Here is a 115,343-nt window from a genome sequence, read left to right as displayed (position 1 = left end):
TCACCAGCCCGATCCGCCGCTATCCCGACCTGCTGACGCACCGCGCCATCAAGGCCATCCTGCAGGGTAAAAAATACGAGCCGAAGATCGAGGACAAGAGCGTCCTGAACACCACGATCTCGAACGCCACGCGCCGCCAGCAGCTGAAGGACAAGGCCGAGGGCAAGGAACCGAAAGCCGCGCGCGACGTTACCGTGTGGGATGCGCTGGGCGTGCACTGCTCGGCCAACGAACGCCGTGCCGACGAAGCGTCGCGCGATGTCGAGGCCTGGCTGAAGTGCTACTTCATGCAGGACAAGCTGGGCGAGGAATTCACCGGCATCATCACCGGCGTGACCACGTTCGGCATCTTCGTGCAGCTGGACCAGCTGTTCGTCGAAGGTCTCGTGCACGTGACGGACCTGGGTGCCGACTACTTCCAGTACGACGACGCGCGCCATGAACTGCGCGGCGAACGCACCGGCAAGCGCTACCAGCTGACCGACCGCGTCACCGTGCAGGTGACGCGCGTGGACCTGGAGTCGCGCAAGATCGACCTGCGCCTGGCGCAGAGCGAAACGGCCGGCATGCCGCCGGCACGTGGCGGCCGCGCACCGGAAGGCGAAGACGACGACTTCGATGCCAAGGACGGCAAGGGCGGCAAGCCGCGCCGTTCGCGCGGCGGCAAGGGCGGTTCGTCCGGTTCGTCGCGCGGCGAGGGCGGTGGCGGTGGCGGCAAGTCGCGTTCGGGTGCGTCCCGGCATGAAGCGCCACGCAGTGCCCGGCCGCAGGGCCGCAACGGCGAAGTGCCGGTGGCCGATGTCGCGGCGAAGAGTGCGCCGAAAAGCGACACCCCGCGCGAGCCCGCTCCCGCACCGAAGATCTCGCTGCTGCCCCAATTGACAGATTACGATCCGAAGAAGGAGCGGAGCGCCAAGGCGGCGCCGGCCAAACGGAGCAAGGCCGGCCCGGAAGCCAAGGCCGCGAAGGCGGCACCGGCCAAGGCCAGCAAGAAACGTTGATCCAGCGCCGCGGCCATCGAGCCGCGGCGCTTTTTTCGCGACACGCGTGGCGCTGTGCCCCGTGTCCGCAGCAATCCATCGAAACAAAGAAGCAAGCCATGTCCAAGAACAAAATGATTTTCGGCTTCCACGCCGTCACCTCGCGCCTGCGCCACGAAGCCGCCTCCGTCGAAGAAATCTTCGTCGACGCCACCCGCGACGACCGCCGCATGAAGGACCTGGTCGCCAACGCAAAGGCGGCCGGCGTGCGCGTGATGCCGGTCGATTCGGCCCGCCTCGACAAGATCGTCGGCACCCGTCGCCACCAGGGCGTGATCGCGTTTGCCTCGCAGCTGGCGCTGGCCCGCAACCTGGACGAACTGCTGGACGCGATCGATGGCCCGCCGCTGCTGCTGGTCCTGGACGGCATCACCGACCCGCACAACCTGGGCGCCTGCCTGCGCGTGGCCGACGGCGTGGGTGCGCATGCAGTGATCGTGCCGAAGGACCGCGCGGTGGGCCTGAACGCCACCGCCGCGAAGGTGGCCAGTGGCGCCGCCGAGACCGTGCCTTACATCACGGTGACGAACCTGGCGCGCACGCTGCGCGAGCTGAAGGAACGCGACATCTGGCTGATCGGCACCTCGGATGACGGTGAAAAGGGGCTGTATGACGCCGACTTCACGGGCCCCACCGCGCTGGTGATGGGCTCCGAGGGCGAAGGCATGCGCCGCCTGACGCGCGAGACCTGCGACATGCTGGTCAGCATCCCCATGTTCGGCTCCGTCGAGAGCCTGAACGTGTCCGTCGCTTCGGGCGTGTGCCTGTACGAGGCGCGCCGCCAGCGGATCGCCAAGGAAGGCTGAAGTCTTTCACCGCCGGGCTCGTGTCCATGTCGGGGTCTGACCCCAGGGTGGACACGGGCTCGACAATAACAGCGTGCCGACCGGCTTCGTCGAGACTCAATCCATGACCGAAAATACCACCGATACCCTCGATCCGTTCGAGATCCGCGTGCTGGCCGTGCTGGCCGAAAAGGAAGCGCTGACGCCGGATAACTATCCGATGTCGCTCAATGCACTCACCAACGGCTGCAACCAGTTATCGAGCCGCGATCCCGTGATGCAGATCTCGGAAGACACCGTGGCCGATGTGCTGGCCCGGCTGGCCGAACGCCGCCTCGTCAATGCCGTTACCGCCGCCGGCGCGCGCGTGACGAAGTACGAGCACCGCATGCGGATCAAGTGGTCGCTGGAACAGGACCGCCTGGCCGTGCTGGCGATCCTGATGCTGCGCGGCCACCAGACGGCCGGCGAGATCCGCACCCGCACGGGCCGTCTGCACGACTTCAAGTCCGTCGCGGATGTGGAAGAAGCGCTGCAGTTTTTGATCGACAAATACCCGCCACTGGTGGCCAAGCTGGCGCGCGCGCCCGGCACGAAGGAGTCGCGCTACGGGCAGCTGCTGGGTGGCGAAGTGGAACTGGCGCGGGAGGAAGCGGGGTATGCAGCGGCGGGCTATGCTGCGGCGGCCGCTACGGCTGGTGGGGCAGGGGGCGGCAGATCCGGGGGCGACCGGGTCGCCCAGCTGGAGCAGGAAGTCCAGCAGCTGCGTGCGGATTACGCAGCGCTGGCGGAGCAGTTCGAACAGTTCAAGCGGCAATTCGACTAGCGTTCGACCGGGCGCTGAACGCACGGTTCGCCATGGCGCGGGCGGCGACGGCATCGACCCGCACTTCCGGCGCCGACGGCACCACGGAGGCCGCGGCCGGCAGGTGCTCCGCGCCGATGGCGACGCGGCGCAGCTCGTCCAGGCCTTCGTTCAGCGCGAACTCGCGGCCGGCCAGCAGGGCATCGATCAGGCCGATCGCCAGGCTCAGCGACGCGTTGGCCACCGTGCCGCAGCGAAACGGCAGGATCAGGCGGTAGCGGCCGGCCATCTTCGGCACGCGGCCGACAAAACCGATCATCACTTCGTCGCCGGCCAGGCGGTGCAGCTCGATGGCCACGCCCTGGATCAGGCGTGCCAGCTGGAGGCCGTCGCAGTTCGCATCATCGTCCGCAGGCGACATGTCTTCCCCCACCACCCCGATCAGGCTGCGGCCCTGTCGCAGGCCCGGCAGAACCGACTTCAGCCGCGCTCGCAGGCGATCCATGTCCGCCGTGGAGTACGGGGCAGGGTGGCCGAGATCGAGGATGCTGAGCAGGCACGGTTCCGTGCAGTAGCGGTTGGTACCATCGAGGTAGCGTTGGTCGACAATGTTCATGTTCTACTCCTGAAAGCGACCGCCAACGCGAGACCGGATGATCTGGCGCTGGCGGAATGAAGGCATTATCTCAATCGGCGATGCTTTTCGGCATCGGTGCCGCCCCTCCCCGTCTGTAAGACCACGCCTACAGCTGAGCACGGGTGTCCCGGTGCCAGGCACCAGGACACTTTACTGTGCCGTCATTCTCCTTCGCGGCGGCGTCGTACGTAGATCGCCACGGCGATCATCGCGGCGCCGGCGAGGGCGCCGATCCACAGGTTCGCGGTGCCGAACACGGCCCAGGATTGCGTATAGATCGCGTCGAACACGGCACCGGGATGGCTTTGCGAGACGGCGTGGCCCGTGCGTTCGACGGTGCCGCGCAGCGTGTCGTCGGCGAACCACGCGCCCGGCATCACGCTGGCCAGCAGGCGTGACAGCAGCGTCTTGAAGATCCACTGCAGGTCCAGGCCCAGGCCGAAGCCCGCATTGGCCCACGCCAGGATCGCCATCGCCAGCAGTGGCGCGGCCACGGCCCACACGAACGGCTTGGACCGCGCCCAGCTCGACACCATCAGCAGCCAGCCCACCGTCGGCAGTGCCCACAGCGCATACACCGGCAGCAGCGACAGCAGTTTCAGCGGTGTCAGCCAGAAGACGGGGGAGTGCAGCAGGTGCGGCAGCACATTGGTGCCATGCAGGGCGAAGACGGCAACGGCCATCAGCAGGATGACGAGCGACGTGGCGACGGCCAGCGCCAGCATGCCGAACGGGATGACCAGCAGCGCCATGGCCGCCTTCGACAGCACGGTGGCCGCGTCGGACACGGGCAGCGATTTCCAGAACAGGATGCTGCGGTCGCGCCGCTCGTTGTACAGCGCACCCATCGCGTAGGCGAACACCATGAACGCCAGCGTCAGGTACAGGGGCGCGGCCATCAGGGGGAACACCGCGGCCAGCAGCGCTGCGATGATTTCCTTCTGCCGCTCGCCCATCTGTACCGACAGCGAGCTCACCTCGTGCACCGGTCCGCCGAACGTGAAGGTCGCGCCCTGGCCCTTGACGATCGCGATCGCGCTGAAGCCCACCAGCAGCGCCGCGATGGCCAGCGGCAGCCACACCATCATGCCCTGGTGTTCCCAGATCTCGCGGCGTAGCAGCCACTGGAAGCGGTTCTGGATGGATCGACGTGTCTGCAGGCCGGTCATTTCGCGGCTCCTTTCATGCTGGCGACGAACAGGTCCGCCACGCTGGGCGTGCGCAGTTCGCCAAGGTTGTCGAGCTGCCCGCGCGGCACGCCGTCGAACAGCATCACGCTGCGGCCGAACACGGTGCGCTGCGTCAGCGGCTGCAGGGCCGCGGCGGCCGCCGCGTGCTGCGGATGGACCATCACTTCCGTGTAGCGCTCGCCGATCTCGTCCATCGACGCGGCCAGCACGATGCGGCCTTCCTCGATGAACAGCAGGTCGGTGAGGATGTGTTCCACCTCCTCGATCTGGTGGGTGGTGATGACGATGGTCTTGTGTTCATCGAAGTAGTCCTCCAGCAGGTTCTGGTAGAACCCCTTGCGGTACAGGATGTCCAGGCCCAGCGTGGGCTCGTCGAGCACCAGCACCTTCGCGTCGATCGCCATCACGAGTGCCAGGTGCAGCTGCACGATCATCCCCTTCGACATGGCTTTCACGCGCAGATTGGGAGACAGCTTGGTGGCGGCGAGATAGCGCTGCGCCTTGGCGCGATCGAAGCGGGGATGCACGCCTGCCACGAAGTCGACGGCGTCCTTCACCTTCAGCCAGCGGGGCAGGATCGCCACGTCGGCGATGAAGCACACGTCGTTCATCAGTGCGTCGCGGTGGGTGCGCGGATCGAGGCCCAGCACGGACAGCTCGCCCTCCACGCTGCACAGCCCCAGCAGTGCCTTCAGCGTGGTGGTCTTGCCGGAACCGTTCGGGCCGATCAGGCCCACGATGCGGCCCGGCTGCACGTCGAAGCTCGCGCCATCGAGCGCCTTGCGGGCGCCGTAGCGCTTGACAAGGTTGCGCGCGGTGATCACGGCGCTCATGGGCGGGGCCCCTGTGCGCTGCGCAGCAGCACGTCCACGTCCAGGCCGAGGCGGCGGATGCGCGCCACCATCGCCGGCCATTCCTCGCGCAGGAAGCGTTCGCGCTCCGTGCCCAGCAGTTTTTCGACAGCGCCTTCGGTAACGTACATGCCCAGCCCCCTTCTTTTTTCAACCAAGGTTTCATCGACCAGCTCCTGATACGCGCGCGACACGGTGATCGGGTTCAGTTGCCAGTCCGCCGCCACCTGCCGCACCGAGGGCAGTGCATCCCCCGGTCTGAGCAGGCCGTCCAGCATCATGCCGATCACCCGCTCCTTCAGCTGGCGGTAGATCGGCGCATTGTCATGCCACATACATGGGCCCTCCTGCGTTGGTGTTGTAGTGAACTATAACACCACACGGGGCGGTTGCAACCGTTTTTTAGCCGACCTTGCCCGCCGGGATGGCGGATGCGGCTGTGTGCAAAGCGCTGCAATGCGACATGATCAAATTTTTTTCAGTCGTGCGAATTCCATCACGCGCAGGAATGAGCTTTATCGCCTCCGATTATATGCGCGCATTCATGCGGGTTTGCGGGGAGGCGGCGATTGAGGATATTTAATTAAAATGTCCTGGTGAACACAATCAAATCGCGCTGACATCATTCATTCCGACCGATTATCGAAGCAGCTTTGTGCACTGCGCAAAACGCGTGTTATATTGATTTCAGCGGCTTGCCAGTCTTATTCCGGTTGGCCGGATTTTTTAATGCTTGGTTAATATCCGGAGTTGGCCGGGCAATAAAAGCGTGCAGTTCCAGCAGTTCTTTCAGGTCGGCGCGCCGCCCCGTCAGTCGGGGGCGGGGCCACCCGCGCACAAGATGCTTCCAATAGACGCGACACGCGTCACGGCGCGGGATGGGGGCTGACACATCGACGACTGATCATCTCTTTCGAAACGTGTGTCACCATGAATATCAAAACCTTGAAATACGATGTCCCGGCGGGCATCGTGGTGTTTCTCGTCGCCCTGCCTTTATGCCTGGGCATTGCGCTCGCTTCCGGCGCGCCGCTGTTTTCCGGGATTATCTCGGGGATTATCGGCGGGATCGTCGTGGGCGCCATCAGCGGTTCCCATACCAGTGTCAGCGGCCCGGCCGCGGGCCTGGCCGCCGTGGTACTGGCCTCCATTTCGAAACTGGGCGCCTTCGAGGTGCTGCTGGCGGCGATCCTGATTGCCGGCGTGCTGCAGGTGGCGCTCGGTGTGCTGCGCGCCGGCTTCATCGCCAACTACGTGCCCTCCAACGTGATCAAGGGCCTGCTGGCCGCGATCGGCATCCTGCTGATCCTCAAGCAGCTGCCCCACGCGGTCGGGTATGACGCCAACAATGCCGACGAATACGCCTTCCTGCAGGCCAATGGCGAAAACACGTTCTCGGCGCTGGGCAGTGCGCTGGCCGTGATCACGCCGGGCGCCGTCGTCATCGCGCTGCTGTCGATGCTGATCCTGCTGTACTGGGACCGGACGCCGCTGAAGAACGTGAAGCTGCTGCCGGCGCCGCTGTTCGTGGTGGCGCTGAGCGTCCTGCTCAACGTGCTGTTCGCCCGCTTCGCGCCCGGGCTGCACATCGAGGCGACGCACCTGGTCGAAATCCCGCCGGTCGACACGGGCAACCTGGGCGCCTACCTGCAGCTGCCTGCCCTGGCGCACTTCGCCAATCCGGACGTGTGGGTGGTCGGGTTCACGATCGCCATCGTGGCCTCGCTGGAAACGCTGCTGAACGTGGAGGCGGTGGACCGCATCGATCCGCACAAGCGCGAGACGCCGGCCAACCGCGAACTGGTGGCGCAGGGCATCGGCAATCTGTGCGCCGGCCTGCTGGGCGGGCTGCCCGTCACTTCCGTCATCGTGCGCAGCTCCGTCAACGTGCAGACGGGCGGCCGCACCAAGGCATCGGCCGTGCTGCATGGCGTGCTGCTGCTGGTGGCCGTGCTGGCGCTGAGCCCCGTGCTGAACCGCATTCCGCTGGCCGCGCTGGCCGCCATCCTGATCATGACGGGCTACAAGCTGGCCAAGGTGTCGCTGTTCCGCGAGATGTACGCGCGCGGCTGGTCGCAGTTCGTGCCGTTCGCCGTGACGGTGCTGGCGATCGTCTTCACGGACCTGCTGACCGGCGTGCTGATCGGCCTCGGCTCGAGCATGTTCTACCTGTTGCGCAGCAATTTCCGCAATCCGTTCGCGATGGAGCAGTACCGCATGCACATCGGCGACATGATCAAGATGGAGCTGCCGAACCAGGTGTCGTTCCTGAACAAGGCCACCATCCGCAGCACGCTGTGGGACATTCCGCATGGCTCGAAGGTGCTGATCGATGCGGGCAATGCCGATTTCCATCGACAGCGACGTGCTGGAGACCATCCAGGACTACCGCTCGGTGGCGGCGGAGCGCGATGTGCAGCTGAACGTGGTCGGCCTGCGCGACAAGTACACGCTCGACGACCCGATCCAGTTCATGCCGATGCTGGACAAGGAAACCCAGGGCAGGCTGCAGCCCGGGGATGTGCTGCAGCTGCTGCGCGATGGCAATGAGCGCTTCCGCACGGGCCGCTCCACCAAGAAGTACTACCTGCACCAGGCGGACGCGATGGCGGCCGGCCAGCACCCCATGGCGGTGGTGGTCAACTGCATCGACTCGCGCACGTCGCCGGAGATCATCTTCGATGCGGGCCTGGGCGACCTGCTCACGGTGCGCATCGCCGGCAACGTGATCAACCAGGAGATCATCGGCAGCCTGGAGATCGCCCACAAGCTGGGCGCCAAGCTGATCGTCGTGAAGGGCCATTCCAGCTGCGGCGCGATCGGCCTGGCGCTGCAGAACGTGGACGCGCACAGCATCGGCACCATCACCGGCAAGATCCAGCCGTCGATCCGGCACTGCCAGTGCGGCACGCATCCGGCGCCGTCCGGCAAGGTGCTGCTGGAGGATGTCACGCGGCAGAACGTGGAGAACTCGCTGGCCGAGGTGCTGGCCGGCAGCGCCTTCCTGCGCGGCTGCATCGAACGGGGCGAGATGGGACTGGTGGGCGCCTACCACGACATCGCCAGCCGCACCGTCGAATTCGGCGAGCTGGTGACGCCGGAGCGCTTCGACCGCTACCGGCCACTGTCGAACGCGGCTTGACGGAGCGTGCGCGCCGGGACCGGGCCGCTCGGGTCTCAGGCGCGCAGGGCGGCGTGCAGCTCCAGCGCATTCGGCGTCGCCTGGCCACCGGCCGTGTTGTCGAGGATGCACCAGGCGGCCGGGTGCCGGACCAGCCAGGCGCGCACGTCCTCGATCTGCTGCGGCGTGTAGCGCGAGTAGTAGATGCGCGGGCTGCCGTGCAGGCGCACGTAGGCATCCTCAGAGGTCGGGACGAAGTCGCCCCGGTAGCCCACGACGGGATCGGCCAGCACGCGGGTGACGGCGGCATCGCACAGCAGCTGCGTGGCGTCGTCCGTGAACCAGCTGGCGTGGCGCGCTTCGCAGGCGATCGTGCAGGGGAAGGCTTCGTGCAGCGCCTCGAACAGGATGCGCGCGGCATCGGCATCGAGCGCCAGGCTGGGTGGCAGCTGCACGAGCACCACGCCCAGCTTGTTCCCCAGCGCGCCGGCCTCGCCGGCGAACTGCGCCAGTAGCGCATCAAAGTCGCGCAGGCGCGCCTCGTGCGTGATGGTGCGCGGCAGCTTGACGGCAAAGCGGAAGCCGTCCGGCGTGTCCTGCGCCCAGCGCGCATAGGTCTTGGGCTGGTGCGGCCGATAGAAACTCGAATTGATCTCCACGGCGTTGAACACCGCCGCATAGCGTTGCAGGTGGCTGCCTTCGGCCGGGAAACGGGGGGCATCGTCGCGCGGAATGCTCCAGCCGGCGCAGCCGACAAATGGGATGGTGTGGTCCATGGCCTCACGATAGGCCGGCGGCGCCTGCGCCACCGTTCGCGCACGCACATCCCGCCTCGTTCGGGCACACATGGCCTTTCCGGTATCATGCGGTTTTTTCAAGCGACGGGACAGGTATGCAGACGACGTTACTGGCGCGGCGGCGCCGCTTCGGGTGGGTGGCGCTGGCAGTTGCGGCAGGTGCGCTGCTGGGAGGCTGTGCCAGCCTGACGGGGCCGCGCGAGGTGGCCGTGCCGCTCGAGCGCCTGCAGCGCGGGCTGGAGCAGAAGTTCCCCCTGCAGCAGCGTGCGCTGGGCGTGTTCGAGCTGCAGCTGGCCCGGCCGCAGGTGACGGTGCTGCGCGATAACGATCGGCTGGCGCTGGCCGCCGATGTGTCGATCACGTCGCCGTTGCTGCGCCAGGCCGTCCAGGGGAGTGTGTCGCTGTCAGGCCGGCTGTTGGTGGACAATGTGCGCAATGCCGTCGTGCTGGGCGATGCGCACATCGACCGCTTCACGGTGGGCGGTGCCGATGAACGCCTGCAGGGGCAGCTGACGGCAGCGGCCAACGTGGTGGCCGAGAAGCTGGTGCGCGACATGCCGGTGTACCACTTCCGCCCGGACGAATTGCGCTATCTGGGCGTGCAGTATGTGCCCACCACGATCCGCACCACGGCGGACGGCCTGGCCATCCGCTTCGAGCCCGCCAAGTAGCGCGACTGCCACACCTGGGCCACGCCGGCCGCGGGCTTGCAGGTCTTAAGTTGTAGGCGAGAATCGAAATGCCTACAATGAAGGCCCGTGACAGATGGAGAACCGCATGTCGTTCCTCGGAATAGGCCTGCATGTACTGGTGGCGATTTTCTTTGCGGTGCATGCGATCCGCAGCCGGCAGCAGATGTACTGGCTGATGATCCTGTTCATGTTCCCGCTGCTGGGCAGTGTCGTGTATTTCTTCGGCATCTACCTGCCCAGCTCGCGCATCGAGCAGGGCGCGCGCAAGGCGGTGGCCGGCGCCGTCAAGGTGCTCGACCCGACCCGCGAGCTGCGCGAGGCGCACGACGCCTACGCCTTCACCCCCACCGCACAGAACCAGATGCGCCTGGCCGCCGCCCAGCTCGACGCGGGCAACGCCGAAGCGGCCGCCACCACGTATGAAGCGTGCCTGGAAGGGCCGTTCGCGAACGATCCGGACATTCGCCTGGGCGCCGCCAGTGCCAGCCTGCTCAGTGGCCGTCATGCACAGGCGCTGGCGCACCTGGAACGCCTGCGCAGGACGCATCCCGCGTTCCGCCCCGAACAGACGGGCGTGCTGACGGCCCGCGCGCTGGCGGCCGCCGGACGGGGCGACGAAGCGCGCGCGGAATTCGAGGCAACGCTGGAACGCTTCGGCAGTTTCGAAACGCGCGCCGAGTTTGCGATCTGGGCGGCGGATGCGCGCGAGTTCCAGCTGGCGCACCGGCTGCAGAACGAACTGCAGGCCACGATGGACCGCTGGAACCGCCACACGCACACGATGAACCTGCCGCTCATCCGCCGGCTGGAGTCGGCTTTCGCCGCCGTGCCGCGGCAGTCGTAGCCAGCGATGCCGCGCCAGTCGCGGCATCAACCTGACCCGCAACGACGGCGCGGGCGAGTCCGCGCCGGAGCCGCCCGCCCATTGCCACAGATTCTCCTGGCCCCGCCAGCCCAGCCGCAAGCAGGTGCGGTTCAATCGAGGTTGCTGCGCAATTTCTGGAATGCCTCGAAGCGCTCCTTCAATCCGACCGTGCCGCCATTGATGCGGCGCGTGATCTGCACGAAGTCTTCCATGTCGTCGTCGCCTTCGTCGTGGTCGGCCAGCGCGTTCAGGCCGCGGCTCTCCCAGAACCACGCGGCTGACAGGGCCGCCACATCCTTCGACACCAGCCGGTCCGGCGCCTTCACCAGGTCCAGGCCCAGCGCCTCGCCGGCCTGCCGGTAGTTGCTGCGGCCGGTCAGCTGGATCAGGCCGCGGCCGCGGAAGCGGAACCCGTCGCCGCTGGCCGCATCGCCGTTGCCCATGCGCCCGGCGTAGATGAAGTTGCCCAACGCCTCCGGCTGCTGCACGAAGGGCTGCGCGGCGGCCTCGGTCATGAACCGTTTCGGCCAGACGGCCATCAGCCGCGCCGGACTGCGGTAGAACAGCGATTCCTCCAGCCGGTTGAAGTGCGCGGACTCGTGGCTCGTTTGCGCCAGGAAGGCGCAGACACGGTCGCGCGTGGTGATGTGGAAGCGGGCCAGCGCATCATCGAGCGCACTGGCCCAGTCATCCGCATCGCTGCAATCGGGGAAGACCCGTTTCAAGGTGGCGCCGTTGAGCATGATCGCTCCTCTTGTCTCGACTGTCTCAGCTTATCCGGACAGGAGGCGAATGCAAGCGGCGATACATTTTTACGAAGAAGTGGCACATCGTGTGACAGCACGACGGCGATGCAGTGCTAGGGCAGGCGGCTGCCGTCGAGTGCATGCCGCGTGATGGCGCCGTCGTCACCGATGGCGATCCAGCCGCCGCGTGGCGGCACGGCTTCCGGCTCCCAGTCCGGCAGCACGTAGCGCAGCCTGCCGTCCGCCGCATGCAGGGCAGGGCGGTGCGTGTGGCCGTGGATCATGACGGTGGCACCCGTGCCGGCGAACACCTGCGCAATCGCGGCGGGTGTCACGTCCATGATCTCGTACGATTTGTCGCCCTGGTCCTTGCGGCTGTTCTCGCGCAGGCCGGCGATGATCTGCTTGCGCTGTGCCAGCGGCATGGCCAGGAACTGCTGCTGCCAGGCCGGTTCGCGCACCTGGGCGCGGAAGGCCATGTACTTCACGTCGTCGGTACATTGCGCGTCGCCGTGCACGAGCACGATGCGGCGGCCATGGTCTTCGATGACCCACGTTTCGGGAAGCAGCGTGAGGCGGGCCGCGGCGGCAAACGCAGCGCCCACGAGGAAGTCGCGGTTGCCGGCGATCCAGAACAGCTCGGTGCCGGCCTCGGCCAGACCGCGCAGCGCGGCAACGATCTGCTGGTGGAAGGGATCGGCGAGGTCGTCGTCGCCGGCCCAGTATTCGAACAGGTCGCCCAGCAGGTACAGCTGGCGGGCGGCCACGGCCCGCTCGTGGACGAAGCGCAGGAAGGCTTCGGTGAGAGCGGGCCGGTCGGCCTGCAGGTGCAGGTCGGAAATGAAAAGAATCAAGCGACTGCCGCTTAAACGATCTCGACCTTCTCGATGATCACGTCTTCCACCGGCACGTCGGCGAACATGCCGCTGCGCGTGGTCTTCACCTTGCGGATCTCGTCCACGACTTCCTTGCCTTCGGTGACCTTGCCGAACACGGCGTAGCCCCAGCCGTCCTGGCCCGGGTAGTCGAGGAAGCTGTTGGCCTTGACGTTGATGAAGAACTGCGCGGAGGCCGAGTGCGGTGCCGACGTGCGGGCCATCGCCAGCGTGTACGGCTCGTTCTTCAGGCCGTTCTTGGCTTCGTTTTCCACGGTCTGGTCGGCCGGCTTCTGCTTCATGCCCGGCTCGAAACCGCCACCCTGGATCATGAAGCCGTCGATCACGCGGTGGAAGATGGTGTTGTCGTAGTGGCCGGCCTTCGCGTAGTTCAGGAAGTTCTCGACGGATTTCGGTGCCTTCTCGGCGTCCAGTTCGGCAACGATCTTGCCCTTGTTGGTGGTGATGTTAATGGTGGTCATGATGGTTTCCTGATGTCTGGTTGATGTTCCGCCACGGGGCGAACACTGGGCCGCGATCTTACCGCAGCCGATGGCAAAACGCTATTTTACTGTGCCGGCGCCGGCGTCGGTTCCAGCGGTGCTTCGGCCGGCGTGCTGGCCGCGCTATTGGCTGACATACCGGCCGACTCGGCCGCCTGGCCCGGCACGGGTTTCGGCTGGATCGGCTTTTTCAGCACGTTCGCCGATTTGATCACGACCGGGATCACCGGTACGTTCTGGAAGGTGAATGATTTGTCGTCCACCAGCACCTTGCTGATCTTGTCGACCACTTCATAACCCGAGATCACCCGGCCGAACACGGTGTAACCGACGCCGTCGAAATTCGGGTAATCGAGCGCCACGTTATTGCCGACATTGATGAAGAACTGCGAGTTTGCCGAGTTCGGATTATCCAGCCGCGCCATCGCCACCGTATAAGGCGCATTGCTCAGGCCGTTCTTCGATTCGCTGGGCACATTCGGGCGCGTGGCGCGGCCTTTCAGGTCCTTCGTATAGCCGCCGGCCTGGATCATGAAGCCGTCGATCACGCGGTGGAAAATCAGGTCCTTGTAAAAACCGCTCTTCACATACGCCAGGAAATTCGCGGTGGACTTCGGTGCCTTGTCGCCGTTCAGCTCCAGCACGATGTCGCCGGCGGTGGTTTTCAGTTCCACCTGCGGCTCGGCGGCAAGGGCCTTGCCGGCCAGTCCGCAGGCCAGCAGCAGGGCGGCCGTGCCGGTGACGACGGTCTTTATTTTTGCATGCATGTTTTCTCTTTTCTGTGCAGTTGGATAGTGAGCCCAGGGCATTTTAACAATGCTATACTTGGCGACGGCTCCCGGACCGTCCAGGTCGCCCGGGGGAGAAAAAGAAATACTATACAGGGTCAGCCCGGCCCCAAGGTGCACGAGAAAATCCGGGGCGGCATGCAGGTGCCGCACCGGATTTCTCGTTGTGGGAAGGCTGAACCTTGGGAAGGCAGCACAGAAGAGTCCGATGAGTCATTTAAAGATCTATAACACGCTGGCGCGGGACAAGCAGACGTTCGTACCGATGGAGGCCGGCAAGGTGCGGATGTACGTCTGCGGCATGACGGTCTACGATTACTGCCACGTGGGCCATGCCCGCATGATGATGGCGTTCGACGTGATCTACCGCTGGCTGCGGGCCTCGGGCTACGACGTGCAGTACGTGCGCAACGTGACGGACATCGACGACAAGATCATCCGCCGCGCCGTCGAGAACAACGAGTCGATCCACGCGCTCACGTCCCGCTTCGAACGCTTCATGGACGAGGACACCACGGCGCTGGGCATCCTGCCGCCGACCGACGTGCCGCACGCCACCGAATACGTGCCGCAGATGCTGTCCATCATCGAGCAGCTGGAAGCGAAGGGCCTGGCCTACCAGGGCGACGATGGCGACGTGAACTATGCCGTGCGCGGCTTCGACGGCTACGGCAAGCTGTCCGGCAAATCGCTGGACGACCTGCGCGCCGGCGAGCGCGTGGACGTCAACACGGGCAAGCGCGATCCGCTCGACTTCGTGCTGTGGAAGGCGTCCAAGGAAACCGAACCCGCCGAAGTCAAATGGGATTCCAAATGGGGCAAGGGCCGCCCGGGCTGGCACATCGAATGCTCGGCGATGGCGTGCGCGCTGCTCGGCGAACAGTTCGACATCCATGGCGGCGGCCAGGACCTGCAGTTCCCCCACCACGAGAACGAGATCGCCCAGTCGGAAGGCGCGTTCGGCCATCCGCTGGCGAACGTCTGGATCCACAACGGCTTCGTGCGCGTCGATAACGAGAAGATGTCCAAATCGCTGGGCAACTTCTTCACGATCCGCGACGTGCTGAAGAAATTCGATGCGGAAGTGGTGCGCTTCTTCATCCTGCGCGCCCACTACCGCAGCCCGCTGAACTACTCGGACGTGCACATCGACGATGCGCGCGGCGCCCTCACGCGCCTGTACACGGCCCTCGATGGCGTGGCTGGCGATGGCGCGGACCTGGACTGGAACGAAGACCACGCGCAGCGCTTTGCCGCCGCGATGGACGACGACTTCAACACGCCGGTGGCGGTGGCCGTGCTGTTCGAGCTGGCCAGCGAAGTGAACAAGTCGAAGTCGCCCGTCGCCGTGCGCCAGTTGCAGGGCCTGGCCGGCGTGCTGGGCCTGCTCGAACGCAGCCCGCAGGACTTCCTGCAGGCCGGCGCCACCGATGCGATCGGCGAAGCGATCATCGTCGAAGCGATCGCCGCGCGCGCCGCCGCCAAGAAGGCGCGCGACTTCGCGCAGTCCGACAAGATCCGCGCCGACCTGCTGGCGCAGGGCATCGTCCTCGAGGACAAGCCTGACGGCACGACGAACTGGCGCCGCGCATAATGGCTCTCCAGTCCAGGGACAAGACGGACGGCGCGGGCCGCCAGGTAGCGTTGCCGCCTTACTGGGAAGAGGCGAAGGCCGAGCTGATGCGGCGCGACCGCATCATGAACAAGCTGATCCCCCAGTTCGGCGACCTGCACCTGGTCGGCCACGACGACCCGTTCACGACCCTGGCCCGTTCCATCGTCAACCAGCAGGTGACGCCGAAGGCCGCCAACGCGGCGTGGCAGAAGCTGCTGGTGGCGCTGCCGAAATTCACGCCGGCGCTGGTGATGAAGGCCGGCGCCGCCGAGCTGTCCGCCTGCGGCCTGTCGAAGCGCAAGACGGAATACATCCTCGACCTTGCGGACAACTTCAAGGCGAAGAAGGTGCACGCCACGCTGTGGGACCAGATGGACGACGAGGCGGTGATCGCCGAACTCGTGCAGATCCGCGGCATCACGCGCTGGACCGCCGAAATGTTCCTGATCTTTAACCTGCTGCGGCCGAACGTGCTGCCGCTGGACGACCCGCGCCTCATCGCGGGCATCAGCCACAACTACTTCTCCGGCGAACCCGTCTCGCGCAGCGACGCGCGCGAAGTCTCCGCCAACTGGGAGCCGTATCGAACGGTTGCCACCTGGTATTTGTGGCGTAGCCTGGACCCTGTTCCGGTAGAATAGCGAAAAATTTTGACCTTGCTCGGCAGTGCCACCGGCCGCCGCGCCAGGCCATACTCTCGGAGGACCAATGACCAAAACCACTTTCCTCAATTTTGAACAGCCCATCGCGGAGCTGGATTCCAAGATTGAAGAGCTGCGCTTCGTGCAGGACGATTCCGCCGTCGACATTTCGGAAGAAATCGACCGCCTGGCCAAGAAGAGCCAGCAACTCACGAAGGACATCTACGCCAAGCTGACGCCATGGCAGGTCTCGCAGATCGCCCGCCACCCGCAGCGCCCCTACACGATGGACTACGTGAACGAGATCTTCACGGACTTCCACGAGCTGCACGGCGACCGCACCTACGCGGACGACCAGTCGATCGTCGGCGGCCTGGCCCGCTTCAACGGCCAGCCCTGCATGGTCATCGGCCACCAGAAGGGCCGCGACACGAAGGAGCGCGCGATGCGCAATTTCGGCATGCCGAAGCCCGAAGGCTACCGCAAGGCCATGCGCCTGATGAAGGTCGCCGAGAAATTCAACCTGCCGATCTTCACCTTCGTCGACACGCCCGGCGCCTTCCCCGGCATCGATGCCGAAGAGCGCGGCCAGTCCGAAGCGATCGGGCACAACCTGTACGTGATGGCCGAACTGAAGGTGCCGCTGATCGCCACGATCATCGGCGAAGGCGGTTCCGGCGGCGCGCTGGCGATCGCCGTGGGCGACGCGGTGCTGATGCTGCAGTACGCCACCTACTCGGTGATCTCGCCGGAAGGCTGCGCATCGATCCTGTGGAAGACGTCCGAGCGCGCCTCCGACGCGGCCGAGGCCCTGGGCCTGACCGCGCACCGCCTGAAGGCGATGGGCCTGATCGACAAGATCATCAACGAACCGCTGGGCGGCGCCCACCGCGATCCGAAGGAAATGGCGCGCCTGCTGAAACGCGCGCTGGCCGACTCGCTGCGCCAGTTCACCGGCATCAAGACGAAGGACCTGCTGGACCAGCGCCATGCCAAGCTGATGAGCTACGGCAAGTTCAAGGAAACCACGCCGCAGGAATAATCCGCCGGCGTACCTCGGGGACAGGCACCTATTTTCGGGCAACACCCGAAAATAGGTGCCTGTCCCCGTTTTTACTCAGAGAACCATGAAACAGCGCCACGCCACCCTCTCCACGATCTTCGCCCAGGCGCTGGCCGACCTGCCGCGCGCCGCCGGGCAGGGCATCGCCATTGCCTTCAGCGGCGGCCTCGATTCCGCCGTGCTGCTCCACCTCGCGCACGATGTCCTGGTGCCTGGCACCGGGACACGGACTGATCCGGGAGCAGTAACGCCCCTGTTCGCCTTCCACATCCACCACGGCCTGAGCCCCAACGCGGATGCCTGGGAAACCCACTGCGCCGCCGAGTGCGCGAAGCTGGGCGTGACGTTCGCTGCGCGGCGCGTGGTTGTCGCGGCGGGCAAGACCGGCACGGAAGCCTCGGCCCGCCAGGCGCGCTACGCGGCGCTGGGCGAGCTGTGCCGCGAGCACGGTGTCACGCTGCTGCTCACCGCCCATCACCTGGACGACCAGGCCGAAACCATCCTGCTGCAGCTGGCCCGCGGTGCCGGCCCCGCCGGCCTGTCCGGCATGGATGCGTGCAACCACGCGCCCGGGCTGCTGGGGAGCGACGAGATCGTGCTGGCCCGCCCGCTGCTGGCCGTCGCGCGCGCCCAGCTGGAGGCCCACGCGCAGCAGCACGGCATCGCCCGCATCGACGATGAATCGAACGACGACACCCGCTACGCCCGCAACGCGCTGCGCCACACGGTGATGCCGGCGCTGGCCGCCGCATTCCCCGGCTACCAGGAACGTTTTGCTCGCGGTGCAGCGCATGTCCGCTCCGCGCAGCGCCTGCTGACGGAAGTGGCGGAGGCCGACCTCCAGGCCGGCCTGGGCGATGACGGCAGCCTCGCCATGGATCACCTGCGCGGGCTGGGCGAAGACCGCCGCAGCAACCTGCTGCGCCACTGGTTCGGCCAGCGCGGCTTCGGCATCCCGTCCGCCGCCTGGCTGGCGCAGATGACGGCGCAACTGCTGCAGGCGCGCGAGGATGCCAACCTGCTGGTCGAGCATCCCGATTGCGATGTGCGCCGTTACCGTGGCCGCCTGACGCTGGCCCCGAAGCTGCGCGACGTGGCCGGTGCCGAAGAGGATGCGTATGACGAACTGCCCGTCGCGCACTTCCGCTGGGCCGGCGAGGCATCGATCCCGTTCCCCGACTACGGCGGCACGCTGCACGTCGAGCCGGCGGAGGAGGGCATTCCGGCCGAGTGGCTGACGGCGCAAATGCTGACGATCTCGTTCCGGCGCGGCGGCGAGCGGCTGAAGCCTGCCCGGAACCGCCCGACGCGCGACCTGAAGCAGCACTACCAGACCCTTGGCATTCCCGCCTGGCAGCGCACGCGGCTGCCCGTGGTCGGCATTCCGGGACGGCTGCTGTACGCGGCCGGCATCGGCATGGACTGCCACCATCTGGCACGCGAAGGAGATAACCGCGTCATTTTCCGTTGGTCCGCCGAATAAAATTTCTTCGATAGGCGGATTCGGCATGAGCTTATGCCGCAACGGTATGATGGCGTTGGCTTTATGACTTGTTCTTTTGCATTGCAGCAGGTACAGTTAAGGGCTCCCTTACTTCACCTGACTGAAAAACGCAAGCTATGGCTTTAATCGTTCACAAGTACGGCGGGACGTCGATGGGATCGACGGACCGTATCAAGAACGTCGCGCGCCGTGTCGCCAAGTGGCACGATGCGGGACACCAGATCGTGGTGGTACCGTCGGCCATGTCCGGCGAGACGAACCGCCTGATCGCGCTGGCGAAAGAAGTGCAGAACCCGCCCGACCCCCGCGAACTGGACATGATCGCCGCCACCGGCGAACAGGTCTCCGTCGCGCTGCTGTCGATGGCGCTGCAGGCGATCGGCAAGGCCGCCGTGTCGTACGCCGGCTGGCAGGTGGGCATCAGGACCGACTCCGCGTTCACCAAGGCGCGCATCCAGTCGATCGACGACAAGCGCGTGCGCAACGACCTGGAACAGAACAGGATCGTGATCATCACGGGCTTCCAGGGCGTCGACGACGACAACAATATCGCCACGCTGGGCCGCGGCGGTTCCGATACGTCGGCCGTGGCGATTGCCGCCGCGCTGAAGGCGGACGAATGCCTGATCTACACGGACGTCGACGGCGTCTACACGACCGACCCGCGCGTGGTGTCCGATGCGCGCCGCCTGAAGAACATCACGTTCGAGGAGATGCTGGAAATGGCGTCGCTGGGCTCGAAGGTGCTGCAGACGCGCTCGGTGGAATTCGCCGGCAACTACCGCGTGCCGACGCGCGTGCTGTCGTCGCTGACCGATCCGCTGATGGACCTGGCCGAGGAAGCCAGCTCCGGTACCCTGATTTCGTTTGAGGAAGACACAGATATGGAACAAGCAGTCATCTCCGGCATCGCCTTCAACCGCGATGAAGCCAAAATCACCGTGATGGGCGTGCCGGACCGTCCGGGCGTGGCGTACCACATCCTGGGACCGGTGGCCGATGCCAACATCGAAGTGGACATGATCATCCAGAACCAGTCCGTCGACGGCAAGACCGACTTCACGTTCACCGTCTCCCGCAACGACTACAACCGCGCGCTGGAAGCGCTGAACGCGCAGCAGGCCCAGATCGGCTTCTCCAGCCTGGTCGGCGACGCCAAGGTGTCGAAGATCTCGGTCGTCGGCGTGGGCATGCGCTCGCACGTGGGCGTGGCCTCGCAGATGTTCCGCACGCTGGCGGAAGAGAGCATCAACATCATGATGATCTCGACCTCGGAGATCAAGATTTCCGTGCTGATCGACGAGAAGTACATGGAGCTGGCCGTGCGCGCGCTGCACAAGGTTTTCGAGCTCGAGAAAGAGTAAGTGCGAGCGTAAAACTTTCAGAAAAAAACCGCCGATTTCCTTGACCAAACAGGTCGCGGCAATTACTATGGCGGGCATCTGATCTGACGCAGAAATGCAACGGATTGTGATGATAGGTGAGTAATCATCTAGGAGACGTGGCCGAGTGGCCGAAGGCACTTCCCTGCTAAGGAAGCATACGGCTTATACCTGTATCGTGGGTTCGAATCCCACCGTCTCCGCCAGAACAAAGCAAAACGGCCACCCCTGCGGGTGGCCGTTTTGCTTTGTCTGGATGGACGACGGTGGGATTCGAAGCCCCGGCCCTGCCAGGCCGGGGCGCTTCGAATCGCCCGTCTGTCGCAGCTCCGCTGCGGCCTCGCGCGCCGCTTGCGCACGGCGCATGCCTCGTCTGTCGTCGAGAAACCACGCTCCTCCATACTTCCAGGTAAAAAGACGCCGGGTACGAGCCATCATCTGCGTAAGAACCTGTCGCCGGGACCCGTCGGGCCGACGTACAGCTGCGCAGCCTGCTAAATGAATCAGCCTGATCGCGGAACGGTTATCCCGACAAAGTGATTATTGGTGAAAATTTCGGCTGTTTTCGATGCTAGTGTGGTGATCCCGCCTCGGCCGAAACGATATCGATCATTGCTCGATCCATTCGATACCAGTGCCGCGGCGATCAGGGAGATCCCATGAATCACGTGGGACGGCCTTTTCGATTGCCCATGCCGATGCATGAGCAATCGAGAAGCAATTCTCGTCCGAAGCACCCGAAGGAGTTCGCCGATATGCGACAGCGCCGCAACGTCCATACCCTCCATGCCGTCCTGCTTTCGGCACGTCCCCTGCAGCGTGCCATCCTTTTCGCCCTGGCCGGGCTTGCTCCCACGCCATCCTGGCGTCGACAAACCTGCTAACGATGTTCGGCAAACGCGCTCTCGCCACACCGGCTGGGCTGGCTGAGCGATGAACATCACGATCATCGGCGCGGGCTATGTTGGGCTCGTCGTGGCAACCTGTTTCGCGGACGTTGGCAACGAAGTCGTCTGCCATGACCTTGATGACGACAAGATCGCGCGGCTCAGTCGCGGCGAGGTTCCCATCCATGAGCCCAACCTGGCGCCGGTGGTCACGCGCAACCGGCTGGCGGGCCGGCTGCGCTTCACCACCAGCGACGCCCTGGCCATCGGGCATGCCGGGATCATCTTCCTGGCCGTCGGCACGCCGCCGGAAGGGGATGGCAGCGCGGATATCGACCATGTACTGGCGGCGGCCCGCAGCATCGGCCGGCTGATGGAACGGCCGCTGCTGATCGTGAACAAATCGACCGTTCCCGTCGGGACGGCGGACCAGGTGCGCGCCACGGTTGCGGCGGCACTCGCCGGGCGCGGCGTCGACATCCCGTTCGATGTCGTGAGCAACCCCGAGTTCCTGAAGGAGGGCATGGCGCTGCAGGACTTCATGAAGCCCGATCGCATCATCGTCGGTGCCGAGAGCGCGCACGCGCTGGGTGTGATGCGCCAGCTGTACGCGCCGTTCAGCCGCAATCACGAGAAGTTCGTCGCCATGGGCACGCGCAGCGCGGAGCTGACCAAGTACGCGGCGAACGCCATGCTGGCCACGCGCATCAGCTTCATGAACGAACTGGCGCACCTGGCCGGGCAGCTCGGTGCCGATATCGAGGCGGTGCGGCTCGGGATCGGCGCCGATCCGCGTATTGGCCGGCAGTTCCTGTCTGCTGGCATCGGCTACGGCGGCTCGTGCCTCCCGAAGGACGTCAGGGCGCTGATCCGCATCGCCGCCCGGCATGGCCAGCATCTGCGGATCCTGCGGGCCACCCAGGAAGTCAACGACGCGCAGCAGCACCTGCTGTTCGAAAGGCTGGCCAGTTATTTCAACGGGGCGAGCGCATTGCGCGGCAGGTCGATCGCGCTGTGGGGCCTGGCATTCAAGCCCGATACCGATGACATGCGGGATGCGCCCAGTCTCGTGCTGATCCGCGCGCTGCTGGCCGCCGGCGCCACGGTGCGCGCGTATGACCCGGTCGCGTCCGGCCAGGCGCGACGGCTGCTGGTCGCCGAACATGGCGAGGCCCGCTGCGCTGCCTCGGTGCTGTTCGCGTCGTCCGCGCAGGAAGCGGTCGAGCAGGCCGACGTGCTGGTGCTGGTCACGGAATGGCAGGAGTTCCGCTCGCCCGATTTCCGCTACCTGGCCAGCACGCTGCGGGCCAAGGCCGTCTTCGATGGACGCAATATCTATGACCGCGCGGTGCTCGACGCAGCGGGCCTGTACTACGAAGGGATCGGCCGCACGGACGACAGGCAGGGACGGGCAGCACACCCTTGACGCGCCGGAGCCTGGCCACCGGCGCGGCCGGTCCCGCGACCTGTTTCGTCGACATCATTGGCCGGAGCGCGGATCGCGTTCGCAACAGCCGCTTCCCGTTGCCGGACAGCGCAGGTATCCTTGCCGATCTCTCCGCTGAACAGGACACCGCGCAATGAATCCCTTCGACCGCAGGCGCTTTCTCCAGTTGGCCGGGGTAGCGGGCTCCGCTTCCGTCACCGGCACCGCGTTCGCCCAGACTGCGTCGGAAGCCATCCGGCACGAGGTGCTGGAACCCGGTCCGGCCATGCCGGCATCCCCCTCGGCCATCAGCTTCGCCGTCATCGGACTGGATCACCCGCACATCATGAGCATGACCGCGGCGGTGCAACGCGGCGGCGGCGAGCTCGTGGCCGTGCTGTCGACGAACCGGGACGGCCTGAAGGACCAGCAGCTCGCCGAGTTCCGCAAGCGCTTCGGCGCGGTGCCGGAAGCGGCAAGCGAGGACGCGATCCTGCAGGACCGTTCGATCCAGCTGGTGGTTGCGGCCCCCGTGCCCGACCAGCGCGCCCCGCTGGGGATCCGCGTGCTGCGGACCGATAAGGATTTTTTGTGCGACAAACCCGGCATCACCAGCCTCGCCCAGCTGGCGGCGGTGCGCAAGGCGGTCCGCGAGACGGGGCGCAAGTTCGCGATCATGTATTCCGAACGGCTGGAAGTGCCCGCGGCCGTCAAGGCCGGGGAGCTGGTGCAGGCGGGCGCCATCGGCAAGGTGATCCAGACCCTGAACCTGGCGCCGCACCGCCTGCGCGCGGCGTCGCGGCCCGCCTGGTTCTTCGACCGGCAGCGCTACGGCGGCATCCTCACGGACCTGGGTTCCCACCAGGCCGACCAGTTCCTGTTCTATACCGGCTCGACGAAGGCAAAGGTGCTCGCCTCCCAGGCCGGCAACCTGGCCCATCCCGACTATCCGGCGTTCGAGGACTTCGGCGACATGCTTTTGACGGGCAACGGCGGCACCGGCTACGTGCGGGTGGACTGGTTCACGCCGGACGGGCTGGCGACGTGGGGCGACGGCCGCCTGTTCATCCTCGGCACGGAAGGCTATATCGAGCTGCGCAAGTACATCGATCCGGTCGGCCGGCAGGGCACGAACCACCTGCTCATCGTCGACCGGAAAGAAGCGCGGTACATGGACTGCAGCCGGCTCGACCTGCCGTTCGGGCGGCAGTTCGTGGCGGACATCGCGCACCGGACCATGACGGCGCAGGACCAGGATGGAGCGTTGCTGGCGGCCGAACTGGTGCTCAAGGCGCAGAAGGGCGCGACGCGGCCCTAGCTTCCTGGCCACGTACCCGCAGGCCGCCATGCCACGTTCGATGGGAAGGTGGAACTGCGAAGACGGTGGCGTTCGTACCCCCGTGACCCCGGCACGGCGGTCACGCGGGCGGCATCGATACGTCGACGTTCATGTCCGCCACTCCGCCGTGACACGCGTTGTTAGTTCTCTATATATTACGAACAATCGTCCCGCGAATACATCCCGAAAGTTCAACATGACTTCTGTCGTCCCCGAGTCGCCTGTCGTGCCGCGCCTGGCCGAACGTGCACCGCCGCTTCCCGCTCTGCTTCCGGCCGCGGGCGCAGTGGGACCCCACGTGGCGGCCCGTGCGCGGCCACCACACGCCGCCATCGCTGCCGGCACCCGGGCCTGACATGCCGACGCCGATCCTCCAGTTCGGCACCAGCCGCTTCCTGCAAGCCCATGTCGACCTGTTCGTCGACGAGGCGCTGGCGCGGGGCGAGGCCCTCGGCCGCATCACCGTCGTGCAGACGACGACCAGTGCGCAGTCCCGCCGGCGGCTGGCGGCGTTCAATGCGCCCGGTGGCTACCCGGTGCGTATCCGCGGCCGGCGCGATGGCGTCACGGTGGACGAGGAGCACCGCGTCAATGCCATCGCCGCCGCGCTGCATGCCGGCGAGGACTGGGCCGCCGTGTGCGACGCGGCCGCCATGGCGCAGGTGATCGTCTCCAACACGGGCGATCGGGGCTACGAACTGGACCGCGAGGATGGCCCGCACCTGCATGGCGCGGCGGTGGCGCCGCGCAGCTTTCCCGCCAAGCTGCTGGTGCTGCTGCGCGAGCGGTTCCGCCGCGGCGGCGCGCCCGTCACGCTGTACCCGTGCGAACTGGTGGCGAACAACGGCAGCGTGCTGCGCGACACCGTCCTCGGGCTGGCGCAGGCCTGGCAGCTCGACGATGCACTGGTGGCGTATCTGCGCACCGGCTGCATCTGGATCAATTCGCTGGTGGACCGCATCGTGTCGGCGCCGATCGAGCCGGCCGGCGCGATCGCCGAACCGTATGCGCTCTGGGTGATGGAACGGCAGCCACGCATGGTGCTGCCGTGCCGCCACCCGAGCATCGTCGTCACCGACCGGCTGGAGCCCTTCGAACGGCGCAAGCTGTTCCTGCTGAACCTGGGGCATACCTGGCTGGCCGAGTGCTGGCTGGCGGCCCAGCGCGCACCGGACGACACCGTGGCTGCCGCGCTGGCCGACCCCGCACGGCGTTCGGAACTCGAGGCGCTGTGGGAAGAGGAGGTGCTGCCCGTCTTCGCTGCGCCGGGTGAAGCCGACGCCGCGCGCGCTTATCTAGTGCAGGTGCGCGACCGCTTCGCCAATCCGTTCCTGGCGCACCGGCTGGCCGATATCGCCCAGAACCATGGCGAGAAAAAGCGGCGCCGGCTGCTGCCCGTCGTGGAACTCGCCGGCCGGCTGGGACTGGACCTGCGGCAGCCGCGCCTGCATGCGGCGCTGGCCTCCGGAGCGGTGTAGGGACCGGCGTAGGGACCGCGTAGGGATTGGCCCAGATGCCGCGCAGGTACGAGCGGCGCCTGGCCAGACAGGTAGAATGAACCCTTCCGGTCCTCCGCCGATGCGCATCCGTCAGCCACATGTCCAAGCTTCCCACCATATCGTCATGGTGGAAATGCTGCTGGCCGGCGAGGGCGTGCCGAGGCACCAAGGGCGTCATCATGTGGCCGGTCGCCTGGATTCTGATGCTTCCCTATCTTGTCCCCGATGCGCGAATTGGGCATAATGTCCAATATCAGACATATAATCCAGTTCAAGTGCGTGTTCCATCATCCATGCCAGTCTCCGCCTACCTCGATTCCATCCCGCAGCTCGCCGAACGCGTCTACCTGCACCCCTCCGCCCAGGTGATCGGCAGCGTGCAGCTGGGCGCCGATTCTTCCGTGTGGTGCAATGCCGTGCTGCGCGGCGACGTGAACGACATCGTTATCGGCCGTTGCACCAACATCCAGGACCTGACGATGGGCCATGTGGCGCACCGGACGCCCGGCAAGCCGCAGGGTGCGTCTCTCGTCATCGGCGACTACGTCACGATCGGCCACTCGGTGATCCTGCACGGCAGCCGCATCGGCAACGACTGCCTGATCGGCATGGGCACCATCCTGATGGACGACGTGGTGGTGCCGGACCGGGTGATGATCGGCGCCGGCAGCCTGGTCCCGCCCGGCAAGACGCTGGAGAGCGGCTACCTGTACATGGGCCGGCCCGTCAAGAAGGTGCGGCGCCTGACCGATGCGGAGATCGCCTACCTGCGCTACTCGGCCGAGCATTACGTGCGTATCAAGGACAACTACCTGAGCACGCCGGCCGGCGCGTGACGGGCAGGGAGCAGCCAGTGGCACGCGCGCGGCAAACCCGTACGGACGATGCGCAGTCCGGTGCGACGCTGCTGATCGACCAGGTGGCGCAGATCGCCGAGGGCATCGCCCGCACGTTCGCGCCGTTCTGCGAGGTCGTCGTGCACGACCTGCGCGACCCGCGGCATGCCATTTTCGCGATCCACAACAACCTGTCCGGCCGGGCCCCCGGCGATCCGGCCACGGAGCTGGGCCTGGCGCGCATCGCCGACAGCAGCTTTCCCGCAACGATCGCCAACTACGCCAACCGGTTCGCGGACGGCCGGCCGGCCAAGAGCACCTCCATCGGCATCCGCGATGAACAAGGGCGCTATGTGGCCGCGCTGTGCCTGAACGTGGACCTGACGCTGTTCCGCTCCATGCAGGGCGCGCTGGCGCAGTTCAACGCCACGGATGCCGAGCCGGTGCCGGAGTCGCTCGACCCGGCCAGCGCCGAGGCCATCCGCGGCCGCATCGACCGGTATGCCGCGGGCCTCGCTTCCGCGCCACAGCTGCTCAAGGCCGGCGAGCGCCGCGCCCTGATGCGGGAGCTGAAGGCGAGTGGCTTCCTGGAGGTGCGGCGCGCCATGGAGACGGCCGCATCCCACCTGGGCATCTCGCGCGCCACCGCCTACAACGACATCAAATCATCGAAAGGTTCGCCATGAACACCACTGCATCGACCACCTACGAAGACGTCGTCGCGGCGGCCGCGCGCATCGCCGGCGCCGCCAACCGCACGCCGGTGCTGACCTCGCGCACCGTGGACGAGGAATTCGGCGCCCGGGTCTTCTTCAAGTGCGAGAACCTGCAGCGCATGGGCGCCTTCAAATTCCGCGGTGCGTACAACGCACTGTCGAAGTTCACGCCGCAGCAGCGCAGCCGCGGCGTGGTGGCTTTTTCGTCCGGCAATCACGCGCAGGCCGTCGCGCTGGCCGCCAGGCTGCTGGGCATGCCGGCCACGATCGTGATGCCGCACGATGCACCGGCTGCCAAGGTCGCGGCCACCAGGGGCTATGGCGGCAATGTCGTCATCTACGACCGCTACACGGAAGACCGCGAGCAGATCGGCCGCGCGCTGGCCGACCAGCACGGCCTGACGCTGATTCCGCCCTACGACCATCCGGACGTGATCGCGGGGCAGGGCACGGCCGCGAAAGAGCTGTTCGAGGAAACCGGACCGCTGGATGCGTTCTTCGTCTGCCTTGGCGGCGGCGGCCTGCTGGCCGGCTCGGCGCTGTCGACGCGGGCGCTGGCACCGGGGTGCAAACTGTATGGCGTGGAGCCGGAAGCGGGCAACGATGGCCAGCAGTCGTTCCGCGCCGGCGCGATCGTCCATATCGACACGCCGAAGACGATCGCCGATGGCGCCCAGACGCAGCACCTGGGCCAGCACACGTTCCCGATCATCCGGCGCGACGTCGACGACATCCTGACCGTGACGGACGATGAGCTGGTGGCCTGCATGCGCTTCTTTGCCGAGCGCATGAAGATCGTCGTCGAGCCCACCGGCTGCCTGGGCTTCGCGGCCGCACGCCGCATGCGGGCCGAGCTGAAAGGCAAGCGGGTCGGCATCCTGGTCAGCGGCGGCAATATCGACCTGGCGCGGCTCGGCGGTTTCCTGGCCGGCTGAGCGGGCGGCGTCTAACAGGATGGCGATGATGCTGGACGGCGATGACGCAGGCCGGCGCTGGTACAGGCCGGCGCTGATGCAGGACGGAGCTGATACAGGAGGACGACTAGCGCTTTCGAAGCTGCAAATTAGTGACGGACTGTCGGTAAAGAAGTTGCAACAACTGCACGACTGCCACGTATAATCGGTAACCAGTCCAGGCCGCATTTGTCCGCGCGCTTCATCCGGCTGCGTGGCATCGCGGAGGCAACCGAACCTCATACGTCCATGCTGCTGACCTTCCGCATCCTCAGCTATTGCAACCTGCCGGTGCCGCCGGCACCGCCCGTGCGCATGACGGCCGCGGGCGGCAGCATCGGCCGTTCGCCCGACAGCGACCTGGTGCTGGACGATCCCGGCAAGTACATCTCGCGCCTGCATGCGCGCGTGCTGGCGCAGGGCGATACGTTCATGCTGGAGGATTTGGGCAGCAATGCCAGCGTGGTCAACGACCGTCCCCTTGGCAAGGGCAACACGGTCGCGCTGGCGCATGGCGACCGGCTGGCCATCGGCGACTACCGGATGCAGATCCTGATCGAGGCGGCACCGGCCGCCGCGCCGCTGGCTGCCGCTCCCGTCAACGACACGGCGCTGCCGCTGTTCGAACCGCCGCCGCCGGCGGCACCTGTACAGCTGCCGCCATTCCAATCCGCCTCAACCGGCAGCGCCGCACCTGCCGCGCTGCCGGCGGCACCGGGCGATCCATTTGCCGGTGGCAGCCTCCTCGACGTGTCGTCCGGCCAGGTGCCGTTCGCCAGCGACGATCCTCTCGGCCTGAACCTGTTCGGCAGCGCGCCCGCCTCACCGGCGCGGGCGGCCGAGAGCGATCACGTGTCGCCGGAACTGGCGGCATTGTCGCGTGCCACGCCGCTGCCGCCGTCTTCTGCGCCGTTGTCTCCCGCATCGGCTGCCGGCTTTTCGATCCCGGCCGGCTACGATCCGCTGGCCGATTTCTTCGCGCCGCCCGCGGCCGCCTTTCCGCCCATCGCACCTGCGGCCAGCGTGGCCGAGGACATCACGGCATTCATCGCGCAGCTGCCGCCGGCCGCACCCGCCGCGCCCGTCGCATCCGCCGCACTCGCATCACCCGCATCACTCACATCACCGGTCGCCGCCGCGAGCGACGCCGCCGTCCTGCAGGCGCTGCTGCGCGGTCTCGGCGTGCCGCACCTGCCGCTGCAGCGTCCCGCCACCGAAGTGGCCGAGATGGTCGGCCAGCTGCTGCGCGAAGCCACGGCCGGCACGATGGACGTGCTGATGGCGCGCGCCGTGACGAAGAAGGAGAGCCGCATCGACATGACCATGCTGTCGGTGCGCGCCAACAATCCCCTGAAATTCTTCCCGAATGCCGAAGGCGCGCTGACGCAGATGCTGACCGGTGCGATGGCCGGCTACATGGCCCCGGTCGATGCCATGGCGGGCGCGTTCGACGACCTGCGCGCGCACGAGCTGGCGGTCATCGCCGGCATGCGTGCGGCCCTGGGCGCGGTGCTGCACCGCTTCGATCCGGCACAGATCGAGGCGCGGCTGGCGGAACCCACCGTGATGGACCGGATGCTGGCCTCGGCCCGCAAGGCCCGCATGTGGGACCGGCTGGTGGCGCTGTATGGCGAGATCGCCCGCGAAGCGGACGACGACCTGCAGCGCCTGTTCGGCGAAGCCTTCTCGGCAGCGTATGAAGAGCAGGTGGCGCGCCTGCGCCAGCTGAAACAGGGAACAGCCCTCTAGCCGATTGACGAAAGACGCACTATGGCCTGGAAGAACAAGGTGGTCTGGTCGGAAGGCATGCTGCTGCAGCCGCAGCACCTGCAGCAGCACGACCGCTATTGGCAAAGCCAGCTGGAAAACCGCGTGGCCGCGCTGCGTCCCTACAGCTGGGGCTTCGTCGAACTGACGATCGACGAACACCAGCTGGCACTGGGCAAGCTGGCGCTGCAATCGTGCACCGCCGTGCTGCCGGACGGCACGCCGTTCACGCTGCCGGCCGACGACGAACTGCCGCTGCCGCTCGAGATCCCGGCCGATGCGCGCAACGTGATGGTGATGCTGGCGCTGCCGCTGCGCCGCCACGGCGTGGCCGAAGTGGCCGATGGCGAAGGGCCGGACAATTTCGCCCGCCATCGCACGGCGGACTACGAAGCATGGGACAGCAATGGCCTGGACAACAGCGCGCTGATGCAGGTCGGTAAACTCCGCCTGCGCCTGGCGCCGGCCGCCGAAGTCGTCAACGCGCACGCCACCCTGGGCGTCGCGCGCATCGCCGAACGGCGTGCAGACAGCCGCGTGGTACTCGATCCGGACTACAGCCCGCCGTGCCTGGACTTCCGGGCTGCCCCGCGCCTGGCCGCGTTTGCCGATGAACTGGCCGGCTTGCTGCACCAGCGCGGCAACCTGCTGGCCGCGAGGCTGTCGCAGCCGGGTGCCGCGGGCGCCGCCGAAATCGCCGACTTCCTGCTGCTGCAGCTGCTCAATCGCGTCGAGCCGCTGGTCCTCCACCTGGCCGGCGCCACCGGCGTGCATCCGGAAACGCTGTACGGGACGCTCGTGTCGCTGGCCGGGGAACTGGCCACCTTCACCGATCCGGGCAAGCGCACCGCAGCGTATCCAACGTACCGCCATGACGCGCTGGCCGACACGTTCGCGCCCGTGATCGCCGACCTGCGCCGCGCGCTGTCGACGGTGATGGATGCGCAGGCCGTGCCGATCCCGCTGGACGAGCGCCAGTTCGGCATCCGCGTGGCCGTGGTGCCGGACCGCGAGCTGCTGCGCTCGGCCACGTTCGTGCTGGCCGTGACCGCGCACCTGCCGCCGGAACTGCTGCGCTCCAGCTTCCCGGCGCAGGTGAAGATCGGTTCCGTCGAAAAGATCCGCGACCTGGTGAATCTGCAGCTGCCCGGCGTGGCGCTGCGCCCGCTGCCGGTGGCGCCGCGCCAGCTGCCGTTCCATGCCGGCTACACGTACTTTGAACTCGACAGCGGCAGCGAATACTTCCAGCACCTGCACCAGTCGGCCGGCTTCGCGCTGCACGTGGCCGGCGAATTCCCGGGCCTGCAGATGGCGTTCTGGGCGATCCGGAGGTAGCGATGAGCGACGAGCCGGCACAGGATCCCGATGCCACCATGCTGGGCCTGAACCCCGGCGGGCGCAGGCCGAACGTGACAGCGGCCACGCCGCCGGCAGCGACGGGTGCGCCCGTGCACGCACCGGTCGCGGGCAGTGGCCTGAACCGCCTGGTGCGGGCCGCCGATCCGCTGCTCGACCTGGTGGTGCCGCTGCGCTACACGGTGCAGCCGCCCGACCTGGGGCAGCTGCGGGAGCGCCTGGCGCTGGCGATCCGCACGTTCGAGACGGAGGCGCGCGATGCCGGCGTGCCGGCCGAATCGATCGCTGCCGCGCGCTATGCTTTGTGCACGCTGCTCGACGAAACGATTGCCGCTACCGCATGGGGCAGCGGTGTGTGGGGCACCCGCAGCCTGCTGGTGGCGTTCCACAACGAAGCGTTCGGCGGCGAAAAATTCTTCCTCGTGCTGCAGCGCCTGAGCCAGGAAGCGGCCCGCCATCTGGACCTGCTGGAGCTGATGTACCTGTGCCTGGCGCTGGGCCTGGAGGGCCGCTTCCGCGTCGCCGAGGGGGGCCACGCCCAGCTGACGACATTGCGTGAACGCCTGCTCGGCCTGATCCGGCAGCATCGCGGTCCGATCGAGACGGACCTGTCGCCGCACTGGCGCGGCGAGGAGTCACCGGCCATCCCGAACGATGCGACGTCGCTGCGCTGCACGCCGGTCTGGGTGCTGGCGGCCGGCGCCTGCCTCGTGCTGCTGGCGGTCCAGCTGGTGGCCGCGCACTTCCTGAACCGGGAATCCGATCCCGTGTTCGCCAGGCTGTCCGCGCTGCGCCAGCCGAACCTGCCCGCCGCCGTGGCAGCACCGGCACCGCGGCCCGCACCGGCGCGCATCGCCACCTTCCTGGCGCCGGAAGTCGCGGCCGGCAAGGTCACGGTGACGGAGTCGCCCGCGCGCACCACCATCACGCTGCGCGGCGAAGGGATGTTCGGCTCCGGCAGCGCCGAGGTGAACGGCGACGTGGCCGGCCTGCTGGCGCGGATCGGCGATGCGCTGGCGACCCTGCCGGGCAAGGTGCTCGTCATCGGCCACACGGACAATGCGCGGCCCGGCCTGTCGGCGCGCTTCCCGTCCAATTACGATCTGTCGAAGGCGCGCGCCGCGGCCGTGGTGGCGGCGCTGGCACCGCGGGCCGGTCCGCCGGCGCGCTACAGCGTGGAAGGCCGCGGCGATGCCGAGCCGCTGGTGCCGAACGACAGCCCGGCCGCGCGGGCACGCAACCGGCGCGTCGAGCTGGTGGTGCTGGCGCCGGCCGGCACGCCATGAAGCTTCCATCCACCGGTCATCGGGGCGGCCCATGCTGAAACGTCTGTTCTCCTGGCTGCGCAAGCGCGCCGTGCTGGCTTTTCTCGGCGTGATGCTGCTGGCCATCGTGTTCTGGTTCGAGGCGCCGCTGCTGGCCTTCGACGGCAAGGAGCCGTTCACCGGCAGCGATGTGCGCTGGTTCTTCATCGGCCTGATGTTTGCCGCCTGGGCCGGCTGGTTCGGCGGGCAGGCACTGAAGGCGCGGCTGGCCGAACGCCGGCTGATGGCCAGCCTGGCCGCCGAAAACGCGCCGCCGCCGGCCGCCGTTGCCGGCACGGCCGCGCTGCAGGAACAGGCCGCGCTGCGGGAGCGCATGGCGCAGGCGCTGGCGGTGCTGAAAAAATCCGCGGCCGGCAAGGGGCGATGGGGCGGCCAGTATCTGTACCAGCTGCCCTGGTACCTGTTCGTGGGCGCGCCCGGCAGCGGCAAGACCACGACCCTGCTGCATTCCGGCCTGCGCTTCCCGCTGGCCGAGGCGATGGGCCCGGGCGCCATCGGCGGCGTGGGCGGCACCCGCCAGTGCGACTGGTGGTTCACCGACGAAGCCGTGCTGCTCGATACGGCCGGCCGCTACACGACGCAGGACAGCGATGCGCAGGCCGACGGGGCCGGCTGGAGCGGCTTCCTGGCGCTGCTGAAGAAGCACCGCCCGCGCAGCCCGGTCAACGGCATCATCGTGGCGCTGTCGGTGCCGGACCTGCTGCAGCAGGGCCCCGCCGCGCGCCAGGCGCAGGCGGCCGCCATCCGCGCCCGCATCAAGGAGCTGCACGAGAAGCTGGGCAGCCGCTTTCCGGTCTACGTGACGGTGACGAAATGCGACCTGCTGGCCGGCTTCACGGAGTTCTTCGATACGCTGGGGCGCGAGGAGCGCGCGCAGGTGTGGGGCATGACGTTTCCGGTGGCCGGCGCCGAGGGAGCGGCGCTCGCCGAATTCCCGGCGCGTTTCCTGGCGCTCGAGCAGGGGCTGCAGGCCCGCGTGCTGGCGCGCATGCAGGAAGAACGGGACCTGCAGCGGCGCGCCCTGCTGTACCGCTTCCCGCAGCAGTTCGCCGGCCTGGGCGACGTGCTGGGCGGCTTCCTCGACGCCGTGTTTGCGCCCACGCGCTATGAGCCGGCCGCGCAGCTGCGCGGCGTGTACTTCACCAGCGGCACGCAGGAGGGGAGCCCGATCGACCGGGTGATGGGGGCGCTGGCCGCCACGTTCGGCCTGGACCGCAAGGTGCTGCCGCCCAACGCCACCAGTGGCCGCAGCTACTTCATCACCGATCTGCTGCGCAAGCTGATGTTCCGGGAAGCGGGCCTGGCCGGCATCGACGGCGCCTTCGAAAAGCGGCGCCGCCGCCTGCGCTGGCTGGGCGCCGGCCTGGCCGCTGCCCTGTTCGTGCTGCTGGTGGCGGGGCTGGCCACCAGCTACGTGCGCAACGGCCGCACAGTGAAGGAGGTGGAGCAGCGCACCGGGGCGCTGGAGAAGCTCGTGCAGGCCGCACCCGTCACCGGCTCCGTGCTGGGCGTGCTGCCGATGCTGGACGTGGCGCGCGCACTGCCCGGCGGTGGCGATGGCCGCGAGGCCGGCATGCCGCTGCTGGAGCGCTTCGGCCTGAACCAGCGCGACAAGCTGGGCGCCGGCGCCACGCTGGCCTACCAGCGCCTGCTGCGTTCGGCCCTGCTGCCGCGCGTGATGGCCCGCCTGGAACAAGTGCTGCGCCGTGGCGATGCGAACAGCCAGGAGCAGCTCTACGAGACCCTGCGCATCTACCTGATGCTGGGCCAGCCGGCGCATCTCGATCCCGAGTCCGTGCAGGCCTGGCTGGCCTTCGACTGGCAACGCAGCCTGCCGGAGGCAAGTGCCGAACAGCGCGACCGGCTGGCCGCCCATGTCGCCGCGCTGCTCGATGCCGGCGGCGGCGCCGCCGAGCCGCCGCCACTGGATGCGGCACTGGTGGCGCAGGTGCGCTCGACGCTGGCGCTGATGCCGTTGCCGGAACGTGTCTACCACCGGCTGAAACGCACCGTCGCGCAGGCCCGGCTGCCGGAGTTTTCCGTCAACCGCGCGGTCGGCCGCGATGTGTCCGCGATCCTGGCACGCCGGAGCGGCGAGCCGCTCACGCGCGGCATCCCGGGTGTGTTCAGCGTGGCCGGCTACCGCGCACTGCTGAAGGGGGCACCGGATGCGCTGGTCGACATCGCCCGCGACAGCTGGGTGCTGGACCGCCGCGAGGCCGAAGGCGCCGGTGCGCCCGGCGCCGAAGCGATGCATGCCGCCGTGCTGCAGCTGTATTACGCCGATTACATCCGCGCCTGGGATGCCATGCTGGCCGATGTGCGCATGGCGCCGTTCTCCAGTCTCGACCAGGGTGCCCGCATCACCAACGCGCTGGCCGGCGCCGACTCGCCGCTGAAAAGCTTCCTGGTGGCGGCGGCGAAGGAAACCACGCTGGCCGGCACGGGCGGGACGACGGCCGTGGCACTCGATGCGGTGGTGCGCCGGAAGATCTCGACCGCGCGCGCCAAGCTCGAAGCGGCCCTCGGTGCCGATGCACCGCCACCGCCCGTGGCCGATACCGGCACGCCCGTCGACGAGCATTTCGCGCCCCTGCACAAGCTGGTGGGCACGCCTGCCGCACCGGGCCCGCTGGACGCCCAGCTGGCGCTGCTGAAGGACGCCTCGCAGTATTTCGACGCGGCCGACAAGGCGCGCCGCGCCGGCACCCCTGCGCCGGCCGGCGATGCGCTGCAACTGGTCAAGCGCGCCGCGGAAGGCTCGCCGGCACCGCTGGGCGGGATCCTGCAGAACGTCGACAGCGCCGGCGCCGGGCTCACGCTGGGCAGCGAGCGGGCGCGCCTCCAGGCGCTGTGGGCGGCGGAGGCGGCGCCGTTCTGCCGCGACGCGATCGCCGGGCGCTATCCGCTGGTGCGCGGCGCAGCGCGGGACGCCACGCCGGACGACTTCGGCCGGTTCTTCGGCCCCGGCGGCACGATGGACGATTTCTTCGGCAAGCACCTGGCCGCGCAGGTCGACATGTCCGGCCCGCAGTGGCAGTGGCGCAGTACCGGCAGCGCCCCCGTCGGCATCGGGCAGGAGGTGCTGAACCAGTTCCAGCGCGCCGCGCGCCTGCGCGAGATGTTCTTCGGCGCGGGCGGCCGGCAGCCGTCGCTGCGCTTCGAGCTGGCCCCACAGGGCGGCGACGCGGCGCTGGCGAAGGTCACGCTCGACATCGACGGCCAGCCGGTGGTCTACACGCCCGGCGCCCCGGCGCGGCCGGTGCCGGTCACGCTGCCGTCGGGGAAGGGCGGCGGCGTGGTGCACCTGGACGCCGTGCCGGCCCTGCACGCGGCGCTGCGCACGGAGGGCCCGTGGGCCTGGTTCCGCATGCTCGACAGGGCGGTGGTGCAGCCGGGGGCGCAGGGCGAACGGTACACCGTCACGTTCGACCTCGATGGCCGCAGGATGGGCTACCTGCTCACCGCCAGCAGCGTGATCAACCCGTTCCGGCGCGATGCGCTCGAACAGTTCCGCTGTCCGTCCGCCTGGTAGGCGCGCGGGGGACACGGTGACTGCGCCGGGCTTCCACGGCAAGCTGCGCCACCACGGCGACTTCGTGACGCGGCGCCTGCCGCCGGCGATGCTGCAGCCGTTCGACGCCTGGCTGCAGGCGGCGCTGGTGCGCAGCAGGGCGGCGCTTGGCGAGGCATGGCTGCCGGCTTACCTGAACGGGCCGCTGTGGCGCTTCGTGCTGGCGCCAGGCGTGTGCGGGCCGCAGGCCTGGGCCGGCGTGATGATGCCGAGCGCCGACCGCGTGGGCCGCGCGTTTCCATTGACGATTGCCGCAGGCCTGGACGGCGCACCGTCGCTGCACGACTGCCTAGTTGCCCACGCCGGCTGGTTCGGGCAGGTGGAGGACCTGGCGCTGTCGACGCTGGAGGACGCATTTTCGCTGGCCGCGTTCGATGCGCAGATGGGCGTGCTCGCCGGCGCGCCCCGGCCCGGCGGCATGACGGCCGCGCCGGCAGCAGGGCTGCAGGTCGGCGCGCTGGCCGATGGCGTTCTGACCGCCATCGCACACGAAGGCATCGCCGGCTGCAGTGCATGGTGGACCGAGGGTGCAGAGCGCGTCGCACCCTGCCTGGCGCGCTGTCCCGGACTGCCGCCGCCGGCCGCGTTCGCCGCACTGCTCGATGGATGCTGGCAGGCGCACGGGTGGAGCGTGGCGGGCAGCTGATGCAGCCGCCGCCGGAGCATTGCAGCCCGTCCGGTCAGCCGGCCCGGCTCAGTCGGAGCCGCAAAGGGCCAGCACCACGGTGATGTTGTCCCGGCCGCCATACGCCTTCGCCTTCTCGATCAGCTGCGCCGCCCGGATCTCGAGCGTGCCTTCCGTCGCCCCGGCCAGCAGGTGTTCCATCTCGCCATGCGGCACGCTGCCATGCAGCCCGTCGCTGCACAGCATCAGCACGTCGCCCGGCAGCACCGGGTGCGACCGTACTTCCGGCGTGACGGCGGCCGACGGGCCGACGGCCTGCAGCAGCAGGTTGCGGGCCGGCAGATGATCGAGGATGCCGGCTTCCACTGCCTGCTGGTACACGGTCTGGTCGCGCGTGAGCTGCTCCAGCACGCCGCCGCGCAGCCGGTACAGGCGGCTGTCGCCGACATGAAAGGCAACCAGGGAATGGGCCCCCGTCGGCCGCCAGAAGCCCGTCAGCGTGGTGCCCATGCCGCCGCCGTCGGCACGGCCGCTGGCGCGGTTCTGCGCATACAGGCTGGCGTTGGCATGGCCGACCGCCGCATGCAGCGTGCGCACCGTGCCGGCGGCGGGATCGGACCAGGTGGCGTCCGGGTCGGCGAACACGCTGCCCCCGGTGCCCCCGGCCGCGAACGGCGGCGCGTGCCCGGCAAGGTAATCGCGCAGCGCCATCAGCACGCCGGCGCTGGCCACTTCGCCCGCCGCGTGGCCGCCCATGCCGTCGGCCACCATCGCCAGGCCCAGCGCCTCGTCGAGCAGGAAGTTGTCCTCGTTGCCTTCGCGGACCAGGCCGACGTCGGTGGCGCCGAACGCCAGCATCATCGGCAGCCGGTGCAGCCGCATCGGCGCGAGGGGAATCGGCAGGGTCATCGGCGTGCTGTCATTGTTCTGGTGCGTTGTTCTCATGGCCCGGTTTCATGCATAGGCTTGCTGCAGGAAGCGCGTCCTTTCCCCGGGGTCGTCGATATGGCTGGCCAGCAGTGCCAGGAAAGCGGCCTTGTCGTCCGTCTGCTGCAGGGCCCGTTTCGCGACGATGCGGCCGATCGGGCCGATCAGCGCGACGAGCTGCACGGCCATGGCGTCAGCCCAGGCGGCATCGAACGTCGCCGGCATGCGGTTCGCCGGCGGGCTCGCGGCCATGCTGCCACTGGCGCTACTTCTGTTACTGCTGCTACTTCTGCTACCGGCCGATCCGGACAGGGTTGGCGCAGCCGGCAGGCCCGCACCGGTGCCGCTGGCCAGCAGCCGGTGCTTCAACTCTACCAGCCCATGCTGGAATTGTACGCGCCCCACGTCGGACGGGATGTGGGGCAGCAGCAGCTCGCCCAGCTGGTCGAGGCCATCGGCCTGCCCGGCGACTCTCCTGATCAGGAACCTGGCCACCGGCCCGATCTGCCGCGCCAGCAGCGCTTCCACGGCAGGAAAGGCTTCCACCTTCCACGGCGTCATGGTCGCGGAGCCGCTACTGCTTCCGCTAGTGCTTCCGCTACTACTTCCGCTACTGCTTCCGCTACTGCTTCCGCTACTGCTTCCGCTGCTGCGACCGCTTCTGCCGCCGCGGCTGCTTCCGCCGCCGTTGCTACCACTGTGGTCCGCGTCCGCCGGCGCCGCTGCGCGTACCGGCGCCGGCGGTGGCAGGCCGGCGGCCAGCACGGTGCGGTCGGCATCGGCCGGGGTGGCCGTCCCCGCCGTGGCCGCATGATCCTGCACTGCGGCGAGCAGCGCCTGGTGGAACGCCCGTGCCGACGGATGGCGATCGGCCGGCGCCTTGGCCAGCGCCGTGGCCACCACGTGGTCGAAGCGCGTGCCGAGCGCGGGCAGCACCTGCGACGGCGGCGCCGGCTGCGCGTTGAGGATGGCCTGCATCACGGTTGCTGCCGAACCGGCAAAGGGGCGCGTGCCGGTCAGCAGCTGGTACAGCACGATCCCGGCCGAGAACACGTCGGCCCGGCCATCGACCGGGTCGCCCTGGAACTGCTCGGGCGACATGTAGCTGGGCGTGCCGACCATGGCGCCGGCCTGCGTGAGCGTCGACGATTCGATGCGGGCGATGCCGAAGTCGCCGATCTTGAGCTGCGCGCCGGGCGTGACGAGCAGGTTGGCCGGCTTGATGTCGCGGTGCACCACGCCGCGCGAGTGGGCATAGTCCAGCCCCTGCAGCAGGTCGCCCATCCAGGCCAGCACGCGCGGCAGGGCGGTGGGCCGGCCCGGCGTCATCAACGCGTCCAGTGGCGTGCCCTCGACGAATTCCATGGCGATGTAGGCCGACTCCGCATCCTCGCCGTAGTCGAACACCATCACGATGTTCGGGTGCTGCAGCCGGCCGGCCGCCTGGGCTTCGTTCTTGAAACGGTCGATCAGGTCGGCCTGCTGGCCCTCCCCGAACAGCTCCTTGCGGATCGTCTTGAGGGCGACAGCGCGCTCGATCCACGGGTCGAAGGCCTTGTACACCACGCCCATGGCGCCCTTGCCCAGGATGCCGTCGATCCGGTATTTGCCGAGCTGCGCGGTCATGGCGCCGGTTCTTCCAGCATCTTCATCGCCGAGGCCAGGCTGGCGCGCATGCGGGCGAACGCCCGGGCCAGCGCGGACAGTTCGTCGCTCCCTTTCACCTCGAAGGCCTCGGCATTGAACTCGCCCAGGCTGACCTGGTCGGCCAGGCGGGACATGCGGGTGATGCGGCGCGTGACGAAGAAGTGCACCATGATGTTCAGCGCGATGAACAGCACCACGAAGATGACCAGCATCGACAGCATGTACGTCCCGAGCATGGCGCTGGCCCGCCGCAGCGGCACCGCCATCGGTACCGATACCACCTGGGCGCCGATGATCTCCATGTGCTTCCAGCCGAAGCCGTTGTTGCGCCCGTAGAGGTCGAGCATGGTGCGGGGCGCCGCATCGGGCACGCTGTGGCAGCGCAGGCAGGCGGCATCCTTGATCTGCAGGGGCCGTGCCACGTACAGGGCCGGGCCGATCGCCGTATCGCGCTGGCCCACCAGTTCCGTCAGCGCGGGCCTGGCGCGCAGCGTGTTCACCAGGTCGGCCTCCCAGTCGGCGGCCCGGTCGCGCAGGTTGGTGGGATTGAGGGTGGCTTCCTTGTAGCTGAAATCCGGATACTGCCGGAGCAGCTGGGCCAGCTGTTCGGTGGCGGCAAACGAGGGAATCGACTGGGGCAGGAATTCGTACTTCAGGCGCGTTGCCAGCAGCGGCACGATCTGCGCCGAAGTGTAGCTGCGCGCGGCCAGCGCCGACTGCATCAGCACGCGCGCGCTTTGCAGCGTCTCCTCGCGGGCGTTTTCCTTCAGCAGGTAATCGGTCACGCCCACCGCGGCGCCGAAGCCGATGCCGAACACGGTCAGGAAGACGATATTGAATTTGGCGGCGATCGACAGTTTCATGGCGGCCTCGCGACGGTTATCGGGGAAGTGGAGAAGGCTTCGCTGCACGGTCCCTGGGCGGGTGGAAGCGCGCGCGCATCTGCTGGCGCAGGGCGGGGTGGTCGGCGAGCAGTGGCGCCAGTTCGGCCAGCGTCGCCGCGCGCTCGCGCCGGGGCGGCGCGGCCGGCCCCTTGACGGGGACGGCAACGAGCGGATCGAGAAAGGTGCGCGGCATGCCGGCCAGGAACGCGGCAGGCGGTCGTGCAATCACCTGCAACGGCCGGGCGCCGGTGCGGACGCCGAACTGCTCGCGTGGAATGGTGGTGCGGCGCGACAGCTTGTTGGCAGGCAGCGGCAGCACCGCGATCGCGGCCGATTCGGCAAACAGCTCGGCGGTGCCCGGCGTGGCGTGCAGCGTGGCGGCGCTGCCGGCGCCGTCGAACTGCAGGCCGCCGGTGGCCAGCGGCAGGGCGCGCGCGGCGCCGCCGTCGACTTTCAGCCAGCCAGCGAGGAGCACCAGTTCGCCGTCCCGTACGAACAGCGCGGATGCGGGGCCGACGGCGACGGTGGCGCCGCCCGCGTCGAGCAGCACGGTACTGGCGTCCGACATCAGCAGGTCGTTCGGCAGCAGGACGGCGCCGCGGCCGGCGCTATACATCGCCGTGCCGCGCGACAGCTTGACGGCCTGCTCGGCATACGTGACCGTCACCGGCATGGCGGCCAGCGCGAAGCGGCAAACCAGGGTCATGACGCAGAAGGCGATCACCCGAAGCGACGGTTCCCGTAGATGGCTGCCCACGCGTGTTCTCCAGATGAGGTGCCGTAGATGTTCGCCTTCCGGTCATCGTCCCTGCGATACCGGCGGTCGAATTATTCTACTGCAATGCCTCCGGGACGAGAGCGGCGAGCGGCCGCAGGCGTGTGATAAGTGCCTGGTGTTGCGCCGTAGCCGCGGCCCTCTCCATCGACAGGGCAGCCCGGCCGCGCGTGCCGGCAGGACCATCGGGGCGTCGCTGGTTCTTCGATGCGTGCGGCCTGGTGAAGACAGGGCGCGCTTCGCCAACGAACTGCCACCGCCTTGCCGGCGGAGGATGGATCGCACGTCCAGCGTTGTCCGGCGCCTGCCATCACGCTAGCTGCATGATGCCGGGTCGCCTCGGAAGAGGTGGCGTTCGCCGTGCCGTTACGCGGCAGCGAGCTCCATGACCGCCGCAGCGCCGGCCAGGTAGCCTTCCAGATCCCCCAGCGGCAGCGGCCGGGCGAACAGGTAGCCCTGGCCCTCGTCGCAGGCGCCGCGCTGTAGCGAGCGCATCACGGCTGGCGTTTCGATCCCTTCCGCCACCACCGACAGGCCCAGCGCATGCGCCATGGCGATCAGTGCGCCCACGAACTGCAGGTCCGCGCCGTCCTGGCCGATGAAGGAGCGGTCCAGTTTCAGCACGTCGACCGGGAAGCGCTTCAGGTAGGACAGGCTGGAATAGCCGGTGCCGAAATCGTCCAGCGCCAGGCGCACGCCGGCCGCCTTCAGCCGGTGCAGGATCTGCTCGGACTGCGCCATGTCCTCGATCAGCGCGCTTTCCGTGATCTCCAGTTCCAGCAGGCGCGGCGACAGGCCGGAGCCGGCCAGCGCGGCCAGCACTTCGTCCACCAGCGCGGAGGAGCGCAGCTGGCGCGCGGACACGTTGACCGACACCGTCAGCGCCAGGCCATGGCGGGCATTGAGCTGGCTGGCCGTCCGGCAGGCTTCGTGCAGCACCCAGCGGCCGATCGCCTCGATGTGGCCGCGCTCCTCGGCCAGCGGAATGAATTCGAGCGGCGAGATGCGCCCCAGCTCCGGGTGGTTCCAGCGCAGCAGCGCCTCGATGCCGCGCACGCGCAGGGTGCCCAGGTCCACGCGGGGCTGGAACACCAGTTCGAACTGGCGCTGTTCCAGCGCGCGGTGCAGGCCGGCCTCCAGCTGCAGGCGGCGCTTGGCGCCCGTGCACATCTCCGGTTCGAAGAACTGGTAGCCGGCGCCGCCCAGGGCCTTCGCCTTGTACATGGCCGTATCGGCCTTCTGGAACAGCAGCTGGGACGCCACGCCGGCATCCGACAGGCTGATGCCGATCGACGCGCCCACGCGCATCTCCAGGCCGTCCGCCACGAACGGCGCGTCGAGTGCCTGCAGCAGGCGCTGGGCGATCGCCGATGCCGCCTCGCGGCCCGTGCAGCTGGCAGCCACGACGAATTCGTCGCCACCTTGCCGCGCCACCACGTCGCCGGGGCGCATGCAGGACTGCAGGCGCGCCGCCACCTGGCGCAGCAGCACGTCGCCGGCCGCGTGGCCCAGCGAATCGTTGACTTCCTTGAAGCGGTTCAGGTCGATGAAGAACACGGTGGTGTGGCTGGCGCCGGCCGGCTGCGCCAGCATCGTGTCCACGCGCCGGTTGATCCAGGCGCGGTTGGGCAGCCCGGTCAGGCTGTCGTGGGTGGCCAGCTGCTCCAGCTGCGCCTCGGCCAGCTTGCGTTCCGTGATGTCGTGGAAGAAGACCGACAGGCCGTCCTTGTAGGCGTAGATCCGTTCGGCGACCCAGATGCCCAGCGGAGCGTAGAAGCTCTCGAAGCTGATGCTCTCGCGCCGCGCCATCGCCTCGCGCAGGTGGGCGCCGACTTCCGACTCGGCCAGGCCGGGCGTGATGTCCCACACCACTTCGCCGATGGCTTCCTCGCGGCTGATGCCCACGAATGCGGCGGCCTGCGTATTGGCGTAGGTGATCTCCCAGTTCGCGTTCACGGAGAAGAAGCCGTCGTCGATGCTCTCGACCAGCGCGACCTTTTCCTCCGCCATGTCGTGCAGCTGCTGGCGCATGGCCAGTTCCAGCGACACGTCGCGCGAGACCAGCACCGCGCCCAGGTTGGCGCCGGTAACGGGATCGGTGACGGCGCTGGCCTTCGTGCCGAGCGTGATGTAGGCGCCGTGCGCATCGCGCTTGCGCACTTCCATCACGCGGTTCAGGTTGATGCCGTTCATGACCATCATCAGGCCCTGGCGCGCGTTGTCGCGATCGTCCGGATGCAGGAACTCCACGACGCTGCGGCCGACCAGCTCCTCGGCCTTCCAGCCCAGCAGGCGGGTGTAGGAGGGCGACACGTGCACGTAGCGGCCGTCCGGCCCGCAGTGCGCGATCAGGTCGCTGGTGTTCTCGACGATCAGGCGCTGCCCCGCGGCGCTGCCGGTGGCGGCATCGAGCGTTTCGTGCTGCTCGGTCACGTCCACCAGCGCGCCCGTGTAGCCGTGCGGCGCCGGCAGGCCGGTGAGCAGCACATGGCGCGTGCGGCCATCGAGGCAGGCGATGCGCAGGCCATGCCGGAACGGCCGGCGCTCGCGCATGGCCCGGGCCACCTGGCAGGCAACCGCGGCGCCGTCCTGCGGGTGGGCGGCAACGAGCCATTCGTCCAGTGTCACGCCCGTCAAGGGCTGCAGTAGGCCGGGCGCGTGTTCGGCGGGCAGGGCGCAGATGCCGGCCTTGTCGGACGACCAGGTGACGTTGATGAAAGCGGGATTCGATGTGATGGTGATGTGCATTGCCGTACTCGCGTGGGTCGTCGTGGGATACCGGCTGGGTAGCAGCGGTATCGGAAGCGCGATGGGGCGCTGCGAATCGGACGGGGCGAGGTTGGGGCAATGCCGGACGATGCAGTCAGCGTAACAGCAAAGATTCTTTAAAGCAATTAGTATTTTGGATGTGCAGTGCTTTTTGCGTCCTGGCCACCGTCTGCCATCACGCGCCGGACTGTGCAAAATGCGCCTGCGCCATGACCCGGAGGGCCGTTACGGCCGGCACACACTGGTCCGGGCGCCAGGCCATGATCATCTCGGCCGCCACGTCGCCATGCCGGATGGGCCGGAATACCACGTTGTCGAACTTGAAGCGCTGCGCGGAGGCGGGCACGATGCCCATGCCCAGGCCGGCACGCACCATCGACAGGATGGTGGGCGTCTGGTCGATGTACTGCACGAATTCCGGCATCACCTTGGCGGACCAGAACAGGTTCATCACGCGGTCATGGAAGTACTTGCCGTCGTCAGGCGAGTGCATGATGAAGGGCTGGCGGTGCAGGCTGGCCAGGTCGATGCGGTCGTCCACGGCCAGCGGATGGCCGGCGGGCAGGGCGACGATCAGCGGTTCGACATCGATCAGGAAGGACTCCAGCTTCTGCCGCGACCCGAGCGGGCGCATGATGCCGAGGTCGATGGAGTCGGCGGCAAAGGCGGCGATCTGCGCGGCCGACACGAGTTCGTGCACGACGATGTCGATGTCGGGCAGCGCCCGTTTCGCGGCGGCCAGCAGGTTCGGCACGATCTCGTGGCCCGCCGCACCCGTGAAGGCCACGCGCACCCGACCCGTCTCACCCTTGCTGGCGCGGCGCGCGGTGGTCGCGGCCTGCTCGGCCAGGTTCAGCAGGCGCACCGCGTCGACCAGGAAGACCTGGCCGGCCGTTGTCGGACGCACCGAGTGCTTGGTGCGTTCGAGGAGCTGCACACCCAGTTCGTGCTCCAGCAGCTGGATCTGCCGCGTCAGTGGCGGCTGCGTCATGTTCAGGCGCTCCGCCGCGCGCCGGAAGTTGAGTTCCGTGGCCACGGTGACGAAGCAGCGCAGTTGCTTCAGATCGAACATCGTTTCTCCCTTCAATATCTGCAACTAACCGAAGGCTGTGCCACCCGATCCCCCGTTGGCGAGCAGGCCCGATGGCTACGGCTGAGTCCGTGTCCCACCCTGGTGTCAGGCGTAGTGACACGGACTCATCCGTACCGTTCATCGGTACGGGAAATCAGCCACTTGCACGCTACTGCACAGTTCGTGTCACGACGCCTGACCCCAGGAGGTGACACGAGCTCTGCAATAACGTGATTCAATTAAGGTATCACATAATTGACGAAACGCATTGGACCGGCATCACCGCGGCCTCCTATCATCGGCACCAGATCGAGCCTCGGCTCGAGCGTGCGGCGACGCAGAGCCGCAGCGACGAATCCGCCATCGCCGGCGATAACAAAGGACACCCATGAAGCCTGGTATTTTGCAGTTGAGCCCCATCCTGATTCCCTCGGTGAGCGAGCGGCTCGCCGACCTCTACACCGTGCACCGCCTGTTCGAACAGGACGACAAGGCCACCTTCCTCCGCGAGATGGGAGCCAGTATCCGCGGCGTGATCTCCGGCGGCCACACGGGCATCAGCAACGAGCTGATGGCGCAGCTGCCGAACCTGCAGGTGGTGGCGATCAACGGCGTCGGCACCGATGCCGTCGACCTGGCCTACGCCCGCCAGCGCGGCATCGCCGTCACCGCCACCTTCGGCGCGCTGACCGAGGATGTCGCCGACTTGGCCATCGGCCTGCTGATCGACACCTGCCGCGGCATCAGCGCCGGCGATCGCATCGTGCGCGCGGGCCTGTGGGCGCAGAACCCGAACCCGGGCGCCATCCCGCTGTCGCGACGCTTCAGCGGCATGCGCGTGGGGATCGTCGGCATGGGTCGCGTCGGCCGCGCCGTGGCCGCGCGTGCCGCGGCCTTCGGCTGCCCGATCAGCTACACCGACCTGAAACGGATGGACGACCTGCCGTATCCGTTCCTGGACAATCCGGTCGACCTGGCGCGCGGCAGCGATGCGCTGGTGCTGGCCGCCGCCGCCGACAAGGCCGAAGGCATCATCGATGCGGCCGTGTTCGACGCCCTCGGGAAGGACGGCTTCGTGGTCAACATCGCACGCGGCAAGCTGGTGAACGAGCCGGACCTGGTGGTTGCGCTGCAGGAAGGCCGGATCGCCGGCGCGGGGCTGGATGTCTTCGTCGACGAGCCCCATGTCCCGGCGCCGCTGCGGGCGATGGACAACGTGGTGCTGCAGGCGCACCGCGCCAGCGCCACCGTCGAAACGCGCACCGCGATGGGCGAGATGGTGCTGGCCAGCCTGGCACAGGCGCTGGCCGGTGGGCGTCCGGAAATGAGCCTCACTACCTGACCATCCACAGCGGTACAGGTTCCAGCAATGAAGCGCAGCGGGAGACAGCTGCGCGGCAAGACCATAATAAGGACATTACCAATGAATCAGGTCAAAGCAGTGCAGGAAAACAGGAGCAATGGCGCCGGCATGGCGACGACGGCATCGGCAAAACGGGGCAGCTTCCGCTGGGTGGTACTGGGCCTGATCTTCGTGATCTGGGCGATCGCCTGTGCCGACCGCGCCAACCTGGGCATCGCCCTGCCGTTCATGAAGAAGGAATACGGCATCAGCAATACCGAAGCGGGCATGATCATCAGCCTGTTCTCGTTTGCCTACGGCGTGGTACAGATCCCCGCCGGCCTGCTGTACAAGCGGCTGAGCGACAGGGTCACGGGCAAGCTGTTCCCGGTCTTCATGATCCTCACCTCCGTCTTCACGGGGCTGATGGGCACCACGTCGTCGGTCTTCCTGCTCAAGCTGTACCGCGTGGGCCTGGGCATTTCCGAAGGCCCGCTGGGCATCGGCTGCACCAACATCATCAACCGCTGGTTCCCCGCCCACGAAAAGGCCACGGCCACGGGCCTGTGGCTGACGGCATCCAAGCTCGGCCCGCTGATCGTGCCGTCGCTGTGCGTCGTCGTGATCGAGATCTGGGGCTGGCGCGAGATCTTCTACGTGTTCGCCATCCCCGGCATCCTGCTGTCAGTGCTGTGGCTCGTCACGGTCACCAACACGCCGGAAGAGAGCAAGTTCTGCTCGAAGGCGGAACGCGAGTACATCCGCACCGAAGTGGGCCTGGTGGTGGAACCGGCCAAGGCCTCGCCGCTGCAGCGCAGCGACAACCTGGGCTGGCTGGATAAAGTGATCCGCACCCGCAAGGTGCCGCAACTGAGCACGCTGCGGCATGTGTTCACGTCGTGGAACGTGCTGGGCGCGGCAATCGGCTATGGCTGCATGATCGGCATCACCAACATCTTCATGTCGTGGATTCCCACGTATCTCGTGGAGGTGAAGGGCTTCACGTCGATCAAGATGGGCTTCCTGGCCTCGGCGCCGTTCCTGGGCGCCGTGCTGGGCAACCTGATCGGCGGCCTGATCTCCGACCGCCTGCTGGGCAAGCGCCGCAAGCCGCTGATGATGCTGAGCGCCTTCGGCACGATCTTCATGATGCTGGCACTCGTCAATGCGCCGGACAATTCCGTCTACCTGGGCTTCACGCTGTTCCTGGCCGGCTTCATCGTCAGCGCCGGCTTCGGCGGCTATGCCGTGTATCCGATGGGGCTGGCCAGCAAGTCCGTCTATCCCGTCTCGTTCGGCATCATCAACTCGGTGGGGCAGGTGGGCGGTGCGTGCGCGCCGCTGGCCGCCGGCATGCTGCTCGACGCCTACAGCTGGAGCGCCGTCTTCACCTACATGGGCTGCAGCGCGCTGGTATGCCTGCTGATCCTGTGCACGATCGTCGAGCCGGTGATCGCTGACGACAAGGCCGCCAAGTCCTGATCCGCCGTCCGGCGATCCATCTTTACCTCGCGTGTGCTCCGCTGGCGGCAGCTTCCTGCCGCCGGCCGGGCCACGCACATCAAAAACAACGGAGACCATCATGAAGAAGACCCGCGCCCTGATCCTCGTCCTCGGCAGCGCCGCCGCGCATGCCCAGACATCGGTCACCCTCTACGGCATCGCCGATGCCGCCCTCGTCAGCGAAAGCGGCGGCGCGGGCGGCACGGTCGCCAAGGTCACCAGCGGTGCCGCGGCCACCTCGCGCATCGGCTTTCGCGGCACGGAAGACCTGGGCAACGGCCTGTCGGCCATCTTCACGCTGGAGACGGGCACCAAGATCGATACCGGTGAACTCGATTCGGCCAACACGCTGTTCAACCGGCAGGCCTTCGTGGGCCTGAAGGGCGGCTTCGGCACGGTGGCGCTGGGCCGCCAGTTCACGCCGTACCACAACATGATGGTCAAGGTGGTCGATCCGTTCGCCACCGGCTACGCGGGCCGGGCGGGGAACATCTTCCCCGACTCGGGCACCAATGTCCGCACCAGCAATACGATCACCTACACGATGCCGGCCACGCGCGGCGTGGATGCCGAACTGTCGTACAGCGCCGGCGAACAGGCGGGATCCTCGGCGGGACGCCAGTACGGCGGCGCCATCGGCTACACGGCTGGGCCGCTGGCGCTGCGGGTCGCCTACAACAACAAGAATGCGGATATCGCCGCCACGCCCGACGCGGCGGCGGTGCTGCATGGCGCGGGAAGGAACACGCTGGTCGGCGCCAGCTATGACCTCAAGTGGATCAAGCTGCATGCCGGCTACGGCATCGACCAGGGCTACAACAGCGCGCCGCTGCCGAACGCGAACAATCCCTATGGCGGCACGAAGCCGACGCCCTCGACGGACGGCCGCGAAGCGCTGCTGGGCTTCCAGGCACCCATCGGTCCCGGCAACCTGATGTTCTCCATGATGCACAAGGACGACCGCACCGCCTTCGACCAGGATGCCAGCGCGATCGGCATCGCCTACCTGTACATGCTGTCGAAACGCAGCGGCATCTACGGCGCCTACGGCCACGTGAAGAACCGCAACGGCGCCGGCTACACCATCGGCAACAACACCGAGTCCGGCAGCGGCAGCACGGGATGGAACCTGGGGTTGCGGCACACGTTCTGACCTTGCGGCATATCTTGGGAATGCGTCGCCCTCGGATGGGCGCGCAGCATAATCTGCATCGTGCATTTCACGACGAACGAGCGGCACGTGCCTCGGCACCGCACCGGCCGGCGGGACTGACGATGCTGCCCGCCTGACGCTATTGGGCGTCCGCCTGCGCCTCGGGCCTGGCCGCCGCGAACGCCGGCAGCGCTTCACATGCCGCGGCGATGCGCTCCAGCGTGGGATAGAGTGCCAGATCGCAGCCGAAACGCCGCGCGTTGTACAGCTGGGGCACCAGGCAGCAGTCGGCCAATGTCGGCGCGTCGCCGTGGCAGAACGCGCCCGTCGCCGCGTCCTGCGCCAGCCGCGTCTCCAGCGCCGCCAGTCCCGTCCCGACCCAGTGGCGGTACCACGCGGACTTCTGCTCCGGCGTGATGTGCAGTTCCTTTTCCAGGTACTTCAGCACGCGCAGGTTGTTCAGCGGGTGGATGTCGCAGGCGATCGCCAGCGCAAGGGACCGCACGCGCGCGCGGCCGGCGGCGTCAAGCGGCAGTAGCGGCACCGCCGGATGCAGTTCGTCGAGGTATTCGACGATCGCCACCGACTGCGTCAGCACCAGGTCGCCGTCCTCCAGCACCGGCAGCAGGTGCTGGGGATTCAATGCGCCGAAGGCTTCGCCGAGCTGCTCGCCGCCGTGGTTCAGCAGGTGGACGGGAATCTGCTCGGCCGTCAATCCCTTCAGGTGCAGGGCGATGCGCACGCGGTAGGCGGCCGAGCTGCGGAAGTAGGTGTGCAGCTTCATCGCGCTCACCGGGCCGGCAGGACGGTGCCGGCCGCTTCGCCGAAGCCGATGCGGGGCAGGCCGGGACGGCTGGTCCAGCCGCGCAGCACGACTTTGTCGCCGTCGGCCAGGAACACGCGCGCTTCGCCGCCCGGCAGCGCGACGGGCTGCTTGCCGCCCGCGCTCAGTTCCAGCAGCGAACCCGCTTCCGCCTCATCCGGTCCGGACTGCGTGCCGGAGCCCAGCAGGTCGCCGGGCCGCAGCGCGCAGCCGTTCACGGTGTGGTGCGCCACCAGCTGCGCCACGCTCCAGTACGAATGACGGAAGTTCGACCGGGCCAGGGTGGCGGGCGGCATGCCGTCGCGCTGCATGGATGCCGTCTGCAGGCTCACTTCCAGTGCGATGTCGAAGCCGCCGCACGCGCGCAGCGCCGGGTAGTCGAGGTAGGGCAACGGCTGCGGATCGGCCGCGTCGCGCTGCCACGCCGCGCGGTAGGGCGCCAGCGCTTCGAGCGTGACGATCCAGGGCGAGATCGTGGTGGCGAAATTCTTCGACAGGAAGGGGCCGAGCGGCTGGTATTCCCAGGCCTGCAGGTCGCGCGCGGACCAGTCGTTCAGCAGGCACAGGCCGAACACATGCCGCTCCGCATCCGCCGCCGCGATCGGTGCGCCGGACGCATTGCCGGTGCCGATGAAGATGCCCACTTCCAGTTCGAAGTCGAGACGTTGCGCGGGACCGAACGACGGCGCACCTTCCACGCCGGCAGCCCGCGTCTGTCCGAGCGGGCGGTGGAACGCCTGGCCGGACACGCCGATCGTCGACGAGCGGCCGTGATAGCCGATCGGCACCCATTTGTAGTTCGGCAGCAGCGGATTATCCGGCCGGAACAGCTTGCCGACCGCCGTCGCATGGTGAATCGACGTATAGAAGTCCGTGTAGTCGCCGATCGTGGCCGGCACGGCGTATTCGGCATCGGCCTGCGGCACGAGACACTCCGGGCGCGCGGGCGCCTCGCTGCGCAGCATGCGCGACAGGGCCAGGCGCAGCGCCGACCAGGCTGCCGGCCCTGCGGCCATCAGCGCGTTCAGGCTGTCGCGGGATGCGAGGGCGACCGCGTGGCGCGCCGCATCGTCCCAAGCATCGTCCCACGCATCGGCCAGGCTGCCCAGTGCCGACAGGTCGACGATCCGGTCGCCGATCGCCACGCCGCCGCGCCAGGCTTCCCCGGTACCGCGCCGGCGGAACAGGGCGAACGGCAGGTTCTGGATCGGGAAGTCGGTGTCGGGCACATTGGCCGAAGCGACCCAGCTCGCGAGCTTCGGGTCGTGGGTTTCGTTCAGCGCGGGGCTGGTCTGGCGGCTCATGGCTGCGGTTCCTGGAAGTGTTTGTGGAAGCCCTGCCAGCACTGGTAGTAAGCCGGCTGGAGCAGTGGCGAGGCAAGCGCCCGGGCGGTGGGGCGAAGGATGTCGCGCGTCTCGAACATGAACGCCATCGTGTCGGCGATCTTGTGCGGCAGCGTGGTGTCGGCGCTGCTGGCCTTGTCGAACGTGGCCGCGTCCGGGCCGTGGCCGCTCATGCAGTTGTGCAGGCTGGCGCCGCCGGGACGGAAGCCGGCCGACTTGGCATCGTACTGGCCGTGGATCAGGCCCATGAATTCGCTTGCCACGTTGCGGTGGAACCAGGGCGGCCGGAACGTGTCTTCCGCCGCCAGCCAGCGGGGCGGGAAGATCACGAAGTCCAGCGTGTCGACGCCAGGCGTGTCGGAATGCGCCTGCAGCACCAGGAAGATCGACGGATCCGGATGGTCGTAGCTGATCGAGCCGATGGCGTTGAAGTGGCGCAGGTCGTACTTGTACGGGGCGTAGTTGCCGTGCCAGGCCACGACATCGAGCGGCGAATGGCCGATGCGCGCGCGCCACAGGTTGCCCGCGAATTTCGCGACCAGTTCGAAGTCGCCTTCCAGGTCTTCGTAGGCCGCATGCGGCGTGAGGAAGTCGCGCGGATTGGCCAGGCCGTTCGAGCCGATCGGGCCCAGGTCGGGCAGGCGCAGCAGCGCGCCGGAGTTCTCGCACAGGTAGCCGCGCGCCGCGCCGTCCGGCAGTGCGACCTGGAAGCGCATGCCGCGCGGGATGACGGCGATTTCCTGCGGCTCGACATCGAGGACGCCCAGTTCGGTGGCGATGCGCAGGCGGCCCTGCTGCGGCACGACCAGGAGCTCGCCATCCGCATTGTAGAAATAGCGGCCATCCATGTCGCGGTTGGCGGCGTACAGGTGGATCGCGCATGCCGCATTGCCGGCCATCGTCACCCAGCCGTCGAGGAAGTCCGTGGGGGCATCCGGCAGTGGCAGCGGATCCCAGCGCAGCTGGTTCGGCGGCACTGCCACGTCGTCGAAGCGGCTGATCATGCGGCCATTGGCGATCTGCGTGAAAGGCTCGTGCATCGCGCCGGGGCGGATGCGGTACAGCCAGCTGCGGCGGTTGTGCGCGCGCGGCGCGGTGAAGGCGGTGCCGGACAACTGTTCGGCATACAGGCCGAGCGGCGCGCGCTGCGGCGAATTGCGGTGCGCAGGCAGCGCGCCCGCGATGGCTTCAGTGGCGAACTCGTTGCCGAAGCCGGACTGGTAGCCGCGTGGCTGGTCCATGGTGTCTCCGTGGTTTTTGTCTCCTGGGTGAAATGTAGTGCACGCAGCCCGCTTACGCGATATAAATACCAAAATGGAAAGTATTTACAATGTAAATAGAGGGGGCTGTTGCCATGGGACTGCATGAGCTGGACCTGAACCTGCTGCTGGTGTTCCAGGCCGTGCACGGGGAACGGCAGATCTCGGCGGCCGCGCGCGGGCTGGGGCTGACGCAGTCGGCCGTCAGCAATGCGCTGGCGCGGCTGCGGCGTGCGCTGGGGGACGAGCTGTTCGTACGCACCGCGGCGGGCATGCAGCCGACCCCGTTTGCCGAGCGGATGGCCGAGCCGGTCGCCGCCGCGCTGGCCCAGCTGGAAGGGGCGCTGGCGGCGCCGCCCGCCTTCGATCCCGCCACCAGCCGGCGCCGCTTCACGGTCGCCATGACGGACGTGGGAGAGACCTACTTCATGCCCCGCCTGGTGGCGCTCTGTGGCGCCGCGGCGCCCGGCGTGCGGATCGCCGCGGTGCGCGTGACGCAGGAGTCGCTCCGTACCGACATGGAAGGGGGCCGGGTGGACCTGGCGATCGGCGCGTTCGACGATGCGCCCGGCGCCCTGTACCAGCGCCGCCTGTTCCGCCAGCACTACGTGGCACTCTTCCGCGCCGGCCATCCGCTGGCCAGCGGCCCGCTCACCCTGAAGCGGTTCGGCGCGGCGCAGCACCTGGTCGTGACGACGCCGGACAGTCCCTACGACCGCATCAACGTGGCGCTGCAGAAGGCCGGCATCCTGGCCGCCGCCAGTTTTTCGGTGCCGCACTTCGCCGCCGCACCCTACATCGTGGGCACGACGGACCTGGTGGTGACGGTGCCGCTCAAGCTGGCCGAGCGCACCGCCGCGCCGTTCGGGCTGGCCTACGTGAAGTCGCCCCTGCGCCTGGCGCCGCTGCAGACGAACATGTTCTGGCACCGCCGCTACAACCAGGACGACGGCAACCGCTGGCTGCGCGCGCTGGTGGCGGAGGCGTTCGGCGAACAGTAGCAGCGGAAAGCCCCGCTGCGCGCACCGGCAAGGAATCGCGCGCGGGCAGGCCATTGCCGTGATCCATCAGCGTGCTAACCTGCAGCCAGACGAGATCTCACCGGGAGCATGCATGTCGAACGTTGGAGTCGGGCCGCAGCCGGCCTGCAAAGGAATGCCATGTGCCACCCGCGTCATGGTGGGGAGTCACGCGCCGGGGAGCCACGCATGATCAACGTTTTCGGCTCGATCAACGTCGATATCGCCGTCGGCACGGCGCGCCTGCCGCTGCCGGGCGAGACGGTGCTGGGCGGCCAGGCCCATGTCTGCGCGGGCGGCAAGGGCGCCAACCAGGCGCATGCGGCGCGCTGCTTCGGCGTGCCGGTGCGCCTGTTCGGTGCCACCGGCGACGACGCGTTTGCCGCGACGGCGCTGGGCTGCGTGGTGGCGGCCGGCGTCGATACGGCCGGCGTCGTCCCGATCGCCGGCGCGGCCACCGGCATCGCGGTGATCCTCGTCGATGGCGGCGGCGAGAACTCGATCGTGGTGGCCGCCGGCGCCAACCTGGCCGCGACGGCGCAACAGCTCACGGATGCCGACCTTGCAGGCGGCCGCTGCCTGCTGCTGCAGCTGGAGACGGACCTGTTCGAAACGATGGCCCTCGCGCGCCGTGCCAGGGCCATGGGCCGCACGGTGATCCTGAATGCATCGCCATTGCAGCCGGACCGCCTTCCCGACCTGGATGCACTGGACATCCTGATCGTCAATGCCCGGGAGCTGGCAGCACTGGACGGTGCGAGCGATCCGCGCGAGGCGGCACTGGCGCTGGCGCGCCGGCATGCGATCGAAGTGCTGGTGACGTTGGGTGGTGAAGGGGCGCTGCTGGCCGCTGGCGATGGCAAGGTGCTGACTGTGCCGGCGTACCGGGTCCCGGTGTGCGATACCACCGGCGCGGGCGACACGTTTGCCGGCGTGTTTGCCGCCGCGACGGCCGAGGGCATGGACCGGCATCGCGCGATGGACCACGCCTCGGCCGCGGCCGCGCTGGCCTGCACGAAGGCGGGCGCGCAGCCAGCGCAGCCGCACCGCGAAGACATCGAACGGCTGATGGCAGAGCACCGGCCTGCGCCGGTCTGACGGCAGGCGTGCGTGAGTAGGTGGGTGAGTGAGTGAGGAGTGAGTGCGGGCGGGCGGGCGGGCGATGCTAGAATCGGCCGATGACCCGCCAAGACCTCGTCGTCCTCGACATTTCCAACATCGCCACCGTGCGCGACCTGCATGCGCTGCTCGCGCAAACGCTGCATTTCCCCGACTGGTACGGGCCGAACTGGGATGCGTTCTGGGATGTGATCATCGGTCTCGTGCCCATGCCGCGCAGGCTGCAGCTGGTCGGCTGGAACGGCTTCGCGGAGCGCTTTCCCCGCGATGCCCTGATCATGCAGAAGTGCTTGCGGGAGCTGGCCGAGGAATACCCGGCCAATGCCTCAGAGGTCGACTACCTGTGACCGGGATGGTGCGCGATCAGCGCAGCCGGCGCACCGACGATGCCATGTCCTGCATGCCCTGCAGGAAGGGATAGCGGCCTGGCGCGTAGACGATGCAGCGGCCGCCGAAATCGTCGAGCTCGCACAACTGCCATTCGCCTTCGCGCACGATCATCGAGGTGGCGCGGTCGTTGAAGTCGCGTGAGCGCAGGGTGCGGATGTCGTTGCCGACAGGGATGGCGCGGCCGCCGAAATCGCGGTCGGTGAACAGTTCGACGGGGGCACCGCGCCCGTCGTCGCCACGGTGGTCGCGGCGGTCCCGGCGATCCCCATCGCGCCCGTCATAATCACCGCGCCCATCGTAGTCACCGCGGCCGCGGCGCTGGTCCACTTCGCGCACCGACGAGATCTGGTCGTTCATGCGGCTCAGCGTCGGATACTCGCCCGGCGTCAGCACCGTGCACTGGCCGCCGAAATTCTTGTGCTGGCAGACTTCCCAGGTGCCCGAGCGAACGATGATCGACGAGGCACGATCGTTGAAACCCAGGTCGTCGAAGTTGGGCGCGGCGCCGCGGACGGTGAAAGGGCTGCCGCGGAAATCGGGCCGCGAATACAGCGAGATTTCGCCGGCGACGACGTGGGTGAACGATGCCAGCAGGGCGAGGGCGGTGAACAGGCGCTTCATGGTGTCTCCATCGGATACGTTGGCCGGGCGCGACGTGCGCCGGGCTGTTCATGCCATAACGCAATGGGACGGCAGTCGGTGTACCGGCGCGCTGTAACAGATTGCTACGGACGCGGGGCGGCCAGGCAGCTCAGTGCAGGTGCAGCGTGGCGTCCTCTGCGGCCGGGACGCACGCGGCCGGTACCGCCTCCTTCAGCAAGGCCTCGCCCTTGACGAGCCAGGCCACGGCCAGCGCGCTCACCGCGCAGGTCTCGGGCCAGAAGTACGAGGCGCCGTGGTCGAATACCGTCAGCACGGCGATCGCCGCGAACGACAGCAGCATCATCGCGCCGCACAGCCGGTATGCCAGCCGTCGCGCGGCCGCACGGGGACGGTCATCGCACACTACGGCGCCGAAGCGGAAGAACACCAGGTAGAACGACAGCCCCGCGAACGCGACGGCGCAGGCCAGGTGATAGCCCAGCGCGCCGCCCGCCGCGTAATGGCGGTCGGTGCCGAGGTCGGGATAACGCGCCAGCAGCTCGGCCGCGTAAACGGGATCCATCGGAAACAGCGCCAGCCCGATGGCGGCCAGGCCGGCCAGCGTGGCCACTACCGTGTCCTGCACATGCGCCGTGCGGTAGCACAGCAGCAGAACGCCCGTCAGCACCGTGGTCGACACAAAGATGTCGCGCATGCTCGTGTAGTAGTAGGCGCTCAGCGAATCGGTGGCGCCGACGCCATCGGCCAGCAGCGCGCCGACCCGGACCACGGCCGGCATCAGCAGCCCGGCCCAGCCGATCAGGCGGCTCAGCGTGCGGTACGAAGCCACGCAATCGTGGTCGGTTGAATGCATGATGGATTCTCTGTCTGCAGTGCCTGCCTGCCGAACGACATCGTTCGGCAGGCGAAAGCATATAAACAGTATCTTCCATTTTTTCACCCCGCGCGAATGTGCGGCGGCACACGCTTGCGTGCGGTCAGCAAGGTGGCGCCTGGCGGCGTGGCTGAGCGGCATCCCCGCGCGGTACCGCCGTGCCCTCAGGTCTTCAGCAGGGCGATCTGCCGGTCGGCAATCCTGTGTGCGATGTCCGCATCGTGCGTCACCAGCATCACCGCACAGTCATGGGCCCGGGCCTGTTCGGCCAGCAGCGCGATCACTTCCTGCTGCGTGACGGGATCGAGGCGCGAGGTCGGCTCGTCGGCGAAGATCAGCGCGGGTTTCATCAGCAGCACGCGGGCCAGCGCGATCCGTTGCAGCTCGCCGCCCGAGACCTGGCCCGGCAGGCGGTCCAGCAGGGCCGTGGACAGGCGCATGCGCGCCAGCAGGTCGTCCAGCACCTGCCAGTCCAGCCGGTGCAGGCGCACCAGGTCGCGCAGGGCGGTGCGCAGGGTGATGCGGGGTGCAAAGGCCGCGGCGGGATCCTGGTAGATCTTCTGGAACGCGGTGGGCGCGAGGCCGGCGGCACGGGTGACGCTGCCGCGGTCCGGTGCCAGCAGGCCCAGCACGAGATTGCCGAAGGTGGTCTTGCCCGATCCGCTCGGACCGCTGACGGCGACGATCTCGCCGGCGCCGAACCGCGCACTCACGCCGTCGAACAGGCGCTCGTCGCCGAACGCCTTGGCGACACCGTCGACGCAGACCACGTTGCGCTGCGCCGGCCGATGCAGGGCGGGCCGCCGCGGCCAGTGGGCCGGCTCCGCGGCGAGCAGGCGTCGCGTGTAGGCGTGCTCGGGTGCGGCCAGCACTTGCGCGGCATCGCCCTGTTCGACCATCGCGCCTTCCAGCATGACCGCCAGCCGGCCGCCGAGGGCACGCGCCAGCCACACGTCGTGCGTGATGCACAGCAGGCTCATGCCCTCCGCGCGCGCGGCCAGCAGCAGGTCGAGCACCTCGCCGCGCCGGTCGGCGTCCAGGCCCTTGGTCGGTTCGTCGATGATCAGCAGCGGGGCGCCGGCGGCATGCGTGGCCAGGAAGGCGACGCGCTGCGCCATGCCGCCGGAGAGCATGAACGGGTATTTGTCCGCCGCGTCCTGCAGGCCCAGGCCGGCGAGGGCGCGCCCCGCGAGCTGCATTGCCGCACCCGCCGGGGGCCGCGTTGCGTTGACCAGCTGGTAGCTCTCGGCGACCTGGCGACGCACCTTCATGGTCGGGTCGAGTGCCAGCCACGGTTCCTGCGGCAGCAGGGCCACGCGGCGTCCCCAGCCCGCGTGGCGGCTGCGCTGGTCGGCGGCGTCGGTGCGCTCGCCGCCGACATGCACGCTGCCCGTGCAGTGCAGCGCGGCGGGCAGGTTGCCCATCACGGCCTGTGCCAGCAGCGACTTGCCGGAGCCGCTCTCTCCCAGCAGCGTGAGCACGCCACCGGCGGGAATGGTCAACGCGATGTCGCGCACCAGCGGCTGGTCGCGATGGAAGACGGTCAGGCGTTCGACTGCCAGGGCCGGCGTGTTCATGCCGTCTCCGTTCCGGCGGGGAGCAGCAACAGCCCGAGCAGTGTCAGGAACAGCACCAGCACGGGCGCGCCCACCAGCCACGGGGCTTCGCCGTAGTAGGGCAGCAGCTCGATCATCATCACGCCCAGTTCCGGCGTGGGCGGCTGCAGGCCCACGCCCACGAAGCCCAGCGCGGACATGGCCAGCACGGCGCCGGCAAAGCCGAAGCGCATCAGCGTGAGCAGGCGTGGCAGCAGCTCCGGCAGCAGGTGGCGGCGCACGATGTACGCTGCGCCGAAGCCGAGCAGGCGCGCCGCCTCGACCTGCGGGCCGGCCAGCAGGATGCGGCTGGCGGCGCGCACCACGCGAAAATATTCCACCCACAGGGCCAGCGAAATGCCCACGTACAGCGGCCAGAAGCCGCCCGGCGCGAAGGCGGCCAGCAGCAGCACCAGGAGCAGGCCGGGGAGGGCGAGTACCGCATCGGCCAGCGCCGCCAGCAGGCGCTCCGGCCAGCCGCCCCACCAGGCAGCCAGCAGGCCGAGCAGCGTGCCGGGAATGGCTGCCGACAGCACGCTGATCGCCGCCAGTGCCAGCGACAGCTGCGTGCCATGGGCCAGCCGGGCCAGCATGCTGCGGCCCAGCTGGTCGAAGCCGAGCGGGTGCGCCAGGCTGGGGACTTCCAGGAAGCGCTCGAGCTGCTGGCGTGCCGGATCGATGCCGACCAGCCAGGGGCCGAACAGCGCGAACGCAGCGATGAGGACCAGCAGGGCGATGCCGGCCATCTGTCCCGCGCGGGGCCGCCAGCGCGCCTCCGTGTGGTATGGCAGATCGAGAGGAGCGGAAGGCATCTGGTTCATGGCTTGCGGCGTGGGTCGATGAAAGCGCAGGCCGTGTCGACGAGCGCGTTGAACAGCACGAACAGCAGGCCGAGTACCAGCGCGCTGCCCTGGATCATCGGCACGTCGCGGCCGAAGATGGCGTGCACCAGCGCGTGGCCGATGCCGGGCCAGGCAAAGATGGTCTCCACCAGTACCACGCCCTCGATCAGGTAGACGAGCTGCACGCCCAGGTAGGCCGTCACCGGTGCCGCCACGTTGCGCACGCCGTGCCGCAGGAGCGCCTGCCGCGGTGTCAGGCCCTTGGTCAGTGCGAAGGCGAAGTAGGCCGATGCCGACACCTGCACCATCGCGTCGCGCGCCACCCGGCAGGAGACGGCCGCCATGCCCAGCGCCAGCGTGAGGGCGGGCAGCATGATGCTGCCGTGGTCGTCGTGGCCGGCCGCGGGCAGCGCGCCCAGCTGCACCGAGAAGACCAGCACGAGGATCAATCCCAGGAGGAAGGGCGGCATGGCGCGCAGCGCCACCGACAGGGCCAGCGTGAGGCGGTCGATCAGGCCGCCCGGACGCAGCCCCGCCAGCACGCCGAGCGTGGGGCCGACGCACAGCGACATGGCCATCGCCAGCAGGGACAGGCGCAGCGTGGGCCCGAGCTGCCGGGCGATCTCGATCAGCACGGGCTCGCCCGTCACCTGCGACATGCCCAGGTCGAGCTGCAGCAGCCGTCCCCACCAGTCGGCCAGCGCGGCAAACCACGGGCGGTCCAGGCCCAGTTCGATGCGCACCGCTTCGGCCGCCGCCGCCGTCACCATGTCGTAGCCGTAGCGGCCCGCCGCGATGCGGTAGGCGATGTCCCCGGGGAGCAGGCGCGTCATGAAGAAGCACAGCGTGCCGACCAGCAGCGCCACCATCGCGGCCTGCAGCAGGCGGCGCGCCAGCGCGGGTGCCAGTCCGCGCCATGCCGGCAGATTGTTCTTCAGGCCCATCTGGTTCTTCAGACCCACCTCGTTCTTCAGGCCCATCGCACCGCCGACAGGCGATAACTGCGTTCGAACGGATCGATGCTGGCGCCGGCGATGCGGCGGCTGGCCGCGCACACCTGGCGGTACCACACCACCGGGATCACGGGCAGTTCCGCCTGCAGCGTGGCTGCCACAGTGGCGCGGTCGGCACGGCGCGAGTCGGCATCGCCCTGCGTGGCGGCCAGCCGGGCCAGCGCGCCGCTCGACTGCGCATTGCGCCAGCCCATCGCGCCCCAGTCGCCGCCGCCGGGCCCGAAGTCGTCCAGCAGCGTGGCCACCGGGTCGGACACATTGCCGAAATTGCGTGCCACGAGCCCCATCTGCAGCGTGCCGCTCCGGTGGCCGGCGGGGATGTCGCTGGAATTGCCGACCACCACGCGCACAGCGATGCCGACCTGGCGCATCTCTTCCTGCAGCGCAGCGGCGATCAGCGGCAGCTCGGGACGGTCGACGAAGGTCGTCAGCGTCAGTGCCATGCGCACGCCGGCGCGCTGGCGGATGCCGTCGGCGGCCACCTGCCAGCCCGCCTGGTCCAGCAGGCGGCGTGCGGCGGCCGGATCGGTGCGCAGCGGTGGCAGCGTGCTGTCGTGCCAACCCGCCATCGAGCGGGGGAACAGCTGCGTTGCGCCCAGGCCCGGATCGCGCAGCAAAGCGCGGGCGATGCCGCGGCGTTCCACGCACAGCGCGATCGCCTGCCGCACGCGCACATCGGCCAGCAGCGGATGGCCGGCATTGAGCTTGATGAAGGTGGTGCGGGGCAGCATGGCAGACATCAGCGCCACGTTCGGGTTGCTCCGCAGCGCGCGGATGCTGGGCGGATCGAGCGAGAACGCCAGGTCGGCCTGGCCGCTGCGCACCAGCAGCGTGCGGGTCTCCGCGCGGGCCACGCTGATGTAGCGGGCGCGCCGGACGCGCGCGCCGGAGGTGCCGCCATCTGCCACCCGCTCTACATCGAACTGCTGCGGCAGGGAGAGGGCGGTGATGCGGAACGGTCCGCTGCCGATGACCGCCGCCACGTTGCCGCGCGCGCCGAACGAGGCGGGCGCCAGGATCTGGGTCGAATAATGCGTGAGCAGGTAGGGCAGCGGCACGAACGGGCGGCCCAGCCGGAAGACGATGTCCATGCCGCTGGCCGCGATGTCGCGCACGTCCGCTAGCCGCAGCACGCCGGGCCGGGCATGCGCGCGCTGCAGGCAGGCGGCCACGCTGGCAGGCGTGACGGGCGAGCCATCATGGTAGCGCCGCCCCGGGGCCAGCGTGAAGCGCCACTGCAGGCCATCGGCGGAGGCCTGCCATGCGGAGGCAAGGCCGGCGCGCAGGCCGCCGCGGTCGTCCACGTCGAGCAGCGTTTCGGCCACCTCCATGCGGGCGAACATGTAGCCGGAGCGCGAAGGTTCCAGTCCCGTCAGCTCCCAGGGACCCACCACCGTCAGCACATCCTTGCCGGCAGGCGCACCGGTGCGGCCGTGCGCGTGCGCGTGATCGTCATCGTCGGCGCGGGCGGTGGGGAAGGGCAGCGCGGCTGCCGCGGCCAGCGCCAGCAGGGCGCGGCGGCGCGGCGACGCCTCGGCGTTTCGATTGCTCGTCAAAGCGTGCTTCCTGTGCGGGTGGGCGTCATCGGGCTGCATGGTAGCGCCTGATGGGCGGATCGTGGGTTTCTCCTGCGCGTCACCGCAGCACGGTGGTCAGGAAGCGCTCGATCTGCAGCGAGCTGTCGCTGGGCGCGCTCACGTGCGGGCAGTGGCCCACGTTGTCGATGACGCGCAGCGTGGCGCGCGGCAGCCGGCGGTACATGTACTGGCTGACCTCGCGCGGTACGAGCACGTCGTCCGTGCACTGCACAACCAATGTTGGCACCTGGCAGCCGGGCAGGTCGGCGCGGTGGTCGGCCAGGAAGGTCACGCGGGCGAAGTGGCGGGCAATCGCGTGATCGTTGCGGAGGATGCGGTCCGCCAGGTCCTCGGCCAGCTCCGGCCGGTCGGGGGCGCCCATGATCATCGGCGCCATCTTCAGCGTCCAGCCGAGGAAGTCGCGGTCCATCGCTGCCAGCAGCGCGTCCAGATCCTCCCGATTGAAGCCGCCCACGTAGTCCGCGTCGTTCACATAGCACGGCGAAGGCCCCACCATCACCTGCGCGATGAAACGGTGCGGTGCCTTGTTCGCGGCGAGCAGGCCGATCATCGCGCTGACGGAGTGGCCGATGAAGACCACCGGGCCGTCGGCGCAGGCGTCGATGATCTCCAGCAGATCGTCGGCGTGGCCGTGCAGCGTGGCGTATTTGTCCCGGTCGTAGGCGGCCAGGTCCGAGCCGCCGCTGCCCACCAGGTCATAGGTCACGAGGCGATAGCGGCGCGCGAAGGCCGGGATCAGGTCGCGCCACATGGACTGGTCGCAACCGTAGCCGTGGCCGAAGACGAGGGTTGCCGGGCCGCGGCCCGCGATCTGGATATTGTGTCGTGTATGGATGGACATTAAAGTAAAGCGACTTCCGGTCAAAGCGTGACGATGCCACGTCCTGCGCGGCTTGCCAAGGGGGCCGACGCGAGGCCGCGCGTGCCGGGCGGTCAATCCCGGCGGCCGGCGGCTCGGCTACCGGCGTCCCGGCTACCGGCTACCGGCCACCGGCTACCGCCTACCGCCTACCGCCTACCGCGTACAGGCTACTACCTCCGCCTACAGGCTACGACCTACTGGCGTCCCGGCTACCGGCGACCCGGCGGGCCGCTTGCGCGGGCGGCAGGTCGCCCAGCGGCAGCAGCGCCGCTGCGCGCGCCAGTATGCGCACGACGGCTGCCTCGCCGGGCCGCAGTCCCTGGCCGCGCAGCTGCGGCAGCGAGCGCACCGGTTCGGGCGTGATCTGCACGGCGGCCCGCACCAGCAGCCGCTGCAGCCAGCGCAGCGGCGCCGGCAGGATGGCGGCCGTGGCCATGATGTGGAGGAAGTCGGCCAGCGTCTCGGATCCGGCCAGGCCGGGCGCCGTGGCAGAGAGCAGTTCTTCCCATGCGACCCAGGAGGCGGGCGCGCCGGTGGCGCCATACAGGCGGGCAGAGGGCTGGGCTTCGGCAAAGGCGGCATCCATGCCGGCGGCCGGCAACGTGCGGACATACCGGTGGTAGGCCTGCGTGAAGCCGAACGTGGCCGTGGCCTGCACCCAGTCCAGCAACCGCGGGTCGTTGGCGTGGTAGGGCGTGCCATCGGTCGTCGTGCCGGCCACCTGGCCGTGGAGGCGCACCACGCGGGCGATCAGCTGCTCCGCCGCGGAGCGGGGGCCGTAGACCGTCATCATCGCCGCGAAGCCGGTGCGCCGCAGCCGCATGGCCGGGTCGCGCCGGAAGCTGCTGTGGTCCCACACGCCGGCCCGTACCGACGGTTCGGCCAGTTCCAGCAGCACGGCCGTCACGCCGCCGATGAACAGCGACACAGGGTTGCCGAACACGCGCCACGATACGCCACCGGGCGGCGCGAGCGCCGGTTCGCCCGCCGGCTGCGTGAAGTCGAATGCCATGCCGGACGGCGGTCCCGTCAGGTCGCGCATCCATGCCTGCATCCACGCACGTATCGACTTCGGCATCATATTCGGCATCATATCCGGTATCCCATCCGGCCTCGCAGCCGCACCTTCTTCGGCATCCGTGTTCTCCCGTCCAGCCGCCAGTATAGTCGGGGCGGGTGCCGGGATAGTCGTGACGGCTGCCAGATTGGTTGAGCCTGGTTGTGCCAAGCTGGGCCTGATTTGGGCCTGATTTGGGCCTGATTCGGGCCTGAGTTGGGCCCGGTTGGAGTTCGCTGGGCTCGTCGGGCTCGTCGTCAAGCAGGGCGGCCGCCGGCTTCCTTCGCCACCTGTGGTGCGCCGCCGCGAGCCGACGAATGGGGCGGTTCTCTTTTTTCTTCGCCATTTTCTAAAACGTGATAAACCCCATGGTCTGACGCGATTTTTCGATACTTCGTCCGGTTCTCCCATCTTTCGAAATAAATCGAAAGCGCTTTGCCTCTAAAAGATTCTAAAAAGCGATACGGGCGCCTGGGCTCCCGACATCGTGCCGTTTATCGAAGCGCCGGTTATGCCTCAGCGAGTAGTAGCATCGAATCGTGCCCGGTATCGGCATTCCTGAGGCTTTATCGAGGAATATCGGCTTTTAGAAAAGGGCGTTTTCTGGAGCGCACCACGACGACGCTCCGGCGCATTCCGGCCGCGGCTGCCCAAATTGCCCAAACTGCCCAAACTGCCCAAACTGCCCAAACTGCCCAAGCCGCCCAAGCCGCCCAAGCCGCCCAAGCCGCCCAAACCGCCCAAGGTCGCACTGTTCAGGCGGCAGATATTGCCCGCCGGAAGGGCCGCCACGCGCGCCTGTGCTAGACTGTCCGCCGTGCGAGCCAGATAGCCGCTTGCACGGACCTTTCGGCCAAAACAACGCCGTTCATTGTTCCGCGTGCCGCGGACGCTATCGGATGCCTGGCCATGACTCTCCCCCTCCCACGAATTCTCGTCGTCGACGACAACCGCGACGCTGCCGACATACTGGCCGAGCTGCTCACGCTGCACGGCATGACGGCGCGCGCCGTGTACGGCGGGGCGGAAGCCATCGCCTTCGCGGCACTGTACGAGCCGCACCTGGTCCTGCTGGACCTGGGCATGCCGGAGGTGGATGGCTATGCCGTCGCGCGCGCGCTGCGCAGCCAGCCGGGCAACCAGCCCTACATCGTGGCCCTGACGGCATGGGACGACGTGGCCACGCAGGTGCGCGTGCGCGAGGCGGGCTTCAACCGGCACGTGGCCAAGCCTTCCAGCCTGCCGGCGATCCTGCGCATCATCGGCGAGCATGCCAAGGTGGCGCCGGATGGCGCCCGCGCCGAGGAGCCGGCGGCCCCTCCCGGCGGGCAGCCGCCTGTCGCGGGCTAGCGGCGGCATCCGTGGCGCGGGGTGGGTCGCTTCGCGCCGACCCTGCAGACGACTTTCACGATACCCGAATGGCCACTTCCACCATGCCGTCGCTCACCCCCATGACCAATGACGTCCTCCTGCCTGTACAGGAAATCCAGGCAATCAGCGCAGTACCGAAAATCCTCGAAACCGTCGCGGCGCTGACGGGACTCGGCTTCGTCGCCGTCGCCCACGTCACGCCGACCAGCTGGACGACCTGCGCCGTGCTGGACCGGCTGGACTTCGGCCTGAAGGCCGGCGACGGGCTGGACGTGGCGACCACGCTGTGCGACGAAGTGCGCAGCTGCGGCGAGAGCATCGTCATCGACCATGTGCAGGAGAGCGCGCAGTATCGCGATCACCACACGCCGCGCATGTACGGCTTCCAGAGCTATTTCTCGATTCCGATCCTGCGTCCGGACGGCAGCTATTTCGGTACGCTGTGCGGACTCGATCCGAAGCCGATGCCGCTGTCCTCCACGGCCTCGGTCGCGGCCCTGGAACTGTTTGCGGAGCTGATTTCAAAGCAGCTGGAGACGGAACGCGCCCATGCCGTGACGCAGACCGACCTCACCTCGGAGCGCGAGACGGCCGAGCTGCGCGAGCAGTTCATCGCCGTGCTGGGCCACGACCTGCGCACGCCGCTCGGCGCGGTGCAGAGCGGCGTGGACCTGCTGCGCCGGAACCTGCCCGCGGCGCAGGCCGAGGGCGTCCTGGCGCGCATGCAGCGCAGCCTGGCCAGGATGGCGGGCCTGGTCGACGACCTGGTCGACTTCGCGCGCGGGCGGATGGGCAGCGGGATCGTCCTGCACCTGCGGCAGGAAAGCTGCCTCGAACAGGCGCTCCAGCAGGTGATCGAGGAACTGCGGCAGATCCACCCGGACAGCCCTGTCGTGGCCGAGCTGGGGCAGGGCATCGCGCTGTATTGCGACGTGGGCCGCCTCGGCCAGCTGCTGTCGAACCTCGTCAAGAACGCCATCGTGCATGGAGTACCCGGCCAGCCGGTGCGGGTGGCGGCCGCCAGTGCGGACGGCGTGTTCGCGCTGTCGGTACACAACCATGGCGACCCGCTCGCGCCCGGCGTCACGCAGCAGCTGTTCAAGCCGTTCTGGCGCTCGCCGGCCGCCTCGCCTTCCGATGGCCTGGGCCTCGGCCTGTACATCGTCGCCGAAATCGCGCGCGCGCATGGCGGCACGATGGACGTGTCCTGGGCCGATGGCGAAGTGGGCTTCCGCTTCGCGATGCCCGCCACCGCGGCCCACGGCGGGCAGGCGGGCTGACGGCGTTCTTGCCGCAGCGCTGACAGTGCGCGCGCCGGTCCCGGTGCCGCAATGCTCCGCCGGTTCCCGGCAAGAGCCATACCGTTCCTGGTATCGCTTTGCTCAAAAAAATGATTGGAAACGTTTTCACAGCCCCAACTAGAATCGCATGCGGCGTAGGACCATGCCACCAGGCATAGCCAGTCGCCATGAAAGTGCGTGACATGAAAAAAACCAACCCGATTGGTGGAGCAGGAGACAGTCGTAGAGACGCAGGCCAGGAACGAGCAGCAGGCAATCGCCGCACAGGCGACAGCCCGATCTTTTCCGCCCGCCGGACCTGGCACCTTTTGCGCCTGTGCGCCGCGCTGGCGCCCGCCCTGCATGCCACCGGCGTGCACGCGGCGGACCTGCGTGCGCCGGTGCGCATCGATGCAGATGCGCGCGCCGGCGCGCTCGTGGCGCAGCTGACGCTCGACGAAAAACTCGATCAGCTGCTCAACGTGGCGCCGGCCGTGCCGCGCCTGAACATCCCCGCCTACAACTGGTGGACGGAGTCGCTGCATGGCGCGATGGGCCCCGTCCCCACCACCAACTTCCCGCAGCCGATCGGCCTCGCGGCCACCTTCGATGCGCCGCTGATGCACGATGTCGCATCGGCGATCAGTGTCGAAGTGCGCGCGCTGCACACGCTGGGCCGGCAGACGGGCCGCCTGGGCCGCATCGGCACGGGCCTGGACACCTGGTCGCCCAACATCAACATCTTCCGCGACCCGCGCTGGGGCCGGGGCCAGGAGACCTACGGCGAGGATCCCCACCTGACGGCGGCGCTGGGCGTCGCCTTCATCCGCGGCATGCAGGGGCCGGACCCGGACCTGCCGCACGTGGTGGCCACGCCCAAGCACTTCGCCGTGCACAGCGGCCCGGAGCCGACACGGCACGTGGCCAATGTGTTCGTCTCCGACCACGACCTGGAGGACACCTACCTGCCGGCGTTCCGCGCCGCCATCGTGGACGCGAAGGCCGGCTCCATCATGTGCGCCTACAACCGCATCAACGGCCAGCCCGCCTGCGGCAGCGAACTGCTGATGAAGCAGACCCTGCGCGGTGCCTGGGGCTTCCAGGGTTACGTGGTCTCGGACTGCGATGCCGTCACCGACATCTCGGTGCACAGCAAGTATGCGACCGATCCCGTCACCGCGGCGGCGGTGGCGCTGCGGGCCGGCACGGACAACGAGTGCAATGGCCAGACGCTGAGCGGCACGCCCGGCCTGGGCGAGCGCTATCGGGCCGCGTACCGGCGCGGCCTGATCGGCATGCGCGACATCGACACGGCGCTGGTTCGCCTGTTCTCGGCGCGGCTGCGCAATGGCGACCTGGCCGGCCTGCCGGCCCGGCAGGTCAATGCCGTGCCGGTGAGCGCGATCGACACGCCGGAACACCGGCAGCTGGCGCTCAAGGCCGCGACGAAGAGCCTGGTGCTGCTGAAGAACGACGGCGTGCTGCCTCTCAAACGCGATGCACGCATCGCCGTCGTCGGTCCGCTGGCCGATGCCACCCGGGTCCTGCGCGGCAATTACTCGTCCTCGCAGAGCGCGCCGCCGGTGTCCGTCATCGACGGCCTGCGGGCTACCATGCCGGATGCGCGGATCCGCCTCGTGCCGTTCGGCGCATCGATCACGGATGGCGATCCGGTGCCGCGCACGGCGCTGCGCACGCCGGACGGCCAGCCCGGGCTGCAGGCCGCTTACTTCAACAAGAGCGGCAGTGCCTTCGACAAGGAGGCGGTCGTCACGCGCGTCGAACGGGGGCTTGAATCGCGTGCCCAGGAACTGAAGGTGGTGGCCGACCAGCACAAGGTCGTGTGGACGGGGTCCCTCGTGGCGCCGGAATCCGGCGCCTACCGCATCGGCGTCACGGGCGTGCAGGGCGCGCTCACGGTGAGCGGCAAGGCGGCGGTGAAAGCCACTGCGTATTCGAAGTGGGCCGAGCCGCTGCAGCTCACCGAAGTCGTGCTGGAAAAGGGCCGCTCTTATCCGCTTCGCTTCCAGACGGAGACGGGCGTGAGCGCCGTACCGGGCATCTTCTGGAAACGCATCGCGCGCAACCCGATGGCCGAGCTGAAGGCCGGCACCGCCGATGCCGACGCGGTCGTTGCCGTCATCGGCCTGACCTCCGACCTGGAAGGCGAGGAGCTGGCGCTGAAGATCGACGGCTTCGCGGGCGGCGACCGCACGTCGCTGGACCTGCCGAAGGACCAGCGCCTGCTGCTGGAAGCGGCCAGGGCGACGGGCAAGCCGGTCGTGGTGATCGCGGTGAGCGGCAGCGCGCTCGATCTGTCCTGGGCCAAGGCGAATGCCGCCGCCATCCTGCAGGCCTGGTATCCGGGCCAGTCGGGCGGGCAGGCCGTTGCCGACGTCCTCGCCGGGAAGTCCGATGCCGGCGGACGCCTGCCGCTGACGTTCTACCGCAGCCTGGCCGACCTGCCGCCGTTCGACGACTACGCCATGGCGGGCCGCACCTACCGCTACTTCCGCGGCGCGCCGGTCTACCCGTTCGGCCATGGCCTCAGCTACACCTCGTTCGGCTACGGGCCGCTGCGCATCGAGCCGGTGGACGGCGCGCCGGAGAACGGCGTCGTCGTCACCGCCAGCATCACCAACACGGGCCGCCGCCCCGGCGACGAGGTGGCCCAGCTGTACCTGACGCCGCCGGCCTTCGAGGGCGCACCGCGGCTGGCATTGCGTGGCTTCCAGCGGCTGTCGCTGCAGCCCGGCGAGACCCGCCAGGTCAGCTTCCGCCTGGCGCCGCGCGACCTGAGCTTCGTCACGCGCGACGGCATCCGCCAGCTCGTCCCCGGCACTTACCACGTCAGCGTCGGCGCCGGCCAGCCGGGCACCGGCGTGGCGGGGCAGGACGCCGCACTCGTCATCCAGCGCGCGGACATCCTCGCGCCCTGACCGCATCCACACAGGAGACCTCATGAACAACAACAAGCACATGAACCTGACCCGGCTTCTGGCCGGCCGACTGACCCGGAAGATGGCCATCGGCGCGCTGGCCGCCGCGTGCGCCGTGGCCTTCCCGGCCTTTGCCCAGAACGACAGGATGGAACCGATCGCAGCACCGGCGCAGCCCGATGCGATCGTGCTGGACACGGGTGCGCTGCCCGGCGCCACCGCACCGGAAGCGTGGCACCGCCAGTACAACAGCATTTTCACCCGCAACGTTACCGTCGCCACGCTCACGCCGTTCCTGCCGGACGCCGCGCGGGCCACGGGTGCCGCCGTGATCGTGGCGCCGGGCGGCGGCTTCCGCACGCTGTCGATGCAGAACGAGGGCTGGGACGTGGCCCGCGCGCTGGCGGCGAAGGGCGTGGCGGCCTTCGTGCTGAAGTACCGGCTGAACCAGACGCCGCAGGACATGGCGGCCTTCGACAGATCGATGAAGGAGATGTTCTCGGCCACGGCGCAGCGGCCGCCGGCGCCGCAGGATCCGGCCACGACCTACGCGCCGCAGATCGCCGATGCGCGCGCCGCCTTTGCGCTGGTGCGTTCGCGCGCCGCCGCCTGGCGCGTGGATCCCGACCGCATCGGCATGATCGGCTTCTCGGCCGGCGCGATGCTCACGATGTCCACGGCACTGTATGGCGGCGATGCCAGGCCGGCCTTCATCGCCAATATCTACGGGCCGCTGACGGCCGTGAAGGTGCCCGACGGCGCGCCGCCGCTGTTCATCGCGCTGGCCGCGGACGATCCCTTCTTCGCCAACGCCGGCTATGGCCTGATCGACAGCTGGAAGGCCGCCAGGCGGCCCGTCGAGTTCCACCTGTTCGAGCAGGGCGGCCACGGCTTCGGCATGTACCCGAAGACCACCACCAGCACGGGCTGGTTCGACAGCTACACCCGCTGGCTCGACATGCACGGCTACCTGAAGCCGCGCCAGCGCTCCTAGTCCACGCCCTTTTCGAGGGTCGATGGCGCCTCGCGACTCCGGTCGCCAGGCGCCGTTCGCCGTCACGGAGCCCCTGCGGAAGTGTATGTTTTGCGCTAACAAAAAATGTGCGGTTAACATCGACAATGCATAAAAAATGATTGATCCGGACACATCATTGGGGCTACTCTTGGTGTGCAGTGTCCCGCAGCGTGCTAGCAAATTGCCAGCTGCTCTGCATTAACAGGGAGATCGCGCCAGCGCAAAGTCCTGGCGACACTGCGTCCAGAAAATGATTGCGCTAAACAAGGCGATCGCACCCATCCTGCACGGAGGCTGCAGGAACGCAGCATTTGCAAGCACCGATAGACCGGCACCCGCACCAGACGGTCACGCCACTACAAACGGAGACTTCATGCATACGCCTTTCCAACGTTCCCTGATCCACCTTGCCGTCGCCAGTGCCTGCAGCATCATCGCGCTGCCCGGCCACGCCCAGCAAGCGCCTGCCGACTCAGTTGGCAACCCGCTTGCCAGCCCGGTTGTCAACTCAGCTACCAACACGGCTGCCAGCCCATCGGCCGCGGTGCAGCCCGACGCAGTCAGGCCCGACGAAGTCAAGCCGCTGGACGCGAAGGACGCCGCCGCCGCCGCCCAGGTCCCACCGATGCCCGCCGCGAACGCGCCGGCTTCGGCCACCGTCGTCGTCTCCGGTTCGCGCATCGCCGCGCGCGGCTTCACGCAGCCCACGCCGACCACCAGCCTGTCGGCCGTCGACTTCGAAAAGGCGGCCAAGCCGAACATGTTCGAGTCGCTCGTGGAGCTGCCGGCGCTGCAGGGCAGCACGGGCCGCACCACCAATACCTACAGCACCTCCAGCGGCATCCAGGGCCTGTCGTCGCTGTCGCTGCGCGGCCTGGGCACGATCCGCACGCTCACGCTGCTCGATGGCCAGCGCGTGGTGGGCGCCAACGTCACGGGTGTCACGGACGTCAGCCAGTTCCCGCAACTGCTGGTCAAGCGCGTCGACGTGGTCACCGGCGGCGCCTCGGCGTCGTATGGTTCGGATGCGGTGGGCGGCGTCGTCAACTTCATCACGGACAAGAAATTCACGGGCTTCAAGGCCAACGTCGCCGGCGGCATCACCAAATACGACGACGACAAGAGCGGCACGCTGCAGGCCGCATGGGGCAAGGGCTTCCTGGACGACCGCCTGCATGTGGCGGTCAGCGGCGAGTTCACCAAGCAGAACGGCATCGAGTCGCCCGGCTTCGGCGATTCGGCGGCGAACGGGCGCGACTGGTATCACAATCCGGCATTGCAGGAGTCGACGCGCGAGATGCAGGCGGCCGGCGCACCCCGCTACAAGAGCATCGTCAACGCCCAGCACATCCAGTACGCCAAGTACGGCCTGATCACCAACGGCCCGCTGCGCGGCACGGCCTTCGGTCCGGGCGGCACGCCGTACGCCTTCCAGTACGGTACCGATTGCGTCGGCAACTTCTGCATCGGCGGCGACCGGTCGGGCAGCGTGGGCGCCGGCACCAACCTGTCGATGAACTTCAAGCGCCAGGTGGCGTACACGCGCATTTCATGGGACCTGAATCCCGACAACGAGATCTACGTCACGGCCAACTACGCGCAGGTGAAGTCGGTGTTCTCGCCGAACCCCGGCGCGGCCAAGCAGGGCAATCTGTCGATCCGCTGTGACAACGTTTTCTTGCCCGCTTCCGTGGCGGCCGGCTGCCTGGCCGGCTACCCGACGGGCATCATGTCGGTCGGTACCTCGAACGGCGAATTCCCCGCCAATATCAACGTCCATCCGACCCGCACGCAGCGCCGCTTCGTGGTCGGCGCGGACGGCAAGTTCCAGGTCTTCGGCAAGGACTGGTCGTACGACGCCTACGCCACGCACGGCGAGAACACCACCGTGATCCACGTGCGCGACATCACGCTGAACCCGCGCTACAACTTCGCCATCGACGCCGTGCGCGACCCCGCCACGGGGCAGGCCGTGTGCCGCAGCGCGGCGGCCCGCGCGGCCGGCTGCCAGCCGATCAACATCTTCGGCGACGTGCCGATCAACCCGGCCGGCTGGAGCTATATCGCACCAGCCAATGGCCCGATGCAGTACACCAAGTCGAACCAGGACGTGGCGAGCGCCAACTTCAACGGCGAGCTCGCGCAGGGCTGGGCGGGTCCGATCTCGATGGCGCTCGGTGCCGAGTACCGCCGCGAGAAATATGCCGTGCACGGCGATCCATACGGCGCCGGCCTGGCCTACGAGTCGCCCTACAGCGACCTGTATCCGCAGGATCCCACGCTGTCCACGACCGGCGACAACTGGTTCGCGGGGAACTACCACAACGGCAAGGGCACCTTCAATGTGCGCGAGGCGTACGTGGAGCTCAACATCCCGTTCCTGAAGTCCGATACCTGGGGCGAGGCGAACCTGAACATCGCCGACCGCGAGGAGAAATACAGCACCGCCGGCAAGGCGCGCGCCTGGAAGCTGGGCGCCACCTGGAAGACGCCGGTCGACGGGCTGCGCCTGCGCGCCGTGAGTTCGATGGACGTGCGCGCGCCGAACCTCTCCGAGCTGTTCGCGGCGATGACGGTCACCAACCAGGCCGTCAACAACCAGCAGGGCACGTCGATCCAGATCCAGCAGCGCAATGTCGGCAATCCGGACCTCAAGCCGGAAGAGGCGCGCAACAACTCGTTCGGCATCGTGCTGAGCCAGCCGAGCTGGGCGCGCAACTTCAACTTCTCGGTCGACTACTACGACATCAAGGTGCAGAACGTGATCAATTCGCTGGGCCCGCAGCAGGAGGTCGACCTGTGCTACGCCGGCAACCAGCAGGTCTGCTCGGCCGTGTCGATCAACGGGCCGGCCGGCACCAACTACGTGCTGGCCCAGAGCTTCAATTTCGCCTCGCTGCACACGCGCGGCGTCGATTTCGAGACGGCGTATCGGTGGAACCTGGGCGACTACGGCCTGCCGGGCAGCGTGACCCTGCGCGGCCTGGCCTCGCGCACCATCCACTCGATCTCCGATCCCGGCGTGCCGGGCACCACGCCGAGCGAGGGCGCGGGCAACATGACGGGCGCCACGCCGAAATGGAAGGCACTGGTGTCGCAGTCCTGGGATGCGGGCAATGCGAACCTCACCCTGACGGAGCGCTGGATCAGCGCCGGCGTATTCAACAACGAATACATCGAGTGCCGCAGCGGCTGCCCGCTGCCGACGGCGGCCCATCCGACCATCTACGACAACCACATGCCGGGTGCCGTGTACATCGACCTGGGCGGCAGCTACAACTTCGCGAAAGGGGTCACGGGCTACTTCAAGATCGACAACCTGGCCGACCGCGATCCCGTGCTGGTCCCGCAAACGAACCTGAGCCTGGCGCTGAACCCGGCGATCTACGACGCGGTAGGCCGCACCTACCGCGCCGGCGTGCGCGTGTCGTTCTAGGGGGCGCGCTTCGTGTGGAACCTGTTTTCCGTACTGCTCGCCGTCGGCCTGCTCACCACCCTGATCGCCTGGGGCAAGGTCTCGCCCCTGCTGGCCTTCGTGGTGGCCGCGCTGGTCGCCGCGCTGATGCTGGGCATGCCGCTGGCGCAGATCCCGGGCGCCATCGAGAAGGGCATCGGCGACCTGCTCGGATCGCTGGTGGTCGTCATCTGCCTGGGCGCCGTCTTCGGCAAGCTGATTGCCGACAGCGGCGCCGCGCGGCGCATCGCCATCAGCCTGATCGACAGGCTGGGGCCCGGCCGCATGCCCATCGCGATGACCGTCACCGGCTTCGTCGTCGGCCTGCCGCTGTACTACAACGTGGGCTTCGTGCTGATGATCCCGCTGATCTTTTCGCTGGTCTACCAGTCGGGCCGGCCGGCGGTGGCACTCGGCATGCCGCTGCTGGCGGGGCTGTCGATCGCGCACGGCTTCCTGCCGCCGCATCCGTCGCCGGTGGCGCTGGTGGCGGCCGTGCATGCGGACCTGGGCAAGACGCTGCTGTACGGCCTGATCGTGGCGATCCCCACGCTGATCATCGCGGGACCGATCTTCTCGATGACGCTGAAGAACATCCGTGCCGAACCGGCGGCGATCTTCCGCAGCGAACCGAAGCCGGACCACGAGCTGCCGGGCACCTTCGCCAGCTTCTTCACGGCGCTGCTGCCGGTCGTGCTGCTGGGCGCGCTCACCGCCATCACGCTGGTGCGGCCCGAGCTGGCCAAGCCGCTGGCCTTCCTTTCCAGCCCGCTGGTGGTGATGCTGCTGTCGTACGGCGTGGCCATCGTCCTGCTGGGCACCAGCCGCGGCCAGTCGCTGCCGCAGGTGATGGGTTCGGCGCAGGAAGCGCTGCGCGAGATCGCCCCGATCCTGCTGATCATCGCCGGCGCCGGCGGGCTGAAACAGGTGCTCACCGTGTCAGGCGTGAGCGCCGAACTGGGGGCGCAGCTGGCGCACCTGCCCGTGCATCCGCTGGTGCTGGGCTGGGCCGTGGCCACGCTGATCCGCGTCTGCCTCGGCTCGGCGACGGTGGCCGGCGTGACGGCGGCCGGCGTGGTGGGGCCGCTGGCGGAAACCTCGGGCGTCGATCCGAACCTGATGGTGCTGGCCGTCGGTGCCGGCAGCCTGATGTTCAGCCACGTGAACGACTCCGGCTTCTGGATGTTCAAGGAATACTTCGGCCTGACGCTGAAGGACACCTTCCGTTCCTGGTCGCTGATGGAAACGCTGGTGGGCTCGTTCGGCATCCTGTTCGTGCTGCTGCTGTCGCTGTTCATCAAGTAGATGCATCCATAAAAATTCAAGGAGACACCATTGACTTACCGTTCCATCAAGCTGTTCGCACTTGCCTCGGCCGCGCTGCTCGGCGCAGGCATCACCCACGCGGCACCGCCGGCATCCGTGTCGGCCTACCAGACCATGCCGGAAGATGCCCGTGCCATCGTCGTGAAAGGGGCGGGCGATGGCGTAGCCGATGACAGCGACGCCCTGCAGCGCGCCATCGACAGCGCCGCCAACAATGGCGAAGGCGGCATCGTGTTCCTGCCGTCCGGCCGCTACCGGGTCACGCGCAGCATCCTGGTGCCGCTGGCCGTGCGCGTGTACGGCATCGGCAAGACGCGGCCCGTGCTGGTGCTGGGCGCGAACACGCCCGGCTACCAGAAGGGCGTGGCCAGCATGGTGATCTTCACGGGCACCGATACCTACAAGGTGGGCCGGGTGGCGATGCCCGTGCCGGATGCGCGACCGTTCAGCACGGAGCCCGGCAAGGCGGTGCGCGACGCCAATTCGTCGACCTTCTACACGGCGCTGTCGAACGTCGATTTCGAAGTGGGCGAGGGCAATCCTGCCGCCAGCGGGGTGCGCATGCACACGGCGCAGCATTCGAACCTGTCGCACATCGACTTCCGCATGGGTTCCGGGCTGACCGGCATCTACCAGGTCGGCAATATCGCCTACAACCTGCGCTTCTTCGGCGGCCGCTACGGCATCCTGGCCGAGAAGACGTCGCCGGCATGGCAGTTCACGCTGCTCGACTCGCAGTTCGACGGCCAGCGCGATGCGGCCATCCGCGAGAACGAGGCGTCGCTCACGCTGGGCAACACGGAGATCCGCAACACGCCCGTCGGCATCGAGGTGAGCCGCGGCTGGGGCGATTCGCTGTGGGGCGCGGACGTGCACTTCGAGAACGTGTCGAAGGCCGGTGTCATCATCAGCAACGAGCGCAGCGTCTACAACCAGATCGGTTTCGAGCGGGTCAGCGCGCGCAACGTGCCCGTGTTCGCCCACTTCCGCGACAGCGGCAAGGACGTGGCGGGTGCGGGCGGCAGCTACCAGGTGGGCGAATTCAATCACGGCCTGAAGGTGACGGCGCTGGGCGAACCGGGGTCGTTCGACACCAACTACAAGACCTCCAGCTTCACCGCCAGGCGGACCGGCGAACGCATCCTGCGCGCGCTGCCGGCCACGCGCGACTGGGCCAATGCGCGCAGCTTCGGCGCGAAGGGCGATGGCGTGGCCGACGACACGGCGGCGCTGCAGAAGGCGATCGACAGCCGCCGCACGGTGTACCTGCCGCTGGGGACCTATCTCCTCAACGACACGCTGCGCCTGAAGCCGGACACGGTACTGGTCGGGCTGCACCCGGGCCTGACGCGCCTCGTGCTGCCGAACGGCTCGCCGCTGTTCCAGGGCACCGACACGCCGAAGGCCATGATCGAAAGCGCGCGGGGCGGCGATGCCGTCGTGACGGGCATCGGCCTGGCCACCGGTGAAATCAACAACCGCGCGGTGGCGCTGCTGTGGCGTGCCGGCGCGAAGTCGCTCGTCGACGATATCCGCATCCATTCCTGGGGCCATGGCGCGCTGGGCGCGGGCGCAAAGGGGAGCGCAACGCAAGGCGGCGGCCATATCGACACGGCCGCCTGGTGGGACCGCCAGTACCCCAGCATCTGGGTGACGGATGGTGGCGGCGGCACGTTCACGGGCATCTGGACGCCGAACGGCCATGCCCAGGCCGGCCTGTACGTGACCAACACGAAGACGCGCGGCCGCGTGTACGAGCTCTCGGCCGAGCACCACATCCGCAAAGAGGTGGTGCTGGACGGCGTGGAGAACTGGGAGTTCCATGCGCCGCAGACGGAAGAGGAAGTGCATGACGGCGCCGACTCGGTGTCCTTCGATATCCGCAACTCGAAGAACATCCTGCTGGCCAACTACCATGCCTACCGCGTGACGCGCTCGATCAAGCCGGCACCGGCCGCGGCAAAGATCACCAATTCCACCGGCATCCGCTTCCGCAACGTGTCGGTGAACGGCGAGAGCGGCTTCCCCACCTGCGACGAGAACGGCTGCACGACGGACCTGCGCGCCTCGAAGTACCCGTACGAGAACGCCATCAAGGACGTGACCCACGGCCTGGAGGTACGCGAGCGGATGTTCTCCGTGTTCGACTACACGGGCAGGCAGACGGCGGCGCTGAACCCGCCGGCCGGCAAGGTGGAGAAGCTGGAAGACGGCTTCTATTCCATCGCCGGCGCGGCCGTCGATTCGAAGGGCCGCCTGTACTTCATCGACCGGCACTTCCACCACATCTACAGCTACCTGCAGGGCGAGGGCCTGAAGACGGTGGCCGATGCGCCGCTCAGCCCCATCAATCTCGCCGTCGACGGCAGCGACAACCTGATGGTGCTGTCCTCGAGCGGCAAGGAAGCCACCGTGTACACGCTCAAGCCGGGCGTGCCGGGTGCCGTGGTCTCCGTCATCAAGCCGACGCCGGCGGGCGCGAAGCCGAAGGCCAGAGTCGCGCTGCCGGTGAACTTCTGGGCCAACGGCGAGTTCCGCGACCAGATCAATCCGGACACCTACGAATTCACCACGCTGGCCGACATCTTCTCGACCGCCGCGGCGCAGCCGAAGACGCGCGAGTACGTGTCGCCCGACGGCAGCCTGGTGCTGCCTGCCTTCCGCGTAACGCGCCAGGGTTCGCTCGACCACCTGGGCTACCGCTGGTCCGACACGCTCGATACGCACGGCTTCGTCTACGGCAAGATGGGCGAGCGCGTGGTGTTCACCAACGCCTCCCGCAACGTGACGATGAGCGGCCTGCTGGGCCAGGGCGGCGCGCTGACGGACCTGCGCGAAGTGGCCGACCGGGGCGGCGAAAGCGTGGCCGTGGGCCCGGACGGCAAGCTGTACGTCGCCAACGGCCAGGTGTTCATCTACGGCGCGGACGGCCAGCCGACGGGGCGCATCGACGTGCCGGCCCGCCCCCTGCAGCTGCTGTTCGGCGGCGCGGACGGGCGCACGCTGTTCATCCTGACGCACCACGCGCTGTATTCGGCGCGGCCCTGATCCGCGTTACGCGGCCGGTTCCGGCGCCTCCACGGTGATGCGCCGGATCAGCACCCGCGCGATGCGGCGCTCGTCGACGGCCAGGATCTCGTACCGCAGGCCATCGACCTCGACCGCCTCGCCCACGGCGGGCAGCGCCTCGAAGCGGGCCAGCAGGAAGCCGGCCAGCGATGTGTAGTCCGTACCTTCGGTGACCAGGCCGTCCGTCTCCAGCACCTGTTCGAGCTGGTGCAGGTCGGCCGTGCCGTCGGCTTCCCACACGCCCGCTTCGCGCGGACGCACGGCCAGCTGCTCGTCCTCGTCCGGGAATTCGCCGGCGATCGCTTCCAGGATATCGACGGGCGTGAGCAGGCCCTGCACGGTGCCGTATTCGTCCGTGATCAGCACCAGCTGGCCATGCGACTGCTTGAGCGTTTCCATCGCCTTCAATACCCCGGCCGTTTCGGGCAGCACGATGGGTGCGCGCAGCGGGCCCGTGTCGGGAGCGTCGTCGATCCGGCCATGCAGCAGCAGGGCGCCCATCAGGTCCTTGGTACGGGCGATGCCGACAAGGTGATCGAGCTGGCCGCGGCACACGGGCAGCAGGCCATGCGGCGTGGCGTGCAGCTGCTGCAGGATGGCGGCCGGTTCGTCGTCCAGGTTCACCCACGACATCTCGCTGCGTGGCGTCATCACCGAGCGGATCGACCGGTCGGCCAGCGTCAGCACGCCGCTGACCATATTGCGCTCCTCGACGGCAAACGTCTCTTCCTCGACCGGTTCGGCATCGGCCGCCGCGTCGACGGCCGGTCGGTGACGGCGGCTGCCCAGCAGGCGCAGCACGGCACCGGCGGTGCGGTCGCGGAACGGCACGCGCGCCTGGTTCTTGAGGAAGTTCCGGCGCGCGAACTGGTTCAGCGTCTCGATCACGACCGAGAAGCCGATCGCCGCGTACAGGTAGCCCTTCGGGATATGGAAGCCCAGGCCCTCGGCGATGAGACTCAGGCCGATCATCAGGAGGAAGCTCAGGCACAGCACGACGACGGTCGGGTGGCCGTTGACGAAACGGGTCAGAGGCTTCGACGCGAGCATCATGACGCCGATCGAGATCACGACGGCGGCCATCATCACGCCAAGCTCGTCGACCATGCCGACAGCCGTGATCACGGCATCGAGGGAGAACACGGCATCGAGCACGACGATCTGGGCGACGACGGCGGCAAAGCTGGCGTACACCTTCGATTCGGTGTGCGCGTGTTCGACGCCTTCCAGGCGCTCGTGCAGTTCGACCGTCGCTTTGAATAACAAGAACAGGCCGCCGAACAGCAGGATCAGGTCGCGCCCGGAGAAGCTGAGCGGGCCGACCGAAAACAGCGGCGAGGTGAGGGTGACGAGCCAGGAGACGATCGTCAGCAGGCCAAGGCGCATCGCCATCGCCAGGGTGAGGCCCAGCATGCGCGCCTTGTCGCGCTGGTGCGGTGGCAGCTTGTCGGCCAGGATGGCGATGAAGATCAGGTTGTCGATGCCCAGCACGATTTCCAGGACGATCAGGGTGAGCAGGCCGACCCAGATGGTGGGGTCCATGAGCCATTCCATTTGTATTTCCTTTGAAGTGAAAACGGTTTTTTGTGCGGCGCACGCATGGCGCCGCGCGGCCCGATGGGGCCGGGCGCGAAAGAAAGGAGCCGGCTCGCCGAACGCCGCACCCAAGTCGGTGGACGATGGCTGCCGCCGCGTCAAGGCGCGGGCGGCGGTTTCAGCGGCGGATACGAGGGGTTGGGGAAACGGAGCGGCGCGTGCGCGAACGCCGTGGTAACGGCGGCAGGCGGGATGATGCTGGTGGGAGCCGGGTACACGGTTTCGGGCGGATCGGCCGATGGCGGCTCGCCCACCTCGTCATCGCATTCCGTGTCGCAGGCCGGGGCGGACGAAGTGCCCGCGTGCGTGTTGCCGCTGTCGATGCTGACGGCAGCCGGCAGGGAAGGCGAAGGGTAGACGTCCGCGAACGCGGTGAACGGCAGCAGCAGGATGAGGAACGCGACGAAAAGACGTCGCATGATACTTGCGGGAAACATGGTGCAACGAGTATAGCACGGGCTTTTTGAAGCGCGGCGTCGCGCAGGGCGGGTGCTCTGTAAAGAAACGTAAGCCCCTGTCGGACGCGGATTTTTGGAACATCAGGAAAATCAATGGCTTAGGGAAAACATGACGAGCATGGCGTCCCGTGGCCGGCAATGATCGCTGCGTTGCCCGCCCGCGCCGCCCATGCTACGGTCGAGCCATCACTTGCCGAAGCGTTCCGTCCATGCCCTCGCTCCCCGTCCTGCCCCGTCAACGGATCGTCTCCATCGATGCCCTGCGCGGGCTCACGTTCTTCGTCATGCTGTTCGTGAATGCGCTGTCCGGCGCCAGCGGCGTGCCGCCCGGCCTGAAGCACGTGGCAGCCACGGTCGATGGCATGGGCCTGGCCGACTTCGTCTTTCCTGCCTTCCTGTACGTGGTGGGCATGTCGATTCCGTTCGGCCTGAACCGCTCGGTCGCCACGCACGGGTTCGGGAAGACGCTGCGCCAGGTCGCCGCGCGCGCGTTCGGCCTGATCGTGCTGGGCCTGTTCATGGTGAATGCGGAAGAAGGCTACAACGAGGCGGCGATGGGCATGTCGATCCACCTGTGGCTGCTGTGCTTCTATGCCGCCGCCTTCCTCGTCTGGGGCGCGTTCCGCTTCGCGCAGCCCTGGCATGACCGGCTGCTGCGCGGTATCGGCGTGGCCGGCATCGTGGCGCTGGCCTGCGTCTACCGCAGCGGCGCGGACGGGCAGCTCTGGATGACGACGGCATGGTGGGGCATCCTCGGCTGCATCGGCTGGGCGTATCTGGTCACAAGCCTGGTGTACCTGGCCGGCGCCGGGCGCAAGCTGGTGCTGGCACTGGCGACGATGGCCTGCGTGCTGTGGTTCGGCGTCAGCCAGGCGGTCGATGGCAACGGTGTGATTGCCATGCACGCCACGCATACCTCCATCGCGCTGTGCGGCGCCTGGTGCGTGATGCTGTTCTTCGACCGGCAGGCCGACAAGGGGTCGCGGGTGCTGGCGGCCGGCGCCGCGCTGGCAGGTTTTCTCGCCGTGTGCGCGTGGCTGCTGCATCGCGTGTATCCCGTCTCGAAGATCGGCGCCACGCCGCCGTGGGCGCTGTACTGCGCCGCCTTGTGCACGGGCTTGTTCGTGCTGCTGTACTGGCTGATCGAGCTGCGCGGTGTCACGCGCTGGACCGCACTGGTGGAGCCGGCCGCGTCGAACCCGCTCGTGACGTACCTGCTGCCGATGATCCTGGTCGCTGGGATGCGCCTTCTCGGCCTGCATTGGTGGCCGGCGCTCATGCAGGGTACCGGTGCCATCCTGTTCTCGCTGCTGTTCGCCGCCGCGGTCATGGCCGTGGTAGCCATCCTGAATACCCGCAATTTCAAACTGAAGCTCTGACATGGCACCTCTTCCAACCTCCCGCAACCTGGCGCTGGACGTGTTCCGCGGCCTCACGCTGGCGCTGATGATCATCGTGAACACACCCGGCAGCTGGGGCACGCAGTATGCGCCTCTGGAACACGCGGGCTGGCACGGCTTCACGCTGACGGACCTGGTGTTCCCGTCGTTCCTGTTCGTGGTGGGCGGTGCGCTGGCCCTGAGCATGAGGAAGTTCGCGGGCCAAACGGACGCGCAGTTCCTGCGCACCGTGTTCCGCCGCGGCGCCCTGATCTTCCTGTGCGGCTTCCTGCTGTACTGGTTCCCCTTCTTCAAGGCCGACGGCAGCTTCATGCCGTTCGCGACCACGCGCATCATGGGCGTGCTGCAGCGGATCGGCCTGTGCTACGTCCTTGCCGCCGTGATCGTGCGCTTCGGCGGTGTTCGCGGCGCAGTGGTGGCCGCTGTCGCGGTGCTGCTGGCGTACTGGTGGCTGCTGTGGCAGTTCGGGGACTACAGCCTGCCCGGCAATGCGGCGCGGGCCGTCGACCTGGCTGTGCTGGGCGCGCCGCACATGTACGGCGGCGACGGCATGCCGTTCGATCCGGAAGGGATACTGAGCACGCTGCCGGCGATCGCCAACGTGCTGGCCGGCTACCTGGCTATCGCGTGGCTGCAGCGGCAGGGCCGCACGACGGGGAGCGTGGTGCGGATGCTGGCCGCCGGTGCCCTCTGCCTGCTGGTGGCGTACGCGTGGGATGCGGCCCTGCCGATCAACAAGAAGCTGTGGACGGGTTCCTATGTGGCGTGCACGGTCGGCTGGGATCTCGTCATCCTTGCCACGCTCGTGTGGCTCATCGACCTGAAGGGGCTGCGCGCCGGCCTGCCGTTCTTCGAGGTGTTCGGCAAGAACACGCTGTTCATCTACCTGCTGTCGAGCGTTGCCGTGACCGTGCTGGCGCGGCTGCACGTCGGCGGTACCTCGCTGTACCAGTGGCTGTTCCAGACGGTGTTCCTGTCCTGGGCCGACCCGTACCTCGCCTCGCTGCTGTTCGCCGTCGCCTACATGCTGGCCTGCTGGCTGGTGGCCTATGCGATGGACCGCCAGCGCATCTACGTCAAACTCTGAAACGGAAATCCCATGCGCACCGACCTCACGACGCAACGTCCTTCCTTCCTGGCCCGCCTGCCGTTCTGGTGCGCGGCAGCGCTGCTGGCTGCCGGCCCGGCCGTGGCAGCCGAGCGGCAGGTCGGCTCCTACTACACGGCGTGGAGCGTCGACAAGGGCTTCCGCCTGAAGCAGTTCGACCGCTCCGGCGCGGCCGATGGTTTCACGTTCCTGGCCTATGCCTTCGAGACGGTTTACCGGATGCCCGATGGCGGCGTGCGCTGCGACAGCGGGCGGGACATTCCGGACAAGGATGGCAACGGCATGCGCGCCACGCTCGACTACGCGCACCGCTTCCCGGCCGACGAATCGGTGAGCGGCGCAGCCGACCAGCCGGGCCAGGCGCTGGCCGGCAACTTCAACCAGCTGGCGCAGCTGAAGGCGCGCCATCCGCAGCTGAAGATACTGGTGGCGCTGGGCGGCGGTGAATGGTCCCGCTGGTTCCCGGCCGGTGCCGCAACGGAACAGGGCCGTCGCGAGCTGGTGGCTTCCTGCATCGACCTGTACGTACGCGGCAACCTGCCAAAGCTCGATGGCCACGGCGGCCCCGGTGCCGCGGCCGGCGTGTTCGATGGCATCGACCTCGATTGGGAACACCCGGGCGCGGCGGACAAGCGCAACTTCACGCTGCTGGTGGAGGAGTTCCGGCGCCAGCTCGATGCGCTGGGCAAGGACAGTGGCAAGCACTACCTGCTGACGGCGGCCGTCAACAGCACGCAGGAGAAGATGCAGCACACCGAGCCGGCGCTGTACAGCCGTTCGCTGGACTGGATCAACCTGATGACCTACGACTTCAACGGCGCATGGAAGGCGCAGGGCCCGACGGGCTTCCAGTCCAACCTGTATCCCGACCCTGCCAGCAAGGACGACGCGCCGCGCAGCGTGGAGACGGGCGTGCAGCGCTTCATCGCGGCCGGGGTCCCGGCCAGCAAGATCGTCGTGGGCGTGCCGTTCTATGCGCGCGGCTGGCGCGGCGTGACGGCCACGGACAACGGGCTTTACCAGCCGGCGCAAGGACCGGGCCGCGGCTTCGAGGAAGGCGCCGAGGAATACCGCACGATCGTCGCGCGGAAGCTGCCCACGTTCTACCACCCCGTCACGCGCCAGCTGTGGACCTTCGAGAACGGCAACTTCTGGACCTATGACGACCCGCGCGTGATCGGCGAAAAGGCCGCGTATGTGCGCGAACGGAAGCTGGGCGGCATGATGTCGTGGGCGCTGGACCAGGACGATGCCGCGTTCTCGCTGTCGCGGGCGATGGGGGCGGCCGGGAAGTAGCCCTGTACGGCACGCCCGCGGTATCGGCAGGCTCGCGCAAGAACCGGTGCCTGACTTCCGCAGTGTCAGACACCGTTTTTTACCATCGGAGCCGCATCGGGTAGCAATGCGGCGACTTGGAGCCACCTCCACACTGTCGCAATCCCGGCACATCCTCTGTAATGTTTTGTAAGCTTTTGCAAACTTATCTGATCCGCCACCCGCCTCGCAAGTACGCCCGTGCCAACTGCCGCCACGCTTCGTAAGGAAGTGTAAGCACCGCCCGCCACCCTCCCGAATAATTCCATACAAATCAAATAAGTAAATACTTTCTTTGGCGCCGGGAGCGCGGTTTTGGCCGCGCCGGAACCCGGTGGTACTGTGAAATCACCGCAGCGCAAGCAGCGCACCCGCTCGACCGACCAGACGCTCCCGTCCACGCTACCAGAGGAATGCCCATGCTTCATCCGAACCGCAACAAGACCCTGATCAGCGCCGCCGTCGCCAGCGCGCTGGCCCTGCTGGCTGCGCCCGCGTTCGCGCAGGAGACCGCGGCGCCGGCCGCCGAAGGCATCCAGGAAGTGATGGTGACGGCCACCCGCTACAGCACCTCGCTGCTGAAGACCCCGGTGGCCGTGTCGGCGCTGACGCAGGAGGACCTGACGCGCCAGGGTGCGGTGAACATCAAGGCGCTGTCCGGCGAGATCCCCAACCTGCAGCTGGGTGGCGCGGTGGACGGCAGCTCCGGCGTGCAGATCGCGATCCGGGGCGTGTCGAACTCCGACTTCACCGAGATCGGCAATCCGGCCGTCGGCCTGCACGTGGCGGGCATCTACTCGCCACGGCCGCAGGGCGCGCTGGCGCTGCTGTTCGACCTGGACCGCCTGGAAGTGCTGCGCGGCCCGCAGGGCACGCTGTTCGGCCGCAATTCGACGGGCGGCAGCATCAACATCATCCCCAACAAGCCCGTCATCGGCAGTAAGGAGGGCAATGCGGAACTCGATGTCGGCAACTACAATCACCGCCAGCTGTCGGTCGTGCAGAACATTCCGGTGAACGAGCGCATGGCGCTGCGCTTCACCGCCAGCGGCACGCAGCGCGATGGCTGGATCAACCAGACGCAGGACAGGTATGACGTGAACATGCCATCGAAAGGTTTTGTGGCCGACGGCATTCCTGACACCGACCAGCGGCTGAACCGCAAGGTCGGCAAGGGCGACTACTACACCAACCGCGACCAGTGGGCGGCGCGCCTGTCCGGCCTGTGGAAGATCACGGACAACCTGCAGTGGCTCGTCTCGTTCGAGAACTTCCAGAACAACGATGCGGGCGACCTTGCGATCAAGGACTGCGAGCAGGCGGCCGGCACGCCGTACGCCTGCACCGGCGGCAAGTACGACGTCGCGATCAACGTGCCAGGCGTGACGGACATGTCGATCCGCACGCTGCGCTCGAACCTCGTCTGGAACGTCAATGCGCAGACCGACGTCGAATACAGCTATGCCCACGCGATCCAGCGCCGCTTCCAGCAGCAGGACAGCGATGCCGGCTACCAGCGCATCGAGGCGGACGTGAACGCCACGGCAGCGGCCGGCGGCAGCCGCTGGCCGGTGCGCGACAACGCCACCTACACGATGGGCTCGAAGTTCCTGTCGGACGTGCACGAGCTGCAGCTGCGCCAGAACTTCGGCGCGCTGCGCTACGTGGCCGGCGTGTTCTACATGAAGGAGAAGAACAGCCTCGATTACGGCCAGGACTTCATGGCCAACGACAGCGACGGCTACCCGTATGCGAACTTCTATCACCAGCCGAAACGCATCTCCGAATCGAAGGCCGTGTTCGCGCAGGCGGACTGGCAGTTCGTGCCGAAGTGGACCTTCACGGCCGGCGTGCGCGCCAGCCGCGATTCGCGCTCGGACCAGAACGGCCAGTTCTGGGAATCGTACGGCACCGACTACTTCAACGGCCTGCTCGTGCCGGGCGCACCGGGCACGCCGGGCTACACGGGCATCAACTCGGGCATGCTGTTGCCGGGCATGGGCGCCTACTACGGCAGCAGCGCCTTTCCGACCGCCTCGACCATCAGCGACCATGCCGATTCCTGGAGCAAGACCACCGGCCGCCTGGGCCTGACCTGGCAGGTCGACAACCGCAACATGCTGTACACGTCGCTGTCGACCGGCTACAAGGCGGGTGGCTTCAACGACCGCTTCAACCTGTGCGGCAACGACGTCAATCCCGCCACCGGCGTGGCCTACAACTGCGCCACTGGTCCCGCCGGCCCGCAGTACTCCTTCCTGCCGTACAAGCCGGAGACCGTCACCAACCTGGAACTCGGCTACAAGGGCAAGCTGCTGGACGACCGCCTGACGCTGTCGCTGACGGCGTTCTACAGCCGCTACAAGGACATGCAGGTGACGGGCCAGCACACGGTGGGCCGCACGGAGCGCGTCTGCGAGGCGGACAACCCAGGCTGCGACGCCGTCATCAGCTGGTGGTCGACGCAGAACGTGGGCAAGGCCAACATCAAGGGCCTGGAGCTGGAAGGCCAGTACCGGCCGTGGCGCGATGCGCGCATCACGTATTCGGCGGCGCTGCTGAGCGCGAAGGTGGCCGACTACCCGACCTACAGCGACGACATCGGCTGCGCCGCGCGCCTGGCGCAGGGCGTGACGCCGTGCCCGGACTACTACTCGGGCACCGATCCTTCGCTGGCCCAGCTGCGCCCTTACGACGTCACCGGCAACACGCTGCCGTATGCGCCGCGCCGCACGATGAACCTGTCGTTCTCGCAGGACTTCACGCTGCCGAACGGCTGGTCGCTCACGCCGTGGATCCAGGCGCGCTGGCAGGACAAAGTCTATTTCTCGCTGCGTAACCTGGATGAAGCGCACCTGACCGACACGCAGGCTGCCTATGCCCAGGTGGATGCCTCGCTGCGCCTGAACAGCGCATCGGGCAGCCGCTTCCCCTGGCACGTGGAACTGTATGTGCGCAACCTGGACGACAAGCGTGCCAGGACCTGGGCCGGTGCCGGCGGTCCGGACCAGACGTTCACCGTGGCGGCCTACAACGACCCGCGCATGTTCGGCCTGCGGGTGGGCACCGAATGGTAAGCCGGGCGGTCGTCACTCGACGTTGAAACCCGCATGCGCCACATGAAGTGGAATCTGCTGCTGTCGGCCTGCCTCGGGATGCTGTCCCCGGCGTGGGCCGCCGGTCTATTCGTGGCCACCCCGCTGACGGCATCGCACGCCTTCACTCCCGGCATCGAAGGGCCGGCCGTGGACCGTGCCGGCAATGTGCTGGCGGTGAATTTCGCGCGGCAGGGCACGGTCGGCATCGTCACGCCGCAGGGCGAAGCGCGCGTGCTGTTCGCCTTGCCCGGCAAGGCCGTGCCGAACGGCCTGCGCTTCGACCGCGACGGTGCCCTGTACATCGCCGATTACGTCGGCCACGCGATCTACCGCCTCGCACCCGGCGAGCAGACGCCGCGCCTCTTCGCGCAGGAGCCGGCGATGAGCCAGCCGAACGACCTGGCCATCACGGCCGAGGGCGTGCTGTATGCGAGCGATCCGGACTGGAAGAACGAGACGGGCCGGATCTGGCGCATCGACCGGGGCGGGCGCGTTACGCTGGCAGCCGAGGGCCTGGGCACCGCCAACGGCATCGAAGTCAGTCCGGACGGGCACACGCTGTACGTGAACGAAAGCGTGCAGCGCACTGTGTGGGCGTTCACGATCGCACCTGATGGCACGCTGGGCGGCAAGCGCCTGGTGAAGCGCTTCGATGATTTCGGGCTGGACGGCATGCGCGCCGATATCGACGGCAATCTGTATGTCACCCGTCACGGCAAGGGGACGGTGGTGAAGCTTTCACCGGACGGCGCGGTGCTGGCCGAGATCGCGCTGCCGGGCGCGAAGCCCAGCAACATCTGCTTCGGCGGACCGGATGGCCGCACGGCCTATGTCACGGAAGTGGAGCACGGCCGGCTGCTGCAGTTCCGCGTCGACCGCCCCGGACTGGAGTGGCAGCGCCTGCACGGATCGCACTGAGTGGGCAGCCTGGGCATCGACGGAGTATATTGCGGCGATGACTGCGACAGGGTGCAACGTGAACCACGACGACTATTTCTACGAACCGGCCGGCGGCCATGGCCTGCCGCACGATCCCTTCAATGCGATCGTGGGGCCGCGGCCGATCGGCTGGATCGCCAGCCGCAGCGGGGCAGGGGTGCTGAACCTGGCGCCGTACAGCTTCTTCAACGCCTTCAACTACACGCCGCCCATCATCGGTTTCTCCAGCCAGGGCCGCAAGGACACGCTGCGCAACATCGAGGAGACGGGCGAATTCGTGTGGAACCTGGCCACGCGGCCGCTGGCCGAAGCGATGAATGTCAGTTGCGCGCCGGCGCCACCGGAGGTCGATGAATTCGTGCTGGCCGGGCTCACGCCGTCGCCGTCACGGATCGTGGGCGTGCCACGCGTGGCCGAATCGCCGGTGGCGTTCGAATGCCGCGTCTCGCAGCTGGTTGAACTGAAGACGCATGCCGGCGCGGGCACCGGCAACTGGATGGTGTTCGGCGAAGTGGTGGGCGTGCACATCGCGCAGCACCTGCTGCGGGACGGCATCTACGACACGGCAGGCGCGCAGCCGATCCTGCGCGGCGGCGGTCCGGCGGACTATTTCGAGATCACGCGCGAGCAGCTGTTCCAGATGCGCCGGCCGCCCTATCCGCTGGAGGGATAGCCCGTGAAAGAACGAGCGCATGAAAGAACAAGCTCATGAAAGAACACGCTCATGACCCAAGCGGGATTGGCGGTCATGTGCGGGGGCGCAACACCGCACGGCACGCGCTAGTGCGCTCAAATTGCCTGTGATAAACTCAAAGCCAGTACGCCACACCATTGCGTGCTGCCTGCTGTTCGGCCAAACCCGCGCCGCCTCTATTCTCGAAATGCCAACGGACGCATGGCCATGCCTACTTCCCCACGTATCCTCGTCGTCGACGACAACCGCGACGCCTCCGACAGCCTTGCCGAACTGCTGATGTTCAAGGGCTTCGATACGCACGTTGCCTACGGCGGCGCGCAGGCGCTGAACTTCGCGGCCCGCCATCACCCGGACATCATTTTCCTCGACATCAATATGCCGGAGGTAGATGGCTACCTCGTCGCCGGCGCGCTGCGCGAGCTGCTCGCGTCGTCCGCGTATATCGTGGCGCTGACCGCCTATAACGATGCCGAAACGCTGGCCCGCGTGAAGACCTCCGGCTTCGACGAGCACATTGCCAAGCCGGCGCCGTTTGCCTCGATCCTGCGCGTGATCGCCGAACACAATCCGCGCCAGCGAAGCTGACATGGCAAAACGCCCCGTGCGGCGCGCTGGCCGGACGGGGCGTTGTCGAAAACGGGGCTGCTTAGAAGCGGAACTTCACGTAAGCCGAAGGGCCGGTCAGGCGCACGTTCAGGTCCGCCGTGCGGTCCGCATTGCGTTCCAGCTTGATTTTCTGGATGCCGTAGTCCAGCACCACGCCCACGTTCTTCGCCGGGAACCATTCCACGCCGATCGCGCCGCCATACACATGGCCTTCCAGCTTGCCGCCGTTCTTCTTCACCCCGGAAGCATCGGCATACATGCGCCACTGGTCGTTGAACGCGTGCTTCCAGCCCAGTTCCAGCAGCGGGGCATAGCCGCTGGTGCTGGCCGAGCCCGAGCCGCTCAGTTCGATGCCGTTCGCATACGCCGGCAGTCCCTCCAGCGTGCCGCTGGCCGTGCCGCCCACTTTGGCGTGCAGGTAGGCGCCGCCGACGCCGATGCCGAACACGTCGGCACCCTGGCCGATCCACCACTTGTAGGCCAGCTGGGCCAGGTCCAGCTGCAGCTTGCCGTCCAGGCGCGCCGTGCCGCTGACGGGCAGGCCGTTGACCTCGGTGCTGCCGGAGACCGTCGGGTTGTAGTGCTTGTCGTAGCGGAAGTAGTCGAACGACAGGCCCTGGCTGTCGCCGAACAGGAATTCGGCTTTTACACGGGGCAGGGTGACGTCATCGATCTTCTCGTCCGGCGTGTCGACGCGGCCGTAGCGGGTGTCGCCGCCCACGTGCAGTTCCGGCTCGGCATAGAAGCCGCCGACCGAGATGCTGGCGCGGTCCAGCGCCGGGGAGGGCTCCGCCGCAGCCAGGCCGCAGCTTGCCAGTGCCACCAGCGTGGCGCCCAGATTCAGGGTGGTCTTGACGATGCCGGCCGACGCGCGGGATGGACGGGCGACGGAAGAAGAAGAGTGCAGCATGATGCTCCCAGAGAGTTCGGTTGTAATGGATACACGCTGGCGGAAAGCGGGCCGGAAGACCGGAGCAGCTTTCTTGCCAAACTGAACACATTTTATCGTTTACAAATGAACTTGTTTGAGCGCCAGCGCACATAAGAACGATCGTGCTAGTCACTGCGGAGGACACTCTGTCCCGGTGCCAGGCACCAGGACAGAGTGTCCCGATGGCAGGCACTTGTCCCGGTGCCAGGCACCAGGACAGGTGTGGCCGGTCGGCTCAGGGCTTGCCGAAACCGTATTTCACGAGGATGGCCTGGCCGGTGCCGGAGGCGGCATAGTCGGCGAACTGGCGCGCCAGCTGCGGTTGCGGCGCATTGGCGAGCACCGCGATCGGGTAGCGCACCGGCGTGGTGGTCGGCACGGTCAGCACGGCCTTCACCTTGTCTTTCTGCGCCATCACGTCAGTCGCGTAGACGAAGCCCGCATCGGCTTCGCCGCGCGCCACGTAGTCGAGGCTCTGGCGCACCGAGGTGCCGAACACGAATTTCGGTTCCAGCGCGCTCCACAGGCCGTTCTTCGCCAGCGCTTCCTGCGTGTAGCGGCCGATCGGCACGCTGGCCGGGTTGCCAGTGGTGATGCGTTTCACGGCCGGGCCCTTCAGCTCGTCCAGCGAACGGAGCGCGCTGTCGGTCGGCACGATCAGCACCACGCTGTTGCTGACGAAATCGCGGCGCGTGCCGGCAGCCAGCAGCTTCAGGCCGTCGGCCTTGTCCATTGCCTCCTGGTCGGCGGACGCGAACACGTCCACCGGGGCACCCTTGGCGATCTGCTGCACCAGCGGGTCGGAAGCGGCGAAGTTCAGCAGCACCTTGTTGCCCGGGTGCGCCGCTTCGAACGAGTGGGCGAGTTCCTTGAAGGCGTTGGTGAGACTGGCCGCGGCGGAGACGGTCAGGTCGGCGGCTTGGGCGGCGACGGGCAGCAGCATGGCAAAAGCGGCAATGGATTGGAGGCGGAGGGCGTTCAGGCGCATGGAGAATCCTTCAGAGTGGATGGAAAGCGTTATGTACTGAAGTATATAGCGTTCGGCGTCGCCTCGTCCGGACGCGCGGCTGGCGAGGTCGCTGATTAACGAATCCCTCCCACCGGCTTAACATTCCCTTGCTCTGCCATTCGATACTGTCGGTGCCTGTCTTCCTCGATCCCGATTCATGTCCGCCTCCCAGCTGCCCGTCTTTCCCTTCACCGCCCGCCGGCACATCCTTCTTGCCCTCATCCTCGGTGCCCTCGGCATCCTGTGGCTCGGCACCTTCACCGACCTCGACCTGCGCCTGGCCGACCTGCTGTACGACCCGGCCACGCACCTGTTCCCCTGGCGGCATGCCTGGCTGACGGAGCGCTTCGGCCACGAATTCCTGCGCCGCCTGATGACGGTGCTGGCACTCATCCCGATGGTGCTGGCCGGCGCCGACCTTGTGCTGCGCGGCAGGCTGCTGGGCAGGTGGCGGCCGCAGGTGGGCTTCGTGGCGCTGTGTGCCATCGCCATTCCCGCCGTGACCTCGCTGCTGAAGCACGCCAGCAGCTCGCACTGCCCGTGGGACCTGGCGCGCTACGGGGGCCATGAACCCTACCTGCGCCTGCTCGATCATGTGCCGGCGCTGGTGGAGGCCGGCAAGTGCCTGCCGGCCGGCCATGCATCGAGCGCGCTGTGGCTGGTGGCGATCGGCGTGTTCTGGCTGCCACACCGGCCGGGCACGGCGCTGCGCGTGGCAGGGCTGGCGCTCCTCCCCGGCGTGGCACTGGGCTGGCTGCAGCAGATGCGCGGCGCGCACTTCCTCACCCACACCCTGTGGTCGGTGTGGATCGCCGTGGCCATTGCCTTCGCCCTGCTGGAAGGCCTGCGCCTGTGGCAGGGCAGGGCGGTGCCCGCCGTGCGCAGCGAGCCCGTGACCCCATAGTTCGGCATTCCTGAAAAGTCAATTCGGCATACGGGTCTTCAAGCCCCGCTGGCGCGCCCCTATACTCGGCCGACACACCACCGAGGAGGCTTCCATGCACATCCAGTTCACCAACCGCCGCGTGCTCGTCACGGGCTCCACCGCCGGCATCGGCTTCGCCACCGCCAAAGGCTTCCTGGCCGCCGGCGCGCAGGTGATCATCAACGGGCGCAGCCAGCAGAGCGTCGATGCGGCGATCGCCAAGCTCGGCGATGCCGGTAGGGCAGCAACGGGTTTCGTGGGCGATCTCGGCACGGCGGAAGGCTGCGCCGCACTGGTGGCGGCCCATCCGGATATCGACATCCTCGTCAACAACCTCGGCGTGTTCGGCCCGCAGGATTTCTTCGACATCCCGGACAGCGAATGGGAGCGCTTCTTCCAGGTCAACGTGATGTCGGGCGTGCGCCTGTCGAAAGCCTATGCGCCGGGCATGGTCGAACGGGGCTGGGGCCGCATCGTGTTCATCTCGTCCGAGTCGGCGGTGAACATCCCGTCCGACATGATCCATTACGGCTTTTCGAAAACGGCCCAGCTGGCGGTCTCGCGCGGCCTGGCCAAGCGGCTGGCGGGTACCGGCGTGAATGTGAATGCGGTGCTGCCGGGGCCGACGCTGTCGGAAGGCGTGGCGGACATGCTGAAGGAGGATGTGGCGCGCACCGGCAGCTCGCTGGAACAGGTGGCGGCGGACTTCGTGGTGGCCCAGCGGGGCTCGTCGATCCTGCGCCGGGCGGCCAGCGTCGAGGAAGTGGCCAATATGGTCCTGTATGCCAGCTCGGAACAGGCTGCCGCGACGACCGGCGCGGCATTGCGGGTCGACGGTGGCGTCATCGACACCATCGTCTGACCGGCAGGGAGATCAGAAGATCAGTTTCAGCACGCCCGTGATGGTGAGCAGGCCGACGATGAAGATGATGGCGACGATCCAGAGCAGGATTTTCATGGGGTGGTCCTCGAAATGTTGTTAAGTTGTCCAACAATATCAGAAGTCGCCGGGAGGGCCCGTCCTGTTGAGCTAGGAGCCTGAACGGCGTGCTCCCGCACGGGTTGGCGCACTTGTTTCGATACAAGTATGCAAAAATGCCGGATGGCCCTCCAACCCGACTATGCGGCGCTGTTCACGGCCTCGCCCTATCCGTACCTCCTGGTCGACACCGACTTCCTCATTATCGGTGCCAATCCTGCGTACCTGCGTGCCACGGGCCGTACGGCCGAGGACATCGTCGGCAAGCACATCTTCGTGGCGTTTCCCGTCAATCCGGCCGATCCCGAATCGACCAACCTGGACGAAGTGGGCCGTTCGATCGAGCTGGCCATCGCCACGCGCGAGCCGCACACCAGCGCGCTGCTGCGCTATGCGGTACCGCGCGCGGGGCAGGAGGACGGCGGGTTCGAGGAGCGCTACTGGAGCGCCGTTCATACGCCCGTCTTCGGCGCCGATGGCGAAGTGGCATTCGTGGCGCAGAACGCCATCGACGTGACGGAGCTGTACCGCTTCGACACGGCTACCCGCAAGTACTACCTGAAGCAGAACGCCGATGCGGTGCCCGATATCCGGCAGATGAACCGCTCGCAGATGCACGAGGCGATGACGCGCATCCTGAGCGTCGAACGCAGTGTGCTGCAGAAGTTGTTCGACCATGCGCCCGGCTTCATCGCCGTGCTGACGGGGCCCGCCCACACCTTCGAGATGGTGAACGACGCGTATTTCGACCTCGTCGGCCATCGCGACCTGCTGGGCCGCACGGTGCCCGAGGCGCTGCCGGAACTGGCCGGCCAGGGCTTCATGGAACTGCTCGACCAGGCCTTCCTGACCGGCGAATCGGTGGTGCTGCGGGAGCGCAAGCTGATGCTGCACCGGCAGCCCGGCGGCCCGCTGGAAGACCTGTACATCGACCTGGTGTTCCAGCCCGTGACGGACCAGAACGGCCGCGTCACCGGCATCTTCGCGCAGGGCAATGACGTGACGCGTGCACACGCCGCCCATCGCGCCCTGTCCGAGAAAATCCAGCAGCTCGAAGCCGTCAGGTCGAGCCAGGCATTCCAGCTGGCGCTGGCCGACCGCATGCGCGAGCTGGACGATCCGGACGACGCCACCGCGGCGGCCTGCGAGCTGCTGGGCCGCAAGCTGCAGGTCTCGCGCGTGCTGTACGCGGATGTGGACGACGATGCCGGCACCATCTTCATCCGCCGCGACTGGACCGGCGACGACTTCGCCAGCCTGGCCGGCCAGACCAAGACGATGGACGCCTTCGGCCCCGCCATGATCGCCTTCCTGCGCGCCGGCCAGGCCGTGGTCAACCACGATGTGGCGCTGGACAGCCGTACCGAGCACCATACGGCGGCGTACGACGAGATCGGCGTGCAGGCCGACCTGCTGGTGCCGCTCGTGAAAGGCGGCCGGCTGCGCGTGGTGCTCACGATCCAGAGCGCCGCGCCGCGCGGCTGGCAGGAACACGAGATCCGCCTGGCGCAGGACGTGGCCGAGCGCACCTGGTCCGCCGTGGAAGCGGCGCAGGCACAGGCCGCGCTGCGGATCGAGCGCGACCAGAGCCAGTACATCTTCGACAGCATGGCCGAAGGCTTCGCCGAAGTCGACCGCCACTGGACGATGCTGCGCATGAATGCGGAGGGCCTGCGCCTGAACCAGCGCACCGCCGCGCAGGTGGTCGGCCGCAACCACTGGGACGTGTTCCCCGAACTGAAGGGCACCGCAACGGAAGCGGCCTACCAGCGCGTGATGACGACCGGCCGGGCCGAGGTGGTCGAACTGGATCACCTGCTGCCGGACGGCACGCGGGCCTGGGCGGAAATCCGCTGCTATCCGTCGCTGGGCGGCGGGCTGGCGTTCTTCTTCCGCGATATCAGCGAGCGCAAGTTCGCCCAGGAGCAGCTGACGACCGCCGACCGCCGCAAGGACGAATTCCTGGCCATGCTGGCCCACGAGCTGCGCAATCCGCTGGCACCGATCGGCGCGGCAGCCCAGCTGCTGCAGGTGGCAAGGCTGGACGAGGCAGCGGTGCGCCGCACCAGCCAGGTGATCGGCCGCCAGGTCGAGCACATGACGCACCTGATCAACGACCTGCTCGACGTGTCGCGCGTCACGCGTGGCCTGGTGAACCTGGACAGCGCACCGCAGGACATCGGCCAGGTGATCGCCGAAGCGGTCGAGCAGGTGGCGCCGCTGGTGGAGGTGCGCCACCAGCACCTGGCACTGCGCCTGCCGCCGGTCCCGGTCCTCGTCAGCGGCGACCGCAACCGGCTGGTGCAGGTGCTGACGAACATCCTGAACAACGCCGTGAAGTACAGCCATGAAAGCGGGCATATCACCCTGACCGCGCGCGTGGTGGCCGACTACGTGGAGGTGGAGATCCGCGACGATGGCATCGGCATGTCGGCCGAGCTGGTGCAGCATGCGTTCGAACTGTTTGCCCAGGCCGAGCGCACGCCGGACCGCTCGGCCGGCGGGCTGGGGCTCGGGCTGGCGCTGGTGAAAAGCCTCGTGGAACTGCATGGCGGCACGGTGCGCTGCCGCAGCGCGGGACCGGGCCAGGGCAGCTGTTTTACCGTGCGCCTGCCGCACCTGCAGGCCGAGGCAGCGGCTGCCGTGGAAGCGGCTGCCGTGCCGGACGACGGGGAGGGCAGGCCGCTACGCATTCTGGTCGTCGATGACAACGTCGATGCCGCCGAAATGCTGGCGATGCTGCTGGAAGCCACCGGCCACCGGGTCGCGGTGGAGCACGATGCGCTGGCCGGGCTGGCGCGGGCCGAGACGCTGCGGCCCGATGTTTGCCTGCTCGATATCGGCCTGCCCGGCATGGATGGCATCGAACTGGCGCAGCGGCTGCGCGCGCTGCCCGCCACGGCCGCGGCGCAACTGGTGGCCGTCACGGGCTACGGCCAGGAGAGCGACCGCCAGCGCACGCAGGCCGCCGGCTTCGATTATCACCTGGTCAAGCCGCTCGATACCGGCAAGCTGTTCGCCATCCTCGCCGAGCGCTGAAAGCCGCCGCACTTCCCGTCAGCGCACCACCACACCCCACGGCAGCTTGCCGACCGTGATGTCGCGCAGCTTGCGGTTGCTGGCCGTGTCGATGACGGACACGGTGCCCGAGCGGCCGTTGGCCACGTACAGCTTGGCACCATCCGGTGTCAGCGCCATGTTCCAGGGGCGCTCGCCCACCCCCACCGTGGCCAGCACGCGGTTCGACTTCGTATCGATGACGGAGACACTGGCCGCGCCGCCATTGGACACGTAGACGCGGCTGCCGTCCGGATGCACGGCCACGCCGTTGGCGCGCAGGCCGGCGGGAATGCGCGCCACCACCGCATGCCGGACCGTGTCGATGACGAACACCTCGTTGGCATTCTCGGCCGCGACATAGGCGCGGCTGCCGTCCGGCAGGAAGCCGATGCCGCGCGGCCGGGCGCCCACCGTCACCTGCGCCACCTGCTTGCGCGCCGCCATGTCGATGATGTCGACTGCATCGCCATTTTCCGCGCTGACGAACAGCTGCCTGCCGTCCGGGCTGAACACGGCGTGCTCGGGATTCTGGCCGCGCACGGGAATCGCGAACGCGCGCAGGTTGGTGCGCGTGTCCGTGACGACGATCTCGTTCTTTTCCTCCACCGCGGCCACCACCCAGCGCCCGTCCGGCGACAGCGCCACGCCCTCCGGCGATTCGCCCAGCGCCACCGTGCCGGCCGGCGCGCGCCGCTCCAGGCTGACGATCTGCAGCCGGTTGTTCGGCTGGTCGCTCACATACAGCCAGCGCGCGTCGCCGCTGACGGCCAGGCCGCGCGGCTTGCTGCCGCCGACCATCTCGGCCACCACCTGGTCGGTCGCCGTGTCGATCACGGAGATGGTGCCGGAACCTTCGTTGGGAACATAGGCAAATGGCGCGGCGTGCAGCGCCGGCGCGGCGCCCACCAGGGCAAGCATGGCCACGAAGAAGCGGGAACGAAGGGACGGACGAAGCGAGGAACAAAGCGAAGCACAAAGCGAAGAACGAGGCGAAGAACGAGGCGAAGCGCGAAGGGACAGCAGCATGGGAAGCTCCTTTCGGGACGGTCGGAGGGCGCGGCGGCGGTACCGGGTTGCCGTTATCGATTGTGTGCGCGTAGCCTCAGGATAGTACGTTGGCGTGCAAATGTAATCCGCCGCGTCGCCTGGGCCCCGCCGCGTATGGCCGCGCATCAGTCGTCGCGGAAGCCCGGGCGGAAGGGCCGGGCGGGCGCCTTGCATTCCTTGACCGGCTCGGGCTTGGTGGCGTCCGGGCGGCGCACGTAGCAGTCGTCGAACACCGAGCAGTAGCAGGTCGTGATGCTGATCTTGTTCATCAGGCCGTGCAGCTTGCCGAAGACCGGGTTCGGCGTCACCGGTTCGTCCCAGGAGAACATCGACACCATGTCGCCGGGCCGCACCAGCGTGCCGACCACCGCGCCGCGGTGGCTCATGCCGCGGATGTCGTCGCGCTTCGCTGCGCAGCAGGCGTCCAGCAGTGCCGTGATGTCGGCCATCGGCTTGCCGTCGAAGGTCAGTTCCACCCAGTCGATGCGTGCCGGACCCGTGCCGTTGTTCTGGTACAGGTACTCGATGCGCCCGCGCTTCCGGTCGCTGTCCGGGAAGGTGGCCGGCGACGACATGGCGCGGTACTGCTCCAGGTAGGGATAGCTGTTGGCCGCCACCAGCTTCTCCATCGAATGCGCCGAATGCAGGCCCAGCCAGAGCGACACCAGCGAGACGATCGTGGCCGCCACGGCCAGCGTGACGTCGAGCCAGCGCAGGCCGGTGCCGTGGGGATGGTGGGCGTGGTGGCTCTCGTGTTCCAAAGCGGTCTCCGGGAAAATTGGTGTTGAGATTGTAGCAATCAATTGCTCCCTGCAACCAATTCGCCATGCCGCCGGACGACAAACTGTTGGGTGAAACCATCACTCTGCGCGGCAGGCCGCGCAGGGGATGTCATCGGCGCGTCACACCGTCCCGCTACGATACCGGTAGTTTCCTAATGGCAATCTCGATATCCTCGAAGGCAAGCCGGCGGGATGTATTTTGCGTGCCCATTCTCAGGAATCTTCTACCCATGTTCAATGTCATCCGGCAGCGCACCGGCGCGCGCGTGGTCGCCGCCTTTGCCCTGCTGCTCCTCATGCTGGCCGGCGTCACGGCCGCCTCGCTGCTGTCCCTGCAGAAGGTGGCGGACAATGCCACCGCCCTCGTCGACGACAAGCTGGCGCGCCAGCGCGTCACCACGGAACTGCTCGGCAACGAGCGCCTGAATGCGTTGCGCGCCCTGTCGATCGCGCACAGCGACAGCCTGGAAGTGATGGATTATTTCCAGCAGGGGCTGAACGAGGGCGGCAAGGTGACGCTGGCCCTGCAGCGCCAGCTCGCCGCCATGCCCGCGCAGCCGGCCGAACGCGCGCTGCTGGACCGGGCAGCGGCGCGGCAGGCGGCGTACCACGCGGCGCGCGCCGAGGTCATGAAGCAGAAGGACATGGGCCGCACGCAGCAGGTCGATGAACTGGTGGCCGGGCGCCTGACGCCGGCCTTCGATGCCTATGCCGCCGCGCTGAATGCACTGCTCGAACACCAGCGCGCCGCCGCGCGCCTGCTGTCGGATGATTCGCATGCCACCTACGACCAGGGCCGCCTGACGCTGGCCGTGCTCGGCGCCGTCGCACTGCTGCTCGGCGCCGGGCTGGCCTGGGCGCTGACACGCAGCATCGTGCAGCCCTTGCAGCAGGCGCTGCACCTGGCGGAACGGGCCGCCGCCGGCGACCTGGGCGCCACGCTGCAGCACGGCCGCCGCGACGAGATCGGCCAGCTGCTCGATGCCCTGAGCCACATGACGGCGCGGCTGGCCCGTACCGTCAGCGGCGTGCGCGATGCGGCGCTGGCCATCGATGCCGCCTCCGTCGAAGTCGCGCATGGCAACCTCGATCTGTCCAGCCGCACCGAGCACCAGGCGGCCACGCTGCAGGAAACGGCAGCGGCCCTCACGAAGCTGACGGAAGCGGTGCGCGACAACACCGGCCAGGCCGTGCAGGCGGGGCGCCTGGCCCAGGGCGCGGCGGAGACGGCGGCCGCGGGCGGCGCCAGCGTCACGGCGGTGGTCGACACGATGCACGACCTCAGCGCCTCCGCCTCGAAGATCGTCGACATCATCGCCGTCATCGACGGCATCGCCTTCCAGACCAACATCCTGGCGCTCAACGCGGCGGTGGAAGCGGCCCGCGCCGGCGAGCAGGGCCGCGGCTTCGCCGTGGTGGCCAGCGAGGTGCGGGCACTGGCGCAGCGCTCGGCCGGTGCGGCCCGCGAGATCAAGGTGCTGATCACCGCCTCCGTCGATGCCATCCGGCGCGGCGCGGCGCAGGCCGAGGAGGCGGGCGCCACGATGACGGGCATGCTCGATGGCGCGCGCGCCGTCAGCACGCTGATGCAGGACCTGGGCGCGGCTTCGCGCAGCCAGGACGATGGCATCGCCCAGATCAATGCAGCAGTCACGGACCTCGACACCGACACGCAGCGCAATGCCGCGCTCGTGGAGGAGGCCGCGGCCGCCGCCGAGGCGCTGCGCCAGCAGGCCGCTTCGCTGCGGGAACTGATGGGGCAGTTCCGGCTGGCGGGGCAGGAGGGCGGGCCGCAGGAGGCGCCAGGGCGGGAACAGGGACAGGAACCACATCGCCCGCGTACCGCGCGTGCCACGCTGGTCGGGGCGCCGGCGCACTGACCGGGGCACCCTGTCGCGGGCGCCGCGCCCGCCCGACAACGCCGACGCTCACAGCTTCGACAGGATCTTGCAGGCAAACGAGACGAGCAGCAGCACGAAGCCGCCGCCCATGCAGCCCATGTCGAAGCGGGTGAAGTGGGCGGCCTTGCCGATGGCCGTTTCGGCCAGCTCGCATTCGATGTCGGAAACCGATCCCGGCGAGCGCTGCGCGGCCAGCAGGATGCCGCGCGCCCGGTAGTAGATCCAGCTGCTGCGCAGCGGCGGCAGGGCGGCGATCAGCGAACCGAAGAAGCCGGCATAATCCGATGCCGATTCCAGCCCGGTCGCATCGAGCCACATCGCCGGCCTACACGGCGGACTCGCTGAACATCACGCGCAGGCGCTTGCCCGGCAGGCGGCTGGCCGGCACGAAATCGACGCAGCCGTCGCCCCGCGTGGACAGCAGGGCCTGCCCCATGGCGGCCACCTGCGCGGCCGGAGCGGCGCCCGGTCGGGAGCGCCACACCAGCCGTGCCGTGCGCGCCGCGGCATCGATCGACAGCACGTAGGCATGCACGCCGAGTTCCTGTGCCAGCCCGGCGAGCGCGACGAACAGGGGTTCTTCCATGCGCATGTAGAAGAGCTGCGCGGGGGGCGGCCAGCAGGTCCCCGGCGGCACCCGTGTCGTGGGCGCCGGCCTGGTTCAGCCATTCCCAGCGGGGCGACGGCGGCGTGTTCAGTTCCAGCAAGGCCTCGACGAGTTCGGGATAGCCGTATCCCAGGGCAAAGCGGGGATCGTCCGAAAGATCGGTCGTTTCCGCCATCAGGTCAGTCTGCATGGCAAGCTCCTCAGGCACGGTCGGCAGCCACCCGGAAGGGATCGGGATGCAGGATCCACTGATCGCCCAGGCCCGTCGAATCGATGACGAGCAGATCCAGGCAATGCCGCGCGCCGCTCCGTTCGTCATTGACGATGCACACGACATCGCCATAAGGCGAAGGCACGTGCACATAATGGATTGTAGTACTCGTTCCCCCGCTCGTCGTCACATTCCGCGTGATCAGTCCATGCGGATAGCCGCGCTGGCGGGCCCGGTGGATCAGCCGCACCGCCTTGCCAAGCAGCACGATGATCTTGAAGCCGCCCACGCTCCAGTGGTCGGTCAGCGTCTTCAGCTCCGCGCGGAACTTCGGATGTTCCTGAATGCACATAAGGTCTCCCGCCGGGCCATGCATTCCCGGTCAATATCGCACTTTCGCACGGGTGGCAGCGCACCCGTGAATCGCAGGGACGCGCCTGCCGCAGCCATCCTGCGGCCTGCATATCCGGATCTGACCCCCATGCCGTCCGGTTGGTTCCACGCGATCTGCACAGGCCGTTGACATTTGCATGCAGTGTAGCTAACATCGACCGAAGAAATTGATACCGGTAACAAAAATAACGGGAGGAGATGAATTGAAACAGCTGATCAAGGCATTGGGCGCGCTGTGCTGCACGGCGCTGCTGGGATGGGGCGCGGACGGGGCAGCACAATCGATAGCACAGCCGGCGGGCCAGCCGGCCGCGGCGCCGGTGGCGCAGCACGAACATGGCCCGGCGCAGGGCGGCGCGCAGCTGCTGCAGAACGTCTTCGCGCGTTCCCACGTGTCGCTGAACGGGCGCTGGAACTACATCATCGACCCCTACGAGATGGGTTACTACGACTACCGCCACGAGCCGTTCGACCGCTCGCCGAAAGGTCCGCAGGGCTTCTACGAGGACCTGCAGCCGAAGACGAAGAACGACTGGGTCGAATACAACTTCGACCTGTCGCCCAACATGAAGGTGCCGGGCGACTGGAATTCCCAGGCCGAGAAGCTGTCGCTGTACGAAGGCACCGTGTGGCTGCGCCAGGTGTTCGATGCCCAGCCGAAGGAGGGCAAGCGCTACTTCCTCTACTTCGGCGCCGTCAACTACGAGTCGCACGTCTACCTGAACGGCAAGAAGCTGGGCACGCACAAGGGCGGCTTCACGCCGTTCCAGTTCGACGTCACGGGCAAGCTGGCGAAGGGCCGCAACTTCGTCGTCGTCAAGGCCGACAACACGCGCCGCCAGGACGAGATCCCGACCGTCAACACGGACTGGTGGAACTATGGCGGCATCACGCGCGACGTGCTGCTGGCCGAAGTGCCGGATACCTACATCGCCGACTACAAGGTGCAGCTGGCGAAAGGCGACCTGAAACGCATCGAAGGCTTCGTGCAGGTGGCCGGCGCGCAGCCGGCGCAGACGGTGACCGTGGAGATTCCCGAGGCGCAGCTGAAGACGACCGTCCGGACCGATGCGGCCGGCCGCGCCGCGATCAGCATCTCGGTCCGGTCGCTGCGCTACTGGTCGCCGGAGGACCCGAAGCTGTACCAGGTGAAGATCGCCGCGGGGCCGGACAGCGTGGCCGACCGCATCGGCTTTCGCACCATCGAAACGCGCGGCCGCGACATTCTGCTGAACGGCAAGTCGATCTTCCTGCGCGGGATCTCGCTGCATGACGAGAATCCGCTGATCCAGGGCCGCCTGCGCGGCGAGGGCGACATGCGCATGATGCTGCAATGGGCCAAGGAACTGAACGCCAACTACGTGCGCCTGGCGCACTATCCGCACAGCGAGAAGATGGCGCGCCTGGCGGACGAAATGGGGCTGCTGGTATGGGCCGAGGTGCCCGTCTACTGGACCATCTCGTGGCAGAACGCCGACACCTTCCGCAACGCCAACCAGCAGCTGACCGACCTGGTGGTGCGCGACCGCAACCGCGCCAGCGTGATCGTCTGGTCGATCGGGAACGAGACGCCGGTGAGCGAGCCGCGTAACGTCTTCATGCGCAAGCTGGCGGGAACGGCGCGCGGCCTGGACGACACGCGCCTGGTGGCCGCCGCGCTGGAGGTGCACCGCGAAGGCAAGGAAGTGGTCGTGCAGGATCCGCTGGCCGATGCGCTGGACCTGGCCAGCTTCAACGAATACGCCGGCTGGTACTGGAGCAATGCGAAGGACATGCTGACCTACCGCTTCCGCATCGACTACGACAAGCCGGTGGTGATCACCGAACTGGGGGCCGACGCGCTGGCCGGCTACCACGCCGATGCCGACACGCGCTGGAGCGAGGAATACCAGGAGCTGCTGTACCAGAACCAGTTCAAGCTGCTCACCGCGATTCCCGGCCTGCGCGGCATGACGCCGTGGGTGCTGACCGACTTCCGTTCGCCGCGCCGCCAGCATCCCTATTTCCAGGACTTCTGGAACCGCAAGGGCCTGGTCTCGGACACCGGCCAGAAGAAGAAGGCCTTCCACGCACTGAAGGCGTTCTATGACGGCGTGCAGCAGCAGTACGCGAAAGGGGCCGGCAAATGAAGCGGATCGCATGCCTGGTGGCGCTGGCCGTGGTGACCCTCGGCGGCTCCGCATCGGCGCAGGACAGGGCCATCGAAGCGAAGGTCGAAGCGCTGTTGAAGCGCATGACGCTGGACGAGAAGGTGGGCCAGCTGCACCAGCTCACCGGCCGCCAGATGACCGGTCCCGGCAGCGAGAAATTCAACGACAAGCTGGACGATATCCGCCACGGCAAGGTGGGTTCGATGCTGAACGTGAAGGGCGTGGCGGAAACGCGGGAGATCCAGGCGCTGGCGCTGCAGTCGCGCCTGAAGATCCCGCTGCTGTTCAGCCTCGACGTGATCCACGGCTACCGCACCGTGTTCCCGGTGCCGCTGGGCGAGGCGGCATCCTGGGACCTGGAGGCGATGCGCCTGTCCGCGCACATCGCCGCGAAAGAGGCGGCGGCATCCGGCATCCACTGGACCTTTGCGCCGATGGTGGACGTGGGCCGCGATCCGCGCTGGGGCAGGGTGATGGAGGGCGCTGGCGAGGATCCGTATCTCGGGGCGCAGATCGCCACGGCGCGCGTGCGCGGCTTCCAGGGCGAGAAGCTCGGTGGCCTCGACAGCGTGATGGCCACCGCCAAGCACTTCGCCGGCTATGGCGCCGCCATCGCGGGCCGCGACTACAACGCGGTGGACATGAGCCTGCAGCAGCTGCATGAAACGTACCTGCCGCCGTTCAAGGCCGCCGCGGACGCCGGCGTGGCCACCTTCATGAACTCGTTCAATACGCTGAACGGCGTGCCGGCGACCGGCAACCGCTACCTGCAGCGCGATCTGCTCAAGGGCCAGTGGCGCTACAAGGGCTTCGTCGTCAGCGACTGGGCGTCCATCAAGGAGATGGTCGAGCATGGCCATGCGGCCGACCTGGCCGATGCGGCGGCAAAGGCGATCGATGCCGGCAGCGACATGGACATGGAGGGCTATGCCTACACGGGCAACCTGGCGCAGCTGGTCAGGAGCGGCAGGGTCAAGCCGGCCCTGGTGGACGATGCCGTGCGCCGCATCCTGTACAAGAAATTCGAGCTGGGGCTGTTCGACGATCCGTATCGCTACTCGGATGCGGCGCGCGAGCAGGCGGTGCTGAACGATCCCGCGCACGTGCAGGCGGCGCGGGACGTGGCGCGCAAATCCCTGGTGCTGCTGCAGAACGCCAACCACGCGCTGCCATTGAACAAGGACGTGAAGTCGCTCGCCGTCATCGGGCCGCTGGCCGAGTCGCGGCGCGACCTGGAAGGGGGCTGGATCGTCGCTTCCGACGAGAGCCGCGTCGTCAGCGTCGTCGATGGCATCCGGGCCAAGCTGTCGCCGGCGACGAAGCTGGTCGTGGCGAAGGGCTGCGATGCCGCGTGCACCGATACCAGCGGGTTCAAGGAGGCCGTCGCGGCCGCGAACGGCGCCGATGCCGTGCTGCTGGTGGTCGGCGAAACCTGGGACATGAGCGGCGAAGCGAAGTCGCGCACGGAACTGGGCCTGCCGGGCGAGCAGGCGCGCCTGTTCGATGCGCTGGCCGCCACCGGCAAGCCGGTCGTGGTGGCCATCATGGCGGGCCGGCCCCTCGTCTTCAACAATGTCGCCGACCGCGCGGCGGCGATCCTGTACACCTGGTTCGCCGGCAGCCAGGGCGGCAATGCGATCGCCGACGTGCTGTTCGGCGACTACAACCCGTCCGGCAAGCTGCCGATGACGTTCCCGCGCAGCGTCGGCCAGATCCCGATCTCCTACCAGCAGTACAGCACGGGCCGGCCGGTGCTGGACGAGAAGAACATCGTCTACCGCTCGGCCTACATCGACGCGCCGAACACGCCGCGCTACGCGTTCGGGCATGGCCTCAGCTACACCACCTTCGGCTACAGCGACCTGGTGCTGAGCAAGCCCGCGATGGGGCCGCGCGACAAGCTGGAAGTGTCGTTCACGCTGTCGAACACGGGCCCGCGCGCCGGCGAGGAGGTCGTGCAGCTCTACCTGCGCGACAAGGTGGCGTCGATCGTGCGGCCGGTGCAGGAGCTGAAAGGGTTCCGGAAGGTGAAGCTGGCAGCGGGCGAGCGCCGCACGGTGCGCTTCACGATCGACCGCGACGCGCTGGCCTTCGTCAACGGCAGGCTGGAACGGGTGGCCGAGCCGGGCGACTTCGTGCTGATGATCGGTTCGGCGTCCGATGCCATCCACCTGCGGCAGGAGTTCCGCCTGCTGGAGTGACGGGACGGCGCCCAAGTTACCGCAACCATTGCCGGTAAGGTAGAATCGCGGGCATGAAAAAGCCCGCGATCGATGCCCCCGACCTTGCCGACCCTGCCGTGGCCGCGACGCCTGCGCGCAAGAGCCGCAAGGGGGCCGGGCCGACCATCCGCGACGTGGCCCGCATGGCCAGCGTGGCGCCGATGACGGCATCGCGCGCCTTGAACAATCCGCAGGCCGTGTCGGACGAGATCCGGCAGCGCGTGCTCGAGGTGGTCGAGCGCATCGGCTACGTGCCGAACATGCTGGCCGGCGGCCTGGCATCGAAGAAGAGCCGGCTGGTGGCCGCCGTGGTGCCGACCATCACCGGTTCGGTGTTCCTGGAGATGGTGCAGGCGCTGACGGAGACGCTCGGCGATGCGGGCTACCAGCTGATGCTGGGCCAGTCCGGCTACCAGGACTCGCGCGAGGACGCGCTGCTCGAAGCGATCATCGGCCGGCGCCCGGACGGCGTCGTGCTGACGGGGACCATGCGCTCCGAACAGGCGCGCCGCAAGCTGCTGGCCAGCGGCATTCCCGTCGTCGAGACCTGGGACCTGACGCCCACGCCGATCGACATGCTGGTGGGCTTTTCGCATGAGCGCATCGGCAAGTCGGTGGCCGAGTACCTGCACCGCCGCGGGCGCCGGCGGCTGGCGGCCATCAGCGCCAACGACGACCGCGCGGTACGCCGCAACAAGGCCTTTGCCGATGCGGCGCTGGCGCTGCAGCCGGAACTGGCGGCACGCGGCCTCGAGGTGCCGACATGGAGCGTACCCGCGCCCACCACGCTGGGCAGCGGCCGCGCCGGCCTGCGCGAACTGCTGGCGCGCGATCCGTCCATCGACGCCATCTTCTGCAGCTCGGACATGATGGCGCTGGGCGTGCTGCTGGAAGCCCACGCTTCCGGCATCAGGGTGCCCGAGCAGCTGGCCGTCATCGGCCTCGGCGACCAGTCCTTCTCGGCCGACACCTGGCCGCCGCTGTCCACCGTGCGCATCGACGGCACCGCCATAGGTGCCACGGCCGCCCGCTGCATCATCACGCGCTCGGAAGGCAAGACCATCGCCGATCCCGTCTGCGACGTGGGCTACATCATCGTCGAACGCTCCACGACCTGAGCACCACCGCTGCCCGGGCACCTGGCGAGTCCGGGTCCTGGTGCCGGCACCGATACACAGGCACTGCAACGCGCGGTCGATATCCCCTTGCCGGGCACGGGGACTTGCACGTTCCCCGCACTGTCGCGCTCCGGACCTGTCGCTTTTGCTTCACAAGCCCGCCTTTTCATGTTGACTTCGCCACAAAGTTACCGATACCATCAATCTCGTCTTGATACCGGTAACGTAGTCGGATTGGATTTGATAACGTTTTCAGGGTCGGCGCATAACAATATCAATCAGGAGACCAGACATGATCAGCATTCAGAAGGCAGTTCCACGTCCCATGGCCATTGCGGTGGCCGTCGCCATGCTCACGCTCGGTGTGGCTGGGGCGGCCCGGGCCCAGGCGGCCCAGTCCGCCCAGGCCGCCGTGCAGCCGGATACACCGGCCGATGCCCCGGCAGCCGGACTCGAGACAGTCGTCGTCACCGCCAACAAGCGCGTCGAGAAGCTGGAAAACGTGCCGATGTCGATTTCCGTCATCAGCGAGGAGCTGCTGCGCCGGAACAATGTGCGCGACCTGGAAGACATCATCGACCTGTCGCCCGCGCTCACCAAGACGCAGTCCGACAATCCCGCCAACACGGGCCTGAACATGCGCGGCATCGGCACGCAGTCGATCGGCATCGGCGTGGAATCGGATGTCGCCGTGATCGTCGACGACATCCCCATCGGCATGCAGGTGCAGGCCTTCCGCGACCTGACGGACGTGTCGCGCGTGGAGATCCTGAAAGGCCCGCAAAGCACGCTGTTCGGCAAGTCGGCCATCGCCGGCGCCATCAACATCGTCACGCGGCCCATCTCCGGCCCCATCACCACCCGCGCCAGCGTGCTCGCGTCCAGCGACAGGGAATGGCGCCTGGGCCTGTCCGTGGGCGGCGAAGTGAACGAGAAGTTCGGCTTCCGCATCGCCGCCTCCAACACGGACTTCCCCGGCAACGTGAACAATCTCACCACCGGCAAGAAGACCAACGGCTCGGGCGGCAAGACCTTCCTCGTCAAGCTGGCCTGGCGGCCGCTGGAAAACGTCAGCATCGATTTCTCGCCCCGCTACAACCACACGCTGACGGACTGCTGCGTGGTCGTCCTGAACGGCATCAGCGGCACCAATCTGCAGAACGGCCTGCTCAACAACGTGCCGGCGTTCCCGATCGCCCAGGTGCTGGACGGCATCTCGGCCACGCCGGACAACCGCAACATCCGCAACGACACCTTCACGGGCCAGGACTCGACCACGCGCGGCATGGGCCTGCGCGTCAACTGGGAACTGCCGAACGGTGCCACGCTCACGTCCATCACGTCGACCGACCGCTATCATGCGAACGACTCGCGCGACCAGGACTTCACGGACCGCCCGGTGATGCTGTACTACCCGGTGAGCGGCACCGGACGTCCGGCCGGACTGCCCGGCGGCTCCGAGCAGCACGGCCGCTTCGACGTGGTGTCGCGCACGCAGGAAATCCGCCTCACCTCGGCCGACAGCGAGGCGTTCCGCTACGTCGTCGGCCTGTGGTACGGCAAGAACGAACTGGCGCGCTACTTCAAGCGGGGCGAGAACGGCGTGACGGCCACCAGCGCCACCGAGTTCTACGGCGACACGTACAACATCAACAAGGCCGTGTTCGGCCAGGCCAGCTGGGAGTTCATGCCGAAGAACACGCTCACGGCGGGCCTGCGCTACAACGAGCAGGAGTCCGGCTACCATTTCGCCGGCACGGGCAATCCGTCAACGCTGCCGTTCGGTTCCGGCTTCAAGGCCGTCAACAATTTTTCCAGCACGGGCAATACCGATGAAGCGGTCACCGGAAAACTGAGCCTGCAGCGCCAGTTCACGCCCGGCCTGATGGCCTATGCGATGGCGTCCACCGGCTACAAGGGCCACGCCTACGACATCACCAGCAGCCTGAACGCGCTGACCGCGGCCCAGCAGCCCGTGAAGCCGGAAACGGCGCGCAGCTTCGAGATCGGCGCGAAGGGCAACTTCCTGAACAACCGGCTCGCCGTCGCGGCCACGCTGTTCAGCTCGAAATTCAAGGACTACCAGCAGAACTCGGGCAGCTACATTCCCGACACGCTGATCTACCAGACCCGCCTGAACAGCCTGCCGGGCGTGGAGACGAAAGGGGCGGAGCTGGACATCAATGCGATGGTCACGCCGAACCTGCTGGTCAACGCCTTCCTGGCCTATACGGATGCGACGATCACCGAATTCCGGAACGCGCAGTGCTACCAGGTCTCGGGCGGCGGCAACGGCGGCTTCAATGCCGGCTGCATCCTGCGCAATCCCCTGTACGGCAACCAGAACACCAACGATGTCAGCGGCGGCCGCATGCCCTACGCGCCGCGCCGCAAGGCCAGCATCAACGCCAAGTACGACGTGCGCCTGCCATCGCAAAGCTTCGATGCCTTCGTGACCGGCACCGTCAACTACGCCAGCGACATGGTGACGAACCTGGACCAGAACCCGATCAACTACGTGCAGCCGACCACCTACGTGAACGCCGGCTTCGGCTTCCAGGAGAAATCGGGCCGCGCATCGCTGACGTTCCGCGTGAATAACCTGACGGACAAGCAGTACATGAGCAACCGTTCCGTCCAGCTGGCGAACTTCAATGCCTCGGCGCCGAACGCGCCGGCCTCGGTGACCACCACCACCTGGACGCCGCTGCGCAACGCGTTCCGCAGCGTGGCGGTCAAGCTGGACGTGAAGTTCTGAGCACAACCGCCATCGGATAACCGCCTCCTTGTTGCATTTGGCCCGCGCACCCGCGGGCCGTTTTTTTGGCCCGTCCGGTCAGTACACGTTGACCACGAAGTCCTTGTTGTAGACCTTGCCGGAACCGGATTTGACTTCCGTGCCCGCCTCCACCATCAGCACGTAGTAGGTGCCCAGAAAGACATCCGGCCGGCGTGCCAGCGCTTCGGCAAAGAAGTGCTTCAGGTTCTTGCTGACGTAGTTCGCCTTCACGCGCTTGCGGAACTGCATCACGGGCCAGCTGTTGCCGTTCGAGGTCATCGTGGCCTGCCACACGTCCCACGTTTCGCCATCGATCACGAAGGCATTGGCGTCCTTCGTGCCCCAGCCCTGCGTCTGCGAGTTGGCCGACGAATCGGGGATCACCATGATCTCGGCCCGCACGTTCGCCATGTTCTTCACCGTGCCTGTGCTGAAGAACACGTCGATGGCGTGGTTGAACGTGCCGCTGATGGCGCCGGTGCCGTCGTAGCCGGTGGGCGTGAAGTTCCACAGCACGTCCACGTTCTTCGTATTGCCGGCGAACTGGTAGGGCAGGCCGGAAGCACCCGCGTCGTTGCCCGGGTTGCTGGCGCCGCGTCGGATGCTGGGATACGACTTCACCGTCGTCGTATCGCCGCCGAAGCCGCTCCACTTGTAGCCGGAACCGGCAATCGACGTCGTCGAGTTGGTGAACAGGTATTCGTACCAGGCCGTGCCCGCGCCGGCGATGCCCCACAGGTTCGTGTGCAGCTGGTACTGGCCGACGGTGATGCTCTTGTCGCCGGCGCTGGCGGGCGTGGCTTCCACGGCGGCCGCGTGCGTGCCGGTGCTGAGGGATGCGGCTGCCAGCGCGATGATCGCCGCGATGGATCTCAATGATGCGGCGTGATGGGGCGTGTTCATGACTGTCTCCTGTTAGTGATGTTATTCGATGGGATCCGTTTCGGGAGGGATGGGGCCCGGCGCGCGGCGGTGCGCGTGCGTTGCCCGGGTGGTGGCGCACCGCGCAGAACATGGAATGTCGTTTCACAGCGCGCGCGTCCAGACGATGCGGGTCGGCAGGAGGCGGTCGTCATCGCCGTCCCGGATGCGGCTGTCCCAGCGCCGCCGTACCAGCGTTTCCGAGTCCAGCGCCATGCGACCGATGGCGATGTGCAGTTCGACGAGGAAGTAGGCACTCTTCACATCCAGTGCGGCCAGCCCGGCCGGGGCGGCATCCGGCAGCCGGCCGGCGATATCGGCATGGTCGCGCAGGTATGCCCGGTCGCGGCCATCGGCCAGCGTGGCCGCCAGCGCCGGCGTCAGGGCCGCCGCCAGTACGTCGCGCGAGGCGGTGTTGACATTGATGGCGGTACGCTCCGGCAGCACGACGACGCGCTGGCGAAGCGCCGCGAGCACGCGGTCGTCGAAGCCGTCGATGGCACGCAGGTCGTCGAGGCGCTGATAGGCCATCGGTCCCTGCCAGGCCATGCCGGATGCTGCCTGCGTGCCGGCGATCGCGCTGGCGGCGCGCTCCGCGAGGGTGGTGTCGAGGCCTGCCGCCTGCAGCAGCTGCCGGAAGATCTCGGTCTGCGCCGCATCCGGCTGCCCGTGGGTCGCCAGGTTGGTCAGGTTGAAGCGGCCCTGCGCATCGCTCACGCGGATCAGTATCCGTCCGGCCGCCTGCGCCGCCGGCAGGGGGGCGGTCATGGGGCCGGTGTCCGCGGGCCTGGACCACGTGCCGCCGGCGATCGTCACGGGGCCGTGCGTCATCGCATCGAGCCGGAGGATCTGGCGCTCGGCATCGAGCACGGCGCGGTGCAGCGCGCGGGCCCGCACGGCGGCGGCCAGGTTTTCCGTTTCACGGAGCCAGACGTGCTGGGGCAGGAACAGGCTGGCAGTGAGCGTGACGGCCAGCACCATCAGCAGCAGCGCCAGCACGATCGCGACACCCTGCTGGCGCCGGAGCAGGGGCATCGAGGCTTTGACAACGTTTTCATGACTGGTCGAAGCGGATGCGCACATAGCCACGTCCTTGGAGGAAGCCCCTTGAGATACCGGTATCATTGCAGGCTTCGATTATAGGCACGTGGCGACAGCTGTCAACGGCCCCGACGGGATTTCATCCGGCGCACCCGGATCCGGCCCGGGCTTCGCCTGGAGCGCTCAGGCTGCGTGCGGGGGAAGGTCGGTCACGCGCCCTTGCACACCGTGCGCCGCCAGTCGGCCGGCGCCACGCCGACACTGCCCTTGAAGCGCCGCGTGAAGTGGCTCTGGTCGGCGAATCCGCAGTCCGCCGCCACGGTGGCGAGCGGCGTGCCGAGGCGGATCAGTGTTTGCGCATGCGCGATGCGGACCGCGTTCAGGTAGACGTGCGGCGGCGTGTGGAATGCCGCCGTGAACGCGCGCGTCAGGTGGGCGCGCGACAGGCCGGCGATGGCCGCCAGTTCGGCCACCGTGACGTCGCGGGCGAAGTGGGCGCGCAGATAGTCCTTCACGCGCAGCAGCGGTTCGAGGCCCGCGCCGCGCGGTGCCGCCATGGTCGACTGCGGCCGTTCGCCATGGCGTGCCAGCAGCGTGCCGATGAAGCGGCGCAGCAGCGTTTCGGTGTGCAGTGCCTCGGGAGGGGGCGCCAGCAGCAGGGCACTCAGGCGCGTGAATTCCCGCGCCATGCGCGGATCGCCGATGTGCGGCGCGGCGAAGTAGGGATTGCCGGACAGCCCCGCATCGACATCCGCGCAGCTGCGCACGAAAGCCTCCGGCACGTACCAGATCGCGTAGCCGAAACCATCGGCCGTGCCGGGACTGCCGTCATGGTCCTCGTCCGGATTGAACAGCACGAATTCGCCGGCGCGGCTGTCATGCTGGCGGCCCTTGCAGCGGAAGCGCTGGGTGCCGTGCGCCGTGACGCCGATGGCGAAGCAGTCGTGGCTATGGCGCTCGAACGCATGGTCCGCGAAGCTGGCGCGCATGAGCGTCACGCCGTCGGGAAGAGGGGAGAAGTGCACCTGGTTGGGTGCCGGGGAACGTTCCACACGCATGCAACAATTGTACAAGACGGCCTGCCGCCGTCCCGTGCATCATCGGGTTTTCACCGGAGGATGCAACGATGAACGCACCGATCGACCTGGCCGGCAAGCTGGCCACCTTCACCGAGGCATGGCAGCCGCGCACGGTCAGCCTGTACAACGGCCATGACGTGATGGTCGCGAAACTGCGCGGCGAATACCACTGGCACGTCCATCCGGACACGGATGATTTCTTCCTCGTGCTGCAGGGCGCGCTGGAAATCGATGTGGAAGGCGCCGGCACGGTGGCGCTCGGCCCGGGCCAGCTGTACGTCGTGCCGAAAGGCGTGCGGCACCGGCCACGCGCCGCGGACGAAGCGCACATCCTGCTGATCGAGCCGACCGGCACGCCGAACAGCGGCGACCCGCAGACGGCCGCGCCGCGCCGCGTCATCTGACCGGAAGCCTGCAGCGCCGGCGTGGCCCAGCCATTACCGCGCTTGATGATCTGCGAGATCACGGCGATCTCGTCGAGAGCGGATTGCGCGCGGCGGAGCCTTGCTGCCACTGTTGTACAACTAACAGTCGCTGGACAGTGCGCATAGTATGCTGCGCCCATGAGTAGACGAAAGGATGTCCATACGGCCGAACTGGTTGGCATTGCCGTATTGACGCGCAATGCCTTCGGGGCCGACCGCGCCGTGCGTTACGCGCAGCTGGCCGGCCTGTCGCCGGACCTGTCGGCCGCGGTGCTGAACCGACCCGCGGCGGAATTGCGCCGGGTGGACGCGACCCCGATTCCGGCCGACCGGCGCCGTGTCGACGACCAGCGCCAGATCGGCAAGCCGGCACGCCGCCACTCGGACGATTCGCCGGGCGGCTGATGCCCGGTGCGCGGGTCAGCCGCGCGGTCAGGCCCGCGGTCAGGCCCGCGGTCAGGCTAATACTGCCTGCTGCCGCGCAGCGATGCGCAGGACGTGCTTGCCGCGTGCATCGCCATCAGCTTTGCCCGTCTGTGCGACAGGCGCCAGCCGGAACACGTTGACCTGGCTGGCCAGGTTGTCGGCGCGGCCCTGCAGGAACTGGGTAGCGCCAGCCGCCTGTTCGACAAGGGCGGCATTCTGCTGCGTCACCTGGTCCATGTCGCTGATGGCGCGGTGGATCTGGTCGATGCCGGCACTCTGCTCGGCGCTGGCCGCGGTGATCTCCACCATGATGTCCGCCACGCGCTGCACGTTGCCGACGATTTCATCCATCGTCGTGCCGGCCTTGTCGACCAGCCGGCTGCCGTTCTCGATCTTCTCGGCCGAATCGGTGATCAGCACCTTGATCTCCTTGGCCGCCGTGGCCGAGCGCTGTGCCAGGTTGCGCACTTCCGCCGCCACGACGGCAAAGCCGCGGCCCTGTTCGCCGGCGCGGGCCGCTTCCACGGCCGCATTGAGCGCCAGGATATTGGTCTGGAACGCGATGCCGTCGATGACGGCGATGATATCGACGATACGGCGGGCCGACTCGTTGATGGCGCTCATCGTGCCGACTACTTCCATCACCACCTCGCCACCTGCTGCAGCCACCCGCGACGCACCGGCCGCCACTTCGCTGGCCTGCCGCGCGTTGTCCGCATTCTGGCGCACGGTGCTGGTGAGCTGCTCGACCGACGCGGCGGTTTCCTCGATGGCGCTGGCCTGCTGTTCGGTGCGTGCGCTCAGGTCCATGTTCCCGTCCGCGATCTCCTTCGACGTGCTGGCAATGACGTCGCTGCCGGTGCGCACTTCCGTCACGATGCCGGCCAGGCTGGCCGTCATGTCGCGCAGCGCGTGCTGCAGCTGGCCGAATTCGTTGCGCGACGAGACATCGATATGGGCACTCAGGTCGCCATCGGCCACCTGGCGCGCCAGGCGGACGGCCGAATGCAGCGGTGCCGTGATGGCGCGTGCCAGGTACGCCGCGGCGGCAGCCGCCAGCGCCACGGCGATCAGCACGGCCGCCAGCGTCAGCAGGTTCAGCGAACGCAGTTCCGCGTGCAGGGCTTCGCTCTGCGCCGCGTTGCGCGCCGTGATCAGCTCCTGCAGCTCGGTATAGGCCTTCTGGCCTTTCAGGTAGGTGGGATTGATGTCCCTGATCAGGATCTCCTGGCCCCGGTCCCAGTCGCCCGCTTCGATCGCCTTCGACGCAGCGCCGATCATGGCCAGGCCCAGGTTGTCGCTGGCGGCCATCCAGCGGTCGATGGCGGCGCGCGTGTCGCCGGCGCGGACTGCGGACAGCAGTGCCTCGCGTTCCGTTTCCAGCGTTTTCGTGTTGGCCGCGATGTTCTTGAAATGGTTGGCCAGCGGGTGGTCGTGCATCACGGCGTACTTGCTGTCCGGGTTGTGCTGCAGGGCCTGCAGCACCTGGCTGCGGTTGGCCTCCATGCGGAACAGCAGGTTCGCCAGCGTCAGCTGCTGCTGCGACGAGCGCAGCACCGCGTCCTCCAGCAGCTCGACCGAGCGCTGGGTGGTGTGGTAGCCGAGGGCGCCGATGGCCAGCATGAGGGCCACGAGGGCGCCGATGACGCCGAAGATGATGGTCTTGATACGCAGGTTTTTCATGTTGTTGTAGGTTGGTTGTCAGATGAGCAGGAGCGTGGACAGGATTCTATGCTCAATTTCGTCAAATTGCCACAAGGAAATTAATCGTGCCTGAGCGCTGTTGTTTTCGCGTTTGCGCCCTAGGTCTCTGAATTGATTCGGAAAAACCGGCAATCGTCGATGGTCGGCGCACTCGCTGAATTGACGATATTGAGGATTCGCGTGTGCTTCCAGCCTCCTGCACAGCAATCATGGAATTGATGCAACGGCACCGTGCAATGGGCCTAGAATCTGGCATCGCCGCTACCGGAAGACCGCCATGCCGAAATTTGCCTTGCCCGCCATCGCGCTGTCGCTCGCCGCCTGCTCCCCCGCACATGCCGAGGCAAACCGTCCCCTCAAGGTACTGATCGTCAGCGGTGGCTGCTGCCACGACTACGCGCAGCAACGCCAGTTGCTGGAAGAGGGCCTCAAGGCGCGCATGGCCGTGCAGGTGAGCCACGTGTATTACGACCCGAAGCCCGGCGAGCAGGCCACGCGGCCGGCACTGCCGATCTACGGCAATCCGAAGTATGCGGACGGCTACGATGTCGTCATCCACGACGAATGCGCCGCCGATGAAGACAGCGCGGCGGCAGTCGATGCCGTGCTGGCGCCGCACCGCGCGGGCATTCCCGCCGTGAACCTGCACTGCGCCATGCACTCCTACCGTTCCGGCGACTGGAAGCGGCCCGTCGCGGCGGGGGCGGCGAATGCGCGCTGGTTCGAGTTCACCGGCATCCAGTCCAGCGGCCACGGCCCGCAATCGCCGATCCGGCTGTCCCTTGCACCCGGTTCGCATCCCGTGGCGGCCGGCTTCGTCCCGTACACCACGGGCGCCGATGAGCTCTACAACAATCTGACCACCTTCGATGTGACGCCGGTGCTGCTGGGCGTGCAGCCCGCAGCGAAGGATGCCGCGGATCGAGGCAAGACCTACATGGTCGCCTGGACCCATTACTACGGTCCGCAGCGCGTGCGCGTGTTCAGCACCACGCTGGCGCACAACGGTGCGGAGATGGCCGATCCCCGCTATCTCGACCTGGTGGCGCGCGGCGTGCAGTGGGCTGCCGGGAGGCTGTAACCGACGGACCTGTCAGGCCTTGCGCCTTGGCAGCCAGGTGCACCACACGATCAGCCACAGCAGCGCCGCCTGGATCGGCAGCCGCAGCCACAGTGCCCACAGCGGCACGGGGAAGCGTTGGGGTTCCTGCAGCATGTAGATGTGTGCCGGCGTGACGGCAAGCGTCAGCAGGAACAGGCCGATCCCGGCGTAGCGCCGGGTGGCCGGCAG

Annotated in this window: 94 protein-coding genes, 1 tRNA gene and 1 pseudogene (2 of these 96 only partly in view); 55 read left to right on the top strand and 41 right to left on the bottom strand. The window is 67.8% G+C overall.

The genetic code is table 11. The features are described from left to right. The 3 genes from rnr to IP91_RS04880 form a co-directional block, all read left to right on the top strand. Window positions 1–1,001, top strand: partial view of a ribonuclease R gene (rnr, locus tag IP91_RS04890; RefSeq protein ID WP_145647608.1) — the 3' portion only. It extends 1,684 nt beyond the left edge of the window; the window shows 1,001 of its 2,685 coding nt (coding positions 1,685–2,685); the start codon falls outside the window, past its left edge; the stop codon is at window positions 999–1,001. A gap of 98 nt (window positions 1,002–1,099) precedes the next feature. Further along, window positions 1,100–1,846, top strand: coding sequence for a 23S rRNA (guanosine(2251)-2'-O)-methyltransferase RlmB (gene rlmB / locus IP91_RS04885; protein WP_145647607.1), 747 nt, complete (start codon window positions 1,100–1,102; stop codon window positions 1,844–1,846). A gap of 103 nt (window positions 1,847–1,949) precedes the next feature. Beyond that, window positions 1,950–2,651, top strand: a complete 702-nt coding sequence (locus IP91_RS04880; RefSeq protein WP_145647606.1) for a YceH family protein — start codon at window positions 1,950–1,952, stop codon at window positions 2,649–2,651. Here the strand turns inward: IP91_RS04880 and IP91_RS04875 are convergent. The 4 genes from IP91_RS04875 to IP91_RS04860 all read right to left on the bottom strand — a co-directional run bounded on the left by IP91_RS04875 (window position 2,632) and on the right by IP91_RS04860 (window position 5,643). Beyond that, window positions 2,632–3,246: a cyanophycin synthetase family protein gene (locus tag IP91_RS04875; protein ID WP_145647605.1), complete on the bottom strand. Its 615-nt coding sequence runs from the start codon at window positions 3,244–3,246 to the stop codon at window positions 2,632–2,634. The genes IP91_RS04880 and IP91_RS04875 overlap by 20 nt on opposite strands. A 182-nt stretch (window positions 3,247–3,428) precedes the next feature. Next, a complete protein-coding gene (locus IP91_RS04870; RefSeq protein ID WP_145647604.1) occupies window positions 3,429–4,436 on the bottom strand; it encodes a hypothetical protein in 1,008 nt (335 codons plus the stop codon). Continuing rightward, window positions 4,433–5,290, bottom strand: coding sequence for an ABC transporter ATP-binding protein (locus tag IP91_RS04865; protein ID WP_145647603.1), 858 nt, complete (start codon window positions 5,288–5,290; stop codon window positions 4,433–4,435). The genes IP91_RS04870 and IP91_RS04865 overlap by 4 nt, the downstream gene beginning before the upstream one ends. Continuing rightward, complete coding sequence (locus IP91_RS04860) at window positions 5,287–5,643, bottom strand: GntR family transcriptional regulator (RefSeq protein ID WP_145647602.1); 357 nt, start codon at window positions 5,641–5,643, stop codon at window positions 5,287–5,289. The genes IP91_RS04865 and IP91_RS04860 overlap by 4 nt, the downstream gene beginning before the upstream one ends. 595 nt (window positions 5,644–6,238) lie before the next feature. Here IP91_RS04860 and IP91_RS04855 point away from each other — a divergent pair. Then, window positions 6,239–7,858: a SulP family inorganic anion transporter gene (locus IP91_RS04855; RefSeq protein ID WP_199754485.1), complete on the top strand. Its 1,620-nt coding sequence runs from the start codon at window positions 6,239–6,241 to the stop codon at window positions 7,856–7,858. Further along, a complete protein-coding gene (locus IP91_RS26385; RefSeq protein ID WP_307724399.1) occupies window positions 7,782–8,450 on the top strand; it encodes a carbonic anhydrase in 669 nt (222 codons plus the stop codon). The genes IP91_RS04855 and IP91_RS26385 overlap by 77 nt, the downstream gene beginning before the upstream one ends. Before the next feature lie 35 nt (window positions 8,451–8,485). On the opposite strand, the gene IP91_RS04850 is transcribed toward IP91_RS26385, so the two are convergent. Next, window positions 8,486–9,205: a DUF72 domain-containing protein gene (locus IP91_RS04850; RefSeq protein ID WP_145647601.1), complete on the bottom strand. Its 720-nt coding sequence runs from the start codon at window positions 9,203–9,205 to the stop codon at window positions 8,486–8,488. Window positions 9,206–9,321: 116 nt separating this feature from the next. Between IP91_RS04850 and IP91_RS04845 the strand changes: the two genes are divergently transcribed. Together IP91_RS04845 and IP91_RS04840 are read left to right on the top strand one after the other, a co-directional pair. Then, window positions 9,322–9,897, top strand: a complete 576-nt coding sequence (locus IP91_RS04845) for a DUF1439 domain-containing protein (protein ID WP_145647600.1) — start codon at window positions 9,322–9,324, stop codon at window positions 9,895–9,897. Between the two features lie 106 nt (window positions 9,898–10,003). Beyond that, window positions 10,004–10,762, top strand: coding sequence for a tetratricopeptide repeat protein (locus IP91_RS04840; protein WP_145647599.1), 759 nt, complete (start codon window positions 10,004–10,006; stop codon window positions 10,760–10,762). A 131-nt stretch (window positions 10,763–10,893) separates the two neighbouring features. Here IP91_RS04840 and IP91_RS04835 read toward each other — a convergent pair whose 3' ends face one another. From IP91_RS04835 to IP91_RS04820, 4 genes and pseudogenes are all read right to left on the bottom strand, one after another. Beyond that, window positions 10,894–11,526 (bottom strand): glycoside hydrolase family 19 protein, encoded by a 633-nt coding sequence (locus IP91_RS04835; protein ID WP_145647598.1) that lies wholly within the window; start codon window positions 11,524–11,526, stop codon window positions 10,894–10,896. Between the two features lie 116 nt (window positions 11,527–11,642). Next, the gene (locus IP91_RS04830; protein WP_145647597.1) at window positions 11,643–12,383 is read right to left on the bottom strand and encodes a UDP-2,3-diacylglucosamine diphosphatase; all 741 of its coding nucleotides are present in this window, start codon (window positions 12,381–12,383) and stop codon (window positions 11,643–11,645) included. A gap of 11 nt (window positions 12,384–12,394) precedes the next feature. Further along, on the bottom strand, window positions 12,395–12,886 hold the full coding sequence (locus IP91_RS04825; protein ID WP_145647596.1) for a peptidylprolyl isomerase: 492 nt from the start codon (window positions 12,884–12,886) through the stop codon (window positions 12,395–12,397). Window positions 12,887–13,092: 206 nt separating this feature from the next. Further along, window positions 13,093–13,674, bottom strand: a pseudogene (locus IP91_RS04820) (peptidylprolyl isomerase); the annotation flags it as partial. Between the two features lie 229 nt (window positions 13,675–13,903). On the opposite strand from IP91_RS04820, the gene cysS reads away from it, so the two are divergent. From cysS to tagF, 17 genes are all read left to right on the top strand, one after another. Further along, window positions 13,904–15,289: a cysteine--tRNA ligase gene (cysS, locus tag IP91_RS04815; protein WP_145647594.1), complete on the top strand. Its 1,386-nt coding sequence runs from the start codon at window positions 13,904–13,906 to the stop codon at window positions 15,287–15,289. Beyond that, on the top strand, window positions 15,289–15,951 hold the full coding sequence (locus tag IP91_RS04810) for a DNA-3-methyladenine glycosylase family protein (RefSeq protein WP_145647593.1): 663 nt from the start codon (window positions 15,289–15,291) through the stop codon (window positions 15,949–15,951). Before cysS ends, IP91_RS04810 begins: the two co-directional genes overlap by 1 nt. A gap of 67 nt (window positions 15,952–16,018) precedes the next feature. Further along, window positions 16,019–16,993 carry an acetyl-CoA carboxylase carboxyltransferase subunit alpha gene (locus IP91_RS04805; protein WP_145647592.1) on the top strand — a complete coding sequence of 325 codons (975 nt, stop codon included), beginning with the start codon at window positions 16,019–16,021 and terminating at the stop codon, window positions 16,991–16,993. 85 nt (window positions 16,994–17,078) lie between these two features. Next, entirely contained in the window at window positions 17,079–18,497 is a 1,419-nt protein-coding gene (gene tilS, locus IP91_RS04800) for a tRNA lysidine(34) synthetase TilS (protein ID WP_145647591.1), read from the top strand. A 137-nt stretch (window positions 18,498–18,634) separates the two neighbouring features. Further along, the gene (locus IP91_RS04795; RefSeq protein ID WP_145647590.1) at window positions 18,635–19,882 is read left to right on the top strand and encodes an aspartate kinase; all 1,248 of its coding nucleotides are present in this window, start codon (window positions 18,635–18,637) and stop codon (window positions 19,880–19,882) included. Window positions 19,883–20,013: 131 nt separating this feature from the next. Continuing rightward, window positions 20,014–20,106 (top strand) — tRNA-Ser (locus IP91_RS04790). A gap of 727 nt (window positions 20,107–20,833) precedes the next feature. Continuing rightward, entirely contained in the window at window positions 20,834–22,213 is a 1,380-nt protein-coding gene (locus tag IP91_RS04785; RefSeq protein ID WP_145647589.1) for a UDP-glucose dehydrogenase family protein, read from the top strand. Window positions 22,214–22,367: 154 nt separating this feature from the next. Beyond that, window positions 22,368–23,531 carry a Gfo/Idh/MocA family protein gene (locus IP91_RS04780; RefSeq protein WP_145647588.1) on the top strand — a complete coding sequence of 388 codons (1,164 nt, stop codon included), beginning with the start codon at window positions 22,368–22,370 and terminating at the stop codon, window positions 23,529–23,531. Window positions 23,532–23,908: 377 nt separating this feature from the next. Next, entirely contained in the window at window positions 23,909–25,030 is a 1,122-nt protein-coding gene (locus IP91_RS04775; RefSeq protein ID WP_145647587.1) for a mannitol dehydrogenase family protein, read from the top strand. 314 nt (window positions 25,031–25,344) lie between these two features. Beyond that, on the top strand, window positions 25,345–25,887 hold the full coding sequence (locus IP91_RS04770; RefSeq protein ID WP_145647586.1) for a gamma carbonic anhydrase family protein: 543 nt from the start codon (window positions 25,345–25,347) through the stop codon (window positions 25,885–25,887). Between the two features lie 17 nt (window positions 25,888–25,904). Beyond that, window positions 25,905–26,573, top strand: a complete 669-nt coding sequence (locus IP91_RS04765) for a helix-turn-helix transcriptional regulator (protein WP_145647585.1) — start codon at window positions 25,905–25,907, stop codon at window positions 26,571–26,573. Continuing rightward, window positions 26,570–27,538, top strand: a complete 969-nt coding sequence (locus IP91_RS04760; RefSeq protein ID WP_145647584.1) for a threo-3-hydroxy-L-aspartate ammonia-lyase — start codon at window positions 26,570–26,572, stop codon at window positions 27,536–27,538. The genes IP91_RS04765 and IP91_RS04760 overlap by 4 nt, the downstream gene beginning before the upstream one ends. 267 nt (window positions 27,539–27,805) lie before the next feature. Beyond that, entirely contained in the window at window positions 27,806–29,305 is a 1,500-nt protein-coding gene (gene tagH, locus IP91_RS04755; RefSeq protein WP_145647583.1) for a type VI secretion system-associated FHA domain protein TagH, read from the top strand. Window positions 29,306–29,326: 21 nt separating this feature from the next. Then, entirely contained in the window at window positions 29,327–30,658 is a 1,332-nt protein-coding gene (tssK, locus tag IP91_RS04750) for a type VI secretion system baseplate subunit TssK (RefSeq protein WP_145647582.1), read from the top strand. Window positions 30,659–30,660: 2 nt separating this feature from the next. After that, a complete protein-coding gene (gene icmH, locus IP91_RS04745; protein WP_145647581.1) occupies window positions 30,661–31,965 on the top strand; it encodes a type IVB secretion system protein IcmH/DotU in 1,305 nt (434 codons plus the stop codon). 31 nt (window positions 31,966–31,996) lie between these two features. Further along, window positions 31,997–35,539, top strand: coding sequence for a type VI secretion system membrane subunit TssM (gene tssM, locus IP91_RS04740; RefSeq protein ID WP_145647580.1), 3,543 nt, complete (start codon window positions 31,997–31,999; stop codon window positions 35,537–35,539). Between the two features lie 16 nt (window positions 35,540–35,555). After that, complete coding sequence (gene tagF, locus IP91_RS04735) at window positions 35,556–36,224, top strand: type VI secretion system-associated protein TagF (protein ID WP_145647579.1); 669 nt, start codon at window positions 35,556–35,558, stop codon at window positions 36,222–36,224. A 48-nt stretch (window positions 36,225–36,272) separates the two neighbouring features. On the opposite strand, the gene IP91_RS04730 is transcribed toward tagF, so the two are convergent. The 6 genes from IP91_RS04730 to IP91_RS04705 all read right to left on the bottom strand — a co-directional run bounded on the left by IP91_RS04730 (window position 36,273) and on the right by IP91_RS04705 (window position 44,277). Then, window positions 36,273–37,148 carry a PP2C family protein-serine/threonine phosphatase gene (locus tag IP91_RS04730; protein WP_199754484.1) on the bottom strand — a complete coding sequence of 292 codons (876 nt, stop codon included), beginning with the start codon at window positions 37,146–37,148 and terminating at the stop codon, window positions 36,273–36,275. Between the two features lie 9 nt (window positions 37,149–37,157). After that, window positions 37,158–38,756, bottom strand: coding sequence for a serine/threonine-protein kinase (locus IP91_RS26165; protein WP_199754483.1), 1,599 nt, complete (start codon window positions 38,754–38,756; stop codon window positions 37,158–37,160). Further along, window positions 38,753–39,640: a Tll0287-like domain-containing protein gene (locus tag IP91_RS04720; protein ID WP_145647578.1), complete on the bottom strand. Its 888-nt coding sequence runs from the start codon at window positions 39,638–39,640 to the stop codon at window positions 38,753–38,755. Before IP91_RS04720 ends, IP91_RS26165 begins: the two co-directional genes overlap by 4 nt. 16 nt (window positions 39,641–39,656) lie before the next feature. Then, a complete protein-coding gene (locus IP91_RS04715; protein ID WP_145647577.1) occupies window positions 39,657–40,367 on the bottom strand; it encodes a hypothetical protein in 711 nt (236 codons plus the stop codon). A 435-nt stretch (window positions 40,368–40,802) separates the two neighbouring features. After that, window positions 40,803–43,184 carry an EAL domain-containing protein gene (locus IP91_RS04710; RefSeq protein WP_145647576.1) on the bottom strand — a complete coding sequence of 794 codons (2,382 nt, stop codon included), beginning with the start codon at window positions 43,182–43,184 and terminating at the stop codon, window positions 40,803–40,805. A gap of 196 nt (window positions 43,185–43,380) precedes the next feature. Then, window positions 43,381–44,277: a LysR family transcriptional regulator gene (locus IP91_RS04705; protein WP_145647575.1), complete on the bottom strand. Its 897-nt coding sequence runs from the start codon at window positions 44,275–44,277 to the stop codon at window positions 43,381–43,383. A gap of 388 nt (window positions 44,278–44,665) precedes the next feature. Here IP91_RS04705 and IP91_RS04700 point away from each other — a divergent pair, with 388 nt between their 5' ends. The 3 genes from IP91_RS04700 to IP91_RS04690 all read left to right on the top strand — a co-directional run bounded on the left by IP91_RS04700 (window position 44,666) and on the right by IP91_RS04690 (window position 48,275). Continuing rightward, on the top strand, window positions 44,666–45,619 hold the full coding sequence (locus IP91_RS04700; protein WP_145647574.1) for a 2-hydroxyacid dehydrogenase: 954 nt from the start codon (window positions 44,666–44,668) through the stop codon (window positions 45,617–45,619). An 81-nt stretch (window positions 45,620–45,700) separates the two neighbouring features. After that, window positions 45,701–47,101 carry an MFS transporter gene (locus IP91_RS04695; protein WP_371860584.1) on the top strand — a complete coding sequence of 467 codons (1,401 nt, stop codon included), beginning with the start codon at window positions 45,701–45,703 and terminating at the stop codon, window positions 47,099–47,101. 100 nt (window positions 47,102–47,201) lie between these two features. Next, window positions 47,202–48,275: a porin gene (locus IP91_RS04690; protein ID WP_145647573.1), complete on the top strand. Its 1,074-nt coding sequence runs from the start codon at window positions 47,202–47,204 to the stop codon at window positions 48,273–48,275. A gap of 139 nt (window positions 48,276–48,414) precedes the next feature. Here IP91_RS04690 and maiA read toward each other — a convergent pair whose 3' ends face one another. From maiA to hmgA, 3 genes are read right to left on the bottom strand one after another with little or no spacing between them, the layout of a single operon-like run. After that, complete coding sequence (gene maiA / locus IP91_RS04685; protein ID WP_145647572.1) at window positions 48,415–49,059, bottom strand: maleylacetoacetate isomerase; 645 nt, start codon at window positions 49,057–49,059, stop codon at window positions 48,415–48,417. Window positions 49,060–49,064: 5 nt separating this feature from the next. Next, a complete protein-coding gene (fahA, locus tag IP91_RS04680; RefSeq protein ID WP_145647571.1) occupies window positions 49,065–50,402 on the bottom strand; it encodes a fumarylacetoacetase in 1,338 nt (445 codons plus the stop codon). After that, window positions 50,399–51,682, bottom strand: a complete 1,284-nt coding sequence (hmgA, locus tag IP91_RS04675) for a homogentisate 1,2-dioxygenase (protein ID WP_145647570.1) — start codon at window positions 51,680–51,682, stop codon at window positions 50,399–50,401. Before hmgA ends, fahA begins: the two co-directional genes overlap by 4 nt. Before the next feature lie 113 nt (window positions 51,683–51,795). Here hmgA and IP91_RS04670 point away from each other — a divergent pair, with 113 nt between their 5' ends. The 3 genes from IP91_RS04670 (at window position 51,796) to IP91_RS04660 (ending at window position 54,185) form a co-directional block, all read left to right on the top strand. Then, a complete protein-coding gene (locus IP91_RS04670; protein WP_145647569.1) occupies window positions 51,796–52,701 on the top strand; it encodes a LysR family transcriptional regulator in 906 nt (301 codons plus the stop codon). A 207-nt stretch (window positions 52,702–52,908) separates the two neighbouring features. Beyond that, window positions 52,909–53,817 (top strand): ribokinase, encoded by a 909-nt coding sequence (locus IP91_RS04665; RefSeq protein ID WP_158643084.1) that lies wholly within the window; start codon window positions 52,909–52,911, stop codon window positions 53,815–53,817. Between the two features lie 80 nt (window positions 53,818–53,897). Continuing rightward, window positions 53,898–54,185 (top strand): barstar family protein, encoded by a 288-nt coding sequence (locus tag IP91_RS04660; RefSeq protein WP_145647567.1) that lies wholly within the window; start codon window positions 53,898–53,900, stop codon window positions 54,183–54,185. Window positions 54,186–54,201: 16 nt separating this feature from the next. Here IP91_RS04660 and IP91_RS25940 read toward each other — a convergent pair whose 3' ends face one another. The 8 genes from IP91_RS25940 to IP91_RS04620 form a co-directional block, all read right to left on the bottom strand. Further along, window positions 54,202–54,849: a beta/gamma crystallin family protein gene (locus IP91_RS25940; protein ID WP_158643083.1), complete on the bottom strand. Its 648-nt coding sequence runs from the start codon at window positions 54,847–54,849 to the stop codon at window positions 54,202–54,204. A 130-nt stretch (window positions 54,850–54,979) separates the two neighbouring features. Beyond that, window positions 54,980–55,684, bottom strand: coding sequence for a DUF998 domain-containing protein (locus IP91_RS04650; RefSeq protein WP_145647566.1), 705 nt, complete (start codon window positions 55,682–55,684; stop codon window positions 54,980–54,982). Window positions 55,685–55,869: 185 nt separating this feature from the next. Continuing rightward, a complete protein-coding gene (locus IP91_RS04645; protein WP_145647565.1) occupies window positions 55,870–57,282 on the bottom strand; it encodes an ABC transporter ATP-binding protein in 1,413 nt (470 codons plus the stop codon). Continuing rightward, window positions 57,279–58,112 carry an ABC transporter permease gene (locus IP91_RS04640; RefSeq protein WP_229473989.1) on the bottom strand — a complete coding sequence of 278 codons (834 nt, stop codon included), beginning with the start codon at window positions 58,110–58,112 and terminating at the stop codon, window positions 57,279–57,281. The genes IP91_RS04645 and IP91_RS04640 overlap by 4 nt, the downstream gene beginning before the upstream one ends. 5 nt (window positions 58,113–58,117) lie before the next feature. Further along, window positions 58,118–59,086: an ABC transporter permease gene (locus IP91_RS04635; RefSeq protein ID WP_145648029.1), complete on the bottom strand. Its 969-nt coding sequence runs from the start codon at window positions 59,084–59,086 to the stop codon at window positions 58,118–58,120. Between the two features lie 26 nt (window positions 59,087–59,112). After that, window positions 59,113–60,711 carry an ABC transporter substrate-binding protein gene (locus tag IP91_RS04630; RefSeq protein WP_229473879.1) on the bottom strand — a complete coding sequence of 533 codons (1,599 nt, stop codon included), beginning with the start codon at window positions 60,709–60,711 and terminating at the stop codon, window positions 59,113–59,115. Between the two features lie 79 nt (window positions 60,712–60,790). After that, window positions 60,791–61,594 carry an alpha/beta fold hydrolase gene (locus tag IP91_RS04625; protein ID WP_145647562.1) on the bottom strand — a complete coding sequence of 268 codons (804 nt, stop codon included), beginning with the start codon at window positions 61,592–61,594 and terminating at the stop codon, window positions 60,791–60,793. A 208-nt stretch (window positions 61,595–61,802) separates the two neighbouring features. Beyond that, window positions 61,803–62,708 (bottom strand): oxygenase MpaB family protein, encoded by a 906-nt coding sequence (locus tag IP91_RS04620; RefSeq protein WP_229473877.1) that lies wholly within the window; start codon window positions 62,706–62,708, stop codon window positions 61,803–61,805. 873 nt (window positions 62,709–63,581) lie between these two features. Between IP91_RS04620 and IP91_RS04610 the strand changes: the two genes are divergently transcribed. The 7 genes from IP91_RS04610 to IP91_RS04580 all read left to right on the top strand — a co-directional run bounded on the left by IP91_RS04610 (window position 63,582) and on the right by IP91_RS04580 (window position 77,105). Next, window positions 63,582–64,022: a response regulator gene (locus IP91_RS04610; RefSeq protein WP_145647561.1), complete on the top strand. Its 441-nt coding sequence runs from the start codon at window positions 63,582–63,584 to the stop codon at window positions 64,020–64,022. A gap of 68 nt (window positions 64,023–64,090) precedes the next feature. Next, window positions 64,091–65,323 carry a GAF domain-containing sensor histidine kinase gene (locus tag IP91_RS04605; protein WP_229473868.1) on the top strand — a complete coding sequence of 411 codons (1,233 nt, stop codon included), beginning with the start codon at window positions 64,091–64,093 and terminating at the stop codon, window positions 65,321–65,323. 329 nt (window positions 65,324–65,652) lie between these two features. Continuing rightward, the gene (locus tag IP91_RS04600; RefSeq protein ID WP_199754482.1) at window positions 65,653–68,262 is read left to right on the top strand and encodes a glycoside hydrolase family 3 C-terminal domain-containing protein; all 2,610 of its coding nucleotides are present in this window, start codon (window positions 65,653–65,655) and stop codon (window positions 68,260–68,262) included. A 22-nt stretch (window positions 68,263–68,284) separates the two neighbouring features. After that, window positions 68,285–69,256: an alpha/beta hydrolase gene (locus tag IP91_RS04595; protein WP_199754481.1), complete on the top strand. Its 972-nt coding sequence runs from the start codon at window positions 68,285–68,287 to the stop codon at window positions 69,254–69,256. Between the two features lie 394 nt (window positions 69,257–69,650). Beyond that, window positions 69,651–72,713 carry a TonB-dependent receptor domain-containing protein gene (locus IP91_RS04590; RefSeq protein ID WP_145647559.1) on the top strand — a complete coding sequence of 1,021 codons (3,063 nt, stop codon included), beginning with the start codon at window positions 69,651–69,653 and terminating at the stop codon, window positions 72,711–72,713. Window positions 72,714–72,725: 12 nt separating this feature from the next. Further along, complete coding sequence (locus tag IP91_RS04585) at window positions 72,726–74,036, top strand: GntP family permease (RefSeq protein WP_229473866.1); 1,311 nt, start codon at window positions 72,726–72,728, stop codon at window positions 74,034–74,036. Window positions 74,037–74,066: 30 nt separating this feature from the next. After that, window positions 74,067–77,105, top strand: a complete 3,039-nt coding sequence (locus tag IP91_RS04580) for a glycosyl hydrolase family 28-related protein (RefSeq protein WP_145647558.1) — start codon at window positions 74,067–74,069, stop codon at window positions 77,103–77,105. 6 nt (window positions 77,106–77,111) lie between these two features. Here IP91_RS04580 and IP91_RS04575 read toward each other — a convergent pair whose 3' ends face one another. Beyond that, window positions 77,112–78,680, bottom strand: a complete 1,569-nt coding sequence (locus tag IP91_RS04575; RefSeq protein WP_145647557.1) for a TerC family protein — start codon at window positions 78,678–78,680, stop codon at window positions 77,112–77,114. A 140-nt stretch (window positions 78,681–78,820) separates the two neighbouring features. Beyond that, window positions 78,821–79,141, bottom strand: a complete 321-nt coding sequence (locus tag IP91_RS04570; RefSeq protein WP_145647556.1) for a hypothetical protein — start codon at window positions 79,139–79,141, stop codon at window positions 78,821–78,823. 248 nt (window positions 79,142–79,389) lie between these two features. Here IP91_RS04570 and IP91_RS04565 point away from each other — a divergent pair, with 248 nt between their 5' ends. From IP91_RS04565 to IP91_RS04535, 7 genes are all read left to right on the top strand, one after another. Further along, window positions 79,390–80,559 (top strand): DUF5009 domain-containing protein, encoded by a 1,170-nt coding sequence (locus tag IP91_RS04565; protein ID WP_145647555.1) that lies wholly within the window; start codon window positions 79,390–79,392, stop codon window positions 80,557–80,559. Between the two features lies 1 nt (window position 80,560). Continuing rightward, window positions 80,561–81,667: an acyltransferase family protein gene (locus tag IP91_RS04560; protein ID WP_145647554.1), complete on the top strand. Its 1,107-nt coding sequence runs from the start codon at window positions 80,561–80,563 to the stop codon at window positions 81,665–81,667. Between the two features lie 12 nt (window positions 81,668–81,679). Continuing rightward, window positions 81,680–82,984, top strand: coding sequence for a glycoside hydrolase family 18 protein (locus IP91_RS04555; protein WP_145647553.1), 1,305 nt, complete (start codon window positions 81,680–81,682; stop codon window positions 82,982–82,984). A 437-nt stretch (window positions 82,985–83,421) separates the two neighbouring features. Beyond that, window positions 83,422–86,079: a TonB-dependent receptor gene (locus IP91_RS04550; protein ID WP_145647552.1), complete on the top strand. Its 2,658-nt coding sequence runs from the start codon at window positions 83,422–83,424 to the stop codon at window positions 86,077–86,079. A gap of 42 nt (window positions 86,080–86,121) precedes the next feature. Beyond that, a complete protein-coding gene (locus tag IP91_RS04545) occupies window positions 86,122–87,018 on the top strand; it encodes an SMP-30/gluconolactonase/LRE family protein (protein ID WP_145648024.1) in 897 nt (298 codons plus the stop codon). Between the two features lie 37 nt (window positions 87,019–87,055). Further along, window positions 87,056–87,712: a flavin reductase family protein gene (locus tag IP91_RS04540; RefSeq protein WP_199754479.1), complete on the top strand. Its 657-nt coding sequence runs from the start codon at window positions 87,056–87,058 to the stop codon at window positions 87,710–87,712. Between the two features lie 228 nt (window positions 87,713–87,940). Then, window positions 87,941–88,321, top strand: a complete 381-nt coding sequence (locus tag IP91_RS04535) for a response regulator (protein ID WP_158643082.1) — start codon at window positions 87,941–87,943, stop codon at window positions 88,319–88,321. Window positions 88,322–88,382: 61 nt separating this feature from the next. Here IP91_RS04535 and IP91_RS04530 read toward each other — a convergent pair whose 3' ends face one another. Further along, window positions 88,383–89,252 (bottom strand): hypothetical protein, encoded by an 870-nt coding sequence (locus IP91_RS04530; RefSeq protein ID WP_229473864.1) that lies wholly within the window; start codon window positions 89,250–89,252, stop codon window positions 88,383–88,385. Between the two features lie 256 nt (window positions 89,253–89,508). Continuing rightward, window positions 89,509–90,261, bottom strand: coding sequence for a molybdate ABC transporter substrate-binding protein (gene modA, locus IP91_RS04525; protein WP_145647550.1), 753 nt, complete (start codon window positions 90,259–90,261; stop codon window positions 89,509–89,511). A 178-nt stretch (window positions 90,262–90,439) separates the two neighbouring features. Between modA and IP91_RS04520 the strand changes: the two genes are divergently transcribed. Then, window positions 90,440–91,186: a phosphatase PAP2 family protein gene (locus IP91_RS04520; protein ID WP_145647549.1), complete on the top strand. Its 747-nt coding sequence runs from the start codon at window positions 90,440–90,442 to the stop codon at window positions 91,184–91,186. 94 nt (window positions 91,187–91,280) lie between these two features. After that, window positions 91,281–92,069, top strand: a complete 789-nt coding sequence (locus IP91_RS04515; RefSeq protein ID WP_145647548.1) for an SDR family NAD(P)-dependent oxidoreductase — start codon at window positions 91,281–91,283, stop codon at window positions 92,067–92,069. A gap of 12 nt (window positions 92,070–92,081) precedes the next feature. On the opposite strand, the gene IP91_RS26810 is transcribed toward IP91_RS04515, so the two are convergent. Beyond that, window positions 92,082–92,165, bottom strand: a complete 84-nt coding sequence (locus IP91_RS26810) for a small membrane protein YohP (protein ID WP_443094138.1) — start codon at window positions 92,163–92,165, stop codon at window positions 92,082–92,084. 144 nt (window positions 92,166–92,309) lie between these two features. On the opposite strand from IP91_RS26810, the gene IP91_RS04510 reads away from it, so the two are divergent. Further along, the gene (locus IP91_RS04510; RefSeq protein WP_158643081.1) at window positions 92,310–95,225 is read left to right on the top strand and encodes a hybrid sensor histidine kinase/response regulator; all 2,916 of its coding nucleotides are present in this window, start codon (window positions 92,310–92,312) and stop codon (window positions 95,223–95,225) included. Between the two features lie 18 nt (window positions 95,226–95,243). Here the strand turns inward: IP91_RS04510 and IP91_RS04505 are convergent, their stop codons facing one another. Together IP91_RS04505 and IP91_RS04500 are read right to left on the bottom strand one after the other, a co-directional pair. Then, window positions 95,244–96,164: a beta-propeller fold lactonase family protein gene (locus IP91_RS04505; protein WP_145648021.1), complete on the bottom strand. Its 921-nt coding sequence runs from the start codon at window positions 96,162–96,164 to the stop codon at window positions 95,244–95,246. 254 nt (window positions 96,165–96,418) lie between these two features. Then, entirely contained in the window at window positions 96,419–97,054 is a 636-nt protein-coding gene (locus tag IP91_RS04500) for a hypothetical protein (RefSeq protein WP_145647546.1), read from the bottom strand. A 251-nt stretch (window positions 97,055–97,305) separates the two neighbouring features. Between IP91_RS04500 and IP91_RS04495 the strand changes: the two genes are divergently transcribed. Next, on the top strand, window positions 97,306–98,955 hold the full coding sequence (locus IP91_RS04495; RefSeq protein WP_158643080.1) for a methyl-accepting chemotaxis protein: 1,650 nt from the start codon (window positions 97,306–97,308) through the stop codon (window positions 98,953–98,955). A 48-nt stretch (window positions 98,956–99,003) separates the two neighbouring features. On the opposite strand, the gene IP91_RS04490 is transcribed toward IP91_RS04495, so the two are convergent. The 3 genes from IP91_RS04490 to IP91_RS04480 form a co-directional block, all read right to left on the bottom strand. Next, on the bottom strand, window positions 99,004–99,294 hold the full coding sequence (locus IP91_RS04490; RefSeq protein WP_145647544.1) for a hypothetical protein: 291 nt from the start codon (window positions 99,292–99,294) through the stop codon (window positions 99,004–99,006). Between the two features lie 7 nt (window positions 99,295–99,301). Further along, the gene (locus IP91_RS04485) at window positions 99,302–99,568 is read right to left on the bottom strand and encodes a hypothetical protein (RefSeq protein WP_145647543.1); all 267 of its coding nucleotides are present in this window, start codon (window positions 99,566–99,568) and stop codon (window positions 99,302–99,304) included. Between the two features lie 215 nt (window positions 99,569–99,783). Continuing rightward, the gene (locus IP91_RS04480; protein ID WP_145647542.1) at window positions 99,784–100,146 is read right to left on the bottom strand and encodes a hypothetical protein; all 363 of its coding nucleotides are present in this window, start codon (window positions 100,144–100,146) and stop codon (window positions 99,784–99,786) included. A 244-nt stretch (window positions 100,147–100,390) separates the two neighbouring features. Here IP91_RS04480 and IP91_RS04475 point away from each other — a divergent pair, with 244 nt between their 5' ends. From IP91_RS04475 to IP91_RS04460, 4 genes are all read left to right on the top strand, one after another. Beyond that, the gene (locus tag IP91_RS04475; protein ID WP_229473862.1) at window positions 100,391–102,316 is read left to right on the top strand and encodes a glycoside hydrolase family 2 protein; all 1,926 of its coding nucleotides are present in this window, start codon (window positions 100,391–100,393) and stop codon (window positions 102,314–102,316) included. Beyond that, window positions 102,313–104,538, top strand: a complete 2,226-nt coding sequence (locus IP91_RS04470) for a glycoside hydrolase family 3 N-terminal domain-containing protein (RefSeq protein ID WP_145647541.1) — start codon at window positions 102,313–102,315, stop codon at window positions 104,536–104,538. Before IP91_RS04475 ends, IP91_RS04470 begins: the two co-directional genes overlap by 4 nt. A gap of 53 nt (window positions 104,539–104,591) precedes the next feature. After that, window positions 104,592–105,677 (top strand): LacI family DNA-binding transcriptional regulator, encoded by a 1,086-nt coding sequence (locus IP91_RS04465; protein ID WP_145647540.1) that lies wholly within the window; start codon window positions 104,592–104,594, stop codon window positions 105,675–105,677. 292 nt (window positions 105,678–105,969) lie between these two features. Further along, window positions 105,970–108,435 (top strand): TonB-dependent receptor, encoded by a 2,466-nt coding sequence (locus IP91_RS04460; RefSeq protein ID WP_145647539.1) that lies wholly within the window; start codon window positions 105,970–105,972, stop codon window positions 108,433–108,435. 78 nt (window positions 108,436–108,513) lie between these two features. Here the strand turns inward: IP91_RS04460 and IP91_RS04455 are convergent, their stop codons facing one another. The 3 genes from IP91_RS04455 to IP91_RS04445 all read right to left on the bottom strand — a co-directional run bounded on the left by IP91_RS04455 (window position 108,514) and on the right by IP91_RS04445 (window position 111,476). Further along, the gene (locus tag IP91_RS04455; protein ID WP_145647538.1) at window positions 108,514–109,359 is read right to left on the bottom strand and encodes a glycoside hydrolase family 12 protein; all 846 of its coding nucleotides are present in this window, start codon (window positions 109,357–109,359) and stop codon (window positions 108,514–108,516) included. Between the two features lie 123 nt (window positions 109,360–109,482). Continuing rightward, window positions 109,483–110,412: a type II secretion system minor pseudopilin GspK gene (gene gspK / locus IP91_RS04450; protein WP_158643079.1), complete on the bottom strand. Its 930-nt coding sequence runs from the start codon at window positions 110,410–110,412 to the stop codon at window positions 109,483–109,485. Window positions 110,413–110,627: 215 nt separating this feature from the next. Further along, the gene (locus tag IP91_RS04445) at window positions 110,628–111,476 is read right to left on the bottom strand and encodes an AraC family transcriptional regulator (RefSeq protein ID WP_145647536.1); all 849 of its coding nucleotides are present in this window, start codon (window positions 111,474–111,476) and stop codon (window positions 110,628–110,630) included. 68 nt (window positions 111,477–111,544) lie between these two features. Here IP91_RS04445 and IP91_RS04440 point away from each other — a divergent pair, with 68 nt between their 5' ends. Continuing rightward, window positions 111,545–111,901 carry a cupin domain-containing protein gene (locus tag IP91_RS04440; RefSeq protein WP_145647535.1) on the top strand — a complete coding sequence of 119 codons (357 nt, stop codon included), beginning with the start codon at window positions 111,545–111,547 and terminating at the stop codon, window positions 111,899–111,901. A gap of 159 nt (window positions 111,902–112,060) precedes the next feature. After that, window positions 112,061–112,327: a hypothetical protein gene (locus IP91_RS04435; protein WP_145647534.1), complete on the top strand. Its 267-nt coding sequence runs from the start codon at window positions 112,061–112,063 to the stop codon at window positions 112,325–112,327. Between the two features lie 51 nt (window positions 112,328–112,378). Here the strand turns inward: IP91_RS04435 and IP91_RS04430 are convergent, their stop codons facing one another. Then, window positions 112,379–114,031: a methyl-accepting chemotaxis protein gene (locus IP91_RS04430; protein WP_145647533.1), complete on the bottom strand. Its 1,653-nt coding sequence runs from the start codon at window positions 114,029–114,031 to the stop codon at window positions 112,379–112,381. Between the two features lie 298 nt (window positions 114,032–114,329). On the opposite strand from IP91_RS04430, the gene IP91_RS04425 reads away from it, so the two are divergent. Next, on the top strand, window positions 114,330–115,133 hold the full coding sequence (locus IP91_RS04425) for a ThuA domain-containing protein (protein WP_145647532.1): 804 nt from the start codon (window positions 114,330–114,332) through the stop codon (window positions 115,131–115,133). Window positions 115,134–115,145: 12 nt separating this feature from the next. Here the strand turns inward: IP91_RS04425 and IP91_RS04420 are convergent, their stop codons facing one another. After that, on the bottom strand, window positions 115,146–115,343 hold the final stretch of the coding sequence (locus tag IP91_RS04420) for a DoxX family protein (protein WP_229473860.1). 237 nt of this gene lie beyond the right edge of the window; the window shows 198 of its 435 coding nt (coding positions 238–435); its start codon lies off the right edge, out of view; it ends in the stop codon at window positions 115,146–115,148.

Origin of the sequence: Pseudoduganella lurida, from assembly GCF_007830455.1 — a bacterium.
Taxonomy (GTDB): domain Bacteria; phylum Pseudomonadota; class Gammaproteobacteria; order Burkholderiales; family Burkholderiaceae_D; genus Rugamonas; species Rugamonas lurida.
Note: the sequence above shows the minus strand (reverse complement) of the source record. Positions and strands in the feature narration are given on the sequence as shown.

Coding starts and splice junctions, on each gene's coding strand:
- rlmB (WP_145647607.1), top strand. CDS start 1,100: ATGTCCAAGAACAAAATGATTTTCGGCTTCCACGCCGTCACCTCGCGC.
- IP91_RS04880 (WP_145647606.1), top strand. CDS start 1,950: ATGACCGAAAATACCACCGATACCCTCGATCCGTTCGAGATCCGCGTG.
- IP91_RS04875 (WP_145647605.1), bottom strand. CDS start 3,246: ATGAACATTGTCGACCAACGCTACCTCGATGGTACCAACCGCTACTGC.
- IP91_RS04870 (WP_145647604.1), bottom strand. CDS start 4,436: ATGACCGGCCTGCAGACACGTCGATCCATCCAGAACCGCTTCCAGTGG.
- IP91_RS04865 (WP_145647603.1), bottom strand. CDS start 5,290: ATGAGCGCCGTGATCACCGCGCGCAACCTTGTCAAGCGCTACGGCGCC.
- IP91_RS04860 (WP_145647602.1), bottom strand. CDS start 5,643: ATGTGGCATGACAATGCGCCGATCTACCGCCAGCTGAAGGAGCGGGTG.
- IP91_RS04855 (WP_199754485.1), top strand. CDS start 6,239: ATGAATATCAAAACCTTGAAATACGATGTCCCGGCGGGCATCGTGGTG.
- IP91_RS26385 (WP_307724399.1), top strand. CDS start 7,782: ATGCCGATGCTGGACAAGGAAACCCAGGGCAGGCTGCAGCCCGGGGAT.
- IP91_RS04850 (WP_145647601.1), bottom strand. CDS start 9,205: ATGGACCACACCATCCCATTTGTCGGCTGCGCCGGCTGGAGCATTCCG.
- IP91_RS04845 (WP_145647600.1), top strand. CDS start 9,322: ATGCAGACGACGTTACTGGCGCGGCGGCGCCGCTTCGGGTGGGTGGCG.
- IP91_RS04840 (WP_145647599.1), top strand. CDS start 10,004: ATGTCGTTCCTCGGAATAGGCCTGCATGTACTGGTGGCGATTTTCTTT.
- IP91_RS04835 (WP_145647598.1), bottom strand. CDS start 11,526: ATGCTCAACGGCGCCACCTTGAAACGGGTCTTCCCCGATTGCAGCGAT.
- IP91_RS04825 (WP_145647596.1), bottom strand. CDS start 12,886: ATGACCACCATTAACATCACCACCAACAAGGGCAAGATCGTTGCCGAA.
- cysS (WP_145647594.1), top strand. CDS start 13,904: ATGAGTCATTTAAAGATCTATAACACGCTGGCGCGGGACAAGCAGACG.
- IP91_RS04810 (WP_145647593.1), top strand. CDS start 15,289: ATGGCTCTCCAGTCCAGGGACAAGACGGACGGCGCGGGCCGCCAGGTA.
- IP91_RS04805 (WP_145647592.1), top strand. CDS start 16,019: ATGACCAAAACCACTTTCCTCAATTTTGAACAGCCCATCGCGGAGCTG.
- tilS (WP_145647591.1), top strand. CDS start 17,079: ATGAAACAGCGCCACGCCACCCTCTCCACGATCTTCGCCCAGGCGCTG.
- IP91_RS04795 (WP_145647590.1), top strand. CDS start 18,635: ATGGCTTTAATCGTTCACAAGTACGGCGGGACGTCGATGGGATCGACG.
- IP91_RS04785 (WP_145647589.1), top strand. CDS start 20,834: ATGAACATCACGATCATCGGCGCGGGCTATGTTGGGCTCGTCGTGGCA.
- IP91_RS04780 (WP_145647588.1), top strand. CDS start 22,368: ATGAATCCCTTCGACCGCAGGCGCTTTCTCCAGTTGGCCGGGGTAGCG.
- IP91_RS04775 (WP_145647587.1), top strand. CDS start 23,909: ATGCCGACGCCGATCCTCCAGTTCGGCACCAGCCGCTTCCTGCAAGCC.
- IP91_RS04770 (WP_145647586.1), top strand. CDS start 25,345: ATGCCAGTCTCCGCCTACCTCGATTCCATCCCGCAGCTCGCCGAACGC.
- IP91_RS04760 (WP_145647584.1), top strand. CDS start 26,570: ATGAACACCACTGCATCGACCACCTACGAAGACGTCGTCGCGGCGGCC.
- tagH (WP_145647583.1), top strand. CDS start 27,806: ATGCTGCTGACCTTCCGCATCCTCAGCTATTGCAACCTGCCGGTGCCG.
- tssK (WP_145647582.1), top strand. CDS start 29,327: ATGGCCTGGAAGAACAAGGTGGTCTGGTCGGAAGGCATGCTGCTGCAG.
- icmH (WP_145647581.1), top strand. CDS start 30,661: ATGAGCGACGAGCCGGCACAGGATCCCGATGCCACCATGCTGGGCCTG.
- tssM (WP_145647580.1), top strand. CDS start 31,997: ATGCTGAAACGTCTGTTCTCCTGGCTGCGCAAGCGCGCCGTGCTGGCT.
- IP91_RS04730 (WP_199754484.1), bottom strand. CDS start 37,148: ATGAGAACAACGCACCAGAACAATGACAGCACGCCGATGACCCTGCCG.
- IP91_RS26165 (WP_199754483.1), bottom strand. CDS start 38,756: ATGACCGCGCAGCTCGGCAAATACCGGATCGACGGCATCCTGGGCAAG.
- IP91_RS04720 (WP_145647578.1), bottom strand. CDS start 39,640: ATGAAACTGTCGATCGCCGCCAAATTCAATATCGTCTTCCTGACCGTG.
- IP91_RS04715 (WP_145647577.1), bottom strand. CDS start 40,367: ATGACCCTGGTTTGCCGCTTCGCGCTGGCCGCCATGCCGGTGACGGTC.
- IP91_RS04710 (WP_145647576.1), bottom strand. CDS start 43,184: ATGCACATCACCATCACATCGAATCCCGCTTTCATCAACGTCACCTGG.
- IP91_RS04705 (WP_145647575.1), bottom strand. CDS start 44,277: ATGTTCGATCTGAAGCAACTGCGCTGCTTCGTCACCGTGGCCACGGAA.
- IP91_RS04700 (WP_145647574.1), top strand. CDS start 44,666: ATGAAGCCTGGTATTTTGCAGTTGAGCCCCATCCTGATTCCCTCGGTG.
- IP91_RS04695 (WP_371860584.1), top strand. CDS start 45,701: ATGAATCAGGTCAAAGCAGTGCAGGAAAACAGGAGCAATGGCGCCGGC.
- IP91_RS04690 (WP_145647573.1), top strand. CDS start 47,202: ATGAAGAAGACCCGCGCCCTGATCCTCGTCCTCGGCAGCGCCGCCGCG.
- maiA (WP_145647572.1), bottom strand. CDS start 49,059: ATGAAGCTGCACACCTACTTCCGCAGCTCGGCCGCCTACCGCGTGCGC.
- fahA (WP_145647571.1), bottom strand. CDS start 50,402: ATGAGCCGCCAGACCAGCCCCGCGCTGAACGAAACCCACGACCCGAAG.
- hmgA (WP_145647570.1), bottom strand. CDS start 51,682: ATGGACCAGCCACGCGGCTACCAGTCCGGCTTCGGCAACGAGTTCGCC.
- IP91_RS04670 (WP_145647569.1), top strand. CDS start 51,796: ATGGGACTGCATGAGCTGGACCTGAACCTGCTGCTGGTGTTCCAGGCC.
- IP91_RS04665 (WP_158643084.1), top strand. CDS start 52,909: ATGATCAACGTTTTCGGCTCGATCAACGTCGATATCGCCGTCGGCACG.
- IP91_RS04660 (WP_145647567.1), top strand. CDS start 53,898: ATGACCCGCCAAGACCTCGTCGTCCTCGACATTTCCAACATCGCCACC.
- IP91_RS25940 (WP_158643083.1), bottom strand. CDS start 54,849: ATGAAGCGCCTGTTCACCGCCCTCGCCCTGCTGGCATCGTTCACCCAC.
- IP91_RS04650 (WP_145647566.1), bottom strand. CDS start 55,684: ATGCATTCAACCGACCACGATTGCGTGGCTTCGTACCGCACGCTGAGC.
- IP91_RS04645 (WP_145647565.1), bottom strand. CDS start 57,282: ATGAACACGCCGGCCCTGGCAGTCGAACGCCTGACCGTCTTCCATCGC.
- IP91_RS04640 (WP_229473989.1), bottom strand. CDS start 58,112: ATGCCTTCCGCTCCTCTCGATCTGCCATACCACACGGAGGCGCGCTGG.
- IP91_RS04635 (WP_145648029.1), bottom strand. CDS start 59,086: ATGGGCCTGAAGAACAATCTGCCGGCATGGCGCGGACTGGCACCCGCG.
- IP91_RS04625 (WP_145647562.1), bottom strand. CDS start 61,594: ATGTCCATCCATACACGACACAATATCCAGATCGCGGGCCGCGGCCCG.
- IP91_RS04620 (WP_229473877.1), bottom strand. CDS start 62,708: ATGATGCCGAATATGATGCCGAAGTCGATACGTGCGTGGATGCAGGCA.
- IP91_RS04610 (WP_145647561.1), top strand. CDS start 63,582: ATGACTCTCCCCCTCCCACGAATTCTCGTCGTCGACGACAACCGCGAC.
- IP91_RS04605 (WP_229473868.1), top strand. CDS start 64,091: ATGGCCACTTCCACCATGCCGTCGCTCACCCCCATGACCAATGACGTC.
- IP91_RS04595 (WP_199754481.1), top strand. CDS start 68,285: ATGAACAACAACAAGCACATGAACCTGACCCGGCTTCTGGCCGGCCGA.
- IP91_RS04590 (WP_145647559.1), top strand. CDS start 69,651: ATGCATACGCCTTTCCAACGTTCCCTGATCCACCTTGCCGTCGCCAGT.
- IP91_RS04575 (WP_145647557.1), bottom strand. CDS start 78,680: ATGGAATGGCTCATGGACCCCACCATCTGGGTCGGCCTGCTCACCCTG.
- IP91_RS04570 (WP_145647556.1), bottom strand. CDS start 79,141: ATGCGACGTCTTTTCGTCGCGTTCCTCATCCTGCTGCTGCCGTTCACC.
- IP91_RS04565 (WP_145647555.1), top strand. CDS start 79,390: ATGCCCTCGCTCCCCGTCCTGCCCCGTCAACGGATCGTCTCCATCGAT.
- IP91_RS04560 (WP_145647554.1), top strand. CDS start 80,561: ATGGCACCTCTTCCAACCTCCCGCAACCTGGCGCTGGACGTGTTCCGC.
- IP91_RS04555 (WP_145647553.1), top strand. CDS start 81,680: ATGCGCACCGACCTCACGACGCAACGTCCTTCCTTCCTGGCCCGCCTG.
- IP91_RS04550 (WP_145647552.1), top strand. CDS start 83,422: ATGCTTCATCCGAACCGCAACAAGACCCTGATCAGCGCCGCCGTCGCC.
- IP91_RS04545 (WP_145648024.1), top strand. CDS start 86,122: ATGAAGTGGAATCTGCTGCTGTCGGCCTGCCTCGGGATGCTGTCCCCG.
- IP91_RS04540 (WP_199754479.1), top strand. CDS start 87,056: ATGACTGCGACAGGGTGCAACGTGAACCACGACGACTATTTCTACGAA.
- IP91_RS04535 (WP_158643082.1), top strand. CDS start 87,941: ATGCCTACTTCCCCACGTATCCTCGTCGTCGACGACAACCGCGACGCC.
- IP91_RS04530 (WP_229473864.1), bottom strand. CDS start 89,252: ATGCTGCACTCTTCTTCTTCCGTCGCCCGTCCATCCCGCGCGTCGGCC.
- modA (WP_145647550.1), bottom strand. CDS start 90,261: ATGCGCCTGAACGCCCTCCGCCTCCAATCCATTGCCGCTTTTGCCATG.
- IP91_RS04520 (WP_145647549.1), top strand. CDS start 90,440: ATGTCCGCCTCCCAGCTGCCCGTCTTTCCCTTCACCGCCCGCCGGCAC.
- IP91_RS04515 (WP_145647548.1), top strand. CDS start 91,281: ATGCACATCCAGTTCACCAACCGCCGCGTGCTCGTCACGGGCTCCACC.
- IP91_RS26810 (WP_443094138.1), bottom strand. CDS start 92,165: ATGAAAATCCTGCTCTGGATCGTCGCCATCATCTTCATCGTCGGCCTG.
- IP91_RS04510 (WP_158643081.1), top strand. CDS start 92,310: ATGGCCCTCCAACCCGACTATGCGGCGCTGTTCACGGCCTCGCCCTAT.
- IP91_RS04505 (WP_145648021.1), bottom strand. CDS start 96,164: ATGCTTGCCCTGGTGGGCGCCGCGCCGGCGCTGCACGCCGCGCCATTT.
- IP91_RS04495 (WP_158643080.1), top strand. CDS start 97,306: ATGTTCAATGTCATCCGGCAGCGCACCGGCGCGCGCGTGGTCGCCGCC.
- IP91_RS04490 (WP_145647544.1), bottom strand. CDS start 99,294: ATGTGGCTCGATGCGACCGGGCTGGAATCGGCATCGGATTATGCCGGC.
- IP91_RS04485 (WP_145647543.1), bottom strand. CDS start 99,568: ATGCGCATGGAAGAACCCCTGTTCGTCGCGCTCGCCGGGCTGGCACAG.
- IP91_RS04480 (WP_145647542.1), bottom strand. CDS start 100,146: ATGTGCATTCAGGAACATCCGAAGTTCCGCGCGGAGCTGAAGACGCTG.
- IP91_RS04470 (WP_145647541.1), top strand. CDS start 102,313: ATGAAGCGGATCGCATGCCTGGTGGCGCTGGCCGTGGTGACCCTCGGC.
- IP91_RS04465 (WP_145647540.1), top strand. CDS start 104,592: ATGAAAAAGCCCGCGATCGATGCCCCCGACCTTGCCGACCCTGCCGTG.
- IP91_RS04460 (WP_145647539.1), top strand. CDS start 105,970: ATGATCAGCATTCAGAAGGCAGTTCCACGTCCCATGGCCATTGCGGTG.
- IP91_RS04455 (WP_145647538.1), bottom strand. CDS start 109,359: ATGAACACGCCCCATCACGCCGCATCATTGAGATCCATCGCGGCGATC.
- gspK (WP_158643079.1), bottom strand. CDS start 110,412: ATGCCCCTGCTCCGGCGCCAGCAGGGTGTCGCGATCGTGCTGGCGCTG.
- IP91_RS04445 (WP_145647536.1), bottom strand. CDS start 111,476: ATGCGTGTGGAACGTTCCCCGGCACCCAACCAGGTGCACTTCTCCCCT.
- IP91_RS04440 (WP_145647535.1), top strand. CDS start 111,545: ATGAACGCACCGATCGACCTGGCCGGCAAGCTGGCCACCTTCACCGAG.
- IP91_RS04435 (WP_145647534.1), top strand. CDS start 112,061: ATGAGTAGACGAAAGGATGTCCATACGGCCGAACTGGTTGGCATTGCC.
- IP91_RS04430 (WP_145647533.1), bottom strand. CDS start 114,031: ATGAAAAACCTGCGTATCAAGACCATCATCTTCGGCGTCATCGGCGCC.
- IP91_RS04425 (WP_145647532.1), top strand. CDS start 114,330: ATGCCGAAATTTGCCTTGCCCGCCATCGCGCTGTCGCTCGCCGCCTGC.